At 66.6% G+C, this 114,433-nt stretch carries 102 protein-coding genes, 1 tRNA gene and 1 pseudogene (2 of these 104 running past the window's edge); 60 read left to right on the forward strand and 44 right to left on the reverse strand.

Translation table 11 applies throughout. The features are described from left to right. The 3 genes from V5F26_RS13820 to V5F26_RS13830 all read left to right on the forward strand — a co-directional run. Positions 1-291, forward strand: partial view of an OmpP1/FadL family transporter gene (locus V5F26_RS13820; protein ID WP_234050309.1) — the final stretch only. Its footprint begins 1,035 nt before the window's first position; 291 of the gene's 1,326 nt are visible here — the last part of the coding sequence; its start codon lies off the left edge, out of view; it ends in the stop codon at positions 289-291. A gap of 158 nt (positions 292-449) precedes the next feature. Further along, positions 450-2,099, forward strand: a complete 1,650-nt coding sequence (locus V5F26_RS13825) for a long-chain-fatty-acid--CoA ligase (RefSeq protein ID WP_394946199.1) — start codon at positions 450-452, stop codon at positions 2,097-2,099. A 174-nt stretch (positions 2,100-2,273) separates the two neighbouring features. Then, positions 2,274-3,257: an AEC family transporter gene (locus tag V5F26_RS13830; RefSeq protein ID WP_234050311.1), complete on the forward strand. Its 984-nt coding sequence runs from the start codon at positions 2,274-2,276 to the stop codon at positions 3,255-3,257. 44 nt (positions 3,258-3,301) lie between these two features. Here the strand turns inward: V5F26_RS13830 and V5F26_RS13835 are convergent, their stop codons facing one another. Beyond that, a complete protein-coding gene (locus V5F26_RS13835) occupies positions 3,302-4,516 on the reverse strand; it encodes a UbiH/UbiF family hydroxylase (protein ID WP_394946200.1) in 1,215 nt (404 codons plus the stop codon). A 335-nt stretch (positions 4,517-4,851) separates the two neighbouring features. On the opposite strand from V5F26_RS13835, the gene V5F26_RS13840 reads away from it, so the two are divergent. From V5F26_RS13840 to V5F26_RS13890, 11 genes are all read left to right on the forward strand, one after another. After that, the gene (locus tag V5F26_RS13840; protein WP_234050313.1) at positions 4,852-5,826 is read left to right on the forward strand and encodes a quinone oxidoreductase family protein; all 975 of its coding nucleotides are present in this window, start codon (positions 4,852-4,854) and stop codon (positions 5,824-5,826) included. Positions 5,827-6,049: 223 nt separating this feature from the next. Then, positions 6,050-8,263: a RelA/SpoT family protein gene (locus V5F26_RS13845; RefSeq protein ID WP_394057145.1), complete on the forward strand. Its 2,214-nt coding sequence runs from the start codon at positions 6,050-6,052 to the stop codon at positions 8,261-8,263. Between the two features lie 27 nt (positions 8,264-8,290). Continuing rightward, on the forward strand, positions 8,291-9,064 hold the full coding sequence (locus V5F26_RS13850) for a pyridoxine 5'-phosphate synthase (RefSeq protein WP_394056950.1): 774 nt from the start codon (positions 8,291-8,293) through the stop codon (positions 9,062-9,064). Beyond that, on the forward strand, positions 9,064-9,465 hold the full coding sequence (acpS, locus tag V5F26_RS13855; protein WP_234050810.1) for a holo-ACP synthase: 402 nt from the start codon (positions 9,064-9,066) through the stop codon (positions 9,463-9,465). The genes V5F26_RS13850 and acpS overlap by 1 nt, the downstream gene beginning before the upstream one ends. 29 nt (positions 9,466-9,494) lie before the next feature. Further along, positions 9,495-9,890: a DUF1622 domain-containing protein gene (locus V5F26_RS13860; RefSeq protein WP_394056949.1), complete on the forward strand. Its 396-nt coding sequence runs from the start codon at positions 9,495-9,497 to the stop codon at positions 9,888-9,890. Positions 9,891-10,063: 173 nt separating this feature from the next. Beyond that, positions 10,064-10,816 carry a signal peptidase I gene (lepB, locus tag V5F26_RS13865; RefSeq protein ID WP_394056948.1) on the forward strand — a complete coding sequence of 251 codons (753 nt, stop codon included), beginning with the start codon at positions 10,064-10,066 and terminating at the stop codon, positions 10,814-10,816. A gap of 5 nt (positions 10,817-10,821) precedes the next feature. Continuing rightward, positions 10,822-11,523: a ribonuclease III gene (gene rnc / locus V5F26_RS13870; protein WP_394056947.1), complete on the forward strand. Its 702-nt coding sequence runs from the start codon at positions 10,822-10,824 to the stop codon at positions 11,521-11,523. A gap of 107 nt (positions 11,524-11,630) precedes the next feature. Continuing rightward, positions 11,631-12,617 (forward strand): GTPase Era, encoded by a 987-nt coding sequence (gene era, locus V5F26_RS13875; RefSeq protein ID WP_394057144.1) that lies wholly within the window; start codon positions 11,631-11,633, stop codon positions 12,615-12,617. A 113-nt stretch (positions 12,618-12,730) separates the two neighbouring features. After that, positions 12,731-13,462 carry a DNA repair protein RecO gene (gene recO, locus V5F26_RS13880; RefSeq protein ID WP_234050319.1) on the forward strand — a complete coding sequence of 244 codons (732 nt, stop codon included), beginning with the start codon at positions 12,731-12,733 and terminating at the stop codon, positions 13,460-13,462. A gap of 627 nt (positions 13,463-14,089) precedes the next feature. Further along, positions 14,090-16,336: a DNA topoisomerase IV subunit A gene (gene parC / locus V5F26_RS13885; protein WP_394056943.1), complete on the forward strand. Its 2,247-nt coding sequence runs from the start codon at positions 14,090-14,092 to the stop codon at positions 16,334-16,336. A gap of 93 nt (positions 16,337-16,429) precedes the next feature. Further along, positions 16,430-18,148, forward strand: a complete 1,719-nt coding sequence (locus V5F26_RS13890) for a chloride channel protein (protein WP_394946203.1) — start codon at positions 16,430-16,432, stop codon at positions 18,146-18,148. Between the two features lie 117 nt (positions 18,149-18,265). On the opposite strand, the gene V5F26_RS13895 is transcribed toward V5F26_RS13890, so the two are convergent. Continuing rightward, positions 18,266-18,844, reverse strand: coding sequence for a flavodoxin family protein (locus tag V5F26_RS13895; protein WP_394946205.1), 579 nt, complete (start codon positions 18,842-18,844; stop codon positions 18,266-18,268). Positions 18,845-19,012: 168 nt separating this feature from the next. Here V5F26_RS13895 and V5F26_RS13900 point away from each other — a divergent pair, with 168 nt between their 5' ends. From V5F26_RS13900 to V5F26_RS13950, 11 genes are all read left to right on the forward strand, one after another. Next, the gene (locus V5F26_RS13900; RefSeq protein ID WP_234050324.1) at positions 19,013-19,327 is read left to right on the forward strand and encodes an FtsB family cell division protein; all 315 of its coding nucleotides are present in this window, start codon (positions 19,013-19,015) and stop codon (positions 19,325-19,327) included. A gap of 161 nt (positions 19,328-19,488) precedes the next feature. Further along, positions 19,489-20,502, forward strand: a complete 1,014-nt coding sequence (gene pdhA / locus V5F26_RS13905) for a pyruvate dehydrogenase (acetyl-transferring) E1 component subunit alpha (protein WP_394946208.1) — start codon at positions 19,489-19,491, stop codon at positions 20,500-20,502. 294 nt (positions 20,503-20,796) lie between these two features. Further along, positions 20,797-22,161 (forward strand): pyruvate dehydrogenase complex E1 component subunit beta, encoded by a 1,365-nt coding sequence (locus V5F26_RS13910; RefSeq protein ID WP_394946210.1) that lies wholly within the window; start codon positions 20,797-20,799, stop codon positions 22,159-22,161. 4 nt (positions 22,162-22,165) lie between these two features. Then, positions 22,166-22,852, forward strand: coding sequence for a hypothetical protein (locus tag V5F26_RS13915; protein WP_394946212.1), 687 nt, complete (start codon positions 22,166-22,168; stop codon positions 22,850-22,852). 2 nt (positions 22,853-22,854) lie between these two features. Then, entirely contained in the window at positions 22,855-24,177 is a 1,323-nt protein-coding gene (locus V5F26_RS13920) for a pyruvate dehydrogenase complex dihydrolipoamide acetyltransferase (protein ID WP_394946213.1), read from the forward strand. Positions 24,178-24,350: 173 nt separating this feature from the next. After that, on the forward strand, positions 24,351-24,587 hold the full coding sequence (locus tag V5F26_RS13925) for an HP1242/YdcH family protein (RefSeq protein ID WP_234050328.1): 237 nt from the start codon (positions 24,351-24,353) through the stop codon (positions 24,585-24,587). 248 nt (positions 24,588-24,835) lie between these two features. Continuing rightward, positions 24,836-25,456, forward strand: coding sequence for a nucleoside 2-deoxyribosyltransferase (locus V5F26_RS13930; RefSeq protein ID WP_394946215.1), 621 nt, complete (start codon positions 24,836-24,838; stop codon positions 25,454-25,456). Between the two features lie 46 nt (positions 25,457-25,502). Further along, positions 25,503-26,918: a dihydrolipoyl dehydrogenase gene (gene lpdA, locus V5F26_RS13935; protein WP_394056934.1), complete on the forward strand. Its 1,416-nt coding sequence runs from the start codon at positions 25,503-25,505 to the stop codon at positions 26,916-26,918. A gap of 82 nt (positions 26,919-27,000) precedes the next feature. Beyond that, positions 27,001-27,279 (forward strand): GlsB/YeaQ/YmgE family stress response membrane protein, encoded by a 279-nt coding sequence (locus V5F26_RS13940; RefSeq protein WP_394946217.1) that lies wholly within the window; start codon positions 27,001-27,003, stop codon positions 27,277-27,279. Positions 27,280-27,458: 179 nt separating this feature from the next. After that, entirely contained in the window at positions 27,459-28,412 is a 954-nt protein-coding gene (gene lipA / locus V5F26_RS13945) for a lipoyl synthase (protein ID WP_234050332.1), read from the forward strand. A 6-nt stretch (positions 28,413-28,418) separates the two neighbouring features. Then, positions 28,419-28,874 carry a type II toxin-antitoxin system RatA family toxin gene (locus tag V5F26_RS13950; RefSeq protein WP_234050333.1) on the forward strand — a complete coding sequence of 152 codons (456 nt, stop codon included), beginning with the start codon at positions 28,419-28,421 and terminating at the stop codon, positions 28,872-28,874. Between the two features lie 29 nt (positions 28,875-28,903). On the opposite strand, the gene V5F26_RS13955 is transcribed toward V5F26_RS13950, so the two are convergent. The 3 genes from V5F26_RS13955 to V5F26_RS13965 form a co-directional block, all read right to left on the reverse strand. After that, positions 28,904-29,299 (reverse strand): rhodanese-like domain-containing protein, encoded by a 396-nt coding sequence (locus V5F26_RS13955; RefSeq protein ID WP_394946220.1) that lies wholly within the window; start codon positions 29,297-29,299, stop codon positions 28,904-28,906. Between the two features lie 84 nt (positions 29,300-29,383). Then, positions 29,384-29,875, reverse strand: coding sequence for a CinA family protein (locus V5F26_RS13960; protein WP_394946222.1), 492 nt, complete (start codon positions 29,873-29,875; stop codon positions 29,384-29,386). After that, positions 29,872-31,074 carry a bifunctional 2-C-methyl-D-erythritol 4-phosphate cytidylyltransferase/2-C-methyl-D-erythritol 2,4-cyclodiphosphate synthase gene (locus V5F26_RS13965; protein WP_394056927.1) on the reverse strand — a complete coding sequence of 401 codons (1,203 nt, stop codon included), beginning with the start codon at positions 31,072-31,074 and terminating at the stop codon, positions 29,872-29,874. The genes V5F26_RS13960 and V5F26_RS13965 overlap by 4 nt, the downstream gene beginning before the upstream one ends. A gap of 267 nt (positions 31,075-31,341) precedes the next feature. Between V5F26_RS13965 and dusB the strand changes: the two genes are divergently transcribed. The 10 genes from dusB (at position 31,342) to hflX (ending at position 44,967) form a co-directional block, all read left to right on the forward strand. Beyond that, positions 31,342-32,364 carry a tRNA dihydrouridine synthase DusB gene (dusB, locus tag V5F26_RS13970; RefSeq protein ID WP_394056926.1) on the forward strand — a complete coding sequence of 341 codons (1,023 nt, stop codon included), beginning with the start codon at positions 31,342-31,344 and terminating at the stop codon, positions 32,362-32,364. A gap of 17 nt (positions 32,365-32,381) precedes the next feature. Further along, a complete protein-coding gene (locus V5F26_RS13975) occupies positions 32,382-33,512 on the forward strand; it encodes a two-component system sensor histidine kinase NtrB (RefSeq protein ID WP_234050338.1) in 1,131 nt (376 codons plus the stop codon). Positions 33,513-33,519: 7 nt separating this feature from the next. After that, complete coding sequence (ntrC, locus tag V5F26_RS13980; protein WP_234050339.1) at positions 33,520-34,962, forward strand: nitrogen regulation protein NR(I); 1,443 nt, start codon at positions 33,520-33,522, stop codon at positions 34,960-34,962. A 410-nt stretch (positions 34,963-35,372) separates the two neighbouring features. Next, positions 35,373-37,619 carry a sensor histidine kinase NtrY-like gene (locus V5F26_RS13985; protein ID WP_394946223.1) on the forward strand — a complete coding sequence of 749 codons (2,247 nt, stop codon included), beginning with the start codon at positions 35,373-35,375 and terminating at the stop codon, positions 37,617-37,619. A 3-nt stretch (positions 37,620-37,622) separates the two neighbouring features. Next, a complete protein-coding gene (gene ntrX, locus V5F26_RS13990) occupies positions 37,623-38,990 on the forward strand; it encodes a nitrogen assimilation response regulator NtrX (protein WP_394056922.1) in 1,368 nt (455 codons plus the stop codon). Between the two features lie 168 nt (positions 38,991-39,158). Next, positions 39,159-40,535 carry a Trk system potassium transporter TrkA gene (gene trkA / locus V5F26_RS13995; protein WP_234050342.1) on the forward strand — a complete coding sequence of 459 codons (1,377 nt, stop codon included), beginning with the start codon at positions 39,159-39,161 and terminating at the stop codon, positions 40,533-40,535. 183 nt (positions 40,536-40,718) lie between these two features. Next, positions 40,719-42,131: a hypothetical protein gene (locus V5F26_RS14000; protein WP_394946225.1), complete on the forward strand. Its 1,413-nt coding sequence runs from the start codon at positions 40,719-40,721 to the stop codon at positions 42,129-42,131. Positions 42,132-42,182: 51 nt separating this feature from the next. Continuing rightward, on the forward strand, positions 42,183-43,043 hold the full coding sequence (locus V5F26_RS14005; protein WP_394056919.1) for a D-amino-acid transaminase: 861 nt from the start codon (positions 42,183-42,185) through the stop codon (positions 43,041-43,043). A gap of 149 nt (positions 43,044-43,192) precedes the next feature. After that, positions 43,193-43,447 (forward strand): RNA chaperone Hfq, encoded by a 255-nt coding sequence (gene hfq, locus V5F26_RS14010; protein ID WP_234050345.1) that lies wholly within the window; start codon positions 43,193-43,195, stop codon positions 43,445-43,447. 110 nt (positions 43,448-43,557) lie between these two features. Next, positions 43,558-44,967 (forward strand): GTPase HflX, encoded by a 1,410-nt coding sequence (hflX, locus tag V5F26_RS14015; RefSeq protein WP_394946226.1) that lies wholly within the window; start codon positions 43,558-43,560, stop codon positions 44,965-44,967. A 32-nt stretch (positions 44,968-44,999) separates the two neighbouring features. Here the strand turns inward: hflX and mazG are convergent, their stop codons facing one another. Further along, complete coding sequence (gene mazG / locus V5F26_RS14020) at positions 45,000-45,833, reverse strand: nucleoside triphosphate pyrophosphohydrolase (protein WP_234050347.1); 834 nt, start codon at positions 45,831-45,833, stop codon at positions 45,000-45,002. An 88-nt stretch (positions 45,834-45,921) separates the two neighbouring features. Here mazG and V5F26_RS14025 point away from each other — a divergent pair, with 88 nt between their 5' ends. After that, positions 45,922-46,407, forward strand: coding sequence for an SAM-dependent methyltransferase (locus tag V5F26_RS14025; RefSeq protein WP_234050348.1), 486 nt, complete (start codon positions 45,922-45,924; stop codon positions 46,405-46,407). Positions 46,408-46,825: 418 nt separating this feature from the next. Here the strand turns inward: V5F26_RS14025 and V5F26_RS14030 are convergent, their stop codons facing one another. Together V5F26_RS14030 and V5F26_RS14035 are read right to left on the reverse strand one after the other, a co-directional pair. After that, entirely contained in the window at positions 46,826-47,857 is a 1,032-nt protein-coding gene (locus tag V5F26_RS14030) for an MBL fold metallo-hydrolase (RefSeq protein WP_394946227.1), read from the reverse strand. 67 nt (positions 47,858-47,924) lie between these two features. Then, positions 47,925-48,002, reverse strand: a tRNA-Pro gene (locus tag V5F26_RS14035). A 248-nt stretch (positions 48,003-48,250) separates the two neighbouring features. Between V5F26_RS14035 and V5F26_RS14040 the strand changes: the two genes are divergently transcribed. Continuing rightward, positions 48,251-48,604: a septal ring lytic transglycosylase RlpA family protein gene (locus tag V5F26_RS14040; protein WP_234050350.1), complete on the forward strand. Its 354-nt coding sequence runs from the start codon at positions 48,251-48,253 to the stop codon at positions 48,602-48,604. A gap of 1,819 nt (positions 48,605-50,423) precedes the next feature. Here V5F26_RS14040 and V5F26_RS14045 read toward each other — a convergent pair. The 6 genes and pseudogenes from V5F26_RS14045 to V5F26_RS14070 all read right to left on the reverse strand — a co-directional run. Then, positions 50,424-50,762, reverse strand: a pseudogene (locus V5F26_RS14045) (MerR family transcriptional regulator); the annotation flags it as partial. 133 nt (positions 50,763-50,895) lie between these two features. Next, a complete protein-coding gene (locus V5F26_RS14050; RefSeq protein WP_234050351.1) occupies positions 50,896-51,213 on the reverse strand; it encodes an integration host factor subunit alpha in 318 nt (105 codons plus the stop codon). Positions 51,214-51,450: 237 nt separating this feature from the next. After that, entirely contained in the window at positions 51,451-52,425 is a 975-nt protein-coding gene (locus tag V5F26_RS14055) for a beta-ketoacyl-ACP synthase III (RefSeq protein WP_234050352.1), read from the reverse strand. After that, entirely contained in the window at positions 52,422-53,486 is a 1,065-nt protein-coding gene (plsX, locus tag V5F26_RS14060; RefSeq protein ID WP_234050353.1) for a phosphate acyltransferase PlsX, read from the reverse strand. The genes V5F26_RS14055 and plsX overlap by 4 nt, the downstream gene beginning before the upstream one ends. Positions 53,487-53,755: 269 nt before the next feature. Beyond that, entirely contained in the window at positions 53,756-54,301 is a 546-nt protein-coding gene (locus V5F26_RS14065) for a YceD family protein (RefSeq protein ID WP_394056913.1), read from the reverse strand. Positions 54,302-54,306: 5 nt separating this feature from the next. Beyond that, positions 54,307-54,894 carry a ubiquinol-cytochrome C chaperone family protein gene (locus tag V5F26_RS14070; RefSeq protein WP_394946229.1) on the reverse strand — a complete coding sequence of 196 codons (588 nt, stop codon included), beginning with the start codon at positions 54,892-54,894 and terminating at the stop codon, positions 54,307-54,309. Positions 54,895-55,106: 212 nt separating this feature from the next. Here V5F26_RS14070 and V5F26_RS14075 point away from each other — a divergent pair, with 212 nt between their 5' ends. Then, the gene (locus V5F26_RS14075; protein ID WP_370640635.1) at positions 55,107-55,643 is read left to right on the forward strand and encodes an outer membrane protein assembly factor BamE; all 537 of its coding nucleotides are present in this window, start codon (positions 55,107-55,109) and stop codon (positions 55,641-55,643) included. A 99-nt stretch (positions 55,644-55,742) separates the two neighbouring features. On the opposite strand, the gene tpiA is transcribed toward V5F26_RS14075, so the two are convergent. Further along, positions 55,743-56,501 (reverse strand): triose-phosphate isomerase, encoded by a 759-nt coding sequence (gene tpiA, locus V5F26_RS14080; protein ID WP_234050356.1) that lies wholly within the window; start codon positions 56,499-56,501, stop codon positions 55,743-55,745. Positions 56,502-56,679: 178 nt separating this feature from the next. Here tpiA and V5F26_RS14085 point away from each other — a divergent pair, with 178 nt between their 5' ends. Both V5F26_RS14085 and trpE read left to right on the forward strand, forming a co-directional pair. After that, entirely contained in the window at positions 56,680-58,572 is a 1,893-nt protein-coding gene (locus V5F26_RS14085) for a peptidylprolyl isomerase (protein WP_394946231.1), read from the forward strand. 14 nt (positions 58,573-58,586) lie between these two features. After that, positions 58,587-60,098 carry an anthranilate synthase component I gene (gene trpE, locus V5F26_RS14090; protein ID WP_394056908.1) on the forward strand — a complete coding sequence of 504 codons (1,512 nt, stop codon included), beginning with the start codon at positions 58,587-58,589 and terminating at the stop codon, positions 60,096-60,098. A 169-nt stretch (positions 60,099-60,267) separates the two neighbouring features. Here trpE and V5F26_RS14095 read toward each other — a convergent pair whose 3' ends face one another. Genes V5F26_RS14095 through V5F26_RS14110 form a run of 4 tightly spaced genes read right to left on the reverse strand, consistent with a single transcriptional unit; the run spans position 60,268 to position 62,671 of the window. Beyond that, the gene (locus V5F26_RS14095; RefSeq protein ID WP_394946232.1) at positions 60,268-61,080 is read right to left on the reverse strand and encodes a HesA/MoeB/ThiF family protein; all 813 of its coding nucleotides are present in this window, start codon (positions 61,078-61,080) and stop codon (positions 60,268-60,270) included. 21 nt (positions 61,081-61,101) lie between these two features. Beyond that, positions 61,102-61,719: a DsbE family thiol:disulfide interchange protein gene (locus V5F26_RS14100; RefSeq protein WP_394946233.1), complete on the reverse strand. Its 618-nt coding sequence runs from the start codon at positions 61,717-61,719 to the stop codon at positions 61,102-61,104. Next, positions 61,716-61,919 carry a heme exporter protein CcmD gene (gene ccmD / locus V5F26_RS14105; RefSeq protein WP_394946234.1) on the reverse strand — a complete coding sequence of 68 codons (204 nt, stop codon included), beginning with the start codon at positions 61,917-61,919 and terminating at the stop codon, positions 61,716-61,718. Before ccmD ends, V5F26_RS14100 begins: the two co-directional genes overlap by 4 nt. Before the next feature lie 20 nt (positions 61,920-61,939). Continuing rightward, positions 61,940-62,671 carry a heme ABC transporter permease gene (locus V5F26_RS14110; RefSeq protein ID WP_234050362.1) on the reverse strand — a complete coding sequence of 244 codons (732 nt, stop codon included), beginning with the start codon at positions 62,669-62,671 and terminating at the stop codon, positions 61,940-61,942. Between the two features lie 416 nt (positions 62,672-63,087). Here V5F26_RS14110 and V5F26_RS14115 point away from each other — a divergent pair, with 416 nt between their 5' ends. From V5F26_RS14115 to rpmG, 6 genes are all read left to right on the forward strand, one after another. Next, positions 63,088-63,453, forward strand: a complete 366-nt coding sequence (locus V5F26_RS14115; protein ID WP_234050363.1) for a winged helix-turn-helix domain-containing protein — start codon at positions 63,088-63,090, stop codon at positions 63,451-63,453. Between the two features lie 349 nt (positions 63,454-63,802). Next, on the forward strand, positions 63,803-66,097 hold the full coding sequence (rnr, locus tag V5F26_RS14120) for a ribonuclease R (RefSeq protein ID WP_394946480.1): 2,295 nt from the start codon (positions 63,803-63,805) through the stop codon (positions 66,095-66,097). A 13-nt stretch (positions 66,098-66,110) separates the two neighbouring features. Continuing rightward, positions 66,111-66,617 (forward strand): DUF983 domain-containing protein, encoded by a 507-nt coding sequence (locus V5F26_RS14125; protein ID WP_394056901.1) that lies wholly within the window; start codon positions 66,111-66,113, stop codon positions 66,615-66,617. Next, positions 66,614-67,348 (forward strand): NUDIX hydrolase, encoded by a 735-nt coding sequence (locus V5F26_RS14130; protein WP_234050365.1) that lies wholly within the window; start codon positions 66,614-66,616, stop codon positions 67,346-67,348. The genes V5F26_RS14125 and V5F26_RS14130 overlap by 4 nt, the downstream gene beginning before the upstream one ends. Positions 67,349-67,364: 16 nt before the next feature. Further along, entirely contained in the window at positions 67,365-68,555 is a 1,191-nt protein-coding gene (locus tag V5F26_RS14135) for an MFS transporter (RefSeq protein ID WP_394056899.1), read from the forward strand. Positions 68,556-68,687: 132 nt separating this feature from the next. After that, positions 68,688-68,855, forward strand: coding sequence for a 50S ribosomal protein L33 (rpmG, locus tag V5F26_RS14140; protein WP_234050367.1), 168 nt, complete (start codon positions 68,688-68,690; stop codon positions 68,853-68,855). A gap of 970 nt (positions 68,856-69,825) precedes the next feature. Here rpmG and V5F26_RS14145 read toward each other — a convergent pair. Further along, positions 69,826-70,194 (reverse strand): response regulator, encoded by a 369-nt coding sequence (locus tag V5F26_RS14145; RefSeq protein ID WP_234050368.1) that lies wholly within the window; start codon positions 70,192-70,194, stop codon positions 69,826-69,828. A gap of 88 nt (positions 70,195-70,282) precedes the next feature. On the opposite strand from V5F26_RS14145, the gene V5F26_RS14150 reads away from it, so the two are divergent. The 3 genes from V5F26_RS14150 to purB all read left to right on the forward strand — a co-directional run bounded on the left by V5F26_RS14150 (position 70,283) and on the right by purB (position 73,379). Further along, entirely contained in the window at positions 70,283-70,609 is a 327-nt protein-coding gene (locus V5F26_RS14150; RefSeq protein ID WP_394056897.1) for a DUF3572 domain-containing protein, read from the forward strand. Positions 70,610-70,672: 63 nt separating this feature from the next. Then, the gene (locus tag V5F26_RS14155; RefSeq protein WP_394056895.1) at positions 70,673-71,965 is read left to right on the forward strand and encodes a DNA polymerase IV; all 1,293 of its coding nucleotides are present in this window, start codon (positions 70,673-70,675) and stop codon (positions 71,963-71,965) included. A gap of 106 nt (positions 71,966-72,071) precedes the next feature. Beyond that, on the forward strand, positions 72,072-73,379 hold the full coding sequence (gene purB, locus V5F26_RS14160) for an adenylosuccinate lyase (RefSeq protein WP_234050371.1): 1,308 nt from the start codon (positions 72,072-72,074) through the stop codon (positions 73,377-73,379). 91 nt (positions 73,380-73,470) lie between these two features. On the opposite strand, the gene V5F26_RS14165 is transcribed toward purB, so the two are convergent. From V5F26_RS14165 to purC, 7 genes are all read right to left on the reverse strand, one after another. Further along, positions 73,471-73,788: a hypothetical protein gene (locus V5F26_RS14165; protein ID WP_234050372.1), complete on the reverse strand. Its 318-nt coding sequence runs from the start codon at positions 73,786-73,788 to the stop codon at positions 73,471-73,473. A gap of 4 nt (positions 73,789-73,792) precedes the next feature. Further along, entirely contained in the window at positions 73,793-74,131 is a 339-nt protein-coding gene (gene grxD / locus V5F26_RS14170) for a Grx4 family monothiol glutaredoxin (protein ID WP_234050373.1), read from the reverse strand. Positions 74,132-74,311: 180 nt separating this feature from the next. Continuing rightward, positions 74,312-74,551 carry a BolA family protein gene (locus V5F26_RS14175; RefSeq protein ID WP_234050374.1) on the reverse strand — a complete coding sequence of 80 codons (240 nt, stop codon included), beginning with the start codon at positions 74,549-74,551 and terminating at the stop codon, positions 74,312-74,314. A 28-nt stretch (positions 74,552-74,579) separates the two neighbouring features. Beyond that, entirely contained in the window at positions 74,580-76,790 is a 2,211-nt protein-coding gene (purL, locus tag V5F26_RS14180) for a phosphoribosylformylglycinamidine synthase subunit PurL (protein ID WP_394056892.1), read from the reverse strand. Between the two features lie 28 nt (positions 76,791-76,818). Next, positions 76,819-77,517 (reverse strand): phosphoribosylformylglycinamidine synthase subunit PurQ, encoded by a 699-nt coding sequence (gene purQ / locus V5F26_RS14185; RefSeq protein ID WP_234050376.1) that lies wholly within the window; start codon positions 77,515-77,517, stop codon positions 76,819-76,821. Between the two features lie 282 nt (positions 77,518-77,799). Continuing rightward, positions 77,800-78,039 carry a phosphoribosylformylglycinamidine synthase subunit PurS gene (gene purS / locus V5F26_RS14190; protein WP_234050377.1) on the reverse strand — a complete coding sequence of 80 codons (240 nt, stop codon included), beginning with the start codon at positions 78,037-78,039 and terminating at the stop codon, positions 77,800-77,802. Positions 78,040-78,204: 165 nt separating this feature from the next. Further along, positions 78,205-78,999 (reverse strand): phosphoribosylaminoimidazolesuccinocarboxamide synthase, encoded by a 795-nt coding sequence (gene purC, locus V5F26_RS14195; RefSeq protein WP_234050378.1) that lies wholly within the window; start codon positions 78,997-78,999, stop codon positions 78,205-78,207. Positions 79,000-79,411: 412 nt separating this feature from the next. On the opposite strand from purC, the gene V5F26_RS14200 reads away from it, so the two are divergent. Beyond that, positions 79,412-79,732: a DUF1476 domain-containing protein gene (locus V5F26_RS14200; RefSeq protein WP_234050379.1), complete on the forward strand. Its 321-nt coding sequence runs from the start codon at positions 79,412-79,414 to the stop codon at positions 79,730-79,732. 110 nt (positions 79,733-79,842) lie between these two features. Here V5F26_RS14200 and rpsD read toward each other — a convergent pair whose 3' ends face one another. Then, on the reverse strand, positions 79,843-80,460 hold the full coding sequence (rpsD, locus tag V5F26_RS14205; protein WP_234050380.1) for a 30S ribosomal protein S4: 618 nt from the start codon (positions 80,458-80,460) through the stop codon (positions 79,843-79,845). Between the two features lie 308 nt (positions 80,461-80,768). Here rpsD and V5F26_RS14210 point away from each other — a divergent pair, with 308 nt between their 5' ends. Then, complete coding sequence (locus V5F26_RS14210; RefSeq protein ID WP_394946236.1) at positions 80,769-81,482, forward strand: type 1 glutamine amidotransferase; 714 nt, start codon at positions 80,769-80,771, stop codon at positions 81,480-81,482. A 26-nt stretch (positions 81,483-81,508) separates the two neighbouring features. Here the strand turns inward: V5F26_RS14210 and V5F26_RS14215 are convergent, their stop codons facing one another. The 3 genes from V5F26_RS14215 to V5F26_RS14225 all read right to left on the reverse strand — a co-directional run bounded on the left by V5F26_RS14215 (position 81,509) and on the right by V5F26_RS14225 (position 84,062). After that, entirely contained in the window at positions 81,509-82,768 is a 1,260-nt protein-coding gene (locus tag V5F26_RS14215) for a lytic murein transglycosylase (protein ID WP_394056888.1), read from the reverse strand. Positions 82,769-82,787: 19 nt separating this feature from the next. Then, on the reverse strand, positions 82,788-83,660 hold the full coding sequence (gene murI / locus V5F26_RS14220) for a glutamate racemase (protein ID WP_394946237.1): 873 nt from the start codon (positions 83,658-83,660) through the stop codon (positions 82,788-82,790). An 81-nt stretch (positions 83,661-83,741) separates the two neighbouring features. Continuing rightward, the gene (locus V5F26_RS14225) at positions 83,742-84,062 is read right to left on the reverse strand and encodes a 2Fe-2S iron-sulfur cluster-binding protein (protein WP_394946238.1); all 321 of its coding nucleotides are present in this window, start codon (positions 84,060-84,062) and stop codon (positions 83,742-83,744) included. A 293-nt stretch (positions 84,063-84,355) separates the two neighbouring features. Here V5F26_RS14225 and V5F26_RS14230 point away from each other — a divergent pair, with 293 nt between their 5' ends. Both V5F26_RS14230 and V5F26_RS14235 read left to right on the forward strand, forming a co-directional pair. Beyond that, entirely contained in the window at positions 84,356-89,065 is a 4,710-nt protein-coding gene (locus V5F26_RS14230; RefSeq protein ID WP_394056884.1) for an apolipoprotein A-IV repeat region-like domain-containing protein, read from the forward strand. Between the two features lie 135 nt (positions 89,066-89,200). Then, positions 89,201-89,974 carry a hypothetical protein gene (locus tag V5F26_RS14235; protein ID WP_234050386.1) on the forward strand — a complete coding sequence of 258 codons (774 nt, stop codon included), beginning with the start codon at positions 89,201-89,203 and terminating at the stop codon, positions 89,972-89,974. Positions 89,975-90,886: 912 nt separating this feature from the next. Here the strand turns inward: V5F26_RS14235 and V5F26_RS14240 are convergent. Genes V5F26_RS14240 through V5F26_RS14255 form a run of 4 tightly spaced genes read right to left on the reverse strand, consistent with a single transcriptional unit; the run spans position 90,887 to position 94,462 of the window. Next, complete coding sequence (locus V5F26_RS14240; protein WP_234050387.1) at positions 90,887-91,528, reverse strand: ABC-type transport auxiliary lipoprotein family protein; 642 nt, start codon at positions 91,526-91,528, stop codon at positions 90,887-90,889. An 8-nt stretch (positions 91,529-91,536) separates the two neighbouring features. After that, positions 91,537-92,460 carry an MlaD family protein gene (locus V5F26_RS14245; protein WP_234050388.1) on the reverse strand — a complete coding sequence of 308 codons (924 nt, stop codon included), beginning with the start codon at positions 92,458-92,460 and terminating at the stop codon, positions 91,537-91,539. Positions 92,461-92,517: 57 nt separating this feature from the next. Further along, the gene (locus tag V5F26_RS14250) at positions 92,518-93,327 is read right to left on the reverse strand and encodes an ABC transporter ATP-binding protein (RefSeq protein WP_234050389.1); all 810 of its coding nucleotides are present in this window, start codon (positions 93,325-93,327) and stop codon (positions 92,518-92,520) included. A gap of 7 nt (positions 93,328-93,334) precedes the next feature. After that, positions 93,335-94,462: an MlaE family lipid ABC transporter permease subunit gene (locus V5F26_RS14255; protein ID WP_370640606.1), complete on the reverse strand. Its 1,128-nt coding sequence runs from the start codon at positions 94,460-94,462 to the stop codon at positions 93,335-93,337. A gap of 314 nt (positions 94,463-94,776) precedes the next feature. On the opposite strand from V5F26_RS14255, the gene dgcA reads away from it, so the two are divergent. After that, positions 94,777-95,754 (forward strand): N-acetyl-D-Glu racemase DgcA, encoded by a 978-nt coding sequence (dgcA, locus tag V5F26_RS14260; protein ID WP_394946239.1) that lies wholly within the window; start codon positions 94,777-94,779, stop codon positions 95,752-95,754. Here dgcA and V5F26_RS14265 read toward each other — a convergent pair. The 4 genes from V5F26_RS14265 to V5F26_RS14280 all read right to left on the reverse strand — a co-directional run bounded on the left by V5F26_RS14265 (position 95,724) and on the right by V5F26_RS14280 (position 100,030). Next, positions 95,724-96,980, reverse strand: a complete 1,257-nt coding sequence (locus tag V5F26_RS14265) for an MFS transporter (protein ID WP_394946240.1) — start codon at positions 96,978-96,980, stop codon at positions 95,724-95,726. The two genes, dgcA and V5F26_RS14265, sit on opposite strands and share 31 nt — an antisense overlap. Before the next feature lie 190 nt (positions 96,981-97,170). Further along, on the reverse strand, positions 97,171-98,154 hold the full coding sequence (locus tag V5F26_RS14270; RefSeq protein WP_394946241.1) for a threonine ammonia-lyase: 984 nt from the start codon (positions 98,152-98,154) through the stop codon (positions 97,171-97,173). Beyond that, positions 98,151-99,218 (reverse strand): glycosyltransferase family 4 protein, encoded by a 1,068-nt coding sequence (locus tag V5F26_RS14275; RefSeq protein WP_394056853.1) that lies wholly within the window; start codon positions 99,216-99,218, stop codon positions 98,151-98,153. Before V5F26_RS14275 ends, V5F26_RS14270 begins: the two co-directional genes overlap by 4 nt. Next, on the reverse strand, positions 99,218-100,030 hold the full coding sequence (locus tag V5F26_RS14280) for a UDP-2,3-diacylglucosamine diphosphatase (RefSeq protein ID WP_234050393.1): 813 nt from the start codon (positions 100,028-100,030) through the stop codon (positions 99,218-99,220). The genes V5F26_RS14275 and V5F26_RS14280 overlap by 1 nt, the downstream gene beginning before the upstream one ends. Positions 100,031-100,596: 566 nt before the next feature. On the opposite strand from V5F26_RS14280, the gene V5F26_RS14285 reads away from it, so the two are divergent. Continuing rightward, positions 100,597-101,445 carry a fumarylacetoacetate hydrolase family protein gene (locus tag V5F26_RS14285; protein WP_394946242.1) on the forward strand — a complete coding sequence of 283 codons (849 nt, stop codon included), beginning with the start codon at positions 100,597-100,599 and terminating at the stop codon, positions 101,443-101,445. A gap of 111 nt (positions 101,446-101,556) precedes the next feature. Here V5F26_RS14285 and V5F26_RS14290 read toward each other — a convergent pair whose 3' ends face one another. From V5F26_RS14290 to V5F26_RS14305, 4 genes are all read right to left on the reverse strand, one after another. After that, the gene (locus V5F26_RS14290; protein ID WP_394946243.1) at positions 101,557-102,678 is read right to left on the reverse strand and encodes a carboxylate-amine ligase; all 1,122 of its coding nucleotides are present in this window, start codon (positions 102,676-102,678) and stop codon (positions 101,557-101,559) included. Between the two features lie 274 nt (positions 102,679-102,952). Continuing rightward, the gene (locus tag V5F26_RS14295) at positions 102,953-103,696 is read right to left on the reverse strand and encodes a 16S rRNA (uracil(1498)-N(3))-methyltransferase (protein ID WP_394946244.1); all 744 of its coding nucleotides are present in this window, start codon (positions 103,694-103,696) and stop codon (positions 102,953-102,955) included. 468 nt (positions 103,697-104,164) lie between these two features. Then, positions 104,165-105,412 (reverse strand): polysaccharide deacetylase family protein, encoded by a 1,248-nt coding sequence (locus V5F26_RS14300; protein ID WP_394946246.1) that lies wholly within the window; start codon positions 105,410-105,412, stop codon positions 104,165-104,167. A gap of 50 nt (positions 105,413-105,462) precedes the next feature. Further along, positions 105,463-105,621, reverse strand: coding sequence for a hypothetical protein (locus V5F26_RS14305; RefSeq protein WP_394946247.1), 159 nt, complete (start codon positions 105,619-105,621; stop codon positions 105,463-105,465). Positions 105,622-105,723: 102 nt separating this feature from the next. On the opposite strand from V5F26_RS14305, the gene V5F26_RS14310 reads away from it, so the two are divergent. From V5F26_RS14310 to V5F26_RS14330, 5 genes are all read left to right on the forward strand, one after another. Further along, entirely contained in the window at positions 105,724-106,587 is an 864-nt protein-coding gene (locus V5F26_RS14310; protein ID WP_394946248.1) for a tRNA nucleotidyltransferase/poly(A) polymerase-related protein, read from the forward strand. A gap of 119 nt (positions 106,588-106,706) precedes the next feature. Next, on the forward strand, positions 106,707-107,795 hold the full coding sequence (gene recA, locus V5F26_RS14315) for a recombinase RecA (RefSeq protein WP_234050400.1): 1,089 nt from the start codon (positions 106,707-106,709) through the stop codon (positions 107,793-107,795). A 213-nt stretch (positions 107,796-108,008) separates the two neighbouring features. Beyond that, entirely contained in the window at positions 108,009-110,663 is a 2,655-nt protein-coding gene (alaS, locus tag V5F26_RS14320) for an alanine--tRNA ligase (protein WP_394946249.1), read from the forward strand. 278 nt (positions 110,664-110,941) lie between these two features. Next, positions 110,942-112,666 carry a cation:proton antiporter domain-containing protein gene (locus tag V5F26_RS14325; protein WP_234050402.1) on the forward strand — a complete coding sequence of 575 codons (1,725 nt, stop codon included), beginning with the start codon at positions 110,942-110,944 and terminating at the stop codon, positions 112,664-112,666. Positions 112,667-112,826: 160 nt separating this feature from the next. Beyond that, positions 112,827-113,975: a cyclic nucleotide-gated ion channel gene (locus V5F26_RS14330; RefSeq protein ID WP_394946250.1), complete on the forward strand. Its 1,149-nt coding sequence runs from the start codon at positions 112,827-112,829 to the stop codon at positions 113,973-113,975. Positions 113,976-114,154: 179 nt separating this feature from the next. Here the strand turns inward: V5F26_RS14330 and V5F26_RS14335 are convergent, their stop codons facing one another. Next, positions 114,155-114,433, reverse strand: partial view of an NADP-dependent isocitrate dehydrogenase gene (locus V5F26_RS14335; protein ID WP_234050404.1) — the 3' end only. It continues 933 nt past the right edge of the window; only the last 279 of its 1,212 coding nucleotides appear in the window; the start codon falls outside the window, past its right edge; it ends in the stop codon at positions 114,155-114,157.

Below are 114,433 nucleotides of genomic sequence, written 5' to 3' on the forward strand. Positions count from 1 at the left end.
CTGACGCCGGTTCCGGACGAGACGCGCTCGCCGCGCCTGCCCGACACCAACCGCCTGTGGCTGTCGGCCGGCTTCACCTATGCGGTGACCCAGCAGCTTTCCATGGACTTCGCCTATAGCCACATCTTCGGGCAGAACAGCCCGATCGAGCAGTATCCCTACGAGGCGGGCAATGCGCTGCGCGGGGTGCTGATTGGCGAGGTGAACGACGGCTATGTGGACATCGTTTCCCTGGGCGTGCGCTACAAGTTTGGCGAGGCGACCCAGCCGGCGGCGTTGATCACCAAGTAAGCCTGCGCCCCCATCTCGGCGCAATCGCGACCGAACCTGATTGCGGGGAGCCCCGGCCAATGCCAGGGCTCCCCCACGGCGAACTGAAAGACATGCGGCAGCCTGGCGCCTGAAGAGCCGGCAAACGGCCTCGGCGCGCTGCCTGCGGGAGAACGCCCATGCTCGAGCGAACCAATAGCGCTCCCATCGTCCCCAAACCCGTCCCCGATCTGCTGGATGCCAGCGTCGCCGAACACGGCAGCCGGCCTGCGCTGAACTTCTTCGGCCGGCAATGGACCTATGCCCAACTCGGCGCGCTGGTGGATAAGGTTGCCACCGGTCTTCAGGCAGAAGGCGTGGGGCCGGGAACCAAGGTGGGCCTCTGCCTGCCCAACACGCCCTATTCGGTCATCTTCTTCTTTGCCGTCATGAAGGCCGGCGGCACGGTCGTGAACTTCAGCCCGCTCTATGTGGAGCGCGAGCTGCGCCACCAGATCCGCGATTCGGGAACCACAATCATGGTGGTGCCGGATGTGAAGCTGATTCACTCCCGCATCGTCGCCGTGGCCCATGAAGCCGGTCTGCGGCGCATCATCGTGTGCCCCATGGCGGGGGTGCTGCCTTGGATCAAGGGCATGTTGTTCACCCTCTTCAAGCGCAGCGAGCAGGCCGAATACCAGCTCACCGACGGTCTCCACATGCCCTTCAGCGCCCTTGTTGGACATGGGGACCGGCCGCAGCCGGTGGTCATCGATCCGCTCAAGGACATTGCGGTGCTGCAATATACGGGCGGCACCACCGGCGTCCCCAAGGGCGCCATGCTCACCCATGCCAACATCTCGGCCAATGCCCAGCAGGTGATGATTCATGCTGAGTGCCGGCGCATCGGGGTGAAGCGCGTGCTGGGGGTGCTGCCCCTGTTCCATGTGTTCGCCATGCAGACGGTGATGGTGATTCCCATCTGCCTGGGTGCCGAAATCCTCCTGGTGCCGCGCTTCAACCTCGCGGATGTGCTCGACGTGATCGAGCAGGCCAAGCCGACCATGTTTCCCGGCGTCCCCACCATCTTCGCGGCCATCAACGGCTTTCCGGCCATTGAGAAGCGGGATCTGTCGTCCCTCACTTTGTGCATTTCAGGCGGCGCGCCGCTGCCGGGGGAGGTGCGCCACCGCTTCGAGGGGCTGACGGGCTGCAAGCTGGTGGAAGGCTACGGCCTCAGCGAAACCTCGCCCGTGCTCACCGCCAACCCGCCTTTGGGGCTGGTGAAGGACGGCTCCGTGGGCACCGCCCTGCCTGAGACGGTGATCGAGATTCACGACCTGGTGGACCCCAAGCGCCTGTGCGCCGTGGGGGAGAAGGGCGAGGTGTGCGTGCGCGGCCCGCAGGTGATGCGTGGCTACTATAACCGGCCCATGGAGACCCTCGACACCTTCCTCGACGGCGCCTTGCGCACCGGCGACGTGGGCTATCTGGACGAGGACGGCTACCTGTTCCTGGTGGATCGCATCAAGGACGTCATCCTGTGCGGCGGCTACAATGTCTATCCGCGGGTGATCGAGGAGGCGCTCTATCTGCACCCGGCGGTGTCGGAGGCGGTCGCCATCGCCGTTCCCGATGCCTATCGCGGCCAGGCGCCCAAGGCCTTCGTGACCCTGCGGGAGGGGATGAACGCCACGCCCGAGGAACTGCTCTCCTTCCTGTCCGCCCAGATCTCCAAGATCGAGATGCCCAAGGCGGTGGAGATTCGCGAAAGCCTGCCGAAGAGCATGGTGGGCAAGCTCTCCAAGAAAGAGCTGATCGAGGAGGAGCGGAACCGGGCCGCCTCCTGAAACAGCCGCTTGTCAGGCGGTCGCTTGGTCTTTAGTCGGAGGCGGGTGGTCCGTTCCGGCCGGGTGCGAAACCGGGCCGGGGCCGCCGCCTGATCTCCATCCGCCTGCTGAAGGGAGGGGAGGGCGCCCGCCCTCGTCGCGTCCCGACCGCGGCCCAGCGCCCAGAATTCGTTCATGAGCGATCTCGTCGGCCTCGTCTTTCCCTTCTTTGGCCTCATCTTCCTTGGCTATTTCTGCGGAAAGCTGGTGAAACTGCCGGAAGCCGGGCTCGCCTGGCTCACCTTTTTCATCATCTACATCGCGCTGCCGGCCCTCTTCTATCGAATCGTCGCGCAGACGCCATTCGAGGAGCTGGCCAACCCCGCCTTCATCCTGGCCGTGGTGGCCTCCACGGCGACGGCCTCGGCCATCGCCCTCGGCGTCGGGCTGTGGTTCCGACGCGGGAATGTGGGGGAGGCCGCCATTGCCACCACGGTCGGGGCCTATGCCAATGTGGGCTATATGGGCCCCGGCCTCAGCATCGCGGCGCTGGGGCAGGGGGCGGCGACGCCGGCGGCCCTCATCTTCGCCTGCGATAGCCTGCTGTTCTTCACGCTGGTGCCGTTGCTGATGGCGACGCGCGGGCGTGGCGAGAGCCTGGGCGCCACCTTCGCGCTCATCGCGCGGCGCGTGCTCACCCATCCCTTCAATATCGCGACCCTGCTGGGCGTGCTGGCGGCGGCGTTCCATTTCCAGGAGCCAGAAGCCCTGTCGCGGCTGCTGGATGCGCTGAAGAACGCGGCGGCGCCCTGTGCCCTCTTCACCCTGGGGGTGACGGTGGCCCTGCGGCCGCTGCGTCGCCTGCCCGTGGAGCTGGCGCCGCTGCTGGGGCTGAAGCTGGTGGGACAGCCGGCCATCGCCCTGCTGTCCCTCTCGGTGGTGGGCGTGTTCGCCCAGTCCTGGTCGCAGAGCTGGCCGCCGGCCTGGGCCCAGACGCTGCTGCTGATGGCGGCGCTGCCGCCGGCGCTCAACTGCTTCGTGCTGGCGCGGCAGTACCACACTTATATGGAGGAGGCGTCCACGGCCGTGCTGGTGGGCACCGTGCTCTCGGTGTTCAGCGTCACCGCCATGCTGTTCCTGCTGAAGGCGCAGATCATCCCCCTCGATCTTCTCCACTGAACGGAGGGGACCGAGGGGCGATTCGCGAGGGCGGCCGATTCGCCTCAGGCCGCCCGGCTGCCGACACCCAGGCGCATCACGGTGCGCCGCAGCGGGCCCACCCGGTCGAGCAGATAGAGGCCGAAGCCCCGCATGCCCTGGATCGGAACGAAGTCCGACAGCAGCGAGCGATTGAGCACGTCCACCGCGCGCATGCGCCCCTCAATGTCGCTGCGCCGCGCGCGGGCGTAGCGCTCCAGCAGCTCGGGGCCGCCCACGTCGCGGCCGCTGGCGGCGGCCTCGCTCACCAGGGACACCAGCTCCGCCACGTCGCGAAGGCCGAGATTCAGGCCCTGCGCGCCGATGGGCGGCATGATGTGGGCGGCTTCCGCGATCAGCGCGATGCGTGGGGCGGTGAGCTTTTCCGCCGTCTCCGCCGAAAGCGGGAAGGCGCCGCGGCCCGGCTCCACCTCGAATCGGCCGAGGATGGAGGAGGCCCGGGCCTCCAGCTCGCGCGAGAGTGCCTCGTCAGAAAGGCCGAGCAGGCGCAGGGCCTCGCGCTCGCTCACCACGCACACAATGCTGGAGCGCTCGCCGGGCAGGGGCACGAGGGTGAAGGGACCGCTCTCGGTGTGGAATTCGGTGGAAATTTCCTCGTGCGGGCGGGTGTGGCGCACGATGGCCGTGAAGGCCACCTGCGGATAGGCCCGCGTGACGGTGCCGATTCCCGCCGACGCGCGTACGGTGGAGCCGCGCCCATCGGCGCCGACCACCAGGCGTGCGCTTAGCACCGTGCCATCGGCCAGCTCCAGGCGGGCGGCCTCGTCACCCACGGTGACGGCGGTGAGGCTGGTGCGCGCGATGTGGAGCCGTGGCTGCGCCAGCGCCGCTTCCATGAGCGTGAGGCGCAGCGGGTCGTTCTCGATATTGTAGCCGAAGGCGTCGAGCCCGATTTCCGCCGAGCGGAAGGTGACCTCCGGCGCGCGGAACAGGCGGCGCGTCGCATCGGCGATGCGCATGTCGCGCAGCGGAGTGGCCTTGGGGGCCAGCACCTCCCAGAGGCCGAGGCTTTCGAGGATGCGCACCGAACCGTCGAGCAGCGCCGTGGTGCGATGGTCCACGCCCCGGTCCGGCCCGGTGACGAGGGCGGTGGAGACGCCCCGCGCCGCGAGCCCCAGGGCCATGACGAGCCCGGCCGGCCCGCCGCCCACCACGACCACGTCGTGCAGATCGTCCGCATGGTGCGGCGCGCTCAGGCTCTCCGAGGCTTGCGTCGTCATGATCTCCTCCACCTTAGGGCGCCTTCGGGCGACGGACGGCACTGCCGGCGCGCACACGGAAAACGCATCAACTCGATACCCGGAACGCGGTCCCGATTCCATGAGATGGGGCAAAGCTCGGGCCCCGCGCGCACCTTCGGTTCGCGCTCCGAACCTAGCTCAGGAGGAGCCATCCGGGGGCGCGGTCTGTTGACCCATCATAGCCGAAGCGCGCGCGTGTTCATGTGAAGCCTCGCACGGGCCCCCGCCAGATTGTGGACGGCCCTTGCGGGCGGCGCGCCGGCCCCTATGATCCCGGCCGGGGAATGCTCGCGATTGGGAAAAGGGGAGGCGTCATGGTCCACGCGGTTCAGGTGCATCACACGGGCGGGCCGGACGTGCTGACCTACGAGGAAGTCACCGTGCCGCCGCCGGGCCCGGGAGAGGTGCAGATCCGCCAGACGGCCATCGGCCTCAACTTCATCGACGTTTATTTCCGCAGCGGCCTCTACAAGGCCCCCACCATGCCCTTCGTGCCGGGGAATGAGGGCGCGGGTGTCGTCATGGCCGTGGGGCCGGACGTGTCCGGTTTCCACGAAGGCGACCGGGTGGCCTATGCCATGAGCCTCGGCGGCTATAGCGAGGTGCGCAACGTTTCCGCCGCGCTGCTGGTGCACCTGCCGGCTTCCATCGACGACCGCACCGCCGCCGCCATGATGCTGAAGGGCATGACGGCCCAGTATCTCGCGCGCCGCACCCATCCGGTGAAGCCCGGCGACGTCATCCTGGTGCAGGCCGCGGCCGGCGGCGTGGGCCTCATCCTGTGCCAGTGGGCGAAGCACCTGGGCGCCACCGTCATCGGCACCGTAGGCTCGAAGGAAAAGGCGGAGCTGGCGCGCACCCATGGCTGCGACCACGTCATCCTCTATCGGGAGGAGGACTTCGTTCACAAGGTGAAGGAGATCACCGGCGGCAAGATGTGCGACGTGGTCTATGACGGCGTTGGGCAGGCGACCTACCCGGCCTCCCTCGACTGCCTGAAGCCGCTGGGCCTGTGGGTGAGCTTCGGCAACGCCTCCGGCGCCATCAAGAATTTCGACCTGCTGTTGCTGTCACAGAAAGGCTCCCTGTTCGCCACCCGCCCCACGCTTGCCACCTTCGTCGCCAAGCGCAGCGACCTGCTGGCGACGGTGAACGACCTGTTCGAGGTGGTGCTCGATGGCGCGGTGAAGATCCCCGTGCACCAGACCTACGCCTTGAAGGACGTGCAGAAGGCCCACAAGGACCTCGAATCGCGCAAGACTACCGGCTCCACCCTGCTGCTGCCCTGACGGCAGTAGGCCCGCGGGGCCCCAGCCCTGAACTATTCGCATGCAAGCGATGCGGCGCGGCGGGAGCGGCGCGCGCGCACCCTGCATTTTCGCCGAAAAGAAGCAGAACCAACACCTTGCGCAAGTCCCGCTTCCGTCCGATATGTACCTCACTCATAAGGAAGGGGTGGCCCGCGTTCCGCCGGAACCTGCCCTGCCCGTGCTGCGACGGACCGTTCCGGCCATGATGCGCCAATACGAACTCGTCGAGCGCGTTCGACGGTATAATCCCAACACCGACGAGGCGCTGCTCGATCGCGCCTATGTTTACGCCATGAAGGCGCACGGCAGTCAGCTGCGTGCGTCGGGCGATCCTTATTTCTCCCATCCGCTGGAAGTCGCGGCCATCCTCACGGACTTGAAGCTGGACGACGCCACCATCGTGGCGGCGCTGCTTCACGACACCATCGAGGACACCGACGCCACCAAGGCCGAGATCGAGCGCCTGTTCGGGCCGCAGATCGCGACGCTGGTGGAGGGGCTCACCAAGATCAAGAAACTGGACCTCGTGTCCAAGCAGGCCAAGCAGGCGGAAAACCTGCGCAAGCTGCTGCTGGCCATCGCCGACGATGTGCGGGTGCTGCTGGTGAAGCTGGCGGACCGGCTGCACAACATGCGCACCCTGAAGTGGGTGCCGCCGGAAAAGCGCGACCGCGTGGCCCAGGAGACCCTGGACATCTACGCGCCCCTGGCCGCCCGCATGGGTATGCAGGACATGCGCGAGGAGCTGGAGGACCTCTCCTTCCGCCAGCTGTCCCCGGAGGCGTACGAGAGCATCACCACCCGGGTTTCCGAGCTGCGGCAGCACAATGGGCCGCTGGTGCAGGAGATTGAGCGCGATCTGCGCGAGGCGCTGGAGCAGCGCGGCATCCAGGCCGAGGTGAAGGGGCGCGAGAAGCGGCCCTTTTCCATCTGGGGCAAGATGGAGCGCAAGGCCATCGGTTTCGAGCAGCTCTCGGACCTCTACGGCTTCCGCGTGATCGTGGGGAGCCTGGAGGACTGCTATCGCGCGCTCGGTGTGGTGCACACCCGGTGGGCCATCGTGCCCGGGCGCTTCAAGGACTACATCTCCACCCCCAAGCCGAACGATTACCGCTCGCTGCACACCACGGTGGTGGGGCCGCGCCGCCAGCGCGTGGAACTTCAGATCCGCACCCAGGACATGGACGAAATCGCCGAATACGGCATCGCGGCCCACGCCCTGTACAAGGACCCCTCGGGCGCGCCGGGCGTGATGCTCTCCGGCGAGACGCGGGCCTATGCCTGGCTGCGCAAGACCATCGAGAACCTCTCGCAGGGCCTCTCGCCCGAGGAGTTCCTGGAGCACACCAAGCTCGAGCTGTTCCACGACCAGGTCTTCTGCTTCACCCCCAAGGGCCGCTTGATCGCCCTGCCGCGCCGGGCGACGCCCATCGACTTCGCCTATGCCGTGCACACCGATGTCGGCAACACGGCGGTGGGCTGCAAGATCAACGGTTCTGTTGCGCCGCTGGTGTCGGAGCTGAAGAACGGCGACGAGGTGGAAATCATCACCTCCAAGGCGCAGACGCCGCCGGGGGCCTGGGAAACCATCGCCGTGACGGGCAAGGCGCGGGCGGCGGTGCGGCGGGCAACGCGTGCGGCCGTGCGCGCACAATATTCGGGGCTGGGCCGCAAGATCGCGGAGCGGGCCTTTGCCAAGGCCGGCAAGTCCTTCTCTGAGGAGGTTATCGGCCGCGCGGTGCCGCGCCTGGCGCGGACGGCGGCGGAGGATGTGTTCGCGGCCGTGGGCCGGGGCGAGATCAAGACGGAGGATCTCATCCGCGCCGCCTATCCCGAATGGGTGCCGCCGCGCCCGGAGGACCGCGCCAATGGCGGCACCTCCACCGCCGAAGGGTGGTTCGAGCTGAAGCGCGGGCACAATCTCAAGTTCAAGATCCCGGAAGGCGCATCGCAGGAGCGGCTCGACGCCATCCCCATTCGCGGTATCACTGGCGAGCTGCCGGTGCGCTTCGCCCCCAATGGCGGGGCCGTGCCGGGAGACCGGATCGTCGGCATTCTCACGCCCGGAGAAGGGATCACCATCTATCCCATCCAGTCCCAGTCCCTGCAAAGCTTCGAGGACGCGCCCGAGCGCTGGCTCGACGTGCGCTGGGACGTGGATGAGCTCTCCGATGGCCGCTTTCCCGCGCGCATCGTCGTGACGGCGCGCAACGAGCCGGGCTCGCTGGCCCAGGTGGCGAGCTCCATCGGCGACCGGGGCGGTAATATCGAGGGGCTGCAGATGCGTTCGCGCTCGGCCGACTTCACGGAGATGGTGATCGACATCGAGGTGTTCGACCTGCGCCATCTCAACGGCATCATCTCGGACCTGAAGGCCCGCGACGTGGTATCCAGCGTCGAGCGCGTGAACGACTGATACGGCCTCTCTTCAAGGAGCACAGCCATGGAACGGGCAACGCCGGTGCGGCTTGGGGTGAACGTGGATCATGTGGCGACCCTGCGCAACGCGCGCGGCGGCGCGCTGCCGGATCCCGTGCGCGCGGCGCTGCTGGCCAAGGCGGCCGGGGCCGACGGCATCACCGCCCATCTGCGCGAGGATCGCCGCCACATCCGCGATGCCGACATGGAGCGGCTGAAGGCGGAGGTGGACCTGCCGCTGAATTTCGAGATGGCCTGTACCGAGGAGATGGTGGCCATCGCCACCCGCATCGGCCCGCACGCCTGCTGCCTGGTTCCGGAAAAGCGCCAGGAGCGCACCACGGAAGGCGGGCTTAACGCCGCCGGCCAGGAAAAGGAGCTGCGCCCGCGCATCGCCGCGCTGAAGGAGGCGGGCATTCGCGTGTCGCTCTTCATCGCCGCCGAGCCGGCCCAGATCGCCGCCGCGCGGGCGCTGGAAGCGGATATCGTGGAGCTGCACACCGGCGCCTGGTGCGACGCCATCGCGGAAGGCCGCTTTTCGGAAGCGGAGGCCGAGTTCGCGCGCCTGACCATCGGCGCGCGGGAGGCCGAGACGCTGGGGCTTGAGGTCCATGGCGGCCATGGGCTCGATTTCGCCACCGCCGAGCGCCTCGCGGCGCTGCCGGAAATCATGGAGCTGAACATCGGCCACTTCCTGGTGGGCGAGGCGGTGTTCGTGGGCCTTCGGGCCGCTATTGGCAGCATGAAGGAAGCCATTGCCCGCGGCCGGGCCCGCGCCGGTACCGGAGCGGCGGCATGATGATCCTCGGCATCGGCTCCGATTTCACGGACGCCCGCCGCATCGCCAAGTCCATCGAGCGCTATGGCGAACGCTTCCTGGAGCGGGTCTTCACCCCGGTGGAGCGCGCCAAGGCCGACGCCCGCAAGCTGCGCGCGGAAACCTATGCCAAGCGCTTCGCCGCCAAGGAAGCCTGCTCCAAGGCCCTGGGCACGGGCCTCAGCCAGGGCGTGTTCTGGCGCGACATGGGCGTGGTGAACCTGCCCACCGGCCAGCCCACCCTGGAGCTGACCGGCGGCGCCGCCCGGCGTCTCGCGGCCATGGTGCCAGAGGGGTTCGAGCCGCGCATCCACCTCACCCTGACGGACGAGGGGCCCCTTTCGGCCGCCTACGTCATCATCTCGGCGGTGCCGCGCGGCTGAGGCCGAAGGCGGGAAACGGGCGGGGGGCGATGGATCATCTTCTGAGCGGGCTGCTGCACTGGACCACCCGCGGCATCGAGGTGGCGGGCACGGTGGTCATCGTGTTCGGCATCCTGATGGCCGCTTATGCCTTCGCGCGCGATCTTCTTCGCGGCCGGTCGAGCGCGGAGGCTTTCCGTTCCTGCCGATCGTCCCTGGGCATGGCCATCCTGCTGGGGCTGGAACTGCTGGTGGCGGCGGACATCATCTCCACCGTGGCCATTGAGCCCAGCCTGGAAAGCCTCGCCGTGCTCGCGGGCATCGTGGTCATCCGAACCTTCCTCTCCTTCTCGCTGGAAGTGGAGATCGAGGGCCGCTGGCCCTGGCAGGCGCCGGCCAAAGCCGAGGGCGGGGTGGAGCAGAAGGCCGAGCGCAACAAAGCGTGAGGCCCGCGAGCGACCAAATCCGGTCCTGACGCAGGGGTGCGCGTTGCCGCCGCGCCGGGAAGCCTCTATAGGGTGCGAACGCATTTGGCCGGGGTGGCTTTCGGCCGCGCCGTCCTCAGTTTCGGCGCAGTTTGCTGCACCCTGCGCACCGTTCTCATTTTTTCGGACCCTCGATGACCGCGACCAGCGATTCGAAGAAGGACGGCGGATTCCTCGAAACCGTCCAGGTGATCGTCCAGGCCCTGCTGATCGCTCTGCTGATCCGCACGTTCCTGTTCCAGCCCTTCAACATCCCCTCGGGGTCCATGAAGGATACGCTGCTGATCGGCGACTACCTGTTCGTTTCGAAGTACAGCTACGGCTATTCGCGCTTCTCCATCCCGTTCTCGCCCAACCTGTTCTCCGGCCGCATCTTCGGCGAGCAGCCGACCCGGGGCGACGTGGTGGTGTTCAAGCTGCCGCGCGACAACGAGACCGACTATATCAAGCGCGTCATTGGCCTGCCGGGCGACAAGATCCAGATGATCGACGGCTGGCTGCACATCAATGGCGTGCCTGTGAAGCGCGAGCGCCTTACCGACGTGACCGAGGATGACGGCACCGGCCGCCCCGTCCCCGTCAAGCGCTGGCGCGAGACGCTGCCGAATGGCGTCTCCTATGAGACGCTCGACCTGGTGGACAACGGCTTCTACGACAACACCCCTGTCTATGAAGTCCCGCTGGGCCATTATTTCATGATGGGTGACAACCGCGACAATTCGGCCGACAGTCGTGTCCTGAGCCAGGTCGGCTACGTGCCGTTCGAGAATCTCATCGGCAAGGCGCAGATGATTTTCTTCTCTATCGATGAGGGCGCGTCGGCCTGGCAGGTGTGGACATGGCCTTGGACGGTGCGATGGGACCGGCTGTTCAAAATGGTGAATTGACCAGAGTGTTCGAAGATCTCTCCGGCCTCGAAGAGCGGATCGGCTATGCGTTCAAGGATCGGGCGCTGCTCGACCTTGCACTATCCCACATCAGCGCTGTGAAGGGTGAGGCGCCGCGCCTGCGCTCCTATCAGCGCCTGGAATTCCTCGGGGACCACGTGCTGGGCTCCGTGGTCTCGCACATGCTCTATGCGGCCTTTCCCGGCGCGGAGGAGGGCGAGCTTTCGCGCCGCCTAGCCGAGCTGGTGCGCGAGGAAGCGTGTGCGGATGTCGCCGCCGACATGAATCTGGGCGCCCACATCCGCCTCGGCCCGGGCGAGACCCAATCCGGCACCCACAAGCGGCGCGCCATTCTGGCCGATGTCACGGAAAGCGTGGTGGCCGCGGTCTTCCTCGATGGCGGCTACGGCGCTGCCAACGTTCTGGTGGAGCGTTATTGGCGCCACCGGTTGGAAGCTCCGCGCCGGCCGCTGCGCGATGCGAAGACCGTGCTTCAGGAATGGGCGCAGGCGCGCGGCCTGCCGCCGCCCTCCTACCGCGATGTGGCGCGCTGCGGTCCAGACCATGCGCCCCGCTTCACCGTGGCCGTCGAGCTGCCGGGGCTGACCCCGGTGGAGGCGGAAGGATCATCAAAGCAGGCGGCGCAGAAGGCCGCCGCCTCCGCTTTCCTGGTACGGGAAGGCGTGTGGGAAAAGAATGCGAGCTGAGCATGACGAACAAGCCACGTGATCCGGGCGAACCCGCCGTGCCCAGCAAGACCCCGGCGCCGGGGCGGACGGAGGCGGACGAGGAGGCCCTGCGCGAGCAGCAGCGCCTGGAAGCCGCCGAGGCCGATGACTTCGACGACGATGACGATTTCGACGATGACGAGCCGGTGGCCGAGGAGGCTCCCCAGCCGGCCGGCCCCACGCGCTGCGGCTTCGTCGCGCTGCTGGGCGCGCCCAATGCGGGCAAGTCGACCCTGACCAATGCCCTGGTCGGCACGAAGGTCTCCATCGTCTCCCACAAGGTGCAGACCACGCGCTCCATCGTGCGGGGCATCGCCATCGAGGGCTCGTCTCAGGTGGTGCTGGTCGACACGCCCGGCATCTTCGCGCCCAAGCGGCGGCTGGAACGGGCCATGGTGGCGAGTGCCTGGACCCATGCCGCCGATGCCGACGTCATCGCCCTGCTGGTGGATGCCAAGCGCGGGGTGGATGAGGAGATCGAGGCGCTGATCGCGCCGCTCTCGGAGATCCGCCGTCCGCGCGCGCTGATCCTCAACAAGATCGATCTCATCCGCCGCGACACCCTGCTGGCCCTGGTGACGGAGCTCAACGAGCGCCTCCAGTTCGAGCGCGTCTTCATGGTCTCCGCCCTGACCGGCGATGGGGTGGACGATGTGCGGACCTGGTTCGCGCAGATGGTGCCGCCCGGCCCCTGGCTCTATCCCGAGGACCAGATCTCCGACGCCCCCATGCGCATGCTGGCGGCCGAGATCACCCGCGAGAAGATGTTCATGCGCCTGCATGACGAGCTGCCCTACCGCTCCACGGTGGAAACCGAGAGCTGGAAGGAGCTGAGGGACGGCTCCGTGCGCATCGAGCAGACCATTTATGTGGAGCGCGAGAGCCAAAGGAAGATCGTGCTCGGCAAAGGCGGGACGGCCATCAAGACCATCTCCTCGGAATCACGCGCCGAGCTCGCCGAGATCCTGGAAGTGCCGGTGCACCTGTTCCTGTTCGTGAAGGTGCGCGAGAACTGGGCCAACGACCCCGAGCGCTATCGTGAGATGGGGCTGGAATTCCCCCGCGGGGACTAAGGCGTTTCCGCGCGAAGTGGGAATCCGCTCGCGTGGGGAAATGCGTGAAAGCAAGGGGACGGACCGTTTCGCTGAAACACTGAAGCGGTCTGGCGGCCCGAAAGGCTGATGCCGTGGAGTGGAACGACGAGGGCATCGTGCTGGGCGTGCGGCGCCACGGCGAGGCCAATGCCATCGTCGAGCTGCTCACCGCCCGGCGTGGCCGGCATCTGGGCATGGTGCGGGGTGGGGCCTCACGCCGGCAGGCGCCCATGCTCCAGCCCGGCAACACGGTGAGCGCCACCTGGCGCGCGCGGCTGGACGAGCACATGGGCAATTTCGCCCTGGAACCGCTCGTGATTCGCGCCGAAGCCCTCATGCGCGCGCCCCACGGCGCCTATGGCATCACCCATATGGCGCACCTGCTGCGCCTGCTGCCGGAACGGGACCCGCAGGAGGGTCTCTACGCCACACTGGGCGCAATCCTGGACGCCTTCGACGCTGCGCCTGCCGCCGGCATGCTGCTGGCGCGGTTCGAGCTGGCCTTGCTGGGGGAACTGGGCTTCGGGCTGGAGCTGGAAGCCTGCGCGGCCACCGGCCAGCGGCACGACCTCATCTATGTGTCGCCGAAGAGCGGGCGGGCGGTCTGCAGGGAGGCGGGCGAGCCCTATGCGCCGCGCCTGCTGCCATTGCCCGCCTTTTTGGTGGGGCAGGGTACCCATCCGTCCGCATCGGAGGTGGAGGATGCCCTGCGCCTCACCGCTTACTTCCTCCAGCGCCGGGTGCTGGAGCCGCGCGGCCTCGGCTTTTCCGAGGCGCGCGGCCATTTTATTGCCTCCTGGCGCCGGGAGATGCCTGCCGGGTGATCACCACCAATAGGGCCGGGGCGGCGGCGGTCCCCAGAACGGGCGTGGCCTCGGCGGCTCAACCCAGATGCTGCCGCAGCGGGTCACCCAGTGCCAGCGCCCGCCCCACCACCGCCGTTCGCGCCAGCACCGGCGCACCCAGTAGACATTTTCCGGCTTCACCTGAAGATCTGCGGGCCCCGCCAGAGCCGGAGCCGCGTTACCGAGCGTGCCGGCGGACGCCGCCGGTATGTGCGCACCCAGCAAGCCTAGCGCGACGATGCCTCCTGCCGCCCAAAGGATCTTTCGCATCACACTCTCCTGTGCATCAGCGGGCACAGGGCTTGGTCCGCCCCGCGCCCATGCCTTGAAAACCCTAGCGGAGGAGGGCGGCGGCAGTTAGGCCGAACCTGGTATAACGGTATGCAAACACACGATAAATCGGTCGCGGCATACCGCTTTGATGAACCGTTGTTTACCCTTGCGGCGCTTGTGTGCCTTCCGGCACCTCCGGGCCCCCCGCCGCCTGCGCGGCGCCAGTGTCGGGCGGCCCGGAGGCAGAAGCGCGGGCGGGCGAGCCGCGCGCGTGCGTAGGGGTGGGCGCATAATCGCCTTGTCGTGCCTTCGCGCGCGCGGTACTGCCTGCTTATGGCCACCCGTACCCTTCCGCCCCCCGCGCCTCCCGGTGGGAATATCGAGAACGTCGCGCTGAAGGCGGCGCTGGAAGAGCGCTACCTTGCCTACGCTCTGTCCACCATCATGCACCGCGCCCTGCCGGACGCGCGCGACGGCCTGAAGCCCGTGCATCGACGCATCCTGCACGCCATGCGCCAGTTGCGGCTGGATCCGGGGCAGGCGTTCAAGAAGTCCGCCCGCGTGGTGGGCGACGTGATCGGCAAATTCCATCCCCATGGTGACCAGTCGGTCTATGACGCGCTGGTGCGCCTCGCCCAGGATTTCGCGCAGCGGTATCCGCTGGTGGATGGGCAGGGCAATTTCGGCAATGTGGACGGCGATAACGCCGCCGCCATGCGATACACCGAGGCCCGCCTTACCGAGACCGCCCGCCTGCTGCTGGACGGCATCGACGAGGATGCGGTGGATTTCCGCCCCACCTATGACGGCTCCGAGGAAGAGCCGGTGGTGCTGCCGGCGGCCTTCCCCAACCTGCTCGCGAACGGCTCCCAGGGCATCGCGGTCGGCATGGCCACGTCCATTCCGCCCCACAATGCAGCCGAGCTGCTGGATGCGGCGCTGCATCTGGTGGAGCACCCCAACGCGCTCGCCGTGGATCTCCTGAAATACGTGCCGGGCCCCGATTTCCCCACCGGCGGCGTGCTGGTTGACGACCCCGTGGGGGTGGCGGAGGCCTATGCCACCGGCCGTGGCTCGTTCCGGGTGCGCGCGCGCTGGAACAAGGAGGAGACGGGCCGCGGCACCTATGTGGTGGTGGTCACCGAGATCCCCTATGGCGTCGCGAAATCCCGGCTGATCGAGAAGATCGCCGAGCTGCTCACCGACAAGAAATTGCCGCTGCTGGCGGATGTGCGCGACGAGAGCGCCGAGGATATCCGCGTGGTGCTGGAGCCCCGCTCGCGCACCGTGGACGCCGAAGTGCTGATGGAGAGCCTGTTCAAGCTCACCGACCTGGAAGCGCGCGTCCCGCTCAACATGAATGTGCTGGTGCGCGGCCAGATCCCCAAGGTGCTCTCCCTGGCGGAGGCGCTGCGCGAGTGGCTGGACCACCGCCGCGAGGTGCTGCTGCGCCGCTCGCGCTATCGGCTGGACCAGATCGCCCACCGCCTGGAGGTGCTGGGCGGCTATCTCATCGCCTATCTCAACCTCGACGAGGTCATCCGCATCATCCGCGAGGAGGACGAGCCCAAGCAGGAGCTGATGCGCACCTTCGAGCTGACGGACGTGCAGGCGGAAGCCATCCTCAACATGCGCCTGCGCTCCTTGCGCCGCCTGGAGGAGATGGAGATCCGCAAGGAGCACGACGCCCTTTCCAAGGAGCAGGACGCGCTCACCAAGCTGGTTGGCTCCGAAGGGGCGCAGTGGAAGGCCATCGCCAAGGAGATCCGCGAGACCCGCAAGATCTATGGGCCCGAGACCGCGCTCGGCAAGCGCCGCACCACCTTCGCCGCCGCTCCGGAGCTGGGCGAGGAGGCCTTCACCGAGGCGCTGGTGGAGCGCGAGCCCATCACCGTCGTGGTCTCGCAGAAGGGTTGGATCCGCGCCCTGAAGGGGCACCAGCAGGACCTGTCCAACCTCCAGTTCAAGACCGACGATGCGCTCGGTCACGCCTTCTTCGCGGAAACCACCTCCAAGCTCATGGTGTTCGCCAGCAATGGCCGCTTCTTCACGCTGGAAGCCTCAAAGCTGCCGGGCGGGCGCGGCCATGGCGAGCCCATCCGCATGATGATCGACCTGGAGCAGGAGGCGGAGATCGTCTCCGTTTTCGCCCACCAGCCGGAACGCAAGCTGCTGGTGGCCTCCAGGCAAGGCCGGGGCTTCGTGGTGGCGGAGGACGATTGCCTGGCCACCACCCGCAAGGGCAAACAGGTGCTGGTGACCGACCCGCCGGATGCAGCCCTGGGGGTGCGCTTCGTGGAAGGCGACTGGGTGGCGGTGATCGGCGATAATCGCAAGCTGCTGCTATTTCCTGTCAACCAGATTCCGGAAATGACGCGCGGCCGTGGCGTGCGGCTGCAGCGCTATCGCGAGGGCGGGCTTTCCGACATCAAGGTGTTCCCCATTTCCGGCGGCCTCACCTGGGAGGATTCCTCCGGCCGCACCTGGACCGTTACCGAGCTTCTCGACTGGCAGGGTGAGCGGGCGACCGCCGGCCGCCTGCCGCCGAAGGGCTTTCCGCGCACCAACAAGTTCTCCTGAGCGGCTGCCTTCGGCATGGTCGCGCCACCTGACCAAGCCGAAGGCGCGCCGCGCGCGCCTACCCGGGGCCCTCTCGCGCCCTTATGGCTGGCGGTGCGGACCCAGGTGCGGGCCCGCGAGGTGTTCCTTGTGGTGCTCTCGGCGGTGATCGGCATCGCGGCGGGGGCGGTCGCCACCGCCATGAGTTTCGGCACTCAATTCCTCCATGAACTGCTGTTCGCCCTGCCGGCCGGGGAGCGCCTGAGCGCATCGCCGGCGCTGATCTCGCCCTGGCTCGTCCTGGTGCCGGCGGCGGGGGGACTGCTGATGGGGCTCATTGCCCTGGGGTTGAAGCGCTGGCGGCCCCATCCCATCGTCGACCCCATCGAGGCCAATGCGCTGCACGGCGGGCAGATGTCCCTGACCGACAGCATCATCCTGTCCCTGCAAACCATGGTGTCCAACGGGTTTGGCGCATCGCTGGGGCTCGAGGCGGGCTATAGCCAGATTGGCGGTGGCATCGCCTCGCGCCTGGGTGTCATCTTCGATCTGCGTCGCAACGATCTGCGCATATTGGTGGGGGCGGGAACGGCGGCCGGGCTCGGCTCGGTGTTCGATGCGCCGCTAATGGGCGCCTTCTATGCCTTCGAGCTGATCATCGGCACCTATTCCATTCCCGCGGCCGTGCCGGTGCTGACCGCCGCCATGGGCGGCGTGCTCACGGCGCGCACCCTGGGCCTGCACGTGGAGCCGCTGGCCATCGCCCATCTGCCGCCGGCGGAACCGAGCCAGGTGCTGCTGTTCGCGCTGCTGGGCCTGGTGGCGGGCGTGGTGGCCATCGTCATCATGCGGCTCGTCACCACGGTGGAATGGCTGTTCGCCCACAGCCGGCTTCCCGCGCCCCTGCGCCCGGCCCTGGCCGGGCTCGCCGTAGGGTGCCTCGCCCTCTATTCGCCGCAGGTGCTGTCCGATGGCCACGGCGCGCTGCATGAGCAGGTGGGCAGCGCGGTCACCTGGTCGGTGGCCATCGTGTTCGGCTTGAAGATGGTGGCTTCCGCGCTATCGGTCGGGTCGGGGTTTCGCGGGGGCCTGTTCTTCGCATCCCTGTTCCTGGGGGCGGTGATGGGCAAGCTCTATGCGGCCGGGCTCGAGCTGCTCTTTCCCGGCCTCGGGCTCGCGCCGGCGCTGGCGGCGGTCGTGGGCATGGGGGCCTTGGCGGTGGGCGTCATCGGCGGCCCGTTGACCATGAGCTTCCTGGTTCTGGAAATGACGGGGGACCTCACCCTGACCGGGCTGGTGGTGAGCACGGCGGCCGTCACCTCGCTGATGGTGCGGGAAACCTTCGGCTACTCCTTCTCCACCTGGCGGCTGCACCTGCGCGGCGAAACCATCCGCAGCGCCCAGGACGTGGGCTGGATGCGTGACCTGACCGTGGCCGCGATGATGCGCACCGACATGCGCACATTCCCCCATGATGGGACCATCGGCGCGCTGCGTGCGGCCTTTCCTTTGGGCTCCGTCCGCGTGGTGGTGCTGGTGGACGGGGCGGGGGCCTATGCCGGTCTCGTGCGCGTTTCCGAAGGATATGCCGCGCGCCGGGACGTGGCGGAACCCGTCCGCGTCATCGCCCGGCACGGCGAGAGCATGCTGCTGCCAGCCATGAACGTGAAGGAAGCGGCCGAGGCGTTCGAGGCGGCAGGGGCAGAGGAACTGCCGGTGGTGAGCGATATCGAGTCGCGCCGGCTCGTAGGCCTGCTCAGCGAATCCCATGCCCTGCGCAGCTATGCGGAGCGCTTGGACATGGCGCGCCACGGCCTTGGCGCGGAGGATTAAGCGAGGCTCTGGCTTGGCGCCAAAACTGTCCTTGAGCGCCAAAGACAATCCCGAACGCAAAAAGCCCGGGCACGGCCCGGGCTTTTCGATCCTACGCTAACTCAAGACTGCGGCTGCTCAGGCGCCCTTGGTCCAGCGCACAGCGGCCTCGGCCACGCGCTTGCCAAGGTAAGCGGCGGTCTTGCGGTCGGCCTCCGGGGGCATCACGTCCGCACCCTGGTCCACGTTGGACTGCGCGAAGGCGCCGCCGAAGCCACCCAGGCGGTTCAGGTCGTTGACCGAAGCGGTGGAGGAGTTGTTGCCGGGATGCAGGCCCAGGCCCACCCAGATCATGCCGTGCTGCTGGGACAGGGTGATGAGCGCCTGCAGGCCCTGAAGCTTGTCGCCGTTCTGGCTGCCGGAATTCACGAAGCCGGCGGCCAGCTTGTCCTTCCACGCCAGCGACATCCAGCGCTTGGAGCTCTTCTCCGCGAAGCCCTGGAACGCGGCGGAAACGTTGCCCATGTAGATGGGCGAGCCGAAGATGATGGCGGCGGCGCCGTCCAGCACTTCCCAATTGGCATCCACATCGTCGACGGAGATGAGGACGCCGTCCACGGCTTCCACTTCCTTCACGCCGGCGAGCACGGCTTCGGCCTGGGCCTTCGTGTGGCCGTAGCCGGAGTGATAGACGATGGCGACAACGGGCTTCGACATGATTTGTCTCCCCAAGGTTGGGTCGGTGGTTCGTTCGGCCCCCTTTTTGACGTGCAATTCTGACGCTTTCCAGACATTCATCCGCAAGCGATTTATGCAGAAATGCAAACATGGCGTGGCCGCCGCGCCTTAATGCGATGGAAACCAGGGCGTGGAACAATCGCGCCCATGCAAAGCCGCTCCCGTCTTCGATCCGCTCTCGCCACCCTGGCCCTGCACATCGGGGCGGCCGGGCTCATCGCCTATTTCGCCTACAATGCCTATACGGGCGACCATGGCCTTGTGGCCCAGCGCACGTATGAGCAGGAGACTCAGCGCCTCGAGGCCCAGCTTGCGGAGCTCAAGACTCAGCGCATGGCCCTTGAAAACAAGGTGTCGCTGCTCGCCGCCACGCGCCTCGATCCCGACATGCTGGATGAGGAAGGCCGCCGCCAACTGAACTTCATCCACCCCAAGGATCTCGTATTGCTTCGCAGCAAATGAACTGATTTTTGGTTCATATGAGGTATGAACTGATAATTGGTTCATTCCTTCAGAATCAAGAGTTTGCAAGGTGTTGCGGTGCAATATTTTCAATTCCCGCTTTGCGTGTGCGGGAAGGTGCGCTAGAGAGTCCGCGATTTCAGCGCATCCAGAGGTCGCCGATGGCTCCCAGGAAATCCGCCGCACGCGCCGCCGCAGCCGCGGGCGGGACTGCAACCTTCACGAAAGATGATGAGCTTTTCGCTTATCGCGAGATGCTGCTGATCCGCCGCTTCGAGGAGAAGGCGGGCCAGATGTATGGCATGGGCCTCATTGGCGGCTTCTGCCACCTCTATATCGGTCAGGAGGCCGTGGTGGTGGGCATGCAGATGTCCATGAAGGATGGTGACCAGGTCATCACCGGCTACCGCGACCACGGCCACATGCTGGCCGCCGGCATGAACCCTGACGGCGTCATGGCCGAGCTCACCGGCCGCCGCGGAGGCTACTCCAAGGGCAAGGGCGGCTCGATGCACATGTTCAGCATCGAGAAGCAGTTCTTCGGCGGTCACGGCATCGTTGGCGCCCAGGTTTCGCTGGGCACGGGCTTGGCCTTCGCCGACCGTTACAAGGGTAATGGCGCCGTCTCGGTAACCTATTTCGGTGACGGCGCGGCCAATCAGGGCCAGGTCTACGAGAGCTTCAACATGGCGGAGCTTTGGAAGTTGCCCGTCGTGTACGTGATCGAAAACAACAAGTATGCCATGGGCACCTCGGTGACCCGTTCCTCGGCGCAGCCGGATTTCTCCAAGCGCGGTGTGTCCTTCAACATTCCCGGTGAGCAGGTGGACGGCATGGATGTGCGCGCCGTGCGCGCCGCCGCCGACCGCGCTCTGGCCTTCGCCCGCGAGGGCAACGGGCCCTACATCCTGGAAATGCAGACCTACCGTTATCGCGGCCACTCCATGTCCGACCCGGCGAAGTACCGGTCGAAGGAGGAGGTGCAGAAGATGCGGACCGAGCACGATCCCATCGAGCAGGTCCGCGCGCGCCTGTTGAACGATCATGGGGCGACCGAGGAGGAGCTGAAGAAGATCGACGCCGAGGTTCGCGACATTGTCGCCGCCGCCGCCGATTTCGCCTCCCACGATCCGGAGCCGGATCCCGCCGAGCTCTACACCGACGTGCTGCGCTGAGGGCGCGACGATGGCCGCGCCCGCGCTCCCCACGCCCACCGCTCCGGCGGTAAAGGCGGGACGGCGCGTGGGTATGGCCCATGCGTGCCCCCAATTGGCGACCGGGCACCGGCTGGAAGGGCAGGGTGAGGGGCTCACCGTCCGCCTGTCCCGCCGTTCCCGGCAGCCGGTGGCGACCAGAGTGATGGCCGCTACCCCGGTGCCTTACGCGTCCATTCCCTTGAACCATTCGCGCGCGTTCGCGAGGCGTTATCCGCCCGCGTCCGCAGCGCCGCCGAGCAAGAGCTGACTGCCATGGCCACTGACGTCCTCATGCCGGCCCTGTCTCCCACCATGGAGAAGGGCAACCTCACCAAATGGGTGAAAAAGGAAGGCGACACCGTCAAATCCGGTGACGTGCTCGCCGAAATCGAGACCGACAAGGCCACCATGGAAGTGGAGGCCGTGGACGAGGGCGTGCTCGCCAAGATCCTGGTGCCGGAAGGCACCCAGGACGTGGCCGTGAATACGCCCATCGCGATCATCGCCGCCGAGGGCGAGGACGTGAGCGCCGCTCCGGCCGCAGCCCCCACTCCGGTGGCAGCTCCCGCCATTGCCGCCCCCGCCATCGCGGCTCCGGCGATCGCCGAGCCGGTAGCGGTCGCGCCGAGCGATCCGGAAGTGCCCGCGGGCACCGAATACGTCACCATGACCGTACGCGAGGCCCTGCGCGATGCCATGGCCGAGGAGATGCGCCGCGACGGCGATGTCTTCGTGATGGGCGAGGAGGTCGCCGAATACCAGGGCGCCTACAAGATCACCCAGGGCCTGCTCCAGGAGTTCGGTGACCGCCGCGTCATCGACACCCCCATCACTGAGCACGGCTTTGCGGGCGTGGGCGTGGGCGCGGCCTTCGCGGGGCTGAAACCCATCATCGAGTTCATGACCTTCAACTTCGCCATGCAGGCGATCGACCAGATCATCAACTCGGCCGCCAAGACCCATTATATGTCGGGCGGGCAGGTCAGCTCGTCCATCGTGTTCCGAGGTCCTAATGGCGCCGCCGCGCGCGTGGCGGCCCAGCACAGCCAGGATTATACCGCCTGGTATTCCAATGTGCCCGGCCTGAAGGTGATCGCGCCCTATTCGGCTGCCGACGCCAAGGGCCTGCTGAAGGCCGCCATCCGCGATCCCAACCCGGTGATCTTCCTGGAAAACGAGATCCTCTACGGCCACTCCTTCGAGGTGCCGAAGCTGGATGACTATGTGCTGCCCATTGGCAAGGCGCGGGTCGCGCGGGCGGGCAAGGATGTGACGCTCGTCTCCTTCTCCATCGGCATGACCTATGCCCTGAAGGCGGCGGACGAGCTGGCCAAGATGGGCATCGAGGCCGAGGTGATCGACCTGCGCACCATCCGCCCCATGGACGTGGAAACCATCGTCGCCTCGGTCAAGAAAACCGGCCGCTGCGTCACGGTGGAGGAGGGCTGGCCGCAATCCGGCGTCGGCGCCGAGATCGTCGCCCAGCTGATGGACAAGGCCTTCGACTATCTCGACGCCCCGGTGCTGCGCGTCACCGGCAAGGACGTGCCCATGCCCTATGCCGCGAACCTTGAGAAGCTGGCCCTGCCTACGGTCGCCGAGGTGATCGAGGCCGTGCACGCCGTGACCTATCGGTGACGTGATGACAGTAACTATTGAATCGCTCACCAATGGTTTGCCGCTCGATAAAAATGAGGCGCTTGCTGCTATTCTGTCGCGGGTGTCAAAAATTGATCGCGGCGATCACGACGATACGCGTGTAGCGGTCTTAGTTATTCGCGGTATTCTAAAGCGAATTCCTGAGGCTCAAATCACGGAACACGACAACGACACCTGGAGTGGATCTCTAGTTGCTTATATGCGCGATATAAATACATATCTATATCATAACAAAACTGAAAGTATTGAGGCGGAAATTGATAGTAAACTAAATGAGTGGGTCGATGAAGTTGAGGGGCAGACATTTGGTTTTGCAAGTTTAAGCTCATCTGAAAAAGAGAAGTTGATCGTTCATATTGAGCGTATTCGATCGATCATAGAGTCAAGTGAAATACGACAATCAAAAAAGACGAAACTATATGATAGATTAACGTCTTTATATAATGAAATACTAAGAGATAATACGAGAACAGATTCTTTTTTTTCCTTTATGGGTGACCTGGCTTTTGTGGCGGGTGAGATGGCAGAAAAGGCAAGGCCCGCACTTTTAGAGCTCAAGGAAGTGCTGCGGATTGTTATGCGCAGTCGCGGAAAACGAGAAGGCGTTTCCTTGCCTAATGAAGATGACTTGCCACAATTGCCTGCTACTGATCAACCCGAGGGGGACTGACTATGCCCGTCGATATTCTGATGCCGGCCCTCTCGCCCACCATGGAAAAGGGCAACCTTGCCAAGTGGGTCAAGAAAGAGGGCGACACCGTCAAGTCCGGCGACGTGATTGCCGAGATCGAGACCGACAAGGCCACCATGGAAGTGGAGGCCGTGGACGAAGGCGTGCTCGCCAAGATCCTGGTGCCGGAAGGTACCCAGGACGTTTCGGTGAATCAGCTCATCGCCGTGCTCGCGGCGGAGGGCGAGGACGTGAAGGCCGTCGCCGCGTCTGCCGGGCAGGGCGGTGCCCCTGCCGCCGCACCGGCGCCCAGCGCTCCGGCTCCAGTGGCGGCCGCGGCCCCTGTCGCGGCGCCCGTCCCGGCGGCGGCTCCCGCTCCGCAGGCCGCGGGTGCGCGCGTGTTCGCGTCGCCGCTGGCCCGCCGCATCGCCAAGGACAAGGGCCTGGATCTCAATGCCGTCGCCGGCACGGGTCCCCATGGGCGCATCATCGCCCGCGACGTCGAGGCTGCGCAGCCTGGCGCGAAGGCGGCTCCTGCGCCCGCAGCCGCGGCCGCAGCTCCGAAGGCGGCGCTCGCCAGCGCCCCGGGCGTTGATCAGATCAAGGCCATGTACGAGCCGGACAGCTATGAGGAAGTCCAGCTCGATGGCATGCGCAAGACCATCGCCCGCCGCCTGGTGGAAAGCGAGCAGGTCACGCCCACCTTCTTCCTGACGGTGGATTGCGACCTGGACGACCTGATGGCCCTGCGCGAGCAGGTGAACGCCAACGCGCCCAAGGACAAGGACGGCAAGGCGGCCTACCGCGTCTCCGTCAACGACTTCATCATCAAGGCGCTGGCTCTGGCCCTTCAGAAGGTGCCGGCCTGCAACGCGGTGTGGGCCGAAGACCGCATCCTGCGCATGAAGCACTCGGACGTGGGCGTGGCCGTAGCTATCGATGGCGGCCTTTATGCCCCCGTGGTGAAGAAGGCGGAGCAGAAGACCATCTCCGTCATCTCCAACGAGATGAGGGATCTTGCCACCCGCGCCCGCAACAAGAAGCTGAAGCCGGATGAGTATTCCGGTGGCTCTTCCTCCGTGTCGAACCTCGGCATGATGGGCATTCGCAACTTCACCGCCATCATCAACGCGCCGCAGTCGTCCATCTTCGCCATCGGCGCGTCCGAGGGCCGGGTGGTGGCGCGCGGCGGCGAGATGAAGATCGTGACGCAGATGACCGTCACCATGACCTGCGACCACCGCGTCATGGACGGCGCCCTGGGTGCCGAGCTGCTCGCCTCCTTCAAGGGCTTCATTGAGAAGCCCATGAGCATGCTCGTTTGAGCATGTTGGTCTGAGTAGGGGGTTACGGGCTGGCCCGGGTGTTGCCGATGGGCCGGCTGGTGTAAGGCAGGCGCGGCTCGCGTCGCGAGCGCCTGCGCCCGTTTGGGCGCGTGACAGGACTGGTGCCGCCGCGTCTCGCCGACGCCGCGGTGCCCAACACAGGTGAAACGAAGATGAGCAATACGCCCCACGAACTCGTCGCCGATTTTCCGGAATATGCCGAGAAGATCCAGGCCCTGAAGACGAGCGATACGCATTTCGCCAAGCTCTACGACGCCTATCACGAGGTGAATGGCAAGGTGCATCGCGCCGAGACCGACGTGGAGCCCACGGGCGACGAGGAAATGGAGACCATGCGTCGCGAGCGCATGCAGCTCAAGGACGAGCTCTACGCCATTTTCTCGAAGTGATCTTCGGCCGGTGATGCGCGGGGCTTTTGAGCCCGCGCGCCTCGCCAGCAAGAGGCGGGTTTGGCCCGTCTCCCCTTCGGCCGCGCCCGCCGCTCCCCATCCGGGACGGCGGCGCGGACCTTGGACGCTCGGTGGCGCCGAATCCCTGCGCGGGCTGGCCCCGGGCGACGATTGACACAGATTTGCGGGAGCTGAAGCGCGCGCCGCGCGCTCAAACGGTCCGGCGCCCCGCCGCCAAGGGGCTCAGCATGGCGCGGGTGCGCGCCGAGGAAAGGGCGACCTGGATGAAGCTCTATCTTGCCGGCCCGGAAGTGTTTCTCGACGATGCGCGCGAGATCGGGCGGCTCAAGCTGGAGCTGTGCGCCGACTTCGGCTTCACCGGCCTTTTCCCCATCGATGGCGAGCCGCTGCTGGTGGATGAAGGCGGCACGCTGGCGCGGACCATCTTCGCCAACAACCTTTCCTTGATGCGGTCGGCGGACGCGGTCGTTGCCAACCTCACGCCATTTCGCGGCATCAGCGCCGACCCGGGCACGGCATTCGAGCTCGGCTTCGCCTTCGCGCTGGGCAAGGCCGTGGCCGCCTACAGCAATGCGCCTGGCGAGCTGCTCCACCGCGCCCACGCCGCCATCGGGCCGGCGGAAGGCGAGGGGCGGGCCCACACGTTTCTTGCCGATGGGCTCCATGTGGAGGACTTCGGCCATTTCGACAATTTGATGCTGGCGGAGGCGCTGGAATCCAGCCGCCTGCCGGTCATCCAGGCCGAGACCCACGCGGAAGACCCGTTCCGCGACCTCACTTTGTTCGAGCAGGTGCTCCAGGCGCTGGCCGAGGCCCGCGCGGCGGGGCGGCTTGCCCCTTCATCCTGATTTCCCGCCGGATACCCACGGCGAAAGGCATTTCGAGGAGGCTCCCATGGCAGAGACCTACGACATCATCGTCATCGGCGGCGGGCCGGGCGGCTATGTGGCCGCCATCCGCGCCGCGCAGCTGGGCTTCAAGACGGCCGTGGTGGAAAAGAGCCACCTGGGCGGCATCTGCCTCAACTGGGGCTGCATTCCCACCAAGGCGCTGCTGCGCTCCGCCGAGATCTACCATTACATGGAGCACGCCAAGGATTACGGCCTGGCGGCGGAAAAAATCTCCTATGACATCGCCGCCGTGGTGAAGCGCTCGCGCGGGGTGTCGAGCCAGCTCGCCACGGGCGTGGGCTTCCTCCTGAACAAGAACAAGGTGGATGTGATCTGGGGCAAGGCCACCTTCGCCGCCCCCGGCAAGCTGAAGGTGGAAGCCGCCGCTAACCCGCCCAAGGGCGCCAAGGGCGGTGGCGATTATGAGGCCAAGCACATCATCATCGCCACCGGCGCCCGTCCGCGCGCGCTGCCGGGCCTGGAGCCCGACAAGAAGCTGATCTGGACCTATTTCGACGCTCTAGTGCCGGAGAAGACCCCCAAGAGCCTGCTGGTCATGGGCTCGGGCGCCATCGGCATCGAATTCGCCTCCTTCTATCGCACCATGGGCGCCGAGGTGACGGTGGTGGAAGTGCTGCCCCAGATCCTCCCCGTGGAGGATGAGGAGATCGCCGCCATCGCCCGCAAGCGCTTCGAGAAGCAGGGCATGAAGATCATGTCCGGGGCGAAGGTCACGGGCGTCACCAAGCAGGCCGACAGCCTCACCGTCCATGTGGTGGACGAGAAGGGCGCCAAGCACGACATCACTGTGGAACGGATGATTTCCGCCGTGGGCGTTGTGGGCAATGTGGAAGGCCTGGGCCTGGAGGCCATTGGCGTGAAGCACGAGCGCGGCATCATCGCCACCGACGGCTATGGCCGCACCAATGTGCCCGGCGTCTATGCCATCGGCGACATCGCCGGCGCGCCTATGCTGGCGCACAAGGCCGAGCATGAAGGCGTGATCTGCGTGGAGACCATCAAGGGCCTTCACACCCACCCCATGGACAAGGGCAAGATCCCCGGCTGCACCTATTGCATGCCGCAGATCGCCTCCGTGGGCCTTACCGAGAAGAAGGCGAAGGAAGCCGGGCGCCAGATCAAGGTGGGCCGCTTCCCCTTCATCGGCAATGGCAAGGCCATTGCCCTGGGCGAGCCGGACGGCCTCGTGAAGACCATCTTCGACGCCAAGACCGGCGAGCTGCTGGGCGCCCACATGGTGGGGGCGGAGGTGACCGAGCTCATCCAGGGCTTCGTGGTGGCCATGAACCTGGAGACCACCGAGGAAGAGCTGATCCACACCGTGTTCCCGCACCCGACCCTGTCGGAAATGATGCATGAGAGCGTGATGGCCGCCTATGGCCGCGCCATTCACATCTGACGCGGCCATGGCGCTGCGCCGGGTCGCAAATTGAGCTAAGAGAAGGAGCCGCCCCATGCCGGGGCGGATGGCGGGGGCACGCATGAGCAGTGAAACCTATGCGGTTCTGAACCAGCCGGGCGTCGGCTTCTTCTCCATGCTCATCATCGGCATCATCGCCGGATGGGTGGCCGAGCGGGTGACCGAGAGCAATCACGGTCTGCTCACCAATCTGTTGGTGGGCGTGCTGGGCTCGTTCGTCGGCGGCTGGCTGGCGCAGCAGCTTGCCATTCCGGTGTTCGGCTTCTTCCGCACGCTGGTGGCGGCCATTGTGGGCGCCATCATCCTTCTGTGGGTCTGGCGGGCTGTCCGATCGCGATAGGGCGCTGAAACCGCGTCGCCACGGCGAGTGGCGCGCGGCATGGGCCTCGCTTATATGGGGAAGGACTTCCCCGAACGTTGGGTCATCCCCGCGCCGATCGTGGGGTAAGCGCCGCTTCCCCGCCGGGGCGCGGCGGCAGAGGTTCGGCTCCACGGGGGCCGCGCGAAGTGGAACACGCCATGGTCAATGTGATCAACACGCTGAACCGTCCCCGCCACCCGGAAAAGGCCCACCGCCCGCTCACCGAGGTGCAGCGCAAGCCGGAATGGATCCGTGTGAAGGCGCCCGGCTCGGCCGGCTGGTCGGAGACGGCGGGCATCGTGCGCGCCAATGGCCTGCACACCGTGTGCGAGGAGGCCGGCTGCCCCAATATCGGTGAGTGCTGGGAAAAGAAGCACGCCACCATGATGATCATGGGCGACACCTGCACCCGCGCCTGCGCCTTCTGCAATGTGCGCACGGGCATGCCCGGTCCGCTGGACCAGGACGAGCCGCAGAAGGTGGCGGACGCCGTGGGCAGCCTGGGCCTCTCCCATGTGGTCATCACCTCGGTGGACCGGGATGACCTAGCCGATGGCGGGGCGGAGCATTTCGCCCGCACCATCGGCGCCATCCGCGCCGCCAGCCCCAAGACCACCATTGAGATCCTCACGCCCGATTTCCTGCGCAAGGACGGGGCGCTGGAGGTGGTGGTCGCGGCCAAGCCCGACGTGTTCAACCACAATCTGGAAACGGTGCCGTCGAAGTACCTCACGGTGCGGCCGGGCGCGCGCTACTTCCACTCCCTGCGCCTGCTGCAGAAGGTGAAGGAGATCGACCCCACCATCTTCACCAAGTCCGGCATCATGGTGGGTCTGGGCGAGGAGCGGAACGAGGTGCTCCAGCTGATGGACGACCTGCGCTCGGCGGATGTGGATTTCCTCACCATCGGCCAATATCTCCAGCCCACCCGCCAGCACCACAAGGTGGAGAAGTTTGTCACCCCGGACGAGTTCAAGGCCTATGAGACGGTGGCGTTCGCCAAGGGCTTCCTGATGGTGTCCTCGAGCCCGCTCACCCGCTCGTCCCATCATGCGGGCGAGGACTTCGCCAAGCTGCGCGAGGCGCGTGCGGCCAAGCTGCGGCGGGCCTGATCTGCCGTGCCGTCCTTTTCCAATGCGCGGCGGGTGAAGCACACCGCCGCCCACATGTTCGACCTCGTGGCCGATGTGGAGCATTATCCGGAGTTCGTGCCCCTCTGCGCGGCGCTGCGGGTGAAGCGGCGCGCCCGCTCCGATGACGGTGTCGAGATCCTCGTGGCCGACATGACCGTGGCCTACAAGATGATCCGCGAGACCTTCACCTCACGCGTCATGCTGGACCGCCCGCGCCTCGCCATCCATGTGGAATATCTCGACGGCCCCTTCAGCCGGCTCGACAACCGCTGGGAGTTTGTGGCGCGCGGGGAGGGCGAGTGCGAGGTGAAATTCTTCATCTCGTATGAGTTCCGTTCGCGCGCGCTGGGCCTGCTGATGGGCGCCATGTTCGACGCCGCCTTCCGCCGCTTCGCCGATGCCTTTGAGGCGCGAGCCAATGAGGTCTACGGCGCCGTCTGAGCCCGGCGCCGCAAACGCGGCTGGAACGGCTATTTCTGCTCGAAGGGCGCGCCGGTTTCCTTCCAGGCCTTGAAGCCGCCGTCCACGTGCATCACCGGCTTCAGGCCCATGTCCATCGCCGTCGCAGCGCTGAGGGCCGAGCGCCAGCCACCCGCGCACAGGAAGATGAAGGTCTTGTCCTCGGCGAAGACCGGCTTGAAATAGGGGCTTTCCGGGTCGATCCAGAATTCGAGCATGCCACGCGGGCAGTGGAAGGCACCGGGAATGCGTCCCTCGCGCTCCAGCTCGCGCGGGTCGCGCACGTCCACCAGCACCGTGTCGCCCTGGGCCATGCGCTCCGCGGCCTGCAGCGGACTCAGCGCCTCCACGCGCGCATTGGCGTCCGCCAGCAGGGCCTTGTAGCCGCGGGTGATGGTCTGGGGCATGAAAAGTCCTCCCATTGCATGTGATTTATGCCAGGGAGGAAGGCGGGGCGAAGGTATCCTGTCAAGTCCTCCGGCGCCGGCCCGTCAGGCCGCGGCTTCCGCGAGCAGGGACAGGGCGACCAGCACCGACCGGCGGCGGATCTCCGCCCGCCCCAGATCGCCGAAGCGCATCTCGCAGTGCCGCGTGGCGCCGTCCGGCCGTGCACAGGCAAAGTGCACGAGGCCAACCGGTTTTTCCGCCGAGCCCCCGCCCGGCCCGGCGACACCCGTGATGGAAACCGCCGCGCTCACGCCCGCAGCGGCGCGCGCGCCCTCGGCCATGGCGCACGCGGTTTGCCGGCTAACCGCCCCATGGGCGGCGAGGGTCGCTTCAGGCACGCCAAGCATGGCGCTCTTGGCGGCGTTGGAATAAGTCACGAAGCCTCGGTCCATCACATCCGATGATCCGGGAACGGCGGTGAGGGCACCGGCGACCAGGCCGCCCGTGCACGATTCCGCGGTTGCCAGCGTCCAGCCCTTGGCGCGGAAGGCGTTGAGCACCTTTTCGGCGGCGGCGTAGGTTTCTGCGTCGATCATGCGTCCTCCGAGGCGGGCAGGCGGATGGTGGCGCTGGCCATGGCAGCGATGCCCTCGCGGCGCCCGGTGAAGCCCAGCTTCTCCGTGGTCGTCGCCTTCACACTCACACGGCTCACCGGCACGCCGGCAATGCGCGCGATGGAGGCGCGGATCGCTTCCCGGTGTGGCCCCACCTTCGGCGCCTCGCAGATCAGGGTGAGGTCGAGATGGGCGATGCGCCCACCGCGCGCCGCCACCAGGTCCACCGCGTGGGCCAAAAAGCGATCGGACGCAGCGCCCTTCCATTGCGGATCCGACGGCGGGAAGTGGGAGCCGATATCGCCATCACCCAGCGCGCCCAGCACCGCATCGGTCAAGGCGTGTAGGCCCACATCCGCGTCCGAATGGCCGGCAAGGGCGAAGGCGTGGGGAATGGCAACGCCGCCGAGCATCACATGATCGCCGGGCGCGAAAGCGTGGACATCGAAGCCGGTGCCCATGCGCACGTCCGGTAGTGCGAACAGGCCGGCGCCCGGCGCCTCCTGCGCGGCGCGGGCGAGATCTTCGGCAGATGTGAGCTTCATATTCGCGGGCTCCCCTTCAAACGTCGCCACGGAGCGGCCGGCCCATTCCATCACCGCCGCATCGTCGGTGAGGTGCACGATGCCGGCGGTGGCCGCCGCCCGATGGGCGTTGACGAGGGCCGCAAGGTCGAACGCCTGGGGTGTCTGCACGGTGCGCAGGGCGGAACGATCGAGGGTGGCGCTGACGAGGCCATCCTCGCCCACCACCTTGATGGTGTCGGTGACGGGCAGCACCGGAATCGCCGCCTCATGCGCCTCGGCCGCGGCAATGGCGCGGGAAATGAGCGCCGGCGAGACAAAGGGCCGGGCCGCATCATGAACGAGGACGCTGCACGGAGTTTGGGCTGTGAGGGCCTGAAGCCCTGCCCACACCGATTCCTGCCGGGTGGCGCCGCCCGCCACCGGTGCCAGCATCTTGGGCAGATCGGCGGCGGCTTCCGCAAAGAGGTCCGAATCATCTTTATGAATGACGGCCAGCACACCGCTGATTCCCGGATGCTCCGCGAACCGGCGCAGGGTATGGCGCAGCACCGGCTCGCCGGAGATCAGGCGGTATTGCTTGGGCAGAGGGCCGCCCGCGCGGGTGCCCCGGCCAGCGGCGACGACAACGGCGATGCAGCGCCGGGAAGTGTTCATGGAGCGGATCTTTCCGGACGTCTTTCGTTGCGCGCATGCGGTTTGGGGCGCCATGTGCCGGGCGCCGCAGGGTTCATCGAAAGTGTGTTGAAGCGCGCCTTCCCGGCCCGCGCAAGGGGCGATGGCCACGGAAGCGTGATCGGCCCCATTTGGTGCTGCGCCGCACATCTGCGCACACTGCACTTGCACGGGCGCCGCAAATGTCTAAGATCTAGGCAACACTGACCTGGCCCAATTTCTGTGCATCAAAACGACGCCCTTTCGCACATGACGACGCCCGCCCCGCCGCCGACGGTGCTGCGGATCGGCCCCCATGCGCTGCCCAACGCGGTGCTGCTCGCGCCCATGGCCGGCATCACCGATGCGCCCTTGCGGCGCATGGCTCTGAGGTATGGCGCCGGCATGACCATTTCCGAAATGGTGGCGAGCAATGCCCTGCTCGAAGGCCATCCGGAGATGATGTTGCGCGCCGAGGGGGAGGGCGTGGCGCTGCACGCGGTGCAGATTGCCGGCAATGACGCCCACTGGATGGCGGAAGCGGCGCGGATGGCGGAGAGCGCCGGCGCCGGCCTCATCGACATCAATATGGGCTGCCCGGCCAAGCGCGTCACCACCGGCGCGGCCGGCGCGGCCCTGCTGCGCGACCTGCCGCTGGCGCGGCGTATTCTGGAGGCGGTGCGCGCCGCGGTCTCGGTGCCGGTCACGGTGAAGACCCGGCTCGGCTGGGACGGGACGAGCCCCACCGCCGTGGAGCTGGCGCGCATGGCGGAAGAGGCGGGTCTCGCCATGGTCACGGTACATGGCCGCACCCGGTGCCAGTTCTATACCGGCGGGGCCGATTGGGCGGCCATCCGGCCGGTGACGGACGCCGTGGCCATTCCGGTGATCGCGAATGGGGACCTGACGGCGGTCGAGGATGCGCCCGCCATGCTCGCGGCATCCGGTGCCGATGGGGTGATGATCGGGCGCGGCGCGCAGGGCCGCCCCTGGTTTCCGGGCCAGGTGGCGCGGATGCTGGCGGCCGGCACGGTGGCGGAGGACCCGCCCCTCGCGGAGCAGCGGGACGTGCTGTTGGAGCTTTATGACGGTTGGCTGTCCCTCTACGGCGCGGCACTGGGCCTGCGCCAGGCGCGCAAGCACCTGGGCTGGGCGCTCGATGCCGTGGGCGGGCAGGGCGAGGAATGGACACGCAGTTGGCGCGCGCGCCTGCTCACCGCCGAAGATCCGGCGGCGGTAAAGGCCGGCATCGCGGCCGCCTATGACGAACTGATGTGGAGGGCGGCGGCATGACGGCCGAAGCCAGAAAAATGACCAGCAAGACCAAGTCTTCCCAGCAAGACCAGGACCAGTGCCTGACCCGCGCGATCCTGGATGCCGTGCCCCACCCTTTATTCACCATCTCCGATACCGGGCATGTGGTGGACGCCAATGTGGCGGCGGAGGCCTTTTTCGAGGTGAGCGCGCCGCTGCTGCGGCGCCGGCCATTCACGGAATTCGTGCCCTTCGGCACGCCGCTGCTGGGCCTGATCGAGCAGGTGCGCCAGCGTGGCGCGCCCGTGAACGAGTATCGCGTGGACCTCGGCACGCCCCGCAATGGCGGCGAGCGGATCGTGGACATCCACGTGGCGCCGGTGGCGGAGCGGCCGGACCATGTGGTGGTGATGCTCCAGGAGCGTACCATCGCCGACAAGATGGACCGCCAGCTCACCCATCGCGGGGCCGCCCGCTCGGTGAGCGCGCTCGCCTCCATGCTGGCGCATGAGATCAAGAACCCGCTTTCGGGTATTCGTGGCGCGGCCCAGCTGCTGGAGCAGTCCGCCGGGGATGAGGATCGGGCGCTGACCCGCCTCATCTGCGACGAGGCCGACCGCATCGTGAAGCTGGTGGATCGCATGGAGGTGTTCTCCGACGAGCGCCCGGTGGAGCGCGAGCCGGTGAATATCCATGCCGTGCTGGAGCATGTGCGCACGCTGGCCATGAGCGGCTTCGGCCGCAACATCCGCTTCGTGGAAGATTACGACCCCTCCTTGCCGCCGGTGCTCGCGAATCGGGATCAGCTCATCCAGGTGTTCCTCAATCTGGTGAAGAATGCGGCAGAGGCCATTGATGGTGACCCGGATGGGGAGATCCAGCTCACCACCGCCTTCCGTCCCGGCGTGCGGCTGACGGTTCCCGGGGTCTCCTCCAGGGTCAGCCTCCCGCTTGAGTTCTGCGTGCGCGACAACGGCAAGGGCGTGCCGGACGATCTCGTCCCGCACCTGTTCGACCCGTTCGTGACCACCAAGCCCACGGGCAGTGGCCTCGGACTTGCTTTGGTCGCGAAGATCATCGGCGACCATGGCGGCATCGTCGAATGCGAAAGCCAGCCGCGCCGCACCACGTTCCGAGTGCTCCTGCCCATGTATCGCGGCACGAGTCCTGCCAAAGAGGCCAATTGAGGTGTCCATGCCCACGGGAAGCATCCTGGTCGCCGACGACGACGCAGCGATCCGCACGGTGCTCAATCAGGCCCTGTCACGGGCGGGATACGAGGTCCGCTCCTGCGGCAATGCGGCGACCCTCTGGCGCTGGGTGAGCCAGGGCGATGGCGACCTGGTCATCACCGACGTGGTGATGCCGGATGAGAACGCCTTCGACCTCCTGCCGCGCATTAAGAAGGCGCGGCCGGACCTGCCCGTCATCGTCATGAGCGCGCAGAACACGTTCATGACCGCCATCCGCGCTTCTGAGCGCGGGGCCTACGAATACCTGCCCAAGCCGTTCGACCTGAAGGAGCTGATCTCCATTGTCGGCCGCGCCTTGGCTGAGCCCAAGAAGGGCGACAATGGCGTCCTGCTGCCTGAGGAGCAGGACAATATTCCCCTGGTGGGCCGTTCGCCCGCCATGCAGGAAATCTATCGCCTGCTCGCCCGCCTGATGCAGACCGACCTCACGGTGATGATCGTGGGTGAGAGCGGCACGGGCAAGGAGCTGGTGGCCCGCGCGCTGCACGATTACGGCAAGCGCCGCACCGGACCGTTCGTGGCCATCAACATGGCGGCCATTCCGCGGGACCTGATCGAATCCGAGCTGTTCGGCCACGAGAAGGGCTCGTTCACTGGCGCCACCACCCGCAATCCCGGCCGCTTCGAGCAGGCGGAAGGCGGCACCCTGTTCCTGGACGAGATCGGCGACATGCCCATGGAGGCGCAGACCCGCCTTCTGCGCGTGCTCCAGCAGGGCGAGTACACGACCGTCGGCGGGCGCACGCCCATCAAGACCGACGTGCGCATCATCGCCGCCACCAACAAGGATCTGCGCACGCTGATCCAGCAGGGGCTGTTCCGCGAGGATTTGTTCTTCCGCCTCAATGTGGTGCCGCTGCGTCTTCCGCCGTTGCGTGAGCGCTCCGAGGACGTGCCGGACCTCGTGCGCCACTTCTTCCTGCAGGCGGAACGGGAAGGTTTGCCGGCGAAGCAAGTGGATGCCGCGGCCCTGGATCGGCTGAAGCGCTACCGCTGGCCGGGCAATGTGCGCGAACTGGAAAACCTGGTGCGACGCCTTGCGGCGCTTTATCCGCAGGAGGTCATCACCCCGGCGATCATCGATGTGGAGCTGTCCGAGCCGTTGCCCAATCCTCTCAACGAGGAAGGCCCGGTGGACGCCACATTGGCGGCCTCGGTGGAGCGGCATCTCAACAACTATTTTGCCGGCTTTGGAGAGGATCTGCCGCCGCCCGGGCTCTATCACCGCATCCTGAAGGACGTGGAATATCCGCTGCTCTCCGCGGCGCTTGCCGCCACGCGGGGGAACCAGATCAAGGCGGCGGAGCTTCTGGGTCTGAACCGCAACACTCTGCGCAAGAAGATCCGGGATCTGGATATCCAGGTGATCCGCACCAGTCGCTGATCGCAGGCCAGGGGCGGGGCGGTCGCCCTGCTTTCCACAGATGTGGGGCGCCGAAAATTGACCGCATCGGCGCCGGGCATCATCTCGGCGCGATGACACAGGCGCCTCTCGCGCGCCGCATGCGGGGGCGAAAGGCGAGAGGCGGCAGACCCGATGCCCATTGGGTGTCCGCGCCTTTCTCTTTGGTTCCGCCGGGGGACTGGGGGGCAGGGTCGCTAACGCGTCGGCATTCCCGGAACCAGGGATGCGGCTACCTGCCCGCTTGCATCAACCCGGGTACAACTTCATGCGCCCGTGGCGCATGTCACATTTTTGCACCAGTGTCGTTCCACTGCATCACGCGCTGAGAACTTGTCCGCGTGTGAGTCGCGGTGCGCGTTGCGCAGCCGAATGCGAGGAACGACAGACAGATGATGGATGCGCCGGCCGACGACGCCCCGGGCCTGCCGAAGCCCCGCCGCAGGCATTTGGCGCGGTTCATCGCCCCCACGGTGGTGGTGGTCGCGCTCGCTTTGGCGGTCGCCGCCTTCCTCATTCTGATGGGCCTGACGCGGATCGTGCCCACGCCCCAGGTGGTGGTGGGCGTGCTCACCAGCTGCGGCGTGGCGGGGCTGATCCTGCTCGCCATCATCATCCGCGAGCTGTGGGGCATTTTCCGGGAACGGGCGCGGGGGCGTGCGGCAGCGCGGCTGCTGATCCGCATCGTCGGCCTGTTCACGGTCATCGCGGTCGTGCCCACCGTGGTGGTCGCCATCGTGGCCAGCCTGACCCTGGACCGCTCCCTGGACCGCTACTTTGCCAGCCGCACACAGAACATTGTCGTCACGGCCGGGTCCGTCGCGCAGAATTATGTGCGCGAGCATGCGCTTTCCATCCGTGGCGATGCGCTGGCGATGGCCAACGACATCTCGCGGCTGAAGAGCCTCTATGACAGCGACAAGGAGAAGTTCCAGCAGATCTTCACGGCCCAGGCCGCGCTGCGAAACGTGCCGGGCGCGCAGATCATCCGCCGCGACCTCTCGACCGTGGAGCGGACGGCCCTGCATACCGAGCGGGAATATCTGGTGCCCGCCAACATCGCCATCGGCGAGGCCACCGCCGAGCAGCCCATCATCTATCTGCCCTCCGATGCGGATTTCGTGGGCGCCGTGGTGCCGCTCTCCAATTTCGACGACCTCTACCTCTATGTGGCGCGGCCCATCGATCCGCGGGTCTTCGGCTTCCTGAAGATCACCCACGACACGCTGGCGGACTACCGGGCGCTGGAGGAGCGGCGCTTCAATGTGCAGCTCGCCTTCGCGCTGATGTACGCGCTCATCACACTCATCGTCCTGCTCTCGGCGGTGTGGCTGGCCATCAACTTCTCGAAATGGCTGGTGGCGCCCATCCGGCGGCTCATGTGGGCGGCCGACCGCGTCGCGGCAGGCAATCTCGACGTGCAGGTGCCGGTGCATAAATCCGAAGGCGACCTCGCGACATTGGGCGAGACCTTCAACAACATGACCTCGGAGCTGAAGACCCAGCGCAACGATATCGTGCGCGCCCGCGACCAGATCGACAGCCGCCGCCGCTTCACCGAGGCGGTGCTGGCGGGCGTCGGCGCCGGGGTCATCGGCCTCGATGCCGATGAGCGCGTCACCATCCTCAACCGTTCGGCCGAGCGCCTGCTGGGCCTGACCGAGGCGGAGGCCCTGGGCCGCAAGCTGGCGGAAGTGGTGCCGGAAACCGCGGACCTGATCGCCGAGGCCGAGAATGCCGGCCAGCGCATCGTGCAGGGCAACATCACGCTGCAGCGCGACGGGCGCGAGCGCGTGTTCGCCATGCGCGTCACCACCGAGCAGTCGTCCGAAGCCGACCACGGCTGGGTGGTCACCCTCGACGACATCACGGCGCTCATTACCGCGCAGCGGACCTCGGCATGGGCCGACGTGGCGCGGCGCATCGCCCATGAAATCAAGAACCCGCTCACGCCCATCCAGCTCTCGGCCGAGCGGCTGAAGCGCAAGTATGGGCGTCACATCACCCAGGACCGCGATGTGTTTGACCAGTGCACGGATACCATTATCCGCCAGGTGGGCGACATTGGGCGCATGGTGGACGAGTTCTCCTCCTTCGCCCGCATGCCGAAGCCCGTGGTGGACGCGCAGGACCTTGCCGAAACCATCCGCCAGGCGGTTTTCCTGATGCGGGTGGGGCATCCTGCCATCACCTTTGAAACCGATCTGCCAACCGCCCTGCCGGCCCGCTATGACCGGCGCCTGATCTCCCAGGCGCTCACCAATATTCTCAAGAACGCCGCCGAAGCCATTGATGGCGTTCCTGAAAATGAACGCGGCACGGCGCGCATCAAGGTGAAGGCCGAGCAGGTGGGCGAGGATCTGGTGGTCGACATCGTCGACACCGGAATGGGCCTGCCCCAGGACAAGCGGAACCGCCTGCTTGAGCCCTACGTGACCACCCGCGAGAAGGGCACGGGCCTTGGCCTGGCCATCGTGGGCAAGATCATGGAGGAGCACGGCGGCTCCATCGAACTCAACGATTCACCGGAAGGACGCGGCGCCTGGATCCGCCTGCGCCTGCGTGTCGACGGCCAGCCCGCCGGCAACGCCAAGGCGGATGCGACGCTGCCTTCCCCCCCTGCTTCCGGGAGAGCCTGAGACATGGCCATGGACATCCTCATCGTCGACGACGAGGCCGACATCGGCGAGCTTGTCGCGGGTATCCTCGAGGACGAGGGCTATTCCGCCCGCACCGCCCGCGAGGCCGACGGCGCACTCGCCGCCATCGCCACGCGGCGCCCGAACCTCATCTTCCTCGACATCTGGCTTCAGGGTAGCCGCCTGGATGGGCTGGAATTGCTCAATGAGATCAAGACCCAGCATCCGGACGTTCCGGTGGTGATGATCTCCGGTCACGGCAATATCGAGACCGCCGTCGCCGCCATCAAGCGCGGCGCCTACGACTTCATCGAGAAGCCGTTCAATGCCGACCGGCTCGTGATGATCGCCGAACGGGCGCTGGAAACCCTGCGCCTGAAGCGCGAGCTGAAAGAGCTGAAGCAGCTGGCGCCCAATGCCCGCATGCTGGTGGGCCGCTCCAGCGCCGTGCAGCAGTTGAAGTCCACCATCGATCGCGTGGGCCCCACCAACAGCCGCATCCTCATCGTCGGGCCTTCGGGCTCGGGCAAGGAGCTGGCGGCGCGGATGATCCACGCCGCCTCGGCGCGGGCTCAGGGGCCGTTCGTGGTGCTGAATTCCGCCTCCATCACCCCGGAGCGGCTGGAGTTCGAGCTGTTCGGCGTGGCCGAGGGGGAGGGCCGGGAGGCCAAGCGCGGCGCGCTGGAGGAGGCCCACGGCGGCACCCTGTTCCTGGACGAGATCGCCGACATGTCGCGCGAAACCCAGAACCGGGTGCTGCGCGTGCTGGTGGAGCAGAGCTTCACCCGCGTCGGTTCCAACGAACGGCTGAGCGTCGACGTGCGCATCGTCTCGTCCACCGCGCGCAACCTGGAAGAGGAGATCGCCAAGGGGCTTTTCCGCGAGGACCTCTACCACCGCCTGTCAGTGGTGCCGATCCGCGTGCCGCCGCTGGCGGAGCGGCGCGAGGATATTCCGGACCTGGTGGACTTCTTCGTCGACACCATCTCCCAGACCACCGGCATGCCGCGCCGCCCCATCGGCGAGGACGCGATGGCCGTGCTGCAGAGCCATGACTGGCCGGGCAATGTCCGCCAGCTGCGCAATAATGTGGAACGCCTGCTGATTCTCGCCGGCGGCGACCCCGAGGCCACCATCACCGCCGCCATGCTGCCGCAGGACGTGGGCGCCCTCGTGCCCAGCCTGCCCAACGGCAATGGCGGCGAGCACCTCATGGGCCTGCCCCTGCGGGAGGCGCGCGAGGTGTTCGAGCGCGAATATCTGGCGGCTCAGATCAACCGCTTCGGCGGCAACATCTCGCGCACCGCGGAATTCGTGGGAATGGAGCGCTCCGCGCTGCACCGCAAGCTCAAGGCGCTGGGAGTCGGCTGAGCACCGCCGCCCCCTCTGGAAACCCGCGCCGCCGGACTCGTCATCGGCGCGGGAAACGCCTAGCTTCGGGCAGAATCGGGCGGGCGTGCGCCGCTGTCCCGCGTTGCGGCGCGGTAGCGAGGTGCGGGGATCTGGGGCCGGCCGGTTCCGGTAGGCGAGGGGAACTCCATGAGAGTCGTGATCTGCGGGGCAGGGCAGGTGGGGTTCGGCATCGCCGAGCGCCTCGCCGGGGAGCAGAACGATGTTTCGATCATCGATTCCGACGCCCGCCGCATCCAGTCCGTCACCGAGCAGCTCGATGTGCGCGGCGTGGTGGGCTGGGGCTCGCATCCGGACATCCTCGCCCGCGCCGGCATCGAGCAGGCGGACATGCTCATTGCCGTCACTTTGCATGATGAAGTGAACATGGTGGCCTGCCAGGTGGGCCACGCTTTGTTCAATGTGCCCACCAAGGTCGCCCGCATCCGCGCGCAGACTTACCTGCAGCCCGAATGGCGCGATCTGCTCTCGCGCGATCACCTGCCCATCGATGTGGTGATCTCGCCGGAGATCGAGGTGGGCGAGATGGTGCTGCGCCGGCTTTCCCTGCCCGGCGCCATCGACACGGTCAGCTTTGCTGACGGCGCCATCGTGGTGGTGGGCGTGCTGTGCGGCGAAGAGTGCCCCATCATCAACACGCCGCTCAACCAGCTCACCCAGCTCTTCCCCGATGTCCAGGCGACCATCGTGGCCGTGAGCCGCAAGGGCCGCACCATGGTTCCGCGCTCCACCGACCAGATGGAAGTGGGGGATGTCGCCTATTTCGTCTCCAAGGCGGACCAGGTGCAGCGCGCCCTCGCTTTGTTCGGCCATGACGAAGCGCCCGGCCAGCGCATCGTGGTCGCCGGCGGCGGCAATATCGGCTTCTACGTCGCCAGCGAGCTGGAGCGGCGCAATCCGGCCGCGCGCATCAAGGTGATCGAGAGCTCAAAGGACCGCGCCCAGAGCATTGCGGAGGTGCTCTCGCGCGCCGTGGTGCTGAACGGCGATGCGCTCGACCGGACCATCCTGGACGAGGCCGGCGTCGGCGAGGCGGACACCATGATCGCCCTCACCAATGACGACCGCATCAACATCCTGTCCTGCCTGCTGTCGAAGCAGATCGGAGCCAAGCGCATCCTGGCGCTGCTGAATGAGCAAGGCTATGCCGCCTTCGCGCGGGGCCTGGGCATCGATGCCCATGTGAATCCGCGCCAGATCACCGTTTCCAAGGTGCTCCAGCATGTGCGGCGCGGCCGCATCCGCGGTGTTCACGCCTTGCTCGACGGCACTGGCGAGATGATTGAGGCGGAGGCGCTGGAAACCTCGCCGCTGGTGGGCAAGACCCTGCGCGACCTCGACATGCTGGACGGGCTGCGCATCGGCGCCGTCGTCCGCGCCGGGCAGGTGATGCAGCCGCGGGGTGATTTCGTGGTCCGCGCCCATGACCGGGTCGTGCTCTTCGCCCTGGGCGATCGCATCAAGCGGGTGGAGCAGCTTTTCCGTGTGGCGCTCGAGTTCTTCTAGGGCGCTGGCCGAGCGGCTCCGCTGCGCATGAGGCAGCCGCGCAAACCCGACCACCCCGAGCAGGCGGCATAACAGGCGGCATCACATGGGAACGAGAAACGCGCGAGAGGCATTTCGAGCGAACCGTATGCCGGTGGGTGTGAAGAAAACGCGTTTGCTCAATGCGCGAGAGGGTGCCGCATCATGATCAATGCGGCACGCCCGCTCGCCGCCGCGCTGGCCGCCATCGGCCTGCTGGCGCTCATTCCGGCACTGGTGGAGGCGCACGAGGGGGGCACCCATCTGGCGGTCTATCTGGCCACCAGCGGCTATTGCCTGTTCCTGGCGCTGATGGTGCGCTTCACCACCGATGGCTCGTCGCTGCAGCTGCGCCGCGCCCATGGGCTGGCGGGGCTCACCGTGCTGTGGGCGGTGCTGCCCCTGGCGGCCACACCGGCGGTGGCCGTTGTCTCCGGGCTTTCGCCTTTGGCGGCTTGGCTGGAAGCCGTTTCCGCCTTCACCACCACCGGCATCACATCCCTGCGGCACGGACCGGAGAGCCTCTATGTCTGGCTCGCGCTGCTGCAATGGTGCGGCGGGCTGCTCACCGTTGTGTCGGTGGTCACGGTTCTGGCTCCGGCGGGCCTGGGCGGCCTGCCCGATCGCACGGCCACGGGCGGCGTTGCCCTCGATGCCCTCGACCTGCGGGCCGTGGCGCTGGATACGGCACCGCTCTACATCACCCTGACGGGCCTTGCCCTGCTGGTGATGCTGATGGGCGGGCACAGCCTTTATGTCTCCTTCACCCTGGCCACCGCCGTGGCTTCCGCGGGGGCGCACCTGCCGCCGGAAGCCCAGCTCGCCTTGGCGCTGGAGGAGAGTCCGAAATGGCTGCTGCTGCCCTTCCTGCTGTGGAGCGCCACATCGGTGCGCTGGCATCGCGCGCTCGTCTCGCGCCGCGTGCATGCCGCGCCGGAGCAGAAGGAAAGCCTCGTCATCCTGGCCTATTGGGCGGTGCTGGGCGTGGTGCTGGGGCTGGTTCTGTTCCGCGGTTCCAGCATGCCGGCGCTAACGGCGGTGCGCGACGGGCTGTTCACGGCCGCTTCCCTCATCTCCACCAGCGGCATTGGCCCCCATGACGGCACCTATGCGAACCTGCCCCTGGGGTTGGTGATTGCCGTCGTGCTGCTCGGCGGCGGTGCGCTGTCGGTCGCGGGCGGGCTGAAGATGCTGCGGCTGCGGGCCATGCTGCTGCGCGCGAGGGGGGATCTGCTGCGCCTCGTCTATCCCCATCTGGTGCAGCCGGCGTCGCTGGGCGAAGGCGGGGTCGGCTCGGCCATGCGCGGGGTGTGGGTGGGCGCCGCCACCCTGTTCGCCGTCTATGGGTTGCTGATTATCGCCCTGGCGCCCGGCCTGCCCAGCTTCGATGCCGCCCTAGCGGCCGGCGCCGCCGTCATCAGCAATACCGGGCCGGTTTACGACGCCGGCGGCAGCTGGCCCCCATTGGGGAGCCTGCCCACGGCGTCGGTTCTGGTCGCTGGCTTGGGCATGATCGCCGGGCGCCTTGAGGTGATCGGCTTCTTCGTCATGCTGCATCTCGCCGTGTGGCGCACCTGAGGGCTCGGATTTCCGCTATAAGTCCCGCAACTTGATCGTCCGGGTTGGTTCATGTCCCGCATTGCCTATGTCAACGGCCGCTATGTGCCCCACCAGGATGCCTCCGTCCATGTGGAGGATCGCGGCTACCAGTTCGCCGACGGCGTCTATGAGGTCTGCGAGGTGCGCGGCGGCCACCTCATCGACGAGCGGCGCCATCTCGATCGCCTCGATCGTTCCCTGAGCGAGCTGCGTATTTCCGCTCCCATGAGCCGTGCGGCGCTTTCCCTCGTGCTGCACGAGACCGTTCGGCGCAACGGCGTTGTGAACGGCATGGTCTATCTTCAGGTGACCCGCGGCGTCGCCCGGCGCGACCACGTCTTTCCCGCGCCGCAGACCCCACCGAGCGTGGTGGTAACGGCCCGCCGCTCGGACTTCGCGAGCCAGGAGGCCCTTGCCGCGTCGGGCGTCAAGGTCATCAGCGTGCCGGAAAACCGCTGGGCCCGCGTCGATATCAAGAGTGTCGGCCTGCTGCCTAACGTGCTCGCCAAGCAGGCCGCGAAGGAAGCGGGGGCGCGCGATGCCTGGTTTGTCGATGCCAGCGGCCATGTGACGGAGGGCGCCTCCACAAACGCCTGGATCGTCACGACCGACGGCACCATCGTGACCCGCCCGGCGGAGGAGGGGATCCTGCGGGGAATCACCCGCACTGTGGTGATGGAGGAGGCGAGCGCCCTCGGCTACCGGGTGGAAGAGCGCCCCTTTACCCTGGCCGAGGCCCATGGCGCTGCGGAAGCTTTCATCACCGCCGCCTCGACGCTGGTGATGCCTGTCATCGCCATTGATGGGGAGCCCGTGGGGAGTGGTAAGCCGGGCCCGGTGACCACCCTGCTCAGGCGAAAATTCCACGATTTCACTGAGTTTTCCCAGTGACTGCGGCGGTGTGCACGGCCGCTGCGCAGCAAAATAGTATTGCGCTGCCCTCGGTCTGTGCCATTGTAAGCTGATAACTCCCATGGATCATCGGGCAACGCATAATTGCATCGACCGTGGGTTCAACGCCGAAACAAATGGATACGAAAATGGCGGCGGAACGGACACAGAATCTGCAAGATACTTTTCTCAATCACGTCCGCAAAAATAAGACTCCCCTCACGATTTTCCTGGTGAATGGGGTGAAGTTGCAGGGCGTCGTCACTTGGTTTGATAATTTCTGCGTCCTGCTGCGGCGCGATGGTCATTCTCAGCTCGTCTACAAGCATGCGATTTCCACCATCATGCCCGGCCACCCGGTGCAATTGTTCGACCCGGCGGACGAGGGAACGGAAAAGGCCTGACCGACGTTGTGCAAGGTCCGCCAAGGATGCGTTCCTGGGGTGCATCCCTCGGGTGCATCCCAGGCACCTGGAGCGGTGTTCCCGATGAGTGGCGTTCTTGAAAGGCGTTCATGACAGGCGTTCATGAGCAGAAAAAGAGGGGCGGGGAGCCCGCCCCCTCGACCGAGGTCAGTTCCTCCGGAGCTGGTGTGGATCGCCGGGCCCCGCCGACGCGCTGCGCGGTGATCACGCCCTACCAGACGCGGCGCGCCCTACGCGGCGCCACGGAGCGGCGCGAGCCCCAGTCCCGGCTTGATGAAGCGGTGGGCCTTGCCGCCGCCATCGACAATCTCAATGTCGTCTATTCGGGCCTCGTGCCTTTGTCCGAAATCCGCCCGGCCACCTATCTGGGAACCGGAAAGGTTGAGGAAATCGAGGGCGTGGTGAAGGCCGAGAGTGTCGATCTCGTCTTCTTCGATGCGGCCTTGAGCCCGGTTCAGCAGCGCAATCTGGAGCGTGCCTGGTCCACCAAGGTGGTGGACCGCACTGCCCTGATTCTGGAGATCTTCGGTCAGCGCGCCCGCACCAAGGAGGGCGCGTTGCAGGTGGAGCTTGCCCACCTCAATTACCAGCGCTCGCGGCTCGTGCGGTCGTGGACCCATCTGGAACGCCAACGCGGCGGCTTCGGCTTCCTGGGCGGCCCGGGTGAGACGCAGATCGAGGCGGACCGCCGGATCATCGGCGAGCGCATCGTGCGGATCGAGAAGGAGCTCCAGCAGGTCAAGCGCACGCGCGGCCTGCACCGCGCCAGCCGCAAGCGGGTGCCCTACCCCGTGGTGGCGTTGGTGGGTTATACCAATGCTGGGAAATCCACTCTTTTCAATCGCTTGACCCAAGCGGACGTGACCGCCCAGGACCTGCTGTTCGCGACCCTCGATCCCACCTTGCGGGCGGTCGACCTGCCGCACGGCACGCGGGTCATCCTCTCGGACACGGTGGGCTTCATCTCGGAGCTGCCGACCCAGCTCGTCGCCGCGTTCCGCGCGACTCTTGAAGAGGTCTTGGAAGCCGATCTCATCCTCCACGTGCGGGACATCTCCCACCCGGACACCGAGGCGCAGGCCGCGGACGTGGCCGATGTGCTGGCGGAGCTCGGCGTTGAGATCCAGCCCGGCGGCCGTGTCCTTGAGGTCTGGAACAAGATTGACCGCCTAGATCCGGACGCCCGCGAAGCCGTGCTCAACAGCGCGCGGCGCATGGCAGAAGCGGATGCGGCCGTTGTGGTCTCCGCCCTGAGCGGGGAGGGGATGACCGACCTGCTCGATGTGGTGGAGCGGCGGATCACCGCCGGGCGGGCCACCCTGGCCGTCACGCTTCCTGCGGAAGACGGCGAAGGCATGGGCTGGCTCTATCGCCACGGTGAGGTGCTGGAACGTAACCTGAGCGCGGATGGCGCCATGCAGGTGAAGATCCGTGTCGCACCGGAAAAGGCCGGCCTGGTGAAGCGGCGCTTCGGCAGCCGCAGCGTTCACGGCGCCTAGACAAGCGAGCCTGTGCTGCCTCCCGGGGCGGCTTAAGCCGCCCCTCGCTCCTTTTGCTTGGCGTCTTCCCAAAGGGCTTCCATGCGCGGGAGATCGGCGTCACTGGGCGTCATCCCGTCCAGCGCCAGCTTGCTCTCGATATGACGGAAGCGACGGGCGAATTTCTCATTCGTTCCGCGCAGGGCACTTTCCGGATCGACACCGGCATGGCGCGCCAGATTGGTCACGGCGAACAGCAGGTCGCCGATTTCGTCGCGCACCGCGTCCAGGCCCCCCTGGTCGAGGGCTTCGGACACCTCGTCTGCCTCCTCCCGGATCTTGGCCAGCACCTGGCGGGCGTCATCCCAGTCAAACCCAACGCGAGCCGCTTTTTCCTGCAGCTTCAAGGCGCGGGTGAGGGCAGGCAAGGGCAGGGGGACGCCGGACAGGGTCCCCGCATCCTCTTCTTCCGCCAGTCCGGCCGCCGCGCGCCGCTCCGCCCGCTCAGCCTTCTCTTCTGCCTTGATCTCACCCCACAGGGCCTTCACCCGTTCCGGCGAAAGGCTCCGCGCATCGCCGAAAACATGGGGGTGCCGCCGGATGAGCTTCTGCGTGATGGCCTCCACCACGCCGCCGAAGTCGAAGGCGCCCTGCTCCTGCGCCAGGCGGGCGTGAAAGACCACCTGCAACAGCAGGTCTCCCAGCTCCTCCCGCAAATCCCCGAGATCATTGCGAGCGATGGCGTCCAGCACCTCATAGGCTTCTTCGATGGTGTAAGGCGCCACGGTCGCGAAGGACTGCTCCAGGTCCCACGGGCAGCCCGTCTCGGGGGTCCGCAGCGCCGCCATGATCTCAATCAGGCGCGCAATGTCGCGGGATGGTTCCATCGGGTTCTCCTTGAAGCACTTGCGCCGCACTTTAAGCTCCCAAGCGCGGGGAAGCGAAGCCGTTTCCCACGCCAAACCGGAGCGCGCCATGGCCATTGAGGACACCGAAGACCCCGCAATGGCTGGAGGCATGCGCGCCGGGGAGCTCCGCATTGATCTGCCCGGCGGGTTCGACGCACAGATCTATTTCATTGGACGCATCCGCACGCCGTGGAGTCTCCGCGCGGAATGCCCCCGGCAGGGCGACTCCGTTTCCGGGCCGATCTGCACCATCGAGGTCGATCCGCGCTGGCGGGACGCACTGAAGGGCATCGAAGGCAACGAACGGCTTCAGATCCTATACTGGATGGGGCAGGCGCGGCGGGACCTCGTTCTCCAGACCCCACGGGGCCAGCCGCCGATCGGCACCTTCGCCTTGCGCTCCCCGGCACGACCGAACCCCATCGCCTCATCCTTCGTTTCGCTACTCAAGATCGATCAGCTCACGCTTACCGTGCGCGGACTTGATTGCGTGGACGGAACCGCGTTGGTGGATATTAAGCCTGTATATCCACGCAGCGGATCCGTGGGTTAGCGCTGCTGATAAGGGCGGGGACGGGGACCGGGGCTGCAAGGGTAGGGCGGGGAGCCTCGTCCCCGTCCCAGTCCTAGTCCCATGGCGCCTCCGCCCACCAGGCAGGTAGAGCCGCTCCGCGCCACCGCTTGCCGGATCGCTCTGCCGTCCGGTCGCGACACCTGAAGGGTCCTGCGGACACGGTAAATTAATACAACACGCGCACGCTGTGGAAGCTCACGGCATGAGTCGCAGAAGAGATATTATGGAATATAAATAGCCGATATCCGTTTCCGTGAACGCCCGAGTGACCATCGCCGCTGCCGCCCCGAGCATCAAGGACATCCGCACGCATTCACAAAATTATCTTTTAAAAACAGTCGACTATAGATGACATTAGAAGCATCAGGCGAATCATCGTCATGATGCGATAGCCGGTTCAGGGCATCTCGCCCTGCTCTACCGCAAGCCGGTTCTGGCGCCCGGCCGGCACCGTGAAGGTGAGGCCATCGAAGGCGGGCACGACGCCTTCCGGCAGAACTCCTGCCAGGGTCCCGTAGTCGAGGTCCGTGTGAAGATCCGTCAGAATGGCGCGGCGCGGCGTGAGCGCCTCGATGTGGCTCAGGGCCTCCGCCACCGTGAAATGCGACGGATGGGGATGCTCACGCAGGGCATCGACGATCCAAACGTCCAAATGCCGCAACCGGCTCATGGAGCTTTCCGGCAGCCCGTTGACGTCGCTCGAATAGGCCACGCCGTCGAAGCGAAACCCGAATGAGTCAATCTCGCCATGATGCTGGCGAAACGGCAGGGCCACGATAGCGCCGCCAGGCCCATCGATGACGATCTCCCGCCCGTCTTCCAAACGGTGTGCATTGAGAATGGGCGGATAGCCACTGCCTGGAGGCGTCTGGAAGCAATATCCAAAGCGCTTATGCAGCGCGCCGAGCGTGTCATCGTCGGCATAGATATCGATGCGCCGGCGGTGCTCGATGGCCAGCGGACGCAGATCGTCGATGCCGTGGGTATGGTCCGCATGCGCGTGTGTGAACAGAACGCCGTCCAAGGCACCCACATCAGCGGCCAGCAGTTGCTGGCGCAGATCGGGAGAGGTGTCCACCAGCACACGCGTGGTACCGCCCACGGTCAGGCGCTCCACGAGAATGGAGCAGCGCAGGCGTCGATTGCGCGGCTCCCGTGGATCACACGCCCCCCAGCCCTGGCCAACGCGAGGCACGCCGCCTGACGAGCCGCAGCCGAGAATTGTGACCCTGAGGGACGCGGGAGAGGACATGGGCACCTCGCGAACGCGCAGATGATGCGCATGCAGAACCGGATCCAACGGAATCCCGTCGGTGCACCATCTAAACCGGCTTTGCTGCCGGCTCAAACAAAGGGGAGGCCCCTGCCCCGGAGCCTCGCGAATTGCAGCTGGCATGCAAGGCGTACTCGACAAGCATCCGGCAGCCATATCCCGGGCGGCTCGCACGCGCCCTGGCGCGAATGCGCCAGAAACTTCCAAGATGTCGAGATTGAAATGGTCGGAGCGAGAGGATTTGAACCTCCGACCCCTAGTCCCCCAGACTAGTGCGCTAACCGGGCTGCGCTACGCTCCGACGTGGGAGGATGCTTAGACCATCGTTTTGAGGACCACAAGCACCATTCGGCTTCTTCCCCCATTCATCCCCAGGCTTGGGGAGAAGTCGCGGAAAATAAAGCCTAAACGCCACGAGCGGGGCTGTGAATATGGCATAAATGGGGCAACATTAGCCATTTCGCCTCATCCATGGCCCTGAGTCGGGACATTGTGAACACATTTCGCCGGCAAATGCGAACGGTCGTCAACCACAGGAAGACCGAGCGCATGAAGAAACGCGTGGTCCTGTCGTGCGCGGCTTTGAGCTTGCTGGCGCTTGCGCCGAGCCCGAGTCGCGCAGACAACTCCACCGGCATCGCCTCTTATTATTGGCAAGGCCAGCGCACCGCGAATGGAGAACGGTTCAACCCGGGCGAAATGACAGCCGCCCACCGGTCCCTTCCATTCGGAACCAAGGTGCGAGTCACCAACCTGCGAAATGGCAAAAGCGTTGTCGTGCGTATCAACGACCGCGGGCCGTATGTCCGGGGGCGCATCATCGATGTGTCCCGGGCGGCCGCCAGCCATCTCGGCTTTACCGGACGCGGGCTCACCCGCGTCAACCTGGCCGTCGTCGAGTGAGATAGGCGTCGTCACGCGTTCCACAAGGGCCGGGCGGGGGAAATGCCCCTCCCCGGCCCTTTTAATTTTGGCCGGCGTCCGCCTTCGGCTCGACTGCGTCCCGCAAAAGGCGGCGGCATTCACCCAATTCATACAGCGCCGCCTGCAGGCGATTGATATCGTCCCGCGACAATACGGGCTGCACCCCACCCTGCCCCGATGGGCGCGGCTGGTCGGTGCGCAGGTGCGGCGGCAGATAGGAATTGATGGGCTCAGGCGCGGGCGCCTCGAAGGGCTCACGTCCCTGCCAGAAGGCAGGATTTGGCGAGGCCGCCGCACGCGGGGCCACGCCGTGAGCGGAATTGGCCCAAGGGCCCATCCCGGCCGTGGCGGGCGCCAACGGTGCCGGTGGGACATCCTCCTCAATGGGACCCGACAGCGGACCGACGCGGCGCGGCGGAGCCTCCGGTGCCGCAGGCGGCACGGCTGATCGCGGCGGTGACGCGGGAGCGGCCGGGGCGCGCGGAGCCGGAGCGTGCTGGGGCACCGCATGAGGCGTGCCGTGCAAATCCCTGCGCGTTGCGGAAGGAGATGTCATCACGGCCTCGACGGGGCTTGAGGACGAAAGGCTCATGCGCGGCGCCAGACCGGAGGCACTCGCCAGGGTTCCCATTCCCAGCCGCGCGGAAACGGGTGCGCTGACACGGAAGCCCGCCTGCGGAAAAGGGGCGTCGTCGCCCTCCTCGATCGCGCCGGGCTCGTCCTGCCAATCCTCCGCTTCGTCACCATACTGCGGCGCGGACGCTCCATCGGCGAAGCGCGCTTTTTCGTCCTCAGGCTCCGGATACCACTCGTCGCCGTCCGTGGCATCGAACTCTTCGTCGAGGTCGTCGGGTGAATCATAGGCCGCATTGTCGGGCCAGGGCTCGGCCGCTTGCTGAGGCGCGGTGGGCACGATCTGCTCATGCCAGGCGGCAAGGTCGCGCTGGGCGGCCGCTTCCGCGCGCGCCAGCTCCGGCCAGGCGGAAGGGGCAGCCGGGGCAGCGCCCCGCGGCTGGCGCTCAATGGGCGCCGCGCCGTGTTCAGGCTCGGGCGCCGCTTCGCCTGCGCGCCGGCGGAGCTTCGGCGGCAGATATTCCTCGGGCGGGCCCGCCTCACGCTCCTTCAGCCGGCGGATGCGCTCCTCGAGCGGGGCCTGGGCGGGTGGAGGCGCGTCCCGTTCCATGAACGGAAGCAAGGGGTCCTCGAGCTCCTCAACCGGCGCGGTGGACACACGCGCAGCCGGCCCGCGCGTCGGCCGGCGCTGCATCACCGGTTCCGGGCGGACAGCCTGCGGCGGCGCGAAAGAGGGCGCGGCGTTGCCGGGCCCCATATCCTCGAATTCCTCGAACTCCGCAGGAGGTTCCGTGCGGCGACCGGTAGCTGCCCGGCGTTCCCTGCGCTCGGTGGCGGCAGGCGCCGCCGGTTCCGGCTCGTCCCACGACTCATCACGGCGTGCCCGCGGCACGAAATCCTCGGTCAGGCGCGGCTCGCGATGGTGGCTTGGCTCGGCACGGAAATCGCGCTCCTCGAAATCGCGCTCTTCGTAGATCCGCTCTTCATAGGTGCCAGCGTCATAGCGCCGCTCGGCAAGACGCCGCTCGCGCGTGCGGCCGCGCGCCGCGAGGGGAGCCAGGGGTTCACCACGGTCATCCGCCAAGTCCCGATCCGCCTCGTCATCGGGAAAGGGAAGCGGCAGCTCGACGTCACGCGGCAGCTCGCCCAGGGCGGAATCATCGCTGTCCTTGTGCCGCCGGCGCGGCAGGAGCCCCAGCAGGCCACCGAACGTGACGCCATCCGAAGCCGGCGCAGGCCGCTCCGGCGCGGCGGAGCGCATCACCGCCACGTCGCGCTCGACGCCGATATCCTGCACATGCCGAATCCCCTGTTCTTTCAGGATCTTCTGCACGCCTTTTATGGTGTAGCCTTCACGGTAGAGGAGCTGTTGGATACCGCGCAGCAGGTCGATATCCTCGGGCCGGTAGAAGCGCCGCCCGCCGGCCCGCTTCACGGGCTTGATTTGCGGAAAGCGCGTCTCCCAGAAGCGCAGCACGTGTTGCGGCAAGTGAAGGTCGTCGGCGACCTCACTGATGGTCCGGAAGGCGTCCGGATCCTTTTCCGTCTCGCGCGCGTCGCCCACCTTGCCTCACCCTTTGCCTGCCGGTCTCGCTCAGCAGCCGTGTTTCGGCCGAATCGAGCCCGCCTGCGTCTAGAATGCAGGAATCATATCGGCATCGGCATAACGCGAAAAGGTAAGGTGAAGTGTAAGGTTATCAATCCTCATCCGCCCCATCGGGGGTGGTGCCGTTGATGCGGTGCTTGAGGATGGAGGATGGCTTGAAAACCATCACCTTTCGGGGCTCGATGGGCACTTCCTCACCGGTCTTCGGGTTGCGCCCGATCCGCTCGCCCTTCTCCCGCACCACGAAGGACCCGAACGAGGAAAGCTTCACCGTTTCGCCCCGCGCGAGGCAATCGGCGATCTCTTTCAGCACCTGCTCCACCAAAGCGGCAGATTCGGTGCGCGAAAGCCCCACCTGTTGATAGACGGCCTCACACAGATCCGCCCGCGTCACTGTCCGACCAGCCATATGTTTCCCCGACCCCAGGAGAGCCCGCCGCCGAAGCTAGGGGCGATGCTCGACGGCTCCGGCTCTCAGATCCTACCGATTTCAACTCGATAAGGATTCACGATGATGACGGCGCGTTGTCCATCACCTCGCCACTCCAGGACATCCGAGTGCGACTGCCGACTAAGCCTAGCCGCGTGGTAGCGAAATGGTCAACGCAATTCACCCACGCAGCCCGCGTTCCGATGCCCGAAAATGTCACCAGCGCAGCAGCGCGGAACCCCAGGTGAAGCCACCGCCCATGGCCTCCAGCAGCACCAGCTGGCCACGCCGAATGCGCCCATCCCGCCAAGCCACGTCCAAGGCCAGGGGAATGGAGGCAGCGGAGGTATTACCATGGAGATCGACCGTGGTCACCACCTTCTCTGGCGCGATGCCGAGCTTCTGGGCGCTCGCGTCGATGATGCGGCGGTTGGCCTGGTGGGGCACGAACCAGTCGATGCTTTCGGCAGTCTCGCCCGTGGCGGCGAAGGCATCGGTGATCACGTCGGTAATCATGCCCACGGCGTGCTTGAATACCTCCCTCCCCTCCATGCGCAGATGCCCCACCGTGCCGGTGGAGGACGGGCCGCCGTCCACATAGAGCTTGTTGCGGTGGCGCCCGTCGGAGCGCAGATGGGTGGTGAGAACGCCCGCGCCGCGCGCGTCGTCCTCCTGGACAGCCTCGATCACCATGGCGCCGGCGCCGTCCCCGAACAGCACGCAGGTGCCCCGATCCTCCCAATCGAGAATGCGGGAGAACGTCTCCGCGCCAATCACCAAGGCGCGCTCAAACGCGCCCGTCTTCAGCAAGGCGTCGGCGGTCGCGAGGGCGAACACGAAGCCCGAGCACACCGCCTGGACGTCGAACGCGGCACCGCGCGTGATTCCGAGCTCGGCCTGCACGGTCACGGCCGTGGCCGGAAAGGTCTGGTCCGGCGTTGCCGTCGCAAGCACGATGAGGTCAATGTCGGAGGCCTTGAAGCCGGCGTCGGTCAAAGCCCGCCGTGCCGCCACCAGTGCGAGGTCCGAGGTGCACTCGCCCTCGGCGGCCACGTGGCGCTGACGGATGCCCGTGCGCTGGACGATCCATTCGTCGGACGTGTCGATCCGCTCCGAAAGCTCGGCATTGGTGACGACCCGCTCGGGCAGATAGGAGCCGATGCCCCGCGCGACAGACCTGATCCCGCTCACGATTGACCTTCCACCCCAACAGGCTGCGGCACCGGGGCGGCGGATGCCGCATGGCCGACGAGACTTTTTTCGATGCGCGCCAAAAGCTCGTAGCGCACCATGTCGTAGGCGACATCCACGGCGGAGGCGAAGCCTTCCGCATCGGTGCCGCCATGGCTTTTGATGACGATGCCGTTGAGGCCCAGGAAGACGCCGCCGTTGGAACGGCGCGGATCCATCTTTTCCTTGAGCGCCTGGAACGCATCGCGCGCGAACAGATAGCCGATTCGGGCCCGCAGGCTGCGGCCCATGGCCGCGCGCAGGTAGGAAGCCAGCTGCTTGGCGGTGCCTTCCGCGGTCTTCAGGGAGATGTTGCCGGCAAAACCCTCGGTCACCACCACATCCACGGTGCCGGCGCCGATGTCGTTGCCCTCCACGAAGCCGTGATAGTTCACGCCCCAGTCCTCGTCGCGCAGGATGCGCGCGGCTTCCTTTACCTCCTCGACACCCTTGATCTCCTCGACACCCACATTGAGCAGGCCCACCGAGGGGTTTTCAATGTCGAACAGCACCCGCGCCATGGCGGATCCCATCACCGCCATTTCCACGAGACTCTTGGAGGTGGCGCCGATGGAGGCGCCCACATCCAGAACCACGCTTTCACCGCGCAGGGTCGGCCAGATGCAGGCGATGGCGGGACGGCTGATGCCGGGCATGGTGCGCAGGTTGAAATTGGCCATGGCCATGAGCGCGCCAGTATTGCCGGCGGAGACGGCGGCATCCGCGTCCTTCACCTTCACGGCGTCGATGGCGCGCCACATGGAGGATTTGTAGCGGCCGCGCCGCAGTGCCTGGCTCGGCTTGTCGTCCATGCCCACGACGACCTCGGTGTGAACCACGCGGGAAGCGGCGGCGAGCTTGGGATGAGCTTCCAGCAGCTGCTTCAGGCGCGGCTCGTCGCCATAAAGAACATAGGTGATGTCGGGGTGGCGGCCGAGGGCGATCTCCGCACCTGAAAGAACCGTCTCCGGGCCATGGTCTCCCCCCATGGCGTCGAGAGCGATGCGGACGGATGCGGTCATCTTAGAAAGCGAGTCCCATTTTTGTTTCGTGCGTGCCGGACGGCCAGAAATGGCTCGGCGCAACCCCATTGAATGGCGCCGCAGGTGCCGCTCAATCTGAGTCTCAGCACCTTCATACCTTCATGCGAAGCGGATGACGACGGTTGGGTGAGCTGCCGCGCGCCACGACGCGCCGCCGCGTCAGGGCCGGCGGACAATAGCGGCTCACGGCCGCAAGGCAAGGGTGCTCGGCGCAGGCCGGCGGAAGGCGTGCGGGCGCGGGGGCGTCCTCACGCCTCGTCCTTCCCCTTCAGCCGGGCCAAAGCGGAGAACGGGGAGGCGGCCGCCGGGTCTTCCGCCGGTGCCTCGAACACCGCGCCAGGCTTGCGCGGATAAGGGTCCACGCCCAGCGCGAGGAATTCCGCCACGAGCGCGCCCAGGTCGATTGAGCCGTTGTCGATCTCATCCGGCGGATCGTAGCTCTCGTCCTCTTCCGTCTCCGGTGGCCGGGCGGTGCCGGCGGGCACGAAATGCACGTCCAGGATTTCCTTCACCGGCGCCTCGAACGGCTCCAGCGTCACGCCGCAATCCTGCACCACCGAGGCATTGAGGCTGCCCGTCACATGCAGGCCCTCGGCGCCCTCGGGCGCGATGTGGAGCTGGGCGACGAAGGCCGGCACCGCAATAACGCCAAGGTGCCGGGCCAGCGCGGCGCGCTCGCGATCATTGGGCTCGAGGCGAAGGTCGAGCCCCTGCGGAGGCACATCGGCCACGCTGAGCGGGCGGCGAAACGGCAGGTCGGTCATCGGCGGCTCGGTCATGGGCTGTTCGGTCATGGTCTTCAGTCTCGCGTCGCCTTGGGAGCGGGCAGCTCGGGGGCGGGCAGTTCAAGTTCGCCCTGCGCCAGGGCATCAAACGAAGTGGCGGCCAGGCTGCGCGCGGTGGCGCGCACATAGCCGGCCAGCGCGTGGGGAAGGTCGGCGGCGTCCTCCACCTCCAGGATGTTGCGCCCCAGGGCTTGCGCCAGCAAGATGTCGTCCTCGGCTGCCAGGGCCGCGTCATAGGCGGCGGCCCGGCCATAGAAGGCGCCGCCGATCTTCTTCATCTTCTTGGGCACCGAAAGATCGCCCACGCCCATTTCGCGCAGGGTTCGATCCATGTCGGAGGCGAAGGTATCGAACACCTCCTGGGAAAGCGCACGCTCTGCCTCGCTGCCGTCCTTCAGTCGGTGGCAGACGAGAATCGTGTGCAGAAGCACCATCTCGAAGCGGCCTTCGAGCGTGTCGGGTACACCGAAGTCGGTATAGAACACGGCTCGCCGTGACTGTGCCACGATCGCGCCATACAGGCGCTCGACGCTCTCGCGGTTTTTTGAGGGACGAAACAGTTTGAACATCGCGTCCTTGAACGGTCGGCCGGAATGCGCCAAAGGCCGCTCGGGCCCTCGGACGAGGGAAATGTCGCGAGCGGCGTAACGCGGCACCGGCTGTCGCGCAAGGCTCGTCCTCGCAGTTGGGACCGGCCGCAGCCGGACTGGCCTTCGGCCGGAACGGAAAAAGCATAACACGGGTGCTCGCACCCGTGTGGTATGTCCATCGGGCGGGGGCGCCGGCCACAGGCCTGGAGCTTCAAATTATGGGGATGCGTGTGGTGACACGGCACATCGGAAACTCGCAGCCGACGACGCAGAGGCTGGCGGAGGCGGCTCGTGAACGGCGCCCGGCAACGCTGCCCGCGGCGCTCGCCCTGCTCCTGGCCGCGACCTCCCTATCCGCCTGCGCGAATGTGGTGGGCGGAAGCGGCACCAGCGTTTCCGGCATCACCCGCACCTATCAGCGCGGCTATGTGCTGAGCGAAGGCGCGCTCGACCAGGTGCCCGTGGGGTCGAGTCAGGAGCAGGTTCTCCTCGTGCTCGGCACCCCCTCCACGGTCGCGACGCTGAACGGGCAGGTGTTCTATTACATCTCGCAGACCCAGAAGAAGGTCGCCTTCCTGAAGCCGGAAATTACCGAGCAGAAGGTGCTGGCCATCTATTTCGACAAGAACCAGCGCGTGGCCCGCATCGCCCAATATGGGCTCAAGGACGGCAAGGTGTTCGATTTCGTCTCGCAGACGACGCCCACCAGCGGCGAAGACCTCAGCCTGGTGCAGCAGCTCATAGGCCTCATCTCTTTCTGAGGCCTATGGTTTCAGCGGCGAGGGGTGCAGCGCCCCTCGCCTGGAGGCCTTCGCGCCCGGGCAGGCCCCGCGCGCGAAGGGAACCTGCCCTTCGGCCGCTCACAAGGCAGCGCGGGCGATGGCCAGGAAGTCAGCCGCCTTCAGGCTGGCGCCGCCCACCAGCGCGCCATCGACATCGGGAACGGCGAGCAGGGTGGCCGCATTATCGGGCTTCACCGAGCCGCCATAGAGCAGGCGCATGCCGTTCGCCTCGTCGCCGAATCGCTCCGCGAGCACGCCGCGAATGGTGCTGTGCACCTTGGCCACGTCCTCCACGGTGGGCGTGCGGCCGGTTCCGATGGCCCAGATGGGCTCATAGGCCACTACGATATTCTCGGCGGTCGCGCCCTCGGGGATGGACTGGCGAATCTGGCGCGTCACCACGGCCCGGGCCTCGCCCGCCTCACGCTGGTCCAGGGTCTCGCCCACGCAGACCACCGGCAGCAGGCCGGCGCGCCAGGCGGCTTTCACCTTGGCGTTCACCACGGCATCCCCCTCACCATGATCCGCCCGCCGCTCGGAATGGCCGACGATGACGGCCACAGCCCCGGCGTCCTGCAGCATCTCGGCGGAAATGTCGCCGGTGTGGGCGCCCGAGGCGTTGTAGTGGCAATCCTGGCCGCCGAGCATGATCGGGCTGCCGGCCACGTCCGCGGCGAAGCCGGCCAGCAGCGTCGCCGGCGGGCACACCAGAATGTCCGCCTTGGACTGAAAGGCCGGGTCGAGCCCCGCGAGGATCGCCCGCAGCTCGCTCTTGGCGGCGCGCAGGCCGTTCATCTTCCAGTTGCCGGCGATCAGACAGCGGCGTGTGGCAGACATGGGCATCTCCGAAGGGCTTTGTTGCAGTTCTGTTGTCGTGCCGTCACGTAGCAGAGGCCGCAAAAGCCCGCAAACGGGCGCAATTGCGTGCTGAAGCGACATTGCGGGGCCCCCTGCCCCTCCCTATGATGCGCCGCCTCCGCGCCGGCCTTGGCCGCGCCTAGCGAACGAATGGACGATGGTACTTCAGACTCTCCGCAAGGGTGCTTCCGGCTGGATCGCCAAGATCTTCCTCCTCCTGCTCACGCTCAGCTTCGTGGTCTGGGGCATCGCCGACGTGTTCCGCGGCTTCGGCGCGAGCACGGTCGCCACCGTGGGCGGCACGGACATACCCGCGGCCGATTACCGCAACGCCTTCCTGGAGCAGGTGCAGCGCATCGGCCGCAGCACGGGCAAGGGCCTGACCACTGAGCAGGCGCGTGCGTTCGGCCTCGACCGCCAGGTGCTCAACCAGATGATCGCCGACGCCACCCTCGACGAGCAGGCCCGGCGCCTGGGCCTCGCCGTGGGCGACGCGCAGATCGCCAAGGAAATCCAGAGCAACCCCAACTATCGCCGGCCGGGCGCCGACAGCTTCGAGCCCGCTTATTTCGACCAGTTGCTGCGGGCCAACGGCCTCACCGAGCAGCGGTTCGTGGCCAGCGAGAAGAAGCGCGCGCTGCGCGAGCAGGTAATCGACGCCTTGGGCGACGGCATCGTGGCGCCGAAGACCCTGCTCGACGCCCTGCACCGCTATGATGGCGAGCTGCGGAACGTCTCCTACATCCTGGTCACCGCCGGGGCCGCCGGCGCCCTGCCCGCCCCCACGGACGACCAGCTGAAGGCCTATTTCGAGGCCCATAAGGTGGCCTTCCGGGCGCCGGAATACCGCAAGGTTTCCGTATTGGCGCTGACGCCGGTGGCGCTGACCGCCGGCATCACCATCACCGACGAGGAGGCCCGCGCCGCCTACGAGCGCGATATCGCCCACTTCGGCACGCCCGAGCGGCGCGAGGTGCAGCAGATCGTGTTCGCCAAGCCCGAAGAGGCGGCCGAGGCGTCTGAAAAGATCAAGGCGGGCACCAGCTTTGCCGACATCGCCACCGCGCGCGGCCTGACCGCGAAGGACACCGATCTGGGCCTCGTCACCAAGTCCGCCATCATCGATCCGAAGATCGCCGAGGCCGCCTTCAGCCTGGCCGATGGCGCCACCAGCGGGCCCGTGCAGGGCCGATTCGGCATCGCTCTGGTGCATGTGGCCAAGATCGAGCCCGGCACCACCCGCCCCTTCGACGAGGTGAAGGCGGAGCTGATGCAGGAGATGGCCCTTTCTAAGGCGCGCCGCGAACTGCTGGACAAGCACGACGCGGTGGAGGACGAGCGCGCCTCCGGCGCTACCCTGGCAGAGACCGCCCAGAAGCTGGGCCTCAAGCTGCAGGTGTTCGACGCTGTCGACCGCTCCGGCCGCGATCCGAAGGGTGACGCCGTGGAGGTCCCCGGCGGGCTGGAGGTGGTCTCCGGCGCGTTCGAAGCCGCTCCGGGCGTTGAGACCGATACCGTTCAGCTGCCGCAGAACGGCGGCTTCATCTGGTATGAGACCAACGCCATCACTCCCTCTCGCGAGCGGACCTTCGACGAGGCCAAGGCGGCCGTGACCGCCCGCTGGACCGAGGACGAAACCGCCAAGGCCATCGAGGCCAAGGCCAAGGCTTTGCTGGCCAAGGCCGAATCGGGCACGCCCCTGGCGCAGGTGGCGGGCGAGGCGGAACTGCCCATCCAGATGGCCGACGCGCTGCGTCGCGGCCGGGCAGATGGCAACTTCTCGCCCGAGAGCCTCCAGGCCGTGTTCGACGCGAAGGACGGCGGCTTCGGCGAGACGCCCGCCGCCAAGGCGCCGGGCCGTATCGTGTTCCAGGTGACGAAGGTCATCGTGCCTCCGCCCACCGAAGCCGACGCCCGGGTGGCCCAGGACCTTTCCCGCCAGCTCCAGAATGATGTCCTGATGCAGTATCTCGGCGGGCTGCAAAAGCAGATCGGCGTTCAGATCAATCAGCGCGTCTATGCCCAGTCGGTGGGCGCGCAGACGAACTGAGCGGGAACAGAAAGATGAACGCACCTTCCGATTTTGATCTGTTCTCGTCCCGCTATCTCAAGGGCGAGCCGCAGGTGGTTTCCACCACCCTGGTGGCGGACCTAGAGACCCCCGTTTCCGCCTTTCTGAAGCTGGCGGGCGACCTGCCCAACGCCTTCCTTCTGGAATCGGTGGAAGGCGGCCAGGCGCGCGGGCGCTATTCCATGATCGGCCTCAAGCCGGACCTGCTGTTCCGCGTGCGGGGCGACGTGGCGGAGATCAACCGCGCGCCGGAGACGGACGAGAACGTCTTCGCCCCGTGCTCCGAACCGCCGCTGCAGGCCCTGCGCGCGCTGCTCGCCGAATCGGCCATAGACCTGCCAGAGGGGGCGCCCCCCATGGCGGCCGGCGTGTTCGGCTATCTCGGCTACGACATGGTGCGGCAGATGGAGCGCCTGCCGGCGGCCAAGCCGAACATCATGGGCGTGCCGGACGCGCTCCTGGTGCGCCCGACCATCATGGTGGTGTTCGATTCGGTGAAGGACGAGCTCACCGCCGTCACCCCCGTGCGCCCGAAGGCCGGGGTGTCGCCCCAGGCGGCCTACGAATCGGCGCTCGAGCGGCTCGATCATGTGGTGCGCGCGCTGGAGGGCCCGGTGGCCCACCCCGCGCCGCAGCCGTTCCACGGCGCCGTGGAGGCGAGCTCCAACACCACACCGGCGGAATACCGCGCGATGGTGGAAACGGCGAAGGAATACATCCGCGCCGGCGACATCTTCCAGGTGGTGCTGTCTCAGCGCTTCGAGAGCCCCTTCACGCTGCCGCCGTTCGCGCTCTACCGGGCACTGCGCCGCGTCAATCCCGCGCCGTTCCTGGTCTATTTCAATTTCGCGGGCTTCGCCGTGGTGTGTTCCAGCCCGGAAATCCTGGTGCGGCTGCAGGCCGGCAAGGTCACCATTCGCCCCATCGCCGGCACGCGCCGCCGCGGCGCCACGCTGGCAGAGGACGAGGCGCTGGCCACCGAGCTGCTCGCCGACCCGAAGGAGCGCTCCGAGCACCTCATGCTGCTGGACCTTGGCCGCAATGATGTGGGCCGGGTCTCCAAGGTGGGCACGGTCTCGGTGACCGACAGCTTCTTCATCGAGCGGTACAGCCAGGTGATGCACATCGTCTCCAACGTGGAAGGCGAGCTGGATCCCCGGTTCGACGCCCTCGATGCGCTGGCGGCGGGCTTTCCCGCGGGCACCGTCTCGGGTGCCCCCAAGGTTCGGGCGATGCAGATCATCGACGAGCTGGAGAAGGACAGCCGCGGCATCTATGCGGGCACCATCGGCTACTTCAGCGCCACTGGCGACATGGATACCTGCATCGTGCTGCGCACGGCGGTGGTGAAGGACGGCCGCATGTACGTGCAGGCCGGCGCCGGCATCGTCTACGACTCAGTTCCCGAAAGCGAGCAGCAGGAGTGCGTGAACAAGGCCAAGGCCCTGTTCCGCGCGGGCGAAGAGGCCGTGCGCTTCGCAGCCGGTGCCGGCAAGGGACAATAGCCAGCCAAGGAATTGGGCTGCTCCGGGTGCCGCCAGCCGGCGCCCGGAAGGGACGCCTGGCGGCCAATGACGCCTCATGCAATTATACAAAATGTGCGTTAATTCAATAATTTACACACAACTCTTCATGTGCCGTACGAAGGCGACCGGCATTTAAGGTTACGCGTTATTAGCCGGCTTTCAAATGGCTGGATAGATCCGTGATGGTAGGGTGCGCACCGGTGAGCGGATTGTCTGGATCCCAGCTGTAGGTCAGGGTTTCGAAGCGCATATCGGCGGCGTCGATCATGAGCAGCCGGCCCACCAGCCCCTCACCGAAACCGACGATGGCGCGGATGACCTCCAGCGCGACGATGGAACCGGCCAGCCCCGCCATGGCGCCCAGAACCCCCGCCTCGGCGCAGGCAGGGACGAGGCCCGGCGGCGGCGGTTCCGGAAACAGGCAGCGATAGGTGGGGTTCAAAACGCCGTCGGGGCGCCGCTCATGGGCGCGGATGGTGGTGACGGTGGCATCAAAGGTGCCCAGCGCCGCGGTCACCAAAGGCTTGCGCGCCAGCACGCAGGCGTCGGACACCAGATACCGCGTGGCGAAATTGTCCGAGCCATCCACCACCACGTCGGCGCCGACCACAAGGCCGGGAGCATTGTGCGCGTCGAGACGCAGCGGGTACGCCTCCACCGCCACATGGGGGTTGAGGGCGGCGATGGCATCGCGCGCGCTATCGGTCTTCAGCCGCCCGATATCGTCCGTGCGATGGATGACCTGCCGCTGGAGATTGGAGAGGGACACCTCGTCGTCGTCCACCACCATCAGACGTCCGACCCCGGCGGCGGCGAGATAGAGCAGCACCGGCGCGCCCAGCCCGCCGGCGCCGACCACCAGGACGCTCGCGCCCTTCAGCTTCTGCTGGCCCGGCCCGCCCACGTCGCGCAGCACGATATGGCGCGCATAGCGCTCGATTTCATCAGCGGAAAAAACCATGGCCTGCCTCCGGCCCCCGCCTCACGAGGCCGGAGCCGAGAGCTTGGCGATGAGGGGCATCAGGGTGTTCGTCACCGTCTCCTGCGTCAGCGGGCCGACGAATTTGTGGACGATGACACCGTTGCGATCGAGGACGAAGGTTTCGGGCACGCCATACACGCCCCAGTCGATGGCCGCGCGCCCCTTCGGATCCACCCCCACGGCCGCATAAGGCAAGCCATACTGGCCCAGAAAACGGCGGGCATTGTCCGGTGCGTCCTTGTAGTTCAAGCCGACCAGGCGCAGCCGGGGATCTTTCGCGATCTCCATCAGCAGCGGGTGCTCCTCGCGGCAGGGCGCGCACCAGGAGGCCCAGACGTTCACCAGGGTCGGCTTGCCCTTCAGGTCGGCCACGTCGAAGCCAGGGACGGGCACGCCGGCCCGGTTGAGGCCGGCGAGAGGTTCCAGCACCACTTCCGGCGCCGCCCGCCCCACCAAAGCGGAGGGCACCCGCGAGGGGTCGCCACCGGTCTCCAGGCGGGAAAAGAAGAGGGAGGCCAGCGCCAGGAACAGCACCAGCGGCAAGGCCACCAGCCACAGCCGCCGCTTTGGCGCGGCCGGCGGACGGGGCGCGGAAGAGGGGGCAGACGGTTCGCTCATTTCACTCTCACCACGGTGTCGCTCTCAGTCGCGGTCCGCGCGGGGGCTGCGGCGCGCGCCCGCCGGCGCAGGCCGCGCGCTTCCAGCTCGCGCAGCATGCGCTGCTCGCGCCGATAGGAAAGAAGGATCCAGCCGGTCAGCAGGCCGAGACCCAGAAGAGAGACGCCGTAGGATGCGGCGATGAAGAGAAGATGGCTCATGGGCGGTCCTGCGGGCGAGCTTAGGCCAGGGCTTCGGCCGCGGCGCGCGCTTCCAGCGCCTGCACCCGGCGATGCAGGATTTCGGTGCGCATGCCCACCATGTGGAGCGTCACGAACATCAATGTGAAGCCCGCGGCGCAGGTCAGCAGCGGCCACAGCAGGCTCGAATCAATGGTCGACCCGCCCATGCGGAACACCGATGCGGGCTGATGCAGCGTGTTCCACCAGTCCACGGAGAATTTCACGATGGGCACGTTGATGAAGCCCACCAGCGTGAGCACGGCAGCGGCGCGACCGGCACGATTCGGATCCTCGATGGCGGCCCGCAGGGCCATCAGGCCCAGATAGAGCAGCAGCAGCACCAGCATGGAGGTGAGCCGCGCGTCCCAAACCCAGTAGGTGCCCCACATGGGCCGGCCCCAGAGCGAGCCGGTGATGAGACACAGCGCAGTGAAGGTGGCGCCGATGGGCGCGGCCGCCTTGTGGGCCACATCCGCCAATGGATGGCGCCAGACCAGGATGCCGATGGAGGACAATGCCATCATCGTGTAGCCGAACATGCCCAGCCACGCGAACGGCACGTGGATGTACATGATCTTCACCGTTTCGCCCTGCTGGTAATCCGGCGGGGCCTGGAAGGCCAGCCAGAAGCCGGCGGCGAGCACAAGCAGCGTCGCCGCCGCCAGATACGGCAGCAGACGGGCTGAGAAGCTCAGGAAGCGGACCGGGTTGGCAAGGTCGAGAAGCGGCATGAGAGACGTTCTAGAGCGCCTGCGGTCCGGAGGGAAGGTGGGGCCGCAATGGCGAGCGGTCGCAGCCCCTTGTCGCAGCCCCTTGTTACAGCTCCTGCCCCGGGCGGCCCCGCAAACGCGCACTTGACCATCGTTATATCTCAATGAATATATCGCGTGACATTCAACACGCCCCGCACGCAGCCCGGCTTCTGGTCGCGCGGATGGCGGAGCGGAATGAACTCCGTGGTGGGAGTACTCGACGAAAAAGTGCCGGGCGCGGGGCACCGTGCCCGGCACAGAGTTCGAGGCTTCACCGCGATGTGCTTCCGGCATTGCGCCATGCCAGCATGGGAATAGCGACAAGCGTCATCGGCATTTGATAGACTGGCGCCGGGCCCGCCACCGGTGGTGAGCCCGGCGGGCGGGAAGGCACGATGGCTTCGCTGAGCGTGAGAATTGACCTGCGGCCCGGCAGTCGCATCGGCCCGGGAAAGATCGAGCTGTTGGAGAAGATTGCGGCTTTCGGCTCCATTTCCGCCGCCGGGCGGGCCATGAACATGTCCTACCGGCGGGCGTGGGAGCTGGTGGAGGAGATGAACAAGCTCTTCCCCACGCCGCTGGTTTCCGCCCGCACCGGCGGCAAGCACGGTGGCGGCACGGCCCTCACCCCGCTGGGGCTCGCGGTGGTCACGCGCTACCGCGCTATCGAGCAGGCGGCGACCGAGGCCGCCAGCCAGCACCTTTCGGCCCTCCAGGCGGAACTCTCCGCCCCCGCGCCGACGCCGGACACCCAGCCGTGAGGCCGCGCGCCGCGGGTCGGCACGGTCCTTTTCGTTTCAACGACATATGCGGCGCCTATCCTGAGCCTGGCGCCACATGCCGACGACGCCTTCCAAGCACCTGCGCGGACGCGTTTTCCGCACGCGGCGGGGTTTCCCGCATCGTCTGAAAATGCTCTGGCTCCGCGCCGGCGTTCCGGATAGCGTCGGCCATCCCCACGGAAGCTGAGCCTTGCCGAAACGCCCCACGAAAACCTCATCGCGCCCTGCCCCCACGCGCGCCGGCAAAACCCGCGCCGGCCGCAAGCGCGCCGCCGATGCTCATCTGGGCGCCGACGCCTTGGTGTTCGCCCCGCGCGCCACGGGGGAAATGCCCACTAAGAAGGAGGTGCTGGCCTTCATCGCCAGCCAGAGCGGCACCGTCGGCAAGCGTGAGATCGCCCGTGCCTTCGGCCTTTCGGCCGCCCAGAAGGTGGAGCTGAAGGAGCTGCTGCGCGACCTGTCGGACGAGGGCACGGTGGAACGGCGCAGCCGCAAGCTGCACGTGCCCGGCGCCCTGCCCGGCGTGGTGCTGGCGGACATCGTGACCCGCGATGCCGATGGCGAGCTGGTCGCCGTGCCGGTGGAGTGGGACAGCGAGGAGCACGGGGACGCGCCCCGCATCATCCTCCAGGCGCCGCGCCACACCGCCCGAAACCGTGGCCCCGCGCCCGGCCTTTCAGACCGCGCCCTGGTGCGCATCGTGGAAGGCTCCGGCGAGACCTATGTGGGCCGGGTCATCAAGGTGCTGGAGAAGGCCCGCAAGCAGACCCTGGGCATTTTCCATGCGCTGCCCCAAGGCGGCGGGCGCATCGTGCCCATCGACAAGAAGGCCCATGGCCGCGAGCTGCAGATCCCGCCGGGCGCCGAGCACGAGGCCGAGGATGGCGACCTCGTGGCGGTGGAGCTCATGCGCCAGCGGGTGTTTGGCCTGCCCACGGCGCGGGTGAAGGAGCGGCTCGGCTCGCTCAAGAGCGAGAAGGCGGTGAGCCTCATCGCCCTGCACGCCCACGGCATTCCCCACCAGTTTCCCGATGCTGTCACGCGCGAGGCGGAAGCGGCCAAGAAGGTCACCGCCCGCGGCCGGGAGGACTGGCGCAAGCTGCCCCTCGTCACCATCGACCCGCCCGACGCGAAGGACCATGACGACGCGGTGCACGCGGTCGCGGACGAAGACCCGGACAATGCCGGCGGCTTCATCGTCACCGTCGCCATCGCCGACGTGTCCACTTATGTGCAGCCCGCCTCCGCGCTGGACCGGGAGGCCCTCATTCGCGGCAATTCGGTCTATTTCCCGGACCGGGTTGTGCCCATGCTACCGGAGCGGATCTCCAACGATCTGTGCTCCCTGCGGCCCGACGAAGACCGGCCGGCCCTGGCGGTGCGCATGGTCATCGGCAAGGATGGGCGCAAGAAGAGCCACGCCTTCCACCGCATCATGATGCGCTCGGCCGGCAAGCTCGCTTATGCCCAGGCCCAGGCCGCCATCGAGGGGCGGGGCGACGACACCACGGACCCATTGCTGGAAAAGGTGCTGAAGCCCCTTTACGCGGCCTATGAGTGCGTGAAGCGGGCGCGCGACAACCGCCAGCCCCTCGATCTGGACCTTCCCGAGCGCAAGATCCTGCTCAATCCCGACGGCACAGTGGACAAGGTGGTGGTGCCGGATCGGCTGGATGCGCACCGGCTCATCGAGGAATTCATGATCCTGGCCAACGTGGCCGCCGCCGAGACGCTGGAGGACAAGCGCACGCCGCTGATCTACCGCGTGCATGACACCCCATCGCTGGAAAAGCTCTCGGCCCTGCGCGACTTCCTGAAGACGCTCGACATCGCCTTGCCGAAAATCGATACCGTGCGTCCCTCCCACCTCAACCGCATCCTCGCGCTGGTGAAGGACACGGATGCGGCGCCGCTGGTGAACCAGGTGATTTTGCGCAGCCAGTGCCAGGCCGAATATTCCTCCGAGAATTACGGCCATTTCGGCCTCAATCTGCGCCGCTACGCCCACTTCACCTCGCCCATCCGCCGCTATGCGGACCTTGTGGTGCATCGTGGGCTCATCCGCGCCATGGGCTTCGGCAAGGATGGCCTGCCGGACGAAGCGACGGCGGAGAGCCTGGGCGAGGTGGCCGCCGCCATCTCCGTCACCGAGCGGCGGGCCATGGCGGCCGAGCGGGAGACCATCGACCGGCTCATTGCCCATCACCTGGCCAACCAGATTGGCGCGGTGTTCAAGGGGCGCATCAATGGCGCCACCAAAGCCGGCCTGTTCGTCTCCCTCGACGAGACGGGGGCGGACGGCTTTGTGCCGGCCGCGACCATCGGCGCTGATTATTACCGCTTCGACGAGGCGCGCCAGGCGCTGGTGGGCGAGCGCACCGGGGAAATGCACCGCATCGGCGACCGGGTGGAGGTGCGCCTGGTGGAGGCTGCGCCGGTCGCGGGCGCGCTTCGGTTTGAGCTGTTGTCCGAAGGGACGTATGTAAAGGGGGCGCGCGGGCGGCCCGGACCGTTGCGCCGTTCCGCAGGAATGAAAAAGGGCCCTGGCCGTGCGGCGCCCCGCGCCGGCGGACCTGGGGGCAAGACGGGCGGGAGGAAACCCGGCGGAAGCCGGAAAGGATAGGGCGAACCCGTCCATGACACTGACAGTGACGACGCGGGCCATGCCGCCCGCCCCCCTGGGGCCACAGGCCCCGCCCCAGCTGCCGCCACGCGCGGTCGCGCCCTCTCTGCTGCGCGGCGCGCGCGGCCTGTGCCCGGCCTGCGGCACCGGCAGCCTCTATGCCCGCTACCTGAAGATCTCGCCCTTCTGCGGGCAATGCGGCGAGGAGCTTTACCATCACAGGGCGGACGATGCCCCGCCTTACGCCGTCATCCTGGCGGTGGGCCACATCGTGGTGCCGCTGCTGGTGGTGGTGGAAGAGCTGTTCCAGCCGCCCGTATGGGCCCATCTGGCGCTCTGGCTGCCGCTCACGCTGGTGTTGAGCCTGGTTCTGCTGCCGCCCGTGAAGGGCATGCTGGTGAACCTGCAATGGGCCTTGCGCATGCATGGCTTCGACGCCACCAGCCCGGAACGCGAGCTTCCGCCCGACGGCGCTGAGCGCCCCCTTCCCTCTTCCGCAGCGGCCTCTTTCGCACCATGACCGATTTCGCCACCCGTCTCACCGCCGCCGAGCGGAACCAGAACTCCCCCAACGTGCGGCCCAAGGATGCCGCGACGCTGATTCTCGTGGACCGCGCGGGCAAGGCGCCGCGCGTGCTCATGGGCCGGCGCAACCCCAGCCTCAAGTTCATGCCGAACATGTTTGTGTTCCCCGGCGGCCGGCTGGAGAAATTCGACAAGGCCATGCCCGTCTACGGCATCGTCGATCCGGACAGCGAGCGGCGCCTGATGCAAAGCGTGCAGCGGCCCACCCTCGGCCGGGTGCGCGGGCTGGCGGCCGCCGCCATCCGCGAGATGTATGAGGAAACCGGCCTCATGGTCGGCACCAAGGACCTCGGCGCCCCCGAAGCGCCCTGCGATGACTGGCGGGCCTTCGAATCGCACGAGGTGTTCCCCAACCTGGAAGCCCTCACCTTCGTGGCCCGGGCCATCACCCCGCCGCGGCGTCCGAGACGCTTCGACACGCGCTTCTTCGTTGCCGATGCCGGCGCGGTGTGCGACGAGGAGCCGGGCAAGGTCGGTGAAAACTCCGAGCTGGTGGACCTGAAGTGGCTCACTTTCGACGAGACGAAGGCCGAGGACCTGCCCACCGTTACCCGCGTGGTGCTGGAGGAATTGGCGGCCCGCATCGAGGCGGGCTTCCATCATCGCCTTCCCGTTCCCTCCTACGCCATGCGGCACGGCCAATTCGTACGCACGCTTCTCGACTGACCGGACTTTTTTCCTGATGCACGCCCCAAATGCGGTCCCCGCTCAAAAGACGAGCTGGAGGGCCTCGATCGCCGCCGCCATCTCCGCCATCACGGTGGTCGGGGTGGGGATCAGCCTCTCCATCCCCCTCTTGGCGCTGGAACTGGAATCGCGGGGCGTGTCCGGCACCCTCATTGGGGTGAACACGGCGGTGGCGGGCATCGCCACCGTCGCCACGGCGCCCTTCATCCCCCAATTGGTGCGGTGGCTTGGGGTGCGGGCGCTGCTGGTGGTCTCCATCGCGCTATGCGCGGCGAGCCTTCTGGCCTTCAAGGCTGTCGAATCGTTCGTCCTGTGGTTTCCGCTACGATTCGTGCTGGGCGCGGCCCTGTGCGTGCTGTTCGCGGTCAGCGAGTTCTGGATCAATGCGGTGGCCCCGCAGCACCGGCGCGGCCTCATCATGGGCATCTACGCCACAGCCCTCTCGGTCGGCGCGGCCCTTGGCCCGGTGATCCTCAGCGTCACCGGCACCGTGGGCTGGCCGCCTTACCTCGCGGGCGCGGTGGTGCTTTGCCTGGGCGCCATCCCCATCCTAATGGCGCGCGGTATGACGCCGAGCATCCATGATGGCGAGCACCACGGGGTGCTCTCCTTCCTGCGCAAGTCGCCCACGGCCCTCATGGCCGCGCTGGTCTTCGGCGCCATGGAAACCTCGGTGATGAGCTTCCTGCCCGTCTATGGCGTGCGCCTGGGCATGGGCGACAGCGACGCCACCTTGCTGCTGACGGTGGCGGTGCTGGGCAATGTGGCGTTCCAGATTCCCCTTGGCCTGATCTCGGACCGCGTGGACCGGCGGGTATTGCTGTTCATCTGCTCGCTGGTCGGCACCATCGGCGCGGCGATTCTGCCACAGCTGCCGGTGGATGGCGTGCCCTTCCTTGCGGCGGTGTTCCTGGCCACGGGCGTGGTGGGCTCGCTTTATACGGTGGGGCTGGCGCATCTGGGCGCGCGATTCCACGGCGCCAACCTCGCGTCCGCCAATGCCGCCTTCGTGATGTTCTACTCGCTCGGCCTCATCGTCGGGCCGCCCGTCGCAGGCCAGGGCATGGACCTCTACAACCCCTATGGCTTCGCCTATGTCATCGCGGCCATGCTGGGCGGCTATGCGCTGCTGGTGGCGGTGCGCCTGATGGTCGGCAATGAGGCGCTGAAGCCGCGCAGGCCTTGACAATGAAGGGCTGTTAAGGGCATTTCGGCGCATACGAGCCGCCGGTCCGGCAGCGCGTGCGTGTTTCTTTTTGCCGGCATTCGGCTTGCGCGCCAGGAATTGCGCGCCACCAGCGGCACCAGGGATCAAGATATGGCCAAGGCTGCAACCATCAAGATCAAGCTCCTGTCCAGCGCGGACACGGGCTCCTTCTACGTCACCAAGAAGAACTCCCGTACCAAGACCGACAAGATCGTGCTGAAGAAGTATGACCCGGTCGCCCGCAAGCACGTCGAGTTCCGCGAGACCAAGATCAAGTGATGCGCGCGGGGCCCCGCCCCGCAGCGCTTTCATGAAGGACAGGGCGCCGCTTCGGCGCCCTTTTCTTTTGCCCAGACGCTCACGGGTCTTCGTCGCCATGATGGCTGGACGACCGCTCCGATTCTGCTCACGGCAAGGGTTTGAAGCGCGCCGGGCGATGGCTGCCGCGCGCTCCGGTGTCCCAAGCGGGAAGGCCGCGCAGGGCCCTATAGAATCGGTCGATGTGAGCGCTCGGCCGCAGTGCCACAACCAATCGACCTGTAGCCCATGCGGCGCGGCCGTTTCTGGACCAGCAAAGCCCCCCCCATCCGCGCTGCCTCTCGCGCCCGCTAGGGCCGCGTTGGGAGGATTAGGCGCTGGGGATGAAGTCCGGCAGGGACGTGAAGGACAACGCGCCGGGAAGCGTCAACACCACTGGCGCTTGGGTGCCGATCCGGACGCTCCCGAAGCGGCGTTGCCGCGGTCACGCCCCGCAAGCGGCAGAGCGCGCGCCCCTCTTTCCGTCGCTCGGATGCCGATGTTGCTCGGATGTCGATCGCTTTGAGCCCATGCCAGACTTGCGGCGCCGCGCCGCCTGCACGGCGCTGTGGCCGAGAGACACACGAAAGCGCGCACAGACTGGTGCACGGGCTTCATGGCTTACTTGAAAGGCCTGAATTGGCGAGTGGGAACGGGAATAGGTGGCCGGTGGGGAACGCGCGGGGAGGCCTCCCGTCAGCGCTCACCCACCGGCCAAACCCCACGGACCCAGGAGATGCGGCGGACCTGAGCACTCCGTAGGGTTGTCCCGAATGGACCTGTATCGCCGATGACCTTTGTCGCCGCGGGCAAGCGCTTCTGCCGCATTTTGAAGCGCTGCGCGTATGTTGCGACTCGGGCGGTAGCCCATAGCTACCTTTGCGTTAAATCTTAGCGTAACGCCCACCAAAGCGAAAGCTCTCGAATCCGGCTCGCGCAGCAGGAGAGGTTTTCAACCACCGGTAAACTGTTTCACCGTTTCCAGAAATTTCGCCACGGATATGGGCTTGGAAAGATAGGCCTCGCAGCCGCCAGCGCGAATCCGCTCCTCGTCGCCCTTCATGGCGAAGGCGGTGACCGCGACCACGGGGATGGCGCGCAGCTCGGGGTCCGCCTTCAGCTTTCGCGTCACGTCGAGGCCCGAAATCTCGGGCAGCTGGATATCCATGATGATGAGGTCCGGCCGGTGGGCGCGGGCAAGATCCACCGCCTCGACGCCTGTGCGCGTCTCCACGGTGCGGTAGCCGTGTGCCTCCAGCAAGTCGTGGAAGAGCTTCATGTTGAGCTCGTTGTCCTCCACGATCATGACTGTCTTCGTCATAGGGCCCATCCCCGCTTGGCGCTTCGCAGCCCGCCGCGAACGTGCTGGAATGGGCAACAGCTAGAGCCCATTCGTTGCGGAAGCGCAAATGCCAATTCAAGAGAAACCCAAGGGCCTTCAAGCCCAGCGTGCAGCAGCCCAGGAAGTTGCCGTGGCCGCCTTGTCCTTCATCGCAGCCGATGGTGAGCGATTGGTGCGATTCCTTGCGGAAACCGGCCTTTCCCCCGCCAATTTGCGCGAGGCCGCGAGCAAGGCCGATTTCGGGGCCGGCGTGCTGGCCTATGTGCTCTCCGATGAGCCGCTTCTGATCGCCTTTGCCGAGTCGCAGCAGCTGACGCCGAAGCATGTGGTGAGCGCCTGCGCCATCCTCACCCCGCCCGACGACCCCGATTCGAACGTGCGCCATACCCTCTGAGGAGCGCGCCCTAAGCCCCCGCGCGCCATTGCGCCGGGGCGCTGCCGGCGGCAGAATCGTGCCATGGCCTCCCCTCCCCCAGGCTTTTGCCGCGACTGTCTCGCCGATTCCGGCGCGGGCCCGCGCTGCGTCGCCTGCGGCAGCCCGCGTCTGGCGCGACATCCACAGATCGACGAACTCGCCATTGCCCATGTGGATTGCGACGCGTTCTTCGCGGCCGTGGAGAAGCGGGACAATCCGGCGCTGGCGGATGTGCCGCTCATCATCGGCGGCGGCAAGCGCGGCGTGGTTTCCACCGCCTGCTACATTGCCCGCATCGCGGGGGTGCGCTCGGCCATGCCCATGTTCAAGGCCAAGGCCCTGTGCCCCGATGCCGTGGTGCTGCCGCCGAACATGGAGAAATACCGCATCGCCGGCCGCCAGGTTCGGGCCATGATGCAGGCGCTGACGCCTCTCGTGGAGCCGCTCTCCATCGATGAGGCCTTCCTCGACCTCTCGGGCACGCAGGCCCTGCACGGCCTCAGCCCCGCGCGCACCCTGGCCCGCTTCGCGCTGGAGGTGGAACGGCAGGTGGGGATCAGCGTTTCCGTCGGTCTCGCGCCCAACAAGTTCCTGGCCAAGACCGCATCTGACCTCGACAAGCCCCGCGGCTTCTCCGTTCTGGGTTCTCTGGAGGCCGCCGCGTTCCTGGCCCCGCGGCCGGTCACCTTCATCTGGGGCGTGGGCGCCGCATTCGGCTCGCGGCTTAATCGCGACGGGTTCCACACCATTGCCGACCTGCAGCGCGCCGACGCCACCGATCTTGCCCGGCGGTATGGCGCCGAAGGCCTGCGACTGGCGCGGCTGGCGCGGGGGCTCGACACCCGCGTGGTGGAGCCCGACCGGGAGGCCAAGAGCGTTTCGGCGGAAACCACCTTCGACACCGATATCGGGGGGCTGCGACCGCTGGAGCAGACGCTTTACGGCCTCGCTGAGGAAGTCAGCGCGCGCTTGAAGAAGGGGGAGATCGCCGGCCGCACCGTGACGCTGAAGCTGAAGACGGCGGATTTCCGCCTGCGCACCCGCTCCCGCACGCTGGACAGCGCCACCTGCCTGGCCGGCCGCATCTATGCCCAGGCCCATGAGCTGCTGCAAAAGGAGGCTGACGGCACGCGCTTCCGCCTCATTGGCGTGGGCGTTTCCGAGCTGTGTCCGGCCAGCGAGGCCGATCCCGCCGACCTGGTCGACACCGGAACGGAGCGCCTGAAGGCGACCGAGAGCGCCATGGATGCCCTGACGGCCAAGTTCGGCCGTGGCGTGGTCTCGCGCGGGCTGATGCTGGGCTCCGACCATGGCGGCCGGCGCAAGGGGCGTTGAGCGCCGGGTTGAGCAATGCGTTTGCCCCCCATCCGCGGCGGGCGCTACTCTTTCCCGTCACGATCTGCTAGATCGCACCCTCGCCTGAGATTTCACGAGTGATGCGATGATCCCCCGTTATAGCCGGCCGCAGATGGCCGACATCTGGTCGCCGGAAGCCCGCTTCCGCATCTGGTTCGAGATCGAGGCCCACGCCGCCGATGCGCTGGCTGATCTCGGCATCGTGCCCAAGGAGGCCGCTGCCAAGATTTGGGAGCTGGGCGGCAAGGCCGAGTTCAACATTGACCGCATCGACGAGATCGAGCGGGAAGTGAAGCACGATGTCATCGCCTTCCTGACCCATCTCGCCGAGTTCATCGGCCCCGAGTCGCGCTTCGTGCACCAGGGCATGACCTCGTCCGACGTGCTGGACACCTGCCTTGCCGTGCAGCTCACCCGCGCCGCCGATCTGCTGATCGCGGATGTGGATGCCCTGCTGAAGGTGCTGGAGCGGCGCGCGTTCGAGTTCAAGCTCACCCCCACGGTGGGCCGCTCTCACGGCATCCATGCCGAGCCCACCACCTTCGGCGTGAAGCTCGCCATCGCGAGCGCCGAGTTCCAGCGGGCGCGCGCCCGTCTGGTGGCCGCCCGCGCGGAAATCTCCACCTGCGCCATTTCCGGCGCGGTCGGCACCTTCGCCCACATCGACCCGCGGGTTGAGGAGCATGTGGCCGCCAAGATGGGTCTCACGGTGGAGCCCGTTTCCACCCAGGTGATCCCGCGCGATCGGCATGCCATGTTCTTCGCCACCTTGGGCGTCGTCGCCTCCTCCGTGGAGCGGCTTGCCGTCGAGGTGCGCCATCTGCAGCGGACCGAGGTGCTGGAAGCGGAAGAGTATTTCTCCGAGGCGCAGAAGGGCTCCTCGGCCATGCCGCACAAGCGCAACCCGGTGCTCACCGAGAACCTCACCGGCCTGGCCCGCATGGTGCGCGCCTATGTGACGCCGGCGCTGGAGAATGTGGCCCTCTGGCACGAGCGCGACATCTCCCACTCGTCCGTCGAGCGCATGATCGGCCCCGACGCGACGGTGACCCTGGACTTCGCTCTGGCGCGCCTCACCAGCGTGATGGACAAGCTGGTGGTGCACACCGACAACATGCAGAAGAACATGGACAAGCTGGGGGGCCTCATCCACTCCCAGCGCGTGTTGCTGGCGCTCACCCAGAAGGGCGCGAGCCGTGAGGACGCCTATCGCCTCGTGCAGCGCAACGCCATGAAGGTCTGGCGCGGCGAAGGCGATTTCCGCACCTTCCTGCTGGGCGACGCGGATGTGCGCAAGTATCTGTCCGAAGAGGACATCAACGAGAAGTTCGACCTCGGCTATCACCTGAAGAATGTGGACACCATCTTCAAGCGGGTGTTCGGCCACCTGTGAGGTGAAGCGCGTGTAAAAGAAAAGGCCCGCTTCGAAGCGGGCCTTTTTTGTTTGGGCGCGTGCGCATCAGCGCTCGGCGATCTATGGGCGGCTATAGGGTGCCGATGATCAGGCCGAGGAGCAGCGCGATGACGGGAAGCCAGATCATCGCCAAAGCGAGATCCCGGCGCCCGCGCCGCCACATGGGCCACGCGAGCAAGGGCGAGAGGATGCACACCGCGAGCGTCATCCCCCACCCGGCGATAGCTGCCCCCGCGCCCTGCGCTCCTTCCGGGCCGCCGAACACGAAGCCTGAGATTCCAAGCAACAGCACCACCAGAGCCGCATCGGCCAGAAGGCCGAGGGCGATGGCCACCTTCAGCGCGAGCGGAGCAGCCGGCCCCGGCGCCTGAGCCACATTCTGTGTCACGCGATCAGCCGATGGCCTTGTCGCGGATGGCGACGCCCTTTTCCTGCAGCAGCGGAATCAGCTCGCCGGACTGGAACATCTCGCGGACGATGTCGCAGCCGCCGATGAACTCGCCCTTGATGTAGAGCTGGGGAATGGTCGGCCAGTTCGCATAGTCCTTGATGCCCTGGCGGATCGCGTCATTCTCGAGCACGTTCACGCCCTTGAAGGGCACACCCACGTGGTCGAGAATCTGCACCACCTGGCCGGAGAAGCCGCACTGCGGGAACTGCGGAGTGCCCTTCATGAAGAGGACCACGTCGCCCGACTTGACGATGCCATCGATGTCTTCGCGAATGCCCATGAGATCGAATCCAAGCTGGCGGGCCGAAACATCCGGCCCTCTCGGCTAAAGATCGGCGCTTCGGGCACAAAGTTCAAGGTCCGCGCCGGCTCTGCTCTCGCATCTGCACACTCCAACGAAAATGCCCGGGACAAGCCCGGGCATCAATTCGTCGCCAATGCGCCGGTCAGGCCGCGCCTGTCACTTTTGCGCGGGCGCCGCCGTGTGCAGGGCCAGAGCGTGCAGCTCTCCGCCCATGGAGCCCTTCAAGGCCGCGTAGACCATCTGGTGCTGCTGCAGCCGGCTCTTGCCGCGGAAGGCCTCCGAGACAATGCGGGCGGCATAGTGATCCCCGTCCCCCGCCAGGTCCTCGATCATGACTGAGGCGTCGGGAAGAGCGGACTTGATGAGCGCTTCGATGTCGCGAGCCTGCATCGGCATGGCAGTTCGATCCTCCGGAAAAGGGCTGTCAGGACGCGCCCATATAAATGGGCAGCCACGTCTCGTGGCGGTCCCGGAGCGATTCCACAATGATCGAACGGTCATCGGGCACGATCAAGCGGTCACCGCCGGTCTTCCCAAGCTTCGTCACCGGCACGCCGGCCGCCTGGGCGTGGCGAACGACCTCGCCGGCCTGGCTCGGCGGCACCGTCACCACATAACGGGCCTGATCCTCGCCGAACCACCACGCATTGGCATCCATGCCCTCGGGCGGGGCTTCCAGCGAGGCGCCCATGTGGCCCGCCATGGCCATTTCGGCGATGGCGACGAGGAGGCCACCATCGGAGATATCATGCACCGCGGTTGCGACACCGTCGCGGATCAGCGCGCGCACGAAGTCACCATTGCGCTTTTCCGCCACCAGGTCCACCGGCGGCGGCGCCCCCTCCTCCCGCTCGCACACCGTGGCGAGGAAGGCGGACGCACCGAGCCAGCCCACGGTCTTGCCGATCAGCAGGATCAGCTCGCCGGAGGCCTTGAAGTCCAGCGTCATGGACTCGGCCAGATTGTCGATAAGCCCCACCCCGCCGATGGACGGCGTGGGCAGGATGGCCTGGCCATTGGTCTCGTTATAGAGGCTGACATTGCCCGAAACGATGGGGAAGTCGAGCGCCTCGCAGGCCGCCCCGATACCCTTCACGCAGGCCACGAACTGACCCATGATTTCCGGCTTTTCGGGATTGCCGAAATTGAGGTTATCGGTGGCGGCGATGGGGGTCGCGCCCACGGCGGTCAGGTTGCGCCACGCCTCGGCCACGGCCTGCTTGCCGCCCTCGAAGGGGCCGGCCTCGCAATAACGCGGCGTCACGTCGGTGGTGAAGGCGAGCGCCTTGGGCCCATCATCCACCCGCACCACGGCGGCGTCGCCACCGGGCTGCTGCACGGTGTTGCCGAGAATCAGGTGGTCATACTGCTCCCACACCCAGCGCTTGGAGCACAGGTCGGGAGAAGCAATGAGCCGTTCCAGCGCGTCCGCCACGGATGCCGAGGTGCGCACCTCGGACGGAGAAATCATGGGGCGATCTGCCGGCTCCGCGTACGGCCGGTGATATTCCGGCGCCTCGTCGCCCAGCTCCTTGATGGGCAGGTCGGCTTCCACCAGCCCCTTGTGCTTCACCACGAAGCGCAGGGTGTCGGTGGTGTGACCGACAATGGCGAAGTCCAGGCCCCACTTGCGGAAAATAGCCTCGGCCTCGGCCTCCTTGCCGTCGGCGATCACCATGAGCATGCGCTCCTGGCTCTCGGACAGCATCATTTCATAGGCGTTCATGCCCTCTTCACGGCAGGGCACCGCATCAAGGTCCAGTTCCACGCCCAGGCCGCCCTTGGCGCCCATCTCGACTGCGGAGCTGGTGAGGCCGGCGGCACCCATGTCCTGGATCGAAACCACGCAGCCCGCCTTCATGATTTCGAGGCAGGCTTCCAGCAGCAGCTTTTCGGCGAAGGGGTCACCCACCTGCACGGTCGGGCGCTTCTCCTCCGCGTCGGCGCCGAACTCGGCCGAGGCCATGGTGGCGCCGTGAATGCCGTCGCGGCCGGTCTTGGAGCCGAGATAGACGATGGCGCGGCCGACGCCGGTGGCCGCCGCGTAGAAAATCTCGTCGGTCTTGGCGAGGCCCACGGCCATGGCATTGACGAGGATGTTGCCATTATAGCGCTTGTGGAAGCCCACCGAACCGCCCACCGTGGGCACGCCGAACGAGTTTCCATAGCCGCCAATGCCGGCCACCACGCCCGCCAGCAGGCGACGCGTCTTGGCATTGTGGCAATCGCCGAAGCGCAGCAGGTTCAGCGCCGCGATGGGGCGCGCGCCCATGGTGAACACGTCGCGCAGAATGCCGCCCACGCCCGTGCCCGCGCCCTGATAGGGCTCGATGAAGGACGGGTGGTTGTGGCTCTCCATCTTGAACACGACCGCCTGGCCGTCGCCGATGTCCACCACGCCCGCATTCTCGCCGGGCCCCTGGATCACGCGCGGGCCCTGCGTGGGCAGGGTGCGCAGCCAGACCTTGGAGGACTTGTACGAGCAGTGCTCGTTCCACATGGCGGAAACGATGCCGAGCTCGGTGATGCTCGGCTCGCGGCCGATGAGCTTCAGGAAGTGATCATACTCCTCCGGCTTCAGGCCATGCTCGGCCACCAGTTCCGGAGTGATGCGGGGCGTGTTGGGAAGGGTCACAGCGAGTCGATCCGAATTGGGGCGGGCGTCACGCCGCTTTGAGGGCGCCGGCGAGGCTTTCGAACAAGCCGCGCCCGTCGGTCGGGCCGATCTCCGGCTCGATGTAGTTTTCAGGATGCGGCATCATGCCGAGCACGTTGAACTTCTCGGAATAAATGCCGGCAATGCCGTTGATGGAGCCGTTGGGCCCATCGGTCTCGTCGATCTGGCCATCGGGGCGGGCATAGCGGAAGGCGACACGGCCTTCCTTCTCCAGCTCCGTGATGGTGTCCTCGTCGGCGGTATAATTGCCTTCGCCGTGGGCGACCGGAATGCGGATGAGGTCGCTCTTGCGATAGGCCTTGGTGAAGGCGGTGTCGGCGCGCTCCACCCGCAGCAGCACCTCACGGCACACGAAACGCAGGCGCGCATTGCGCACCAGCACGCCCGGCAGCAGGCCCGCCTCGCACAGGATCTGGAAGCCGTTGCAGATGCCCAGCACCAGCCCGCCCTTGGCGGCATGGGCGCGCACCGCATTCATGATGTTGGCACGGGCGGCGATGGCGCCGCAGCGCAGATAGTCACCGTAGGAGAAGCCGCCCGGCAGCACCACGAGATCGGTGCCCGCCGGCAGCTCGTGCTCCGCGTGCCAGACGATGTTCGGCTTGGCGCCAGCGACGAGCTTCAGGGCACGCGCGGCATCCCGCTCACGATTGGAGCCGGGAAAGAGGATGACGGCAGGTTTCATGATCTCTCAATGGGCGTCGGCCAAGGGGCATCGCCACGGGCGGGGCACGCACGGGGGCGGACCGGGACGCCGTGGAGGGGATTTGCAGCCGGCTCGAGGCTGGCTCGGATCGGGCGAAGCAAGGATGGCTGCGCACGCGACTCACGCTGTCCGCGGCGCGCGCCATAGAAAAGGCCCGGAATCTCAAAGCAGACCGGAACCGGGATCCGGCTTTGGCTCAGTTCGCTCGTGACGTCAGCCATGGCGTCCTCTCGGCGGCACCGGGCGCAAGCTTACCACAACTCAGGCAAACTCGATTCGGTAGGTCTCGATCACCGTATTGGCCAGGAGCTTTTCACAGGCTTCCTTCAGCGCCGCTTCGGCCGCGTCACGGTCATTGCCGGCGAGCTCGACGTCGAAGACCTTGCCCTGGCGCACGCTCTGCACCCCGTTGACACCCAGGGAACGCAGCGCGCCCTCGATGGCCTTGCCCTGCGGATCCAGCACCGCCGACTTCAGTGTGACGATCACGCGTGCCTTCATGAGACCTTCTCTCGTTTCGCGCGCTCAGCGCGTTTGTTCTCGTCGCGCCCCGTGGGCCTCTGGCTCCAGCGCCTGCGCGGAACGCAAACGGGGGCCTTCAGGGCCCCCGCCTAGCATCATTTGCCGCCGGTGCTCAAGGCGCCGGGGCGCCTCACGGCGCATGCCTCACTTGACGAGGACGGGGCCCTTGCCCTGGGTGTTCTCGTTCTCCATGAGGATGCCAAGCCGACGCGCCACTTCCGTGTACGCCTCGACCAGCCCGCCCATGTCGCGACGGAAGCGGTCCTTGTCCAGCTTGTCGTTGGACTTGATGTCCCACAGCCGGCACGAATCGGGGCTGATCTCGTCGGCCACGACGATCCGCATCATGTCGTTTTCCCACAGGCGGCCGCATTCCATCTTGAAGTCCACAAGACGGATGCCGACGCCGAGGAAAAGGCCCGACAGGAAATCGTTGACGCGGATCGCGAGCGCGATGATGTCGTCGATTTCCTGGGTGGTGGCCCAGCCGAACGCCGTGATGTGCTCTTCCGACACCATCGGGTCGTTGAGCGCGTCGTTCTTGTAATAAAACTCGATGATCGAGCGGGGGAGCTGGGTCCCCTCCTCGATTCCGAGTCGGGTGGACAGCGAGCCGGCCGCGACGTTGCGCACGACGATCTCGAGCGGGATGATCTCCACCTCGCGGATGAGCTGCTCGCGCATGTTCAGCCGTCGGATGAAGTGAGTCGGCACGCCGATATCGTTCAACCGGGAGAAGACGTACTCCGAGATCCGGTTGTTCAGCACGCCCTTGCCATCGATGACATCGTGCTTTTTGGCGTTGAAGGCGGTCGCGTCATCCTTGAAGTGCTGGATGAGAGTGCCGGGCTCCGGACCTTCATAGAGGACCTTCGCCTTGCCTTCGTAAATGCGGCGGCGGCGCGACATGGGTGTATACCGTCGATTGAGGAAATCCATGGGTGTGCCAAGGCTCCGTTCTGGTGACGCTCCTCGGCGGGGCGCGGGTGGCTGTTGTGCAGTTCACACCGAACCCGTGTGGACACTAGCCGATCACGAGCCCGGATACAACGCGACTGCGTCAATCATGCAAATGTCGCAGCGATGTCGGAGCAAACGGTATGCCGCTGCCCCCGCCTCGAATTGCGCGGGCCAAGTGCCGTTCCTTGCGGCGTCCAGGCAGATCCTTCGCCAGTTACAATGGTGCGGCGCACCTTGTAGCCGCGACATGGGGCAGCGCTTAACTGCCGTTGATCTAGGGAGAAGTGCCCTATATTCAAGGCACGCGCGCGGGCGACACCTTGCGTTTGCGCACCGTGCTAACCAATCCCGGTCCCAAACCGGTCACCAAATCGTCACGAAGAGGGCTGCCATGACCACGTTCGACAAGCGCGAAGAAGGGTTTGAAAAGCGCTTCGCGCTGGACGAGGAGACCCACTTCAAAGCGCTCGCCCGACGCAACAAGAAGCTCGGCCTTTGGGCCGCACAAATGCTCGGCCTCTCCGGAGAGGCAGCGGAGGCTTACGCCAAGGAAGTGGTTATCGCCGATATCCAGGAAGCCGGCGACGAAGATGTGTTCCGTAAGCTGCGCGGAGATTTCGACGCCAAGGGCGTCGTCGTGTCCGACCACCAGATTCGCCGGAACATGGAAGAGTTTCTCGCCGCCGCGACCCTTGAGGTGAAAGCGGGCTGAGCGCGGGCATCGCGGGGCGGGCCGCAGGCCCGCTCCCGGCCGGTCCCTGTGGACCGCGCCAATAAAAAAGGCCGCCAGAGGCGGCCTTTTTCTTTTTCGTCGCCGATTGCTCAGCGCGAGTAGAACTCGACCACCAGATTCGGTTCCATCTGAACCGGATACGGCACCTCGTTCAGCTCGGGCACGCGGGCGAAACGCACCGCGAGCTTGCCGGCGTCGGCCTCGATGTAATCGGGCACGTCGCGCTCGCCGAGCTGCTGGGCTTCCAGCACCAGGGTCATCTGGCGGGAGGCTTCCTTCACCTCGACCACATCACCCACCTTCACCTGGTAGGAGGGGATGTTGACGCGCTTGCCGTTCACCTTCACGTGACCGTGGGACACGAACTGGCGGGCGGCGAAGATGGTGGGCACGAACTTGGCGCGATACACCACGGCATCCAGGCGGCGCTCAAGGAGGCCGATCAGGTTGGCGCCGGTGTCGCCCTTCATGCGGGAGGCTTCCACGTAGACGGCGTGGAACTGCTTCTCGCCGATGGAGCCGTAATAGCCCTTCAGCTTCTGCTTGGCGCGCAGCTGCACGCCGAAGTCCGAAAGCTTGCCCTTACGGCGCTGGCCGTGCTGGCCCGGGCCGTACTCGCGGCGGTTCACAGGGCTCTTGGAGCGGCCCCAGATGTTCTCGCCCATACGGCGATCGATCTTGTGCTTGGCCGCAATGCGCTTGCTCATGTAACGCGGATCCTTGAAGTTCTAGTTTGCGTTGGGATCGCGCCCCTCCTCTGCGGAAACGCCGATTCGAAAATCGGTATCGCCGCCGACAGGCTCTTGCAGCGCGCTGCCGCAAGACGCCACGGGTGCGTGAAACGCCAAACGGGCCACTTTGGGCCCGAAAGGTTCGCGCCTCATAAGGGCTCGCGCGGGGGAAGTCAATGTTTGCCGCCTTTGCGGTCAGGAATGCGGCCGCCCTGCCCTTCATTTGGCCTTGCGGGCGCACGGCCACCTTTTAGCTTGCGCCGATCCTCACCGGAGCCGCACCCATGAAGATTCTCGTGTTTCAGCACGTCGCCGCAGAGCACCCCGGCAGCTTCCGCGATCTCATGAAGGCGGACGGAATCAGCTGGCTCCCCGTGGAGCTCGATGAGGGGGAGCCCATCCCGCCCCTGGACGGCTTCGACGCGCTGATGGTGTTCGGCGGCCCCATGGATGTGTGGCAGGAGGCCGAGCATCCCTGGCTGGTCCCGGAAAAGGCGGCCATTCGTGAATGGGTTGCCAAGGACCGGCCCTATCTCGGTGTGTGCCTCGGCCACCAGCTGCTGGCGGATGCCCTGGGGGGCAAGGTCGGCCTCATGGCGAAGCCGGAAGTGGGCGTGACCGAGGTTTCGCTGACCCAGGCGGGCCAGGCGGCGCCGCTGTTCCAGGGGCTCGCCCCCACCTTCCCCACCCTGCAGTGGCACGGCGCCGCGGTGCTGGAGCTGCCGGCGGGTGCGCGTGTGCTGGCGGAAAACGGCCATTGCCCCGTTCAGTCCATCCAGGTGGGCCGCCGGGCCTTCGGCATCCAGTACCATGTGGAGCTGACCGACGCGACGGTGCCCGAATGGGGCGCCATTCCCGAATACCGCTGCGCCCTGGAAGCCATCACCGGCCCCGGAGGCCAGGCGACGCTGGAGGCGGCGACCCGGGAGAAGATGCCCGTGTTCCAGACTGCCGCGAAGCAGCTCTACGCGAACTTCAAGGCCGTGATCGCGAGCTGACGATGCCCTTGGGGCCGGGGCGAGCTTTATCGCCCCTGCCGCAGGGCGGCGAGCACTTCCAGCGAGGCATAGCCATCGGCGGGGTTGATGCCGGCCTTCTGCTGGAAGGCGCGCACCGCGCGCATGGTGGCGGTGCCCACGCGGCCGTCGGTGCCGCCGGTGCTGAAGCCGGCGGCGGTGAGGCGCTGCTGCACTTCCTGCACCTCGGCCAGGCTCAGCGCCCGCTCGCCGCCGGGCCAGGGCGTCACGAAAGCCCCCTCCCCCATGATCCGATCGCCCAGATGCACCACGGCAAGGGCGTAATTAGACGAGGGGTTGTAGGAGCGGACCGCATAGAAATTGTGGAACAGCAGCAGGGCCGGCCCGCCGGGCCCACCGGGCAGCCACAGGCGCGCGGGCTCGTCATAGCTGGAGAGGGAGCGGCCATCCACGGTCGTCACCCCCAGGTCGCCCCATTGAGACAGCGGCCGGCGTGACTTGTTGTCGGCGAAGGCGGTGTTGAAGCCTGCAGGCAGCTTGGCCTCCACGCCCCAGGGCTCGCCACGGCGATACTTGCCGCGCTTCACCAGATAGTTCGCGGTGCCCGCCAGCGCATCGTCGGGGCGGCCGAAGGGGGAGATGCGGCCATCGCCGTCGAAGTCCACCCCCATGTTGAGCCAGACCTCGGGCATCCATTGGGTGTGGCCCATGGCGCCAGCCCAGGAGCCGGTCATCTCCTGCGGCGTGCCCCAGCCGCGCTGGACGATGACGAGCGCGTTCAGAAGCTCGGCTTCCCAATAGCTGCGGCGCCGGGGATCGCCCCAGGCGAGCGCGGCGAGGGAGGGGAAGACGGGCTTCATGTGCTTGGGATTGTCCAGCACGTCGCCAAACGCGCTCTCCATGCCCCAATAGCCCAGCATCACCCGCCGATCGACGCCGAAGGCCTCCTCGATGCGGCTGAACAGGCCGGCATATTGGCGTGCGCGCTCCTGGCCCGTGGCAATGCGCCAGTCGGAAACGCGGCGGTTGAGATATTGCCAGGTCTGCTCTGTGAATTCCGGCTGCGACCGATCCTGAGCATAGACGCTGGTGTCGGGCTTCAGGCCACGAAACACCGCGTCATAGGTGGCATCATTGATGCCGCGGGCGCGGGCCTTGGCGCGGAACTGCTCCACCCATGCGGGAAACGGCTTGGCGGCCTTCTGCGCCCAGGCGGGGCCGGCACCCAGAAGCCCCGGGGCCGCACCCAGCAGGGCGCTGCTCAAAAGGCCGAACGAGACGGCACGACGGTCGACCCGAACGGCCATTGACACCTCCCCTTTTCAGTCAGCTGGCGACGGCCAGCGGCGCCGCCAGAACTTCCGGCCGCGCCACCGGGCGGCCCATGACGACGGCGATGCGGCGGACATCCAGAGCCCGCGCGGTAGAGTAGACCTGCACCGGCACCTCGCGATCACCGCTCTGCGGAGCGGGCCCAAGAAGCTGGACCACGCGCCGCGCGATGGCGGGCGCGGGATCGACCCACGACACCGGCCAGGGCGCGATCCGCTCCAGGCGCTCCAGCAGCAGCGGGTAATGGGTGCAGGCGAGCACCACGGTGTCGGTGCGCCGCCCTTGGGTGGACACGAAGCAGGGCGCGATCTCGCCGGCGATGGCGGCATCGGGCACATCCTCGCCTGCCAGCGCCGCCTCGGCCAGCGCCGCGAGGCGCACGCTCGGCACCAGGGTCACGTCGCATTGAGCCGCGAATTGCTGGATGAGCCCGGCCGTATAGTCCCGCCGCACGGTGCCGGGCGTCGCCAGGATGCTCACGCGGCCGCTGAGGGAGGCGGCGCAGGCCGGCTTCACCGCCGGAACGGTGCCCACGAATGGAATGGGATAGCGCGCCCTGAGGCTGGGCAGAACGACAGTGGACGCCGTGTTGCAGGCGATCACCACCAGGGCCGGCGCGGTGAGGGCGATGAGGCGCCCCACCACCTCGTTGACCCGCGCGACCAGCGCCTGATCGCTCAAATCGCCATAGGGGAAGCCTGCATCATCGGCGGCATAGATGAAATGAGCGTCCGGACGGGCGCGGGCCACCTCGCGGAACACAGACAGGCCGCCGACACCGGAATCGAACACGAGGATCGTCGGCGCCGGATGGGATGCGGGCAGCACGGCTTGAAATCTCTCGGCAGAAGCTGTGACGGACGTCATGGCTTATCCCCAACGGCGCGGGCGACATTGTGGCGCCGCGCCGTAAAGGAAACATGAGCGCCCCTGCCGCCGGGGGGCTGCTCAGCCCTGGCTCTCGGGCAGGCGCAGCACCAGGCCGTCGAGCTCCGCCGTCAGCTTGATCTGGCAGGAGAGCCGGGAATTCGGCTGCACGTCGCTCGCAAAATCGAGCATGCCCTCTTCCATTTCGGAAGGCTCGCCCACCTTTTCCCTCCACGCGTCCTCCACGTAGACGTGGCAGGTGGCGCAGGCACAGGCGCCGCCGCATTCGGCAACGATGCCGGGCACGCCGTTGCGCACGGCGCCTTCCATGGCGGTGGCCCCTTCCGGGGCATCCACCTGGTGGGAGGTTCCGTTGAATTCAATGAAAGTGATCGCGACCATAGATCTGCCGTAACCGCGCCGGATGGATTGGAGGCCCTCCAGGGAGGGGCTGCTGCGCCCTATAGCTCCAACATCCCGCTGAGGCCAGGGCTGAAGCGCGAAGCGAATTAACGATATCTTCATTCTCGCGCCACGACCGGTTCAAAGCCTTCGCATCCCTGGATAGGATAAGGAAGAGTAAACCATTGCCCTGAGTGCGTGGCCGGCGGCGGCCTCGGCCTCGCAGGGGCGAAGGTTTCGGCGAGCCGGCAGCACCTGCCGGGTGTTGCTCCGATGGCAAAGGCGACGGCGACATGAAGACTCCGATGAAAGTCCAGGATCCGACCGAGGTCGCCCTCTCGGCGATTCAGGAGGCCCTGACGCTGGAGCTGGACAACGCCCAGCAGGCGCAGGAGGCAAAGGAAGCCCAGGCCGCGGCGCCCGAACCCACGCTGCCCGTCGAGCCCGAGCTGGACGAGGCGACCGGCGCGGAGCCCTCCCCCATCGCGGAACGCCCCGTTCCGCCGCCCGATCGACCCCTTCCCACTCCGGGCGCCCGCCCCATCGGCCGCCGCGCCCCGCGCGGCACGGATGGCGCGACCGAGAGCCGTCGCGAAGGTGCCCGCCGCGCCGGCGAGCGGCGCGCCGCCAATGATGACCGCCAGGGCGTCGGCCAGATGGTGAACCAGCTGCGCCGGCCGCCCTCGAGCGCGCCGTACTGGTGGGCCGCGGCCATCTCGCTGGCCTGGGTGGCCGTGGGCGTCGCCCTCGCTTACACCTATCATCGCGGCCTGATGGCGAATTCCGAGGGGCTCCAGTCCCTGGCCAGCTCCCCGGCCCTGCTGGGCGTGTTCGCCTCCATCCTCGTTCCGCCCTTCGCCTTCTTCGGCATGGCGGTGCTGATCCGCCGTTCCCAGGAGCTCCAGGGCATCGCCCGGTCCATGACCGAGGTGGCGATGCGCCTTGCCGAGCCCGAAGCCCTCGCCACCGACACGGTGGTGAATGTGGGCCAGGCCGTGCGCCGCGAAGTCGCCGCCATGGGTGACGGCCTGGACCGCGCGGTGGCCCGCGCGGGCGAGCTGGAAGCCATGGTGCGCACCGAGGTTTCGCTGCTGGAGCGCGCCTATGAGGACAATGAAGTCCGCATCCGCACCCTGATCGACGAGCTGCAGGCCGAACGCCACAACATCCAGCTGGAAACCGAGCGCCTGCGCGAGGGCATCGCCGGGGCCGAGACCGTGCTCTCCAACGAGGTGCGCGACTCCTCCGCGCGCATCCACGAGACCATGCTCATCGCCAGCGAGCGCGTCACCGAGATCCTGGGCGAGAAGGGTGAGCACATCACCTCCGCCCTCGCCCGCGTGGGCGACTCCATGATCGACGGCCTCACCGCCAAGGGCACCGAGCTGATCGACCGCCTGCAGGTGACCGGCGCCGAGATCCGCGAGGACCTCTCCAACTCCGCCGATACCCTGGTGCAGACCCTGAAGTCGCGCACCGACGATCTGGCCACCAACCTTCTGTCCACCACCTCGGACGTGGCGGTGCTGATCGATCGCTGGGGCGAGGACGTCAACGTCAACATCGACCGGCTGAAGAAGAATATCGACGACACCCTGGCCGAGAACGGCGGCAACCTCACCGCCGAGATCGCCGCCCGCATCGCGGCCGCAAGCGACGCCATCCGCGCCGCCACCGAGTCCATCGTCGCCGACTTCGGCACCCGCGGCACCGAGCTGGTCGCCCATCTCGAAAAGACCGGCGAGGCCATCGGCGAGACCATGGGCAACCGTGGCGCCGAGTTCACCGACCGCATCGCCGACGCCGCCGACGCCTTCCGCAGCACGGCCGAAGCCGCCATCGCGGATTTCGGCACCCGTGGCGAGACGCTGGTGCAGCAGCTCGAGAAGAGCGGCGACACCCTGCGCGAAACCATGGACAGCCGCGGTGCCGAGTTCACCGACCGCATCGGCATCGCCTCCGACACCTTCCGCGCCACGGCCGAAGCCGCCATCTCGGACTTTGGGACCCGCGGCACGACCCTGGTGCAGCAGCTCGAGAAGAGCGGCGACGCCCTGCGCGAGACCATGGAGAGCCGCGGCGCCGAACTGACCGACCGCATCGGCATCGTCTCCGACGCCTTCCGCGCCACCGCCGAGGCCGCCATCTCCGACTTCGACACGCGCGGCTCGACCCTCGTGCAGCAGCTTGAGAAGAGCGGCGAGATCATCAGCGATACGGTGGCCCGCCAGGGCGCCGACCTTGCCGACCGCATCGAGGCCAGCAGCGACCGCATCGTGGACGCCATCGCCGTGCGCGGCGAGGCCCTGCCCCAGCGTCTGGCGGAAACCAGCGAGCGCATCGCCGCCTCGCTCGACCGCGCCGCGGCCCAGGTCAGCGCCACCCTCGCCGACAAGGGCGAGGAGATCGCCACCTCCCTCACCGCCGCCACCTCGGACATCACCGACCGGCTCTCCGTGGCCGGCAACCAGGTCACCAAGGCCATCGGCGCGCGCGGCAGCAAGGTCACCGAGGCCTTCCGCGAGACCGCCGACACCCTGGTTGCCAGCATCGGCACCAAGGGCGACGCCATCAAGGACATGCTCAACACCCGCCTCAAGGCCATCGACGAGGCCTTCTCCGTGCAGGGTGCCGAGCTGGCCGAGCGCCTGCACCACGATGGCACCACCTTCGCCCGCGCGGTCAATGACGGCGTGAAGGCCTTCGACAACACCGTGAAGGTGCAGGCTCCCGAGCTGATCGACCAGATCAACCTGCGGGTGAACGAGGTGAATGAGAATCTCCGCCTCGCGGTGGACAATCTCGACGAGCGCCTCGCCTCCACCACCTCCAACGTGGCCGGCACGCTGGATCAGCGCATCGCCCGCATCGAGCAGACCCTGGACCAGCGCGCCCAGAGCCTGACCGAGACCCTGGCGAGCCGCACCGTCAATCTGGCCCGCACCCTGGCCGATGGCACGGCCAGCGCCACCGCCGCCCTCGACAAGTCGGTGGAGACCCTCGACGGCTTCTTCACCAGCCGCAACAAGGCCCTGGGCGAAGTGCTCATGGAGCGTGCCGAGGTGGTGCATCGCGCCCTCGGCACCCGGGCCCAGGAAATCGCCAACCTGCTGGACGGCCGCGTGCACCGGATCGAGGAGCTTGTGCTCGGCCGGCTGGACGGGGTCGCCTCCGATCTGGAAGCCCGCAGTGGCGCCATCGCAGACAGCCTTACCGGCCGCGTGGAAGCGGTCTCCGGCACGCTGCGCGCCAACGCCACCGAGGTTGAGCGTTCGCTCACGGCCCTGTCGCTCAATGTGGGCCAGGCCCTCACCGGCCATGCCGAGAAGGTCGCCGACGCGCTCGGCACCCGCCTCAACGAAATCGCCCATCTCATGGACGACAAGAACGGCGCCTTCCTGGTGGCCCTGGAGCGCACCAGCCAGCGGGCGGTCTCGGAGATCACGGCCACCAATACCTCGCTGAAGGGCGACGTTCAGGCCATCATCGAGCGCCTGGGCGATGCCAACTCCACGTTCCAGAGCGCCATGGCCAGCGCCGTGAGCAATCTTGGCGACTTCTCCGGCACCTTCGCGCGCCAGGTGGAAGACTTCAGCGCCACCGTCAGCACCATCGGCGAGACCGCCGGCGCCACGGCCGAGCGCTTCGACGCCCAGATCAAGGCGCTGAAGGGCTTCTCCGGCACCACCCTGTCGGAAATCACCACCCTCACCGACCGCCTGGAGCAGCAGAGCCGCGCCCTGTCCGACGCCTCGCAGGCCCTGGGCACCACCGAGGAGCGCGTTGAGGCCACCCTCAATGCCCGCCGCGCCGCCCTGGAGGAGCTGACGGGCGCCATGAGCACCCGCGTGGCCGACATGGACGGCCGCATGCAGCACTTCCACGCCATGCTCGAGGATGCCTTCAAGGCCGCCCAGGGCCGCGCCCGGGAGATTGCCGGCGTGGTCGCCGAAGCCACCTCCGGTTCAACCAAGGTCATCGAAACCCAGTTCGAGCTCATGCGCGGCGCCGCCGACCAGGAGCGCGAGCGGGTGGCCGCCGCCCTGCGGCAGACCTACGAGGCCGCCCTGCAGGACGTGCACCGCATGTTCGGCGAGACCGGTGCCCAGTTCACCGAAGCCGCCCGCGAGCTGAAGCGCACCACCGAGGACGTGCAGCAGGCCATCGAGCTTGCCCGCGCCGAGATGAAGCGCGGCATTCTCGACCTGCCGGTGGAAACCGAGGCCAGCGCCGCTACCATGCGGCGCGCGGTGGCCGAGCAGATCAAGGCGCTGGCGGAGCTGAACGAGATCGTCGCCCGCCAGGGCCAGTCCTTCGACGTGGTGGAAGCCGGCGCCCGCGCCGCGGCGCAGGACATCGCCCGCGCCTCGGTGGCTCGCGAGCTGGCCACCCCGGCCGAACCCCGACGCCCGGCCCCCGCGCCGCGCGCAGCGGAAATCGAGAGCGCTCCCATCGCCGCCGCGCCGGTGGCCGCGCCCGCGGCTCCCGAAGTGGAGACGCAGCCTGCGGTGCTCGCCGCCGACACGGCAAGTCACGAGGATCTGCTGAGCGAGCTGTTGGCCGTCGCCTCCGACGATCTCAAGCAGGAGGCGGCGCCCCGCCGCCGTGCGGAAAGCCTGGTGCCGCCGCGCCGGCCGGCGCCCCGCCCCGCCGCCCGCCAGGTTCCCGAGACGCTGGACGCGCTGACCGCCGACATCGGCCGCCTGGTGGATGGCACCGCGCTCGCCGACTGCTGGGATCGCAAGCTGAAGGGACAGAACGGCGCCTTCACCCGCCGCATCTACACCCTCCAGGGTCTCAGCACCTTCGAGGCCCTGCGCCGGCGTTACCACGATGACGCCGCCTTCCACGGGGAGGTGGATCGTTACATCTCCGAATTCGACCGGCTGCTGGAGCAGGTGGCCGCCGGTGAGCAGGGCGAGACGCTGACCCGCACCTATCTCACCTCTGACACGGGCAAGGTTTATACCCTGCTCGCCCATGTGGCCGGGCGCCTCGATTGAGGCCCCCTCCGCTGCCCGGCGGCAATCCTGCCCGCCGGGTGGCACTGAGTAGAACTTGCAGCGGGCCTTCGGTGCACTTGGCCGCCGGCCCATCCAGGCGAATTCCGCACAGGCCTGCCAGGGAGCCTTCCACTCATGAAGACCTATATTTGTGCCGCTTATGCCGGCGGCCAGGGCAAGACCACCCTTGCTCAGATGGTGTATTCCGCCCTCACCAAGCGCGAGCTGACCTACAAGCTCGTGGCCGCGGACTTCACCGACGGCACCGGCCATTCCAAGATCGGCAAGTTCTTCCCCACCAAGGTGCTCGAGCTGGGCATCGGCTCCTCCCTCGCCTCCTCCAAGACCGAGAATGACGCCAATGCGCCTTTGCGCTATTGGGATCGCTTCGGCGGCCTGCTGCTCACCGGCGGCGCGGTGCTGGACCTCGGCGCCAACGTGGTGCCGCAGCTGGTGCAGTGGGCGCATCACCGCCGGGTTGCACACATCATGCAGCAGCGCAATTCGCCGGAAATCGACCTGCTGGTGATCACCAAGCCGGAATCGCACTCCATCGACAATGTCGCGACCCTCATCGAGGACGTCGTGCTGGGCGGGGCCCTTCCCGTCTCCAACATCATCGTGGTGCGCAATGCGGTGGGCGGCACCTTCGACAGCCAGGCCTTTGCACGCATCGAGAAGGCCGGCGCGGGCCGCAATCTCCACTTCATCGAGATGCCCCGCTGCACCTCCGAGCTGTGGCCGCATCTGGAGCGCACCTACACGCCCGTTGAAGAGGCCCTCGCCTCCACCGAGAACGAGCTGGCGGAAAAGTTCGGCATCGAGATCTGGTCGGCCTATGCGGGCCTGATGGATCTGCGCACCTGGGCCGACGAGGTCTATGGTGAGCTGAACAAGGTCGGCATCTGATCCGCCTGCCCTTACCAGGGGCGCCAACGCGCCTTCCTTTTCCAGAGGCCCCGCCGGAGCTGGCTCCAGCGGGGCCTTCTGTTTTCGGGCCGCACGGCCTGCCGTGTGACACCCGGCGCCGAGGGCAGCCTTCTGCCGCCAGTGGCTGGATTTCCTTCTGTCCGAGTGGGACCGGGGCCGCTCGGCCCGTCATCGGCTTTATGTCGCCCGGCAAAAAAAGCCGTCCGGCAGGTGCAGCCTCGCCTGCCCTTCCGCCTTCAGCTCCCTCTCTCGCGGGCGCGCGCAGGGACTGCCGGCCCGCGCTGAGTCCGCCTGTGCGTGCTTTTTTCTCCGTCAGGGGAAAGATCGCCTTGGAGGCCGCGCGTCCTCGGCCTTGTGGCTTCTCGGGTCCTGCGATTTCTTGACCAGGGAAGATCGGAGCAAAAACCTCCGCGCAGCCCCCTTAAAGACATAGCGTGTGGAACGCTCATCCCCTCGTGGAGCCGGTGAGTGCGCAGCCGAGTCAAGGCGCTCCGGGGGCTCCCGCATGAAGCCGCCCGTTCCGTAAAGCACCCTCGCATCGCGCGTCGATATCTCGGCCATGCATCGGAAGATGCCGTCCCCACTCCAAGGAGCTTTCGCGCTGAGGATGAGACGGCGGACTCCTCCGGGAACGGGTCTCTGCCGCCGCTCACGGCACCCGACAGCAGTTTCGCACGTGATCGGAGCTTTGCTGACCGCGCGGTGTTGAGCGTTTTCGCCACACCGCTCCCGTAGCCGGGAAACTTCCAAGCCAATTCAGGCCGCCGTCGCCTCAAAAGGCGGAAGGCCGCCAAAACGGGGCTCCTTCCAAGGCCATACACGAGCGCGATCCACTCACCTCAGCGCGAGGGACCGCAGCACCGCCCATCTCCCGAAGGCGATTCGAGCCTCTCACATCTTCCCGGAAGCCCAGCGCACGAGTGCGGTCAGCACCTGGTTGGAGGCTTCATCCAGCGCGGCGGTGGCAGCGGGACCGGAGGAGTCGGCGGCCCGCGCCTGCCCCTTGAACACCTGAGCCGCCAGAATGCGTCCGCTCTGATTGCCGATCAGCTTCGCCGACAGCTCAACCACGGCCACCGGCCCCTCCGGCGTGATGCGCAGACCAAACACCCGGATTTCAGTGGTGAGCTGATACTCCGCGACCACGCCCTCGCCGGGGCGCGCCACGCGCTTCAGCTTGCTGCCATTCTCGAAGGCCTGGATGATGCGCGCCTGCAGCAGGGAGGGCAGATTGTCGCCCCATTGGGCGTCGCCGAGATAGGCGATCTGCCCCGGGCTGGGCTCCACGAAGATCTTGTCGGTGTTGAGCGCTGCGAGCGCGTAGGGCGCGGCCACCACCAGCTGGCTGTTGCCGCTGCCGCCGGCGGAGAAGCCCTGCGGCGCGGAAAGGTTGAAGGTGGGGGTCGGCGTCGAGCCACAGGCGGACACCAGCAGCGCGAGCGCCAGCGCCCCCGCTTGTGCGGTCCAGGCCCTTCCGCGCCCCCCAAAAAGGCGGCTCAGAAAAGCGAAACTGTTCCCGCGCGCGTCGGTCATGGCCCTGCTCATCGCCTATAGGTCGGCACCGAAGTGCCCCCGCCCGTTATGAATTGCTGCGGATTGCGCTCGATGCTCCGCAGAACGCGCTCGATCTCGGAAAGCGTCCTGCGCCCGTCCACGGCGAGCGCCTCGTACTGGCGCAGGCCGGGGCCGGTGAAGCGGCTGATCTCGCTGGTCAGGAGAGCCGTGCGCTGGTCCAGATTATCCGCCAGCTGCCGCACCGAAGAGGCGGCGTCCGTGGCCTGGGCCAGCAGGCCGTTCTTGTCCTCGGTCGCGCTCTTCAGGTTCGCCACCACGGCATCCGCCTTCGTGGCGACGTCGTTCAACTGCGTCACCAGGGCCTTGGACTGGTCGATCAGCACCCCGACATCATTGGAACGGTCGGCCACGGCCTTGGAAAACACATCCACATTCTTGATGATGGAGGCGATCTCATCGGGATTGATGGCCTGGAGCACCACTTCGATCTTGCGGGCCACGCCCTGCGCGGAGTTCACGAGGCCGGAAATGCCCGAACCCCCGTCCGCCGGGATGCGCGGATAGCCGTCGGGTCCGATGGGCAAAGGCGGCGCATCGGGCTTGCCGCCACGGATGCCCACGGCCACGATGCCTGTGATGCCCTGGGATTCCAGCCCGGCCCGCGCATCGGACAGCACCGGCACGGTCTTGTCGACGCTCACGCGCACCAGCACCTGCCCCGGCTGGTCGGGCACCAAGTGCAGGCTTTGCACCTGACCCACCGGGATGCCGTTGAACAGCACCGCATTGCCCTGCCGCAGGCCCGCGACGGAATTATCGAAGACGATCTCGTAAACCTTGCGGGCACTGGAATCCTGTGGCCCGGCGAACCAGTACACGAAGCCGAACGCCGCCACGATGACGGCGAGCGTGAAGGCTCCGATGATGGTGTAATTGGCCCGTGTTTCCATGCCTTGCTCTCGGTTGCCCTGCCCCCGACCTTGCTCGCCCGCCGCCTGGCGCCGAGATCAGCCACGTCCCCGCTGCACCGCCCGCGCCCGCGAGCCGTGAAAATAGGCCCGCAGCCACGGATGCGTCGCCTGCATCATGGTTTCGATTGTGCCCTGCGCGATCACTTTCCCCTCTGCCAGGGCCGCGATGCGATCGCAGACCGAGTGCAGACTATCCAGATCGTGCGTTACCATGAAAACGGTAAGTCCCAAAGTTTGCTGCAGTGTGCGGATAAGCTCGTCGAAATCGCCCGCGCCAATGGGATCAAGGCCCGATGTGGGCTCGTCCAGAAACAGGATTTCCGGATCGAGCGCCAGCGAGCGCGCCAGCGCCGCGCGCTTGATCATGCCGCCGGAAAGCTCCGAGGGCAGCTTTTCCGCCACATCCGGCTTCAGGCCCACCATTTCGATCTTCGCGAAGGCAATATCGTCCATCAGGCGCTGGGAGAGCTTCAGATTTTCCCGCAGCGGAAACTGGATGTTCTGCTTGACCGTGAGCGACGAGAACAGCGCGCCCTGCTGAAACAGCACGCCCCAGCGCCGCTCCACGGCGGAGCGCTGGCTCTCGTTGAGGTCGTCCAGGTTCTCTCCGAACACCTCCACCATGCCGGAGCGCTTGGGCACCAGGCCGAGGATGGTGCGGGTGAGCACCGACTTGCCGCCACCGGAGGTGCCGACGAAGCCGAGGATCTCGCCGCGGTACACGTCGAGATCCAGATGGTTGAGAATGATGCGATCGCCGAAGCCCACGACGATGTCGCGGACCTTGATGATGGCCTCCTTGCCATTGGCGAGGGGGGCTGCGGCGGGAGTGGGCTGCGTATCCATCCCCGCCTCACATATTGATCGCGGCGAAGAACATGGCGAACACGCCGTCCATCACGATCACAAGGAAGATCGCCTTCACCACGGATGCGGTGGTGTGCGCGCCGAGGGATTCCGCGCTGCCACCCACGCGCATGCCTTCCAGGCACGCGACGATGCCGATGGTGGCGGCCATGAATGGCGCCTTGATCATGCCGACATTGAACTGGTCGAGGTCGATGGCGCTCTTCAGCCGCTGCATGAAGATTTCCGGCGTGATGCCGCCATAGCCCCACGACACCAGCCCGGCCCCGAAGATGGCCGCCATGGAGCCGATGAAGGTGAGCAGCGGCAAGGCGATGACCAGCGCCATGATGCGCGGCACCACCAGCACCTCGATGGGGTCAAAGCCCATCACGCGCAGGGCATCCATCTCCTCGCGCATGCGCATGGAACCAAGCTCGGCGGTATAGGCGCTGCCGGAGCGGCCGGCGATCATGATGGCGACGATGAGCACGCCCAGTTCGCGCAGCACCAGCACGCCCACCATGTCGACCACATAGATTTCCGCGCCGAAGCGCCGGAAATTGAAGATGCCCTGTTGCGCCAGGATGCAGCCGATGAGGAAGGTGATGAGCATGATGATCGGCACGGCCCGGAAGCCGACCCGATCGAGCTGGTTCACCATGGCGGTGAAGCGGAAGGTGCGGGGCTTTGCCAGCACCCGCAGCATGGCGGCGATGGTGGCGCCGATGAAATTGAGGAGCGCCAAGGCGTCGGCGCCGGTGTTCACCACCTCGTGGCCGACCCGCTCCAGAACGGCTTCCTGCCGGCGGGGGGCCGGGCGCTGGTCGCGGCCGGCGCGGGCCATCTCCTCCAGCAGGATCTTGTAGCGCGGCGCGAGGCCCTGGATGCTGGTTGCGATGCCCTTCTCGTCCCAGGCCCGGCGCAGCCGCTCGAACAGCAGCGCGCCGAAGGTGTCCATGCGCTCGACGCCAGCGAGGTCGAAATCAACCCCCTTGGGTGAGGGGTAGGTGGCAACCGCGTCGCCCACGGCGGTTTCCAGCTCGTTCGCATGCTCGGACGTCCACGCACCCCGTCCCGCCACGGTCAGGCGATCGTCCTGGGTATGCACGGAAATCAACGAGGTATGGGGCAACGCGACCTCTCCAGGACCCGGTTGTCTCTTCAGGGGCGGGTGGAATGCATCACCCCCGTGGACGCATTCTCCTGCTCTTGAACCCGCCTTCTTGCAGCGGACGCCCGCAACAGGCCACCGGGAGGCCCCGGCTTCCACGTCATTTTGCCAGCGGCACGCACAGCCGAATCGCACTACGATTCCGCTTATGCGCCTCAGCTGCCGGCCTTCCTTACCACATCGCCCTTCGATGCCGCTGCCCTTCGCGCCATTCCCCAAGCCGATTTTCGGCCGTGTCGGCATTTCAGGCACACCTTGCAGCAACCGGACCCGCCATGCCCCGCCTGACCGTGAGCGTTGAACGTTTTCCCATCCATGGCACCTTCACCATCGCCCGCGGCTCCAAGACCGAGGCGGTCGTGGTGGTGGCTGAGATCGATACGGATGGTGCCCGCGGGCGTGGCGAGTGCGTGCCCTATGCGCGGTACTATGAAACCGTTGACGGTGTCCGCGCGCTGGTGGAAAGCCTTGCGCCGGAGATCGCCGCCGGACTGGATCGCGCGGGGCTTCAGGCGCGCTTGCCCGCCGGCGCGGCGCGCAATGCGCTCGACTGCGCCTTTTGGGACCTGGAGGCAAAATTGAAGGGCATCCCCGCCGCTAGTCTCGCGGGCGTGCCGGCCCCGCGCCCGCTCGAGACCGCATTCACCTTGAGCCTCGCCGCCCCAGCCGAGATGGCCCAAGCTGCAGCCCATGCCAACCGCCCACTTCTGAAGCTGAAGCTGGGTGCGCCGGGTGATCCCGAGCGGCTCGCGGCGGTGCGCGCCGCCGCGCCGCGGGCCCGCCTCATCGTCGATGCCAATGAGGGCTGGGATGAAAATACCCTGCCGGGGCTGCTCCAGGCGTGCGCGGATGTGGGCGTCGAGCTGGTGGAGCAGCCCCTGCCCGCTGCCGCCGACGAGGCGCTGGCGCGGCTGCCCCACACGGTCCCCATCTGCGCCGACGAGAGCGTTCATGATCGGGCGGGCCTGGCGGCGCTGCGCGGGCGCTATGATGCCGTCAACATCAAGCTCGACAAGACCGGCGGCCTCACCGAGGCGCTGGCTTTGGCGGAAGAGGCGGAGCGCCTGGGCTTCAAGCTGATGGTGGGCTGCATGCTGGCCAGCTCCCTCGCCATGGCCCCGGCCCTGCTGGTGGCCCAGCGCGCGCAGGTGGTGGACCTGGACGGGCCGCTTCTGCTGGCGCGCGACCGGGTGCCGGGCCTTCATTATGATGGCGCCACCGTTTATCCGCCCACGCCGGAGCTATGGGGCTGAGGCCAGCCCACCCGGCGGCGAAGAGCCAGGGCAAGCACGGCTCCCAGCAGGCCGAGCCCTGCGGAAACCGCGAACGCCTTCGCGCCCATCGCCACCCAAAGGGGGCCGGAGGCGACCGTCGCCGCCGACATGAAGATGTTCACCGTCCACGCCGCCAGCGACTGGCCCGAGCCCGAGCGGTGCGCGCTGACGCCGCGCGCCACCATCTCCACCATGCCGAGATAGGTGGCGCCAAATGTGAAGCCATGCAGCAGCTGCAGCGGGAACAACAGCGCCAGGGGCGGATCGAACGCCATGACGCCGAACCGCAGCAAGGCCGCGAACCCGCCCAGGACGATGAGCTGGAACGGCCCAAACCGGCCCATGAGCCGCGTGCCGAAGCGGAACAGGACGATTTCCGCCGCCACCCCCGTGGCCCACAGCAGGCCGATGGTGGTGAGCGACCAGCCCTCCGCCCGCCAATGCACGGAGGCGAATGCATAGAGCAACGCGTGGCTCGCCTGAACCAGGGCCACGGCCACGACGCCCAGCGCCAGCACCAGCGGCACCCGCTCGCGCCCCTGTTCGTGGTGCGCGGGGCGCGGCGGCGGCGGCAATTCGGGCAGGGTCAGGGACACCAGCAGATAGCAGAGGTGCCCGAGCACGATCCACAACACCACCGACCCCGCCCCGGTGGCCGTGATGACGACGCCCCCGAGCACGTTCGCAACCAGGAACGCCCCCGAGCCCCACTGCCGCGACCGGCCATAATCCACCCGCCCCGCCCGGGCCTGGCGCGAGGCATAGGAATCCAAGAGCGCGAAGCTCGGATTCCAGCTGATGGCAATAAGCCCCGCTACAATGAAGATGGTCAACGGATCCACGCACAGCGCCAGCAGGCCAGTGGTCAGCGTGGTCATGAGGGCGAGCGTGGTCAGCACCGCCCGTGGCCTCCCCATACGATCGGACAGGAAACCCAGGACCGGCGTGGCGAACAGGCGCGTCACCAGTGGCACGGCAATGGCGATGCCGATTTCCTGCGGGTCCAGACCGCGGTGCTGAAGCCATAGCGGCAGATAGGGCATCTGAATGCCCAGCGGCAGATAGAAAGTGGCGAAGGCCGCCGCGAGGGCGACCTTCAGATCAATGCGCGGCTTATGGGCCTCCCCCGCGCCCGCCTCGCGAGGAGGGACGCTGTCCGGTTCGATCTTTGGCGCGCGGGAGGACATGGGGGTGCGGCTATTCACGATGTGCCCGGCATCGCGCCGGGCTGATGGAGCAAGGCGGTCCCCGCGCGCAACGGCGATCGGCCGATGAAGGAAAACGCGCGAAGCGACGACGCTTGATGCGCCTTTCACAAGCGAACGCCTGCGGGAAGCGCTGCGCGGCATCCTGCCCTTTGAGAAGCGGAACGCCGGGAGGGTTTTGCGGCTGGCGCTACCCCCTCAGACACCGCAGATAGGTGTCCGCATCCACATTGCCGCCGGACAGAACGATGACGATGGTTCCTTCCGCGCGCAGGCGCCCCTCCAGCAGCGCGGCCAGGGCCACGGCACCGCCCGGCTCCACCACCAGCTTCAGCTCCGTGAAGGCATAGGCGACCGCGCGGGCAACCTCCTCATCGTCGGCGGACGCCGCCTCGCCGACCAGCTCACGGCTGATGGCAAAGGTGATCTCGCCCGGCGTCGGCGCCAGGAGCGCATCGCAGAAGGAGCCGGTGGGGGCGGCATTGCGCTCGCGCCCCCCTGAGCGGAAGGAGCGGGCATGGTCGTCGAACCCAGCCGGCTCGCAGGCCACCACCCGCGCGGCGGCGGCGCGTGACTTCACCGCCAGGGCGATGCCCGCGATGAGCCCGCCGCCGGAAGTGTTGGCGGCAACCAGGTCCGGCTTCAGACCCTGCGCGGCGAGGTCCTCAATGATCTCCAGCCCCACGGTGCCCTGGCCGGCGATGACATCGCGATCATCATAGGGCGGCACCATTACCGCGCCGCGCTCGGCGGCGATGGCGCGGGCGATGGCGTCCCGATCCTCGGTGGCGCGATCATAGCCGACCACCTCGGCACCCAGCGCCAGCGTGCGTTCGCGCTTCAGGGCCGGCGCGTCGTGGGGCATCACGATCACGGCGGGCATGTTCAAGAGCTGCGCGGCGGCCGCCACACCCTGGGCGTGATTCCCGGAAGAGCACGCCACCACCCCGGCGGCCCGACCCTCCGGCGGGATCTGCGCAATGCGGTTATAGGCGCCGCGGAACTTGAAAGAGCCGGTGCGCTGCAGGGTTTCGGGCTTCAGAAACACGCGCGCGCCGACCCGCTCGCTGAGGACGGGGGAAAACACGAGGGGCGTGCGCACCGCCACGCCCCTGAGGCGGGCGGCGGCGGCATCCACATCGGCGGCGGTCGGGAGGGAAAGAGGGGTGCTCATGCCTCCGAAGCTACCCGACGCCGCAGGCGAAGGCGATAGCGCCGCGCGATGGGGCCGATATCGTGCGCGATCAGCACGTTATCGAGGAACTGCCGAGCACTTTCGCGCCACGTATAGCGCTCGCCGAAACGCCGCGCGGCGGCGGGCGAGAGCTCCAGCGCCTTCATGCATGCGGTGCGCAGGTCCTCGTCCAGCACGCCCACCTGCTCGGTCGCGCCTTCCAGCACGTCCAGCGGACCGGTCACCGGATAGGCCGCCACCGGCAGCCCGCTGGCCATCGCCTCCAGCAGCACGATGCCGAAGGTGTCGGTGCGGCTGGGGAAGCAGAACACGTCGCAGGCGGCGTAGGCCTGCGCCAGCTCCTCCCCCTCCTTGGGGCCCAGGAAATGCACGTCCGGGTAGCGCGCCCGAAGCATCTCCAAAGCGGGACCGCCGCCCACCACCACCTTCGAGCCCGGCAAGTCGAGATCGAGAAAGGCCTCGATGTTCTTCTCGACGGCCACACGGCCCACGAACAGGAAGGCGGGGCGCGGAATGTTCAGCGTCGCCTCGGGCCGGGGGCGGAACAGGTCCGCATCGACCCCGCGCGACCAGCGCATGAGGCGCTTGAAGCCGCGCGCCGCCAGGTCCCGCTCCAGCGTGGCGGTGGAGACCATGACGCCGCCGGCCGCATTGTGGAATGAGCGCAGCCACGCATAGGTCCAGCGCTCGGGCACCGGGGCGCGGGCCGCCAGATATTCGGGAAACTTGGTGTGATAGGAGGTGGTGAACGTACGCCGCGAGGCGATACAGGCCCGCCGCACCAGGATGCCAATGGGCCCCTCGGTCGCGATGTGCACGAAGTCCGGCTGCATGGCCTCGATGCGGCGCATAATCATGCGCGGCGTGGCCAGAGCGAGACGGATTTCGCTGTAGGTGGGCATGGGAACGGTGCGAAATTCCTGGGGGGAGAGGAACATCAGCTCCGCCCCCAGGTGCTCCGCCTCGCGCGCGGTGTACTCCAGCGAGCGCACGACGCCATTGATCTGCGGATGCCAGGCATCCGTCGCGACGAGAACGCGCATCAGGCGGCCGCCCGGGCCTGCCCATCCACCAGATCCGACTCGCTGTCCGGCGCGGCCTTCAAATTGCGTGTCCAGCAGATGATCTCCAAGCGGCCGTCGTCATGCTCGGCGATGGCGGTGCAGCTCTCCACCCAATCGCCGCAGTTCACATAGCGCACGCCGAACTGATCGTGAATAACCGCGTGGTGGATATGTCCGCAGATGACGCCGTCCACCGAGTTGCGCTTGGCCTCGTCGGCCACGGCCTCCTCGAACTTGCCAATGTAGTTCACCGCGTTCTTCACCTTCAGCTTGGCCCACTGGCTGAGCGACCAATAGGTGAGGCCGAGCTTGCGGCGCACGCGGTTCACATAGGTGTTGGCCATCAGCGCGGTGGAATAAGCCCAGTCGCCCATGAAGGCGAGCCACTTGGCGTGGCGCACCACCACGTCGAACACGTCGCCATGAATGACCAGGTAGCGCTTACCGTCGGCCGCCTCGTGAATGGCGGTTTCCACCACGTCGATGCCGCCGAAGTGGGTGCCGTAATAGTCGCGCAGGAATTCGTCATGATTGCCGGGCAGGTAGACAATGCGCGTGCCCTTGCGGCCCTTGCGCAGCAGCTTCTGCACCACGTCATTGTGCTTCTGCGGCCAATACCACGACGAGCGCAGGCGCCAGCCGTCCACGATGTCACCGACCAGATAGATCACGTCGGCATCATGGTACTTCAGGAAATCCAGCAGCAATTCCGCCTGACAACCCTTGGTGCCCAGGTGAATGTCTGAAAGAAACAGGGCGCGATAGCGTCGCGCATCCGGACTCTCGCTCACGCCAGGACCTCCACGCTTTGGAACCCGACCATGGCCACCCCTTCAAGAGTCACCCTCCAGGGCCAGCCAAGACGCCCTGAGTCAGCCACCGAACAGGCTGAGCGGGTGCTCGACGCAGTTACCCGGAGTCGTGCTTCCCTTTTATGACGCCAGCGCGAAAAACGGAAGCGGAATGCCTCCAAACAACGCGTTCCAGAAGGCCGAGCCAGTATTCCGGCAGCGGCTGAAAGGCGGCTAATAGTCTTTAGTTGCAGGCGATGAGCTTTCCACGCCACACCGAGACGAAAATCACTACGCGATAGCGAGACTGGCCCGTTTTCTGCCCGGACAGCCGCCATCAGATGCGAACAGGAAGCCCAGCCCTCCCCCGGATCTTTCCGATATTACGCAACGTCATCTAAGCCTGGGAACGGGCGGATGCCTCGCGCTCCCTTGCGGAAGATATTGTCGGAGCGGGAGAAAATATTGCACCGCACGCACCATTGACCGGCGCGATGCCACAGGTCAGCGTGCCTGCCCGCCGACCTCCGGAGGTGGGCACGTAGGGGCACAAAGGAGCATCTGGCATGAAACTGGTTCGTTTCGGCGCGAAGGGCACGGAGAAGCCCGGCCTCATCGACGGCAATGGGCGGGTGCGCGACCTTTCCGGCCATGTTTCCGAGCTCGCCGGCGACGCTCTTTCCCCCGCGAGCCTGGCGCGGCTCGGCGCGCTGGGGGCTGAGACGCTGCCGCTGGCGCCGGAGGGGGTGCGGCTTGGTCCCTGCGTGCCGCGGCCGGGCAACTTCATCGCCATCGGCCTCAATTTCGCGGACCACGCCGAGGAAACCGGCAACCCCATCCCCGCCGAGCCGGTGGTGTTCAACAAGGCGCCGAACTGCCTCAGCGGCCCGAACGACGACATCATCATCCCCAAGGGCTCCACCAAGCTCGACTGGGAAGTTGAGCTCGCCTTCGTCATCGGCACCCGCGCGCGCTATGTGGAGGAGAAGGATGCCCTTTCCCACATCGCCGGCTACTGCCTCTGCAATGACGTGTCGGAGCGCAATTTTCAGATGGAGCGGTCGGGTCAGTGGACCAAGGGCAAGGGCTGCGAGAGCTTCGGCCCCGTGGGCCCCTGGCTGGTGACCGCCGACGAGCTTACCGACACTTCCGATCTCCCCATGTGGCTCGACGTGAACGGCGAGCGGATGCAGCACGGCTCGACCCGCACCATGATTTTCCGGGTGCCGTTCCTGCTCAGCTATCTCAGCCAGTTCATGGTGCTCGACCCCGGTGACATCATCACCACCGGCACACCGCCCGGCGTTGGCCTGGGCAAGAAGCCGCCCCGCTTCCTGAAGGACGGGGACGTGGTGACGCTCGGCGTGGCCGGGCTGGGCGAGCAGCGGCAAACCGTGGTGCCGTTCCAGCCCTGATCGCCGCCGGCCGATCGCGCGCCGACCAAATGAAGAGCCCCCGAGAGCTCTCGGGGGCCGGGTGCGCGGGCACTCTCGCTCGGTCCGGCGAACAAATGCCGGGCATCGACCCTATTGCAGGGTGGCTTCCGCCAGCCAGCTCTTCACCGCATTGAGGGCCTCGGCACGGCTGCCGGTGCGGTGCTGCGCCTCCTGATAAAGGGCAATCTGCACGTCGGCGCTGGTGCCCACCTCGGCGATGGTGCGCACATGCATCAGCGCATCAAGGCAGTCGAGCGCCTCCGCATCTTCCGCCACCAGATTGACCAGCCCCTCGACCGCATCGCGCACGGAAACCGCGCGCCGCTGCGCGAGATCCACGAACGAGCCATGCACGCCATAGCGCTGGGCCCGCCACTTGTTCTCATCGGCAATGGCCCGGTCGACCGCCCCCACGTCTCGATTGTGGTGGGGATTGCGCACCAGGAAGCGCGCCAGCGAACGATAGAGGGCCACGATGGCCATCGTGTCCTCGATGCGCGTGCAGCTGTCAGGGGCGCGCAGCTCCAGCGTCGGAAGCTTGCGCGAAGGGCGGATCGCCCACCACACATAGCTCGAATCCGAAATCGCCCGCGCCGAGACGAGCGCATCCACATACCGCTCATAGTCGGCATTGTTCTCGAACATATCCGGCAGGCCGGTGCGCGGCAGCTCGTCATAGGCGGCCAGGCGATAGCCCATGAGCCCCGTTTGCTTGGAGCCCCAGAACGGCGACGAGGTGGCCAAGGCGACGAAGTGCGGCACATACGGCACCAGCCGGCGCATCACGTCCACCCGCTCGTCCGGATCGGGCAGCTCCACATGCACGTGCAGGCCACACACCATGTTGCGCTCGCCCAGCATCCGCAGGTCATTCATCAGGCCGTCATAGCGGTTCGCCTTGGTGGCGCGCGCGCCGTCCCAGGTGGCGGTGGGGTGCGTGCCGGCGGCGATGAAGCCGAGACCGTGGCGCGCCGCCACCTCCCCCACCGTCCGGCGCAGATGGCGCAGCTCATCATGCGCGCCGCCAGAGGTGGTCGCCGGACGGGTGGAAATCTCAATCTGGGATTGCAGCAGCTCCAGCGTGACCGAGGCCCCGAGCTCCTCCTTCAGCGCATCGTAGAAGCCCGGCGGCATCCGCCGCTGCACCGCCTTGGTTGCGGCATCGACAACGAAGAACTCCTCCTCGATTCCAAATCGATAGGGCTGCGTCATCGCCACCTCCGAAAGATGATAATGAAAGGCTAAGCCAAAATGGCACACACACTCAACAGCGGCGATAGACTGCCCGAAAATCCGTCCAAAATGGGGCGCAAGAGGACGCGCATGCAGCAATGAGGTACGACGCGGCGAGTGCAATGCAATATGAAGTTCGGATATTTCCTTAGCCCGCACCATCTTGCAGCGCGCAAAAGAAAGACGGATGTATTATTTCTAAATTACACGCCAGCCCTGCTGCGTCCAGCACTCACACTACATAACGCTACGGCTAGCGCGCCGGCCCCGCACCACTCCGCGCGGCCTCCACCAGTGCGAGTGCCGCCACGGCGGCGGTATCTGCCCGCAGGATGCGCGGCCCGAGCGAGAGGATGACCGCGCGGGAGGCCAGCATCGCTCGTTCCTCCGGCGCGAATCCGCCTTCCGGTCCCACCAGCACGCTCACCGGCCCCGGCGGCGCCCGGCGCAATGCGGCGACGGGGTCGCCTTCCTCCGCCGCTTCGTCGCAAAAGGCCAACACGCGGTCCGCGGGAAGCTCCGCAAGCCATTGGGTGAGCGAGCGGGGCGGGCTCACCTGCGGCAACGTCAGGATCCCGCACTGCTCCGCAGCCTCAACGGCGTTGGCCGTCATCCGTTCCAGGTTCACGCGCGAAACCTGGGTGTAGCGGGTTACGACCGGGCTCAAAATGCCCGCACCCATCTCGACCGCCTTTTGAATCATGTAGTCGAGGCGCGCGTGCTTCAGCGGCGCGAAGGCATATTCCACCGTGAGTGCACTAGGCTGCGGCCGCGTCTGCGCCAGCACCTCAAGCTTCACGTCGCGCTTTCCGGCGGCGACGCGGCGCGCTCGCCACTCCCCATCCCGCCCATTGAAAAGCAAAATGTCTGCGCCGACAGCGAGGCGGATCACATTCGCCGCATAGTGGGCCTGCTCCGGCGCCAGCGCGACGAGCGCGCCCTCGGACAGGTCGTCACTCACGCACAGGCGCTGGGCATTGAAATCGTGATCGGGCATCGCGGCTTTCCTTTCTGGCGCGAAGGGTCAGCACGCCCCCGCAGCAATGGCAAGCCGCAGCGCGCCGGCGAACGCCGTGATGCAGACAAACGTTAGCGCGAGGATGGGGCTCGACAGCCCTTGAGGCCGGCCGCTCAGAACGGATTGATGCACCGCGGACGGGCTATTGATGGCACCGCCCGCGGTGCATCCCAGCAGTCGTTGGAGCCCCCTCCAACAAGCTGCGACGCCTGACCGGCACGTCAACCCTTGCCGCAATTCGGCAACCGCCGCATCCCCCGAATAGGGGATGCGGATTTGACGCTGTCACTCTTCTGCAACATCAGCATTGATTCGCGGGGGACCGAGACCAGGCTCTCCGGGTGCCCTGATGGCCCGCCTCACGCCGCTAAAATGATTTCGGTCGTCGTTCGCATGAAGCAATCGACGACCGAAACCACTTGAACGGATGTTTGGCGAAGGCCGGGCTCAGAAGAGGCTCGTGCCCGTGGAGACCGCCGCCGGCGGGCGCGGCTTGGTCGTCGCGCTGGCGGGACGCGGCGCGACCGCACTACTGGCAGAAGCCGCACTTGCGGGCTTGGCGGATGCGCTGGCGGCCTGGGGCTTGGGCTTCTTGCGCGCCGGCTGCGGCGTCAGGGACGCCACCTCCTCCTTGCGCGGAACCGGCCGGTTCATGGCAATCAGCTCAGACACGGTCACGAACTTATAGCCCTTCGCGATCAGCGCATCCACCACACGCGGAACAGCCGCCACCGTGGTCGCATGAATGTCGTGCATCAAGATGATGCCGCCCGGGCGCGTCTGGGCCATCACCTTGTCATAGATGGACTGGGTATCGCGGTTCTTCCAATCCAGAGAATCCGCGGACCAATAGACCATGGCGAGGCCGAACTTGTCCTCGATGTGCTTGCGCAGCGTGTTGTTCATCGCGCCATAGGGCGGGCGCAGATAGATCGGGTCCTTGCCGATGGCGGCATGAATCGCGGCCGAGGTCTGGCTGATCTGCCGATCGGCCTCCTGCACGCTGACCTTCGGCAGCTGCGGATGGTTCCACGAATGGTTGCCGATCTCGTGCCCGGCTTCGGCCATCCGGCGCAGCAGCTCCGGATTCTCCGAAGCTCGCGTGCCGACCACGAAAAACGTCGCCTTTATGCCCCGCGCTTCCAGGATCTTCAGCAGCTTGGGGGTGGTTTCCGGGTTGGGCCCGTCGTCGAAGGTTATGGCGATGTAGGGCCCGTCCACGTTGGCCGACGTATAGGCCGGGAAACGGTGACCGGAGCTGTTGGCCGCATTGGCAGGGGGCGTCCCCTCCCCCATAGGGGCGGCAGCCATGGGCGCGCTCATCGAGGGCGTGTTCATGGCAGTCGAACTTTGTGCGACCGTTGAAGCAGCAGCCGACGCACCGGCCCCCGCGACGGGCGCGGACAGAAGCGCCGCGGCAGCTGCCGCCTGCGCCGCCGAGCCGTTTGCGCCATGCGCGAACGAATTGGTTGCGGGCGCAGCGGCCCCCGAAGTGGGCTGCTGGGCGGGCTTTGCAACAGGGGCGGCACTGGAGATAACCGGCACCGCGGCGACGTCCCCCGCCGGGGCGGGCGACACAATCTGGCTGAATGCAAGCCCGAGACCGAGCGCACCCGACGCCAGAAACGCAGACATGGCCACAAGAACTCTCACAATGCCGGCTTCCTGTACGATTTCGCAAAAACCATAGCGCACTCTCAGTCCTGCTCTATGGACAAATTATGAACTTATGTCGTCCAGCCATATCAAAAACGATCCGCGATGCCTTCTTGCAACAGCTGCGAGGCCCGGAACGGCAACGGTTTGGCGAACATCGCGGCCCAGTTTTGCCCGCCACCCGACACATGGGTGCAATGCAGCCCTGCATCCGCGACCGACGATAATACCGCCGCGATGACATGCATCCGCCGACATCGCCGCGTTTCCGTCGTCTGGAGCCGGTCGAAGTTGCGGCGGGCTCCACTCTTGTCTTGCACTGCGATGGCACATGGTGATCCACTTGAAAGATGGATCGCGACACTTCTCCATTCCCGTCCGACCTGGTGCAGTTGCATCCGGGCCTTGGTCTGCTGCGCTTCGCCGCCCTGCTCTCCGACGGCGCGGAGGCGGACGACGAGACCCTCGACGCGATGTTCGAACAGATGGAGATCGGGGCGTTGGACCGCTTGCCCCCGGTCGAGATCTGGAGCGAGCTGGAGCGCGGCCTGATGGGCGCGAAACCCTCGGCCATGCTGCGTGCGCTGCGGGCCTGCGGCGTGCTCGAGATTATCCTGCCGGAGCTGGATGCCCTGTTCGGCGTACCGCAGATCGCCGACGACCCCGGCGAGGTCGATCTTGGCGAGCTGCTTCTGCGCTCCCTGGACGAAGCGGCCTCCGTTAACGCACCGCTTGAAGTCCGCTTCGCGCTGCTGGTCATGAATGCCGGCAAGTCCGATTCTCCCAAAGAGCACCTGCCCGCCCACTACCGGCACATTGAGCGCGGCGCACCGCGCGTTGCCGCCATGGCTAAGCGCTTCGGCGTTTCCGAAAGCTGCCGCGACCTTGCAATGCTGGCGCTGAAGGAGTGCGAGCGCGTGCACCGCACCTCTGCCGTGCGCGCCGGACCGATCGCCGCCATGCTCGCGCGCATCGACGCCTTCGACAACCCGACGCGTTTCTCCCGCCTTATGAGCGTGGCGCGCTGTGACTATTACGGCCACGGCGGACGCAGTGAGCCCGAGTATCCCAAAGCCCGGATTCTCGAAAAGGCACTGGCGAGTTGCGCGCCGCTCTCCCCCGAAAGCTTTGAGACGCCAGAGGAACTGATGACCGCCCGCGCTGGTGCGATCGCCCGAGCCTTCCGCTCCGAGCGCTGGTCCGACGACGACTGAACCGAAACTACAACTGTGCCCCCACCTCCTCGCCGATTAGAACATATTGCGAACAAGGAACAAAGCAAGTACATAAGGGGGGATCTCATTTCCCCTTGCGCCAGCACTGGAGCGCGGCGATGACTCAGGCGACACTCCGACTCGTCGAAGGTTCTTCCATGGACAAGACCAAAGCTCTCGATGCCGCGCTTTCTCAGATCGAGCGCCACTTCGGCAAAGGCTCGATTATGCGCCTGGGCAAAGGCGGCAAAGCGCTGGAAATTGAGAGCATTCCCACGGGTTCGCTGGGCCTCGACATCGCGCTTGGCATTGGCGGCCTTCCGAAGGGCCGCGTTGTCGAAATCTTCGGCCCGGAATCGTCCGGTAAGACCACCCTCGCCCTTCACGTGATCGCCGAATCCCAAAAGCGCGGCGGCACGTGCGCCTTCATCGACGCCGAGCATGCTCTCGACCCGGTCTACGCGCGCAAGCTGGGTGTCAACCTGGACGACCTCCTGATCTCCCAGCCCGATGCCGGCGAGCAGGCGCTCGAGATCGCCGATACCCTGGTGCGTTCTGGGGCCATCGACGTCCTGGTGGTGGATTCTGTAGCAGCCCTCACGCCGCGCGCGGAGCTTGAGGGTGAGATGGGCGACAACCAGCCCGGCATGCAGGCCCGGCTCATGAGCCAGGCTCTGCGCAAGCTCACCGCGTCGATCTCCAAGTCCAACACCATGGTCATCTTCATCAACCAGATTCGCATGAAGATTGGCGTGATGTACGGTTCGCCCGAAACCACCACGGGCGGTAACGCGCTGAAGTTCTATGCTTCCGTGCGGCTCGACATTCGCCGCTTCGGTTCGATCAAGGAGCGTGACGAAGTCGTGGGCAACCAAACCCGCGTGAAGGTGGTGAAAAATAAGCTCGCGCCACCATTCAAGCAGGTTGAGTTCGACATCATGTACGGCGAAGGCGTCTCCAAGATGGGCGAATTGCTCGATCTCGGCGTGCGTGCCGGCGTGGTGGAAAAATCAGGCGCGTGGTTCTCCTACGACAGTCAGCGCCTCGGCCAGGGTCGAGAGAACGCCAAGACCTTCCTGCGTCAGAATTCCGAGGTGGCTGGCCGGATCGAAGCGGCAATCCGCCAAAATGCGGGGCTGATCGCGGAACAAATTCTCGTCGGCACTCCGGAGGAGAATGCCGATGGCGAAGAGCCAGCGGAGGGCTGACCTTACCGCGGGCCCGCCCGCGGGCTGCGGAGAGTTCAAGGGTTTCTGGACAAGCGCCGGGCTCGCCGGTAAACGAACCCGGTTCCGTTTCGCTCGTGTGACGCCTGCATAGGCGGTGAGCGCGGAGCCGGGCGACAGCGCGAGCGCTTCGTTCGAGGTGATCATCGCCGGCTGCGTCTCGCGCGTCCGGCTCTTAAAGGTAGTGGCCGGCACATGAGCGGCGTCAACGAGATTCGGTCGACTTTCATCGACTACTTCGTCAAGCACGGGCACGAGGCGGTTTCCTCATCCCCGCTGGTGCCGCACAACGACCCCACCCTGATGTTCACCAATGCGGGGATGGTGCAGTTCAAGAACGTCTTCACCGGAATGGAGAAGCGCGCTTACTCGCGCGCTGTGACCGCGCAGAAATGCGTGCGCGCCGGCGGAAAGCACAACGATCTTGATAATGTCGGCTACACAGCCCGGCATCATACCTTCTTCGAAATGCTCGGCAATTTCTCGTTCGGCGACTATTTCAAGGATCGCGCGATCGAGCTTGCATGGAATCTGGTCACCGGTTCGTTCGACCTGCCGAAGGATCGCCTGCTCGTCACAGTCTATAGCGAGGACGAAGAGGCCTACAATCTTTGGAAGAAGATCGCAGGCCTGTCCGACGACAAGATCATTCGTATTTCAACAAGCGACAATTTCTGGTCCATGGGCGATACCGGTCCATGCGGGCCCTGCTCCGAGATCTTCTTCGATCACGGGCCGCACATTCCCGGTGGCCCTCCCGGCTCGCCCGACGAGGACGGGGATCGCTTTATCGAGATCTGGAACCTCGTGTTCATGCAATACGAGCAGCTCCCCGGTGGCGAGCGGCTGGTGCTGCCCCGTCCGTCCATCGACACGGGTATGGGACTGGAACGCATCTCCGCCGTCCTCCAGGGAACGCATGACAATTACGAAACCGACCTGATGCGCGCCTTGATCGCGGAGGTCGCGGAGCTCACGAACGTCGATCCCGATGGGCCGCAGAAGGCAAGCCACCGTGTTATCGCGGATCATCTGCGCGCCTCGGTGTTTTTGACGGCAGACGGCGTGCTTCCCTCCAATGAGGGCCGCGGATACGTCCTGCGTCGCATCATGCGCCGCGCTATGCGCCATGCTCAGCTTCTGGGCGCGCGCGACCCGCTGATGCACCGTCTGGTTCCCGCCCTCGTGCGCGAGATGGGGCGGGCTTACCCGGAGATCGTGCGGGCCGAAGCGCTGGCCAGCGAGACACTCCTGCTCGAGGAAACCCGCTTCCGCCGGACGCTTGAGCGGGGTCTCTCGATTCTCGAGGAAGAGAGCGCGGGCCTTGTCCAGGGTGCAAGCTTCCCCGGTGAGGTGGCCTTCAAGCTCTATGACACCTACGGCTTCCCCCTCGATCTGACGCAGGACGCGTTGAGGGCCCGCGGCATCTCGGTGGACCTTAGCGCTTTTGACGCGGCGATGGCCCGCCAAAAGGCCGAAGCCCGCGCCAATTGGGCTGGGTCCGGTGAGGCGGCGACAGACAATGTCTGGTTCCAGATCCGCGACAGGGTCGGTGCCACCGAATTCCTTGGCTATGAGACGGAAAAGGCTGAGGGTGCTGTCGTCGCTTTACTGAAGGATGGCGGGGAGGTTGAGAGCCTGCAAGCCGGTTCTCGCGGGCTAGTCGTGCTGAACCAAACGCCATTCTACGCCGAATCCGGTGGCCAGATGGGCGACACGGGCGTGTGGAGCGGCGAAGGCGGCGTGGCCGTGCGGGTGCTTTCCACTCAGAAGAAACTCGGCGACCTGTTCGTCCATGAGGTTGAGGTCACTGCGGGTGAGCTGAAGAACGGTGCCGCGCTGGTGCTCGAAGTGGACCATGCCCGACGCTCCGCATTGCGGGCGAACCATTCGGCCACTCACCTGCTGCATGAGGCGCTTCGGCGCGTGCTTGGCGAGCATGTGGCTCAGAAGGGCTCGCTGGTGGCGCCGGATCGGCTGCGCTTCGATTTTTCTCACCCCAAGCCGCTTTCCCCGAGCGAGCTCGCAGAGGTCGAGGACATCACCAACAGGTTCGTGCTGCGCAATGAGCCCGTTGAAACGCGCGTCATGGCAGTGGACGACGCCATTGCGTCGGGTGCGCGCGCGCTGTTCGGCGAGAAGTACGGTGATGAAGTCCGGGTGGTGTCCATGGGCACCGACGCTGGAAACGGCTCCCCTTATTCCATTGAGCTTTGCGGTGGGACGCATGTGCGGCGGACGGGCGATATCGGCATCGTTTCCGTTGTTGCGGAAACTGCTGTCGCTTCTGGTGTGCGGCGCATCGAGGCGCTGACGGCCGATGCCGCTCGCCACCACCTCAATATTGCGAATACCGCCCTGCAGGGTGCGGCGTCGATCCTCAAAGCGCCTGTGGCGGAGGTCGAGGCGCGGCTTGCGGCTCTGGTTGAGGATCGACGCAAGCTTGAGCGCGAATTGACCGATGCGCGCAAGAAGTTGGCGATGGCCGGCGGAGGCGAGGATCAGGGGCCGCGGGTCATTGAGGTCAACGGCACGAAGTATCTTGCGATTGCGATTTCCGGCGCGGATGCCAAGGATCTGAAGGCGATCGCCGATGAAGGGAAGAGCAAGATCGGGTCCGGTGTCGTTGCGGTGGCAAACAGCGCCGCAGACGGAAAGGCGTCCCTTGTGGTCGGTGTGACGGCGGATCTCGTCGGTCGGTTCGATGCGGTGGCGCTGGTTCGACGCGGCGCCGAAGCTCTGGGCGGCAAGGGCGGCGGTGGGCGGCCGGACATGGCCCAGGCGGGCGGTCCGGACGGTGGGAAATGCGAAGCGGCTCTCGCGGCGATCGAGGCAGCGCTCGCCGGCTGAAAGTGCGGCGTGGGTCCATTATGGTGGGCGCGCTCGGCCTCGTTGGTGAACCCGGCTGCGGGCGAGCGCGCGTCCAGAAAGACATCAGCGCGGCGGAGGTGCCAGGTGCGCTTCGTTGAGCAGCGGTCTCGCGACCGGCGCCGATCCGCCGACCTCTCGCCATCACCCCGGTGATGGCGATTGGATGGCTCTTCGCAAGTCGCGATTTCGCTGTGGGGCGACTGGCGCCACACATATTAATGCAACTCCTGAAGTGTTTTGAGTGAGGAGAAGCGGCTGTGGGTGACGCCTTCCTCAAGGACGGGTTCGTTTATCTCCTGGCAGCCGGTATTTTGGTGCCGCTCTTTCACCGCGCGCGCATTGGCGCGGTCGTGGGCTTCATTCTCATCGGTGCCGTGCTGGGGCCGCACGGGCTCGGGAGCTGGGCGGCGGACGTACCCTGGCTGCGCTTCGTCACCATTTCAAACCCAGAGCGGGCCGCACCGTTTGGTGAGCTCGGGGTCATCTTCCTCCTATTTCTGCTTGGTCTCGAATTCTCAGCAAGCCGCCTGTGGGCGCTTCGGCGGGAAGTGTTCGGTATCGGCGGCCTGCAGGTGCTGTTCTGCGGCGCGGCGCTGGCGTCCGCGGTTGGACTGTCGGGATTTGTTGAGTCAGATGTTGCGTTGGTGCTGGGCTTCGCGCTCGCACTGTCGTCCACCGCCGTGGTTACTCAGATCCTCATTGAGGAACATCGGTCATTAGCGCCGCTCGGGCAGCTCGTCATTGCCGTGCTCCTCTTTCAGGATCTGATGGTGGTCCCCATCCTGCTCGCCACTGAATTGATCGCCGACGGCGGAAGCGTTCTGCTCCTTGCGGTCACGGCCATGGCCAAGGCGTTGGGTGCGGTCGCGGTCATTCTCGTGGCCGGCAGGTTCGTGATGGCGCCGCTGGTGAGTATCGCCGGCAGCACCAGGTCCCGCGAGCTCATCATGGCGATCACCCTGGTCGTTGTCGTTGGAACTGCTGCCTTCACGCGCGCGGCGGGACTTTCCGGCGCACTTGGGGCGTTTCTTGCGGGCATGCTGCTGTCGGAAACCGCCTATCGGCACCAGATTGAGGTGGATCTCGAACCGTTCAAGGGCCTGCTGATTGGCGTGTTCTTCGTAACGGTCGGCATGAGCGTGAATTTTCGCGCGGTTCTGCCACATCTTCACCTCGTACTCGCGGGCACTGTCGCGCTGCTTGTGATCAAGACGGTGTTCAATTTCGCGGCTGCACGCGTCATGCGTGTAGGGCAGGCCGAAGCGGCGGAGGCTGCAATTTTGCTGGCGCAGACGGGCGAGTTTGCCTTGGTCGTGCTGGGCCTGATGGTGGCGAAAGGCGTTCTGGGCAGCGCCGATGCCGGTATCGTCATCGCAGTGGTCGGGCTCGGACTTGCAGCGACCCCCGTGCTTTCGGGCCTGGGGCACAAGCTGGGCCTGAAGCTGGAAGTGCGGGCACACGACCATCTCGCCGTGCCCACGCTGGATGCGCCCCGTGGGCATGTCATTATCGGCGGCTTTGGCCGAGTGGGGGGAATGGTGGCGGAGGCGTTGGAGCGGGAAAAGGTTCCGTTCGTCGCCGTCGACAGCAATCCGCGGCGCGTTGCCATCGAGCGGGCCAGCGGCCGGCCGGTCTATTTTGGCGATGCCGGCCGTGAGGAGATTCTGGAGCGGCTGGGCGCGGACGGCGCCATCGCCTTCGTTCTGACACTTGATTCGCCCACAGCAGCGGAGCGGATGGCGGAGGTGATCCATCGCCGCTGGGGCAATGTCCCCGTTCTTGCTCGGGCGAAAGACGCCGATCATGCCTGCCGGCTGGCCGGTCACGGGGTTTCCGGCGTCATTCCCGAGACGGTGGAAGGCAGCCTGCAGCTTGTGGCGCAGCTTCTTGGCACCTTGGGCATGCCCCCGGATGCAGTGGCGACCCGCACGGCCGAGGCGCGGGCGAGAGAGGCTGAGCGTTTCGGATGCCGACCCACTTGAAGTCATTACAGGCGAGGACTTTCGCTCGTAATCCGCGGTGCGGGTCTCTGCCCCGCCCGGCTCAAAGCCTCAGGGCGCCGGTCCGGGCCTCCGCGGGGAACGATCTGCGATGAGCCTGGAACAAATTCGCCAGCGCACCTTCGATATCCTGGAGCGCGACATGCCCGGCGACGTCGCCGCGGATGTAGTGCACTTCTTCCTCATCTTGCTGGTGCTGGTCAGCGTCATCGGTGCGGTGCTTGGAACGGTGCCGTCCTTTGAACTGCACGAAAAGTGGTGGTTCAACTTCGGCGAATTTTGCGCGCTCATCGTCTTTTCAATTGAGTATCTGGTGCGCATTTGGGTCGCGCCGGAACATCCGCTGCGCCGGCAGCTGCCCGCGTGGCGCGCACGCCTCAACTATCTGGCGACACCAGCGGCGATCATCGATCTGCTCGCGGTCGCGCCGGTTCTGGTGGCGGAATTTGCCCCGATGGACACGCAGGCGCTCCTCGTCCTGCGGTTGCTGCGGTTTCTCAAGCTGGCCCGGTATTCGTCGGGCTTCAATGCACTCTATCTGGCCGTGAAACGCGAGCGCTACGCCCTGCTTGCGTGCCTTGTGCTGCTGTGGACCGGCGTGCTGCTCGCGGCAACTGCCATGTACCTCGTCGAGCGCAACGTGCAGCCGGACAAGTTCGGCTCCATTCCGGAATCCATGTGGTGGGCCATCACGACACTCACCACGGTTGGGTATGGAGATACAGTTCCGATCACCACAATCGGCCGCATGATCGGTGCGGTGACCATGGTTACCGGCCTCATCATGCTGGCCTTGCCCATCGCCATCGTGGCCAGCTCCTTCTCGGACGTCATCTCGAAACATAATTTCGTGGTGACGTTCTCCATGCTCTCACGCCTGCCTCCGTTTTCGGACCTGGATGCGCGCGTTCTTGGCGACCTGTTGCCGCTCTTCAATTCCCGCAGCTTCGATCGCGGGCGCCAGGTTGTTCGGCCCGGCGAGCGGGCGCGCCACCTGTTCGTGGTGCTGGAAGGCGAGCTGGAATCCACCGGTGGCGAACGAACGGTGCGGCTAGGCGCTGGCGACGTTTTCGGCATCTCGCCGGGAACGGATGGCAGTGCGCAGCCGGTGCGGGCGCTGACCAAGAGCAAGCTCCTCGCCATCGAGGAAGAAGAGCTGAACATGCTCACCCTGCGCTACCCGGATATCAGCCGCCGCCTGACGGAAATGGCCGGGCACCCCACGGGGGGTATCTATGCGCGCCGGCCGAGGCGCCTGGTGCCCCACCCCCGCAAACGCCCGACAAGCTGAGCTCCGCGCGTCTTTCGACCGCGCGCCGCACCGCGGCAATCACGCGGATCGCCAGTGCCGCGACCCGAGAACTCTCGCCGCGGCCGCTCGAGGGCGACACTGCCAAACAAAAGAAAACGCCGGCTCGAGGGAGCCGGCGTTCGATGCGCGCATCACGGAACTGATCCGCGAAGAATGCCTCAGGCAAGCGCCTTGGACAGGTTCTCGGAGATCTTGTCCAGGAAGCCGGTGGTGGAGAGCCACTTCTGGTCGGCACCGACCAGAAGCGCCAGGTCCTTGGTCATGAAACCGGACTCGACGGTGTCCACACACACCTTCTCCAGGGTCTTGGAGAAGGCGGCCAGCTCCTCATTGCCATCGAGCTTGGCGCGGTGGGCAAGGCCACGGGTCCAGGCGAAGATGGAGGCGATGGAGTTAGTGGAGGTCTCCTTGCCCTTCTGGTGCTCGCGATAGTGGCG

It is taken from the genome of Xanthobacter variabilis (genome assembly GCF_043831965.2).
Lineage (GTDB): Bacteria > Pseudomonadota > Alphaproteobacteria > Rhizobiales > Xanthobacteraceae > Xanthobacter.

Bases quoted from the DNA above. Each gene is read 5' to 3' on its own strand.
- V5F26_RS13825 (WP_394946199.1), top strand. From the start codon at position 450: ATGCTCGAGCGAACCAATAGCGCTCCCATCGTCCCCAAACCCGTCCCC.
- V5F26_RS13830 (WP_234050311.1), top strand. From the start codon at position 2,274: ATGAGCGATCTCGTCGGCCTCGTCTTTCCCTTCTTTGGCCTCATCTTC.
- V5F26_RS13835 (WP_394946200.1), bottom strand. From the start codon at position 4,516: ATGACGACGCAAGCCTCGGAGAGCCTGAGCGCGCCGCACCATGCGGAC.
- V5F26_RS13840 (WP_234050313.1), top strand. From the start codon at position 4,852: ATGGTCCACGCGGTTCAGGTGCATCACACGGGCGGGCCGGACGTGCTG.
- V5F26_RS13845 (WP_394057145.1), top strand. From the start codon at position 6,050: ATGATGCGCCAATACGAACTCGTCGAGCGCGTTCGACGGTATAATCCC.
- V5F26_RS13850 (WP_394056950.1), top strand. From the start codon at position 8,291: ATGGAACGGGCAACGCCGGTGCGGCTTGGGGTGAACGTGGATCATGTG.
- acpS (WP_234050810.1), top strand. From the start codon at position 9,064: ATGATCCTCGGCATCGGCTCCGATTTCACGGACGCCCGCCGCATCGCC.
- V5F26_RS13860 (WP_394056949.1), top strand. From the start codon at position 9,495: ATGGATCATCTTCTGAGCGGGCTGCTGCACTGGACCACCCGCGGCATC.
- lepB (WP_394056948.1), top strand. From the start codon at position 10,064: ATGACCGCGACCAGCGATTCGAAGAAGGACGGCGGATTCCTCGAAACC.
- parC (WP_394056943.1), top strand. From the start codon at position 14,090: ATGGCCACCCGTACCCTTCCGCCCCCCGCGCCTCCCGGTGGGAATATC.
- V5F26_RS13895 (WP_394946205.1), bottom strand. From the start codon at position 18,844: ATGTCGAAGCCCGTTGTCGCCATCGTCTATCACTCCGGCTACGGCCAC.
- V5F26_RS13900 (WP_234050324.1), top strand. From the start codon at position 19,013: ATGCAAAGCCGCTCCCGTCTTCGATCCGCTCTCGCCACCCTGGCCCTG.
- pdhA (WP_394946208.1), top strand. From the start codon at position 19,489: ATGGCTCCCAGGAAATCCGCCGCACGCGCCGCCGCAGCCGCGGGCGGG.
- V5F26_RS13910 (WP_394946210.1), top strand. From the start codon at position 20,797: ATGGCCACTGACGTCCTCATGCCGGCCCTGTCTCCCACCATGGAGAAG.
- V5F26_RS13915 (WP_394946212.1), top strand. From the start codon at position 22,166: ATGACAGTAACTATTGAATCGCTCACCAATGGTTTGCCGCTCGATAAA.
- V5F26_RS13920 (WP_394946213.1), top strand. From the start codon at position 22,855: ATGCCCGTCGATATTCTGATGCCGGCCCTCTCGCCCACCATGGAAAAG.
- V5F26_RS13925 (WP_234050328.1), top strand. From the start codon at position 24,351: ATGAGCAATACGCCCCACGAACTCGTCGCCGATTTTCCGGAATATGCC.
- V5F26_RS13930 (WP_394946215.1), top strand. From the start codon at position 24,836: ATGGCGCGGGTGCGCGCCGAGGAAAGGGCGACCTGGATGAAGCTCTAT.
- lpdA (WP_394056934.1), top strand. From the start codon at position 25,503: ATGGCAGAGACCTACGACATCATCGTCATCGGCGGCGGGCCGGGCGGC.
- V5F26_RS13940 (WP_394946217.1), top strand. From the start codon at position 27,001: ATGAGCAGTGAAACCTATGCGGTTCTGAACCAGCCGGGCGTCGGCTTC.
- lipA (WP_234050332.1), top strand. From the start codon at position 27,459: ATGGTCAATGTGATCAACACGCTGAACCGTCCCCGCCACCCGGAAAAG.
- V5F26_RS13955 (WP_394946220.1), bottom strand. From the start codon at position 29,299: ATGCCCCAGACCATCACCCGCGGCTACAAGGCCCTGCTGGCGGACGCC.
- V5F26_RS13960 (WP_394946222.1), bottom strand. From the start codon at position 29,875: ATGATCGACGCAGAAACCTACGCCGCCGCCGAAAAGGTGCTCAACGCC.
- V5F26_RS13965 (WP_394056927.1), bottom strand. From the start codon at position 31,074: ATGAACACTTCCCGGCGCTGCATCGCCGTTGTCGTCGCCGCTGGCCGG.
- dusB (WP_394056926.1), top strand. From the start codon at position 31,342: ATGACGACGCCCGCCCCGCCGCCGACGGTGCTGCGGATCGGCCCCCAT.
- V5F26_RS13975 (WP_234050338.1), top strand. From the start codon at position 32,382: ATGACCAGCAAGACCAAGTCTTCCCAGCAAGACCAGGACCAGTGCCTG.
- ntrC (WP_234050339.1), top strand. From the start codon at position 33,520: ATGCCCACGGGAAGCATCCTGGTCGCCGACGACGACGCAGCGATCCGC.
- V5F26_RS13985 (WP_394946223.1), top strand. From the start codon at position 35,373: ATGATGGATGCGCCGGCCGACGACGCCCCGGGCCTGCCGAAGCCCCGC.
- ntrX (WP_394056922.1), top strand. From the start codon at position 37,623: ATGGCCATGGACATCCTCATCGTCGACGACGAGGCCGACATCGGCGAG.
- trkA (WP_234050342.1), top strand. From the start codon at position 39,159: ATGAGAGTCGTGATCTGCGGGGCAGGGCAGGTGGGGTTCGGCATCGCC.
- V5F26_RS14000 (WP_394946225.1), top strand. From the start codon at position 40,719: ATGATCAATGCGGCACGCCCGCTCGCCGCCGCGCTGGCCGCCATCGGC.
- V5F26_RS14005 (WP_394056919.1), top strand. From the start codon at position 42,183: ATGTCCCGCATTGCCTATGTCAACGGCCGCTATGTGCCCCACCAGGAT.
- hfq (WP_234050345.1), top strand. From the start codon at position 43,193: ATGGCGGCGGAACGGACACAGAATCTGCAAGATACTTTTCTCAATCAC.
- hflX (WP_394946226.1), top strand. From the start codon at position 43,558: ATGACAGGCGTTCATGAGCAGAAAAAGAGGGGCGGGGAGCCCGCCCCC.
- mazG (WP_234050347.1), bottom strand. From the start codon at position 45,833: ATGGAACCATCCCGCGACATTGCGCGCCTGATTGAGATCATGGCGGCG.
- V5F26_RS14025 (WP_234050348.1), top strand. From the start codon at position 45,922: ATGGCCATTGAGGACACCGAAGACCCCGCAATGGCTGGAGGCATGCGC.
- V5F26_RS14030 (WP_394946227.1), bottom strand. From the start codon at position 47,857: ATGGCTGCCGGATGCTTGTCGAGTACGCCTTGCATGCCAGCTGCAATT.
- V5F26_RS14040 (WP_234050350.1), top strand. From the start codon at position 48,251: ATGAAGAAACGCGTGGTCCTGTCGTGCGCGGCTTTGAGCTTGCTGGCG.
- V5F26_RS14050 (WP_234050351.1), bottom strand. From the start codon at position 51,213: ATGGCTGGTCGGACAGTGACGCGGGCGGATCTGTGTGAGGCCGTCTAT.
- plsX (WP_234050353.1), bottom strand. From the start codon at position 53,486: ATGACCGCATCCGTCCGCATCGCTCTCGACGCCATGGGGGGAGACCAT.
- V5F26_RS14065 (WP_394056913.1), bottom strand. From the start codon at position 54,301: ATGACCGAACAGCCCATGACCGAGCCGCCGATGACCGACCTGCCGTTT.
- V5F26_RS14075 (WP_370640635.1), top strand. From the start codon at position 55,107: ATGCGTGTGGTGACACGGCACATCGGAAACTCGCAGCCGACGACGCAG.
- tpiA (WP_234050356.1), bottom strand. From the start codon at position 56,501: ATGTCTGCCACACGCCGCTGTCTGATCGCCGGCAACTGGAAGATGAAC.
- V5F26_RS14085 (WP_394946231.1), top strand. From the start codon at position 56,680: ATGGTACTTCAGACTCTCCGCAAGGGTGCTTCCGGCTGGATCGCCAAG.
- trpE (WP_394056908.1), top strand. From the start codon at position 58,587: ATGAACGCACCTTCCGATTTTGATCTGTTCTCGTCCCGCTATCTCAAG.
- V5F26_RS14095 (WP_394946232.1), bottom strand. From the start codon at position 61,080: ATGGTTTTTTCCGCTGATGAAATCGAGCGCTATGCGCGCCATATCGTG.
- V5F26_RS14100 (WP_394946233.1), bottom strand. From the start codon at position 61,719: ATGAGCGAACCGTCTGCCCCCTCTTCCGCGCCCCGTCCGCCGGCCGCG.
- ccmD (WP_394946234.1), bottom strand. From the start codon at position 61,919: ATGAGCCATCTTCTCTTCATCGCCGCATCCTACGGCGTCTCTCTTCTG.
- V5F26_RS14110 (WP_234050362.1), bottom strand. From the start codon at position 62,671: ATGCCGCTTCTCGACCTTGCCAACCCGGTCCGCTTCCTGAGCTTCTCA.
- V5F26_RS14115 (WP_234050363.1), top strand. From the start codon at position 63,088: ATGGCTTCGCTGAGCGTGAGAATTGACCTGCGGCCCGGCAGTCGCATC.
- rnr (WP_394946480.1), top strand. From the start codon at position 63,803: ATGCCCACTAAGAAGGAGGTGCTGGCCTTCATCGCCAGCCAGAGCGGC.
- V5F26_RS14125 (WP_394056901.1), top strand. From the start codon at position 66,111: ATGACACTGACAGTGACGACGCGGGCCATGCCGCCCGCCCCCCTGGGG.
- V5F26_RS14130 (WP_234050365.1), top strand. From the start codon at position 66,614: ATGACCGATTTCGCCACCCGTCTCACCGCCGCCGAGCGGAACCAGAAC.
- V5F26_RS14135 (WP_394056899.1), top strand. From the start codon at position 67,365: ATGCACGCCCCAAATGCGGTCCCCGCTCAAAAGACGAGCTGGAGGGCC.
- rpmG (WP_234050367.1), top strand. From the start codon at position 68,688: ATGGCCAAGGCTGCAACCATCAAGATCAAGCTCCTGTCCAGCGCGGAC.
- V5F26_RS14145 (WP_234050368.1), bottom strand. From the start codon at position 70,194: ATGACGAAGACAGTCATGATCGTGGAGGACAACGAGCTCAACATGAAG.
- V5F26_RS14150 (WP_394056897.1), top strand. From the start codon at position 70,283: ATGCCAATTCAAGAGAAACCCAAGGGCCTTCAAGCCCAGCGTGCAGCA.
- V5F26_RS14155 (WP_394056895.1), top strand. From the start codon at position 70,673: ATGGCCTCCCCTCCCCCAGGCTTTTGCCGCGACTGTCTCGCCGATTCC.
- purB (WP_234050371.1), top strand. From the start codon at position 72,072: ATGATCCCCCGTTATAGCCGGCCGCAGATGGCCGACATCTGGTCGCCG.
- grxD (WP_234050373.1), bottom strand. From the start codon at position 74,131: ATGGGCATTCGCGAAGACATCGATGGCATCGTCAAGTCGGGCGACGTG.
- V5F26_RS14175 (WP_234050374.1), bottom strand. From the start codon at position 74,551: ATGCCGATGCAGGCTCGCGACATCGAAGCGCTCATCAAGTCCGCTCTT.
- purQ (WP_234050376.1), bottom strand. From the start codon at position 77,517: ATGAAACCTGCCGTCATCCTCTTTCCCGGCTCCAATCGTGAGCGGGAT.
- purS (WP_234050377.1), bottom strand. From the start codon at position 78,039: ATGAAGGCACGCGTGATCGTCACACTGAAGTCGGCGGTGCTGGATCCG.
- purC (WP_234050378.1), bottom strand. From the start codon at position 78,999: ATGGATTTCCTCAATCGACGGTATACACCCATGTCGCGCCGCCGCCGC.
- V5F26_RS14200 (WP_234050379.1), top strand. From the start codon at position 79,412: ATGACCACGTTCGACAAGCGCGAAGAAGGGTTTGAAAAGCGCTTCGCG.
- rpsD (WP_234050380.1), bottom strand. From the start codon at position 80,460: ATGAGCAAGCGCATTGCGGCCAAGCACAAGATCGATCGCCGTATGGGC.
- V5F26_RS14210 (WP_394946236.1), top strand. From the start codon at position 80,769: ATGAAGATTCTCGTGTTTCAGCACGTCGCCGCAGAGCACCCCGGCAGC.
- V5F26_RS14215 (WP_394056888.1), bottom strand. From the start codon at position 82,768: ATGGCCGTTCGGGTCGACCGTCGTGCCGTCTCGTTCGGCCTTTTGAGC.
- murI (WP_394946237.1), bottom strand. From the start codon at position 83,660: ATGACGTCCGTCACAGCTTCTGCCGAGAGATTTCAAGCCGTGCTGCCC.
- V5F26_RS14225 (WP_394946238.1), bottom strand. From the start codon at position 84,062: ATGGTCGCGATCACTTTCATTGAATTCAACGGAACCTCCCACCAGGTG.
- V5F26_RS14230 (WP_394056884.1), top strand. From the start codon at position 84,356: ATGAAGACTCCGATGAAAGTCCAGGATCCGACCGAGGTCGCCCTCTCG.
- V5F26_RS14235 (WP_234050386.1), top strand. From the start codon at position 89,201: ATGAAGACCTATATTTGTGCCGCTTATGCCGGCGGCCAGGGCAAGACC.
- V5F26_RS14240 (WP_234050387.1), bottom strand. From the start codon at position 91,528: ATGACCGACGCGCGCGGGAACAGTTTCGCTTTTCTGAGCCGCCTTTTT.
- V5F26_RS14245 (WP_234050388.1), bottom strand. From the start codon at position 92,460: ATGGAAACACGGGCCAATTACACCATCATCGGAGCCTTCACGCTCGCC.
- V5F26_RS14250 (WP_234050389.1), bottom strand. From the start codon at position 93,327: ATGGATACGCAGCCCACTCCCGCCGCAGCCCCCCTCGCCAATGGCAAG.
- dgcA (WP_394946239.1), top strand. From the start codon at position 94,777: ATGCCCCGCCTGACCGTGAGCGTTGAACGTTTTCCCATCCATGGCACC.
- V5F26_RS14270 (WP_394946241.1), bottom strand. From the start codon at position 98,154: ATGAGCACCCCTCTTTCCCTCCCGACCGCCGCCGATGTGGATGCCGCC.
- V5F26_RS14275 (WP_394056853.1), bottom strand. From the start codon at position 99,218: ATGCGCGTTCTCGTCGCGACGGATGCCTGGCATCCGCAGATCAATGGC.
- V5F26_RS14285 (WP_394946242.1), top strand. From the start codon at position 100,597: ATGAAACTGGTTCGTTTCGGCGCGAAGGGCACGGAGAAGCCCGGCCTC.
- V5F26_RS14290 (WP_394946243.1), bottom strand. From the start codon at position 102,678: ATGACGCAGCCCTATCGATTTGGAATCGAGGAGGAGTTCTTCGTTGTC.
- V5F26_RS14295 (WP_394946244.1), bottom strand. From the start codon at position 103,696: ATGCCCGATCACGATTTCAATGCCCAGCGCCTGTGCGTGAGTGACGAC.
- V5F26_RS14305 (WP_394946247.1), bottom strand. From the start codon at position 105,621: ATGCATGTCATCGCGGCGGTATTATCGTCGGTCGCGGATGCAGGGCTG.
- V5F26_RS14310 (WP_394946248.1), top strand. From the start codon at position 105,724: ATGGATCGCGACACTTCTCCATTCCCGTCCGACCTGGTGCAGTTGCAT.
- recA (WP_234050400.1), top strand. From the start codon at position 106,707: ATGACTCAGGCGACACTCCGACTCGTCGAAGGTTCTTCCATGGACAAG.
- alaS (WP_394946249.1), top strand. From the start codon at position 108,009: ATGAGCGGCGTCAACGAGATTCGGTCGACTTTCATCGACTACTTCGTC.
- V5F26_RS14330 (WP_394946250.1), top strand. From the start codon at position 112,827: ATGCCCGGCGACGTCGCCGCGGATGTAGTGCACTTCTTCCTCATCTTG.